Genomic DNA, 115,343 nt, shown 5'->3' on the forward strand with positions numbered 1-115,343 from the left:
CTTTTCTGGCCGCATCTCGGGCATCGCCCGCTTCGGCGTCTTTGTCACGCTCGACGACACCGGCGCCGACGGGCTCGTCCCGATGCGCGCTTTGGGACACGAGTATTTTCGCCTCGACCGTGACGCAGGCACCCTCACCGGCAGCGACAGCGGCACCGTGATCGGCCTCGGCCAGCGCGTCACCGTCAAACTGATCGAGGCCGCACCTGTCACCGGTGGCTTGGCCTTCGAACTGGTTTCCCTGGAAGGCGACGCACTGCCCCGCGCCCGGCGCGGCGGATCGAAATCCGCACCCAAGGGCCGCAAACCCGCCCGCACGAAACGCAAGTCCGACAAGGTGAAACGCAAGGTCTCGCGCACACGGAAGTAATCTGCACCCATTTCCGGCCCACCTTTGCCGATTTTCGCTCTCGCCAAAGACCGTCCTTTGCCCGCGCCGCGACTCCCCCTATCCTGCGGGAAAATCCTGAAACAGGGCATCGGGCATATGCGCCTTTCTCTTCTCTGCACGCTTGCCGCGCTTATCGCGGCACCGGCTTTGGCCGAGCCGCCGGCGCAATCGCTTCGCCCCCCGGGCATCACGTCGGACCCCGTGATCTCGACCAGGAATGCCGGTTTCCAACACTGGCTCGACGGCTTTCGCAGCCGCGCCACCGACGTGGGCATCCCGGATCACGTGCTCGACACGGCCCTGTCCGGCATCCGTTACAATACCGACGTGATCCAGAAGGACCGCACCCAGAACGAGTTTTCCAAGACGGTCTGGGTCTATCTCGACAGCGCCGCCTCCGACGCGCGCATCGCCGCCGGGAAAAAGGCGCTGCAACAGCACCGCGCCCTGCTAGAGCGGATCGAGCGGCGCTATGGCGTGGAAAAGGAGATCCTCACCGCAATCTGGGGGCTCGAATCCGCCTATGGTGGCTACCGCGGCACCATCCCCACGATCGAAGCGCTGGCCACGCTGGCCTTTGACGGGCGGCGCGGGGATTTCTTCGAGAGCCAGTTGCTCTATGCGCTGAAAATCCTGGCCAGCGGCGAGGCGCGCCCCGCCGACCTGCGCGGAAGCTGGGCCGGGGCAATGGGTCATACCCAGTTCATGCCCTCGAGTTATCTTGCCCATGCCGAGGATTTCAACGAAGACGACCGTCGCGACATCTGGGGCGACGACCCCGCCGATGCACTGGCCTCGGCGGCGGCCTATCTGCGCGCAAACGGCTGGCAAACCGGGCTGCCTTGGGGCGTCGAGGTGACGCTGCCCAACGGCTTCAACCACATGCTGGCCCGGCGCGAGCTTGAGAAACTGCCCTCGGAATGGGCCAGGCTCGGGGTCCGCCCCGCGGATAGCGCCCCCTTCACCGATCACGGCCCCGCATCGATCCTGCTGCCCGGCGGGCATCAGGGCGCAGCTTTCATGATCTTCCGCAATTTCGAGGTGCTGGAAAGCTATAACACCGCCGACGCCTATGTGATCGGCGTGGGCCATCTCGCCGACCGGATCGCGGGCAGCGACCCGATCCGCGCCGCCTGGCCCCGCGCCGATCGCGCCCTCAGCTTCGATGAACGGGTCGAGGTGCAACGCCGCCTGCGCGCGGCCGGGTTCGACCCACAGAAACTCGATGGCCTGATCGGCCCGCTTACGATCAACGCCGTGCGCGCCTACCAGAAATCCCGCGGCCTCATCCCCGACGGCTACGCTTCGCCCGCGCTCCTCACCCATCTGCGCGACATTCCCTGAAACGTGCACTCATCCCTTCATCTTGCCCTAAATACTCCCCGCGGAGCGTCCGCAATCGCGGTGCGGCCCCGGTCAGCGCTCTGGCGGCCATCCGCAGTCAATACCGGCGCGGGGTGCAGGTCATCTCGGTCACCGCTTCCCCCAGCCCGCGATTGACATAGGCATCTGCGATGTCGCACTCGTATTCGATCCGCCCTGGCATCACCGCCATCGGGCGGTCGTCCTTGCTGCATTTGAGCCGGGCAAAGAACTGCGCCTGATCGCCATCGAGCCTGCGCACGGTGCAGCCCGACACACGCTCGATCGCCGCCACCGCGCGCGGTGCCACCGCCTCGGGGCGTGGCGCCCATTCGGCGTTGAGCCGGATCGCCTCGGCCTCGCCACCCTTGACCCTGACGTCGAACGTGCTTTGCCCCATGGTGATACGCACCGGATCGACCCCGGCGAAACGCGGGTGCGGCGTGTCGCAGGCGGCCGATACCAGGAAGACAAGACAAGGCAACAAACATCGCATGGCCCAGCTTGGCTCGACCATGGTTAACAACGGGTAAAGTTTCCCAGACTGGACAGTCGCGACTATTCGATCATCGTGCAGGCTTAATTCACCCTTCAGAATAATCGACAAGCGACTGGTCGACGCCGGGTTGATCGCCGCATTTGATCCCGCCTACCGGCTGCTGCCAGGCATCGCCGCCACCTTGCAGGCGCCAATGACCGCATTGGTGATCCGGCTCAGCCGCCAGCATTTCGGCAACTCCACCGCCGTCGTGGTTCCCGCCGCGTAACGATATCGGGCCACGACCTCCCCCGTGGCCCGATGCGGCGGGCGGCCCTCTCTTCCCTGGGCCGCTCACCGTTGTTCCGTTCCTGCTCCGAACAGGCTTGCACGCGCGCGCAACCTTGTCCAGACTCCTGTGGAAACCCGCAGGGATCGAACCGATGAATCGACCCCGCCTCACACGCAAACACCGCCGCGCAGAGGGCTGAACCATGGCCGAAACCCGCCTTCTCACCGAACTGGGCCTTGGCACCTCGCTGCGCCGCCAGGATTACACTGAGGCCGCCCTGCGCGGCGTGCGCGATGCGCTCTGGCGCAACTCGATCAACCTCGCAGAACTTTTCGGCGCCCCGCGCGAGGCAATGATCCTTGATGTCGAGATCGGCGTCGCCAACCCCGAGGCCGTCGATATCGAACGGATCACCGCCGCCTTCCCGTATGGCCGTCCCCGCGTGCGCGTGGTCAGGGGCGGGCTCGACGTGCCGCGCCCGGACGCAGCGCCCAACGTCATCGCCAATGTCGCGATCTCGGTCTCGCTCGATCTGGAACGCACGACATGAACCGCCGCTTCATCATCGAAATGGGCAGTGGCAGCGACCTGCACGGGCAGGATCACGGCAAGGCGGCGCTGCGTGCGGTCAAATCCGCGCTGCAGGGCGCCTCGCTCGGCGTGCTTGGGCTCGATCCCGGCTTGCGCGACGCGTTGCACGTCAAAGTCACCGTTGGCGTTCAAAACCCCGACGCGGTGGACCGCGCCGCGATTGCCGCCTGCCTGCCGGTGGGCCACGTCGAGGTCATCGTCGTGACGGGCGGACTCGACGTCACACCCCAGCCCGGCGGCGAACCCATAGTGGTGGCCAGCGCGGCGATCGAAGCGTTCCTTCCAGACAATCCCGGCGGATATCGGGCGGTCTAGACAACGCTGATCGGAGTTGCTATACGGCGACTTCCTGCTAATCCAGCAACTCCAATCTAGAAAGGTGGTGAAAACCACATGCAGGTAAGTGTTCGCGATAACAACGTCGATCAGGCGCTCCGCGCCCTGAAGAAGAAGTTGCAACGTGAAGGTGTCTTTCGTGAAATGAAGCTCAAGCAACATTTCGAGAAGCCCTCCGAGAAGAAAGCGCGCGAGAAGGCCGAGGCGATTCGCCGGGCCCGCAAACTCGCCCGCAAGAAAGCCCAGCGCGAAGGCATGCTCTGAGCTGATCCCGTTCTCGGACGAGACGACGACCCCCGCGGCCCGGCCACGGGGGTTTTTTCTTTATCAGGGCCTGCTGCGCGTGATCAATGGCAGCCGGTAATCCGGCAGGCGATCTTTCAGGAAACCATAGCCCTCACGTGCTGCGTCGATCTCGTCCCGGGTCAGGACGACATTGTGAAACGCCTCATCATGTGCGGGGAAAGCTACCGGTTGTCTGACCTCGTCCATCCAAGGACGACAGAACAGCGAATTGCCATAATCCGCCCCGGCCCTGTTGAGCGACAAAAAGAACACCTGGTTTTCAAGCGCCCGGGTGATCGCGAACGGGTGCCATGTGTGAAAGCTCTCATCGCGAAAATAGGCCCCGCAATGCAGGATCGCATCGACGCCATGTCGGGTGACAAGCACCCGCGACAGTTCAGGAATGCGAATGTCGTAACAGATGATCGGCGCCAGCCGGAACCCCTTTACCTCGAACAGGAACAGGTGGCTGCCGCGCTGGAAATAGTCCTTTTCCATCGACGCACCATATTGCGCGAGATGGATCTTGTCATAACGGCCCATCAACATCCCATCCGGCCCCACGACTGCGGTGCAGATGAATGGCCCACCCTCGCCCGCCCGCGCGAACCCAAAGACGACATGGACCCCATGCGCCATGGCCACCCGCCGCCACGCCTGAAATGAAGGGCCGTCCAACGGCTCGGCCAGTTCACCGAGCCGGGCGAAGGAACCACGGGAATAATCGATGCTCGACAATTCCGGCAGCACGACAAGGTCCACCTCCCGCCGCTCAAGCTGTGCCTCGACCTTCCCCACCGTAGCGGCGAGATGCGCGTCGCGCTCGGCCGCACTGGTCGTCTCTGGCACCGTGATCTGACAGGCCATAAGGCGCAGCATGTCGGCATCTTGCATGAATGGCCCCTCGCTTTTCTCCGACCGGAGGATGCAACCCTGTTACGCCACACCGCCGCAGCGGCCAAGCCCCTCGTGCGCCAGCGCACAGACCGAACGCACCGTCGCCCCTTTCATCCCGGCGCATCCCGTGGCTAACTCTCGCCAGCGCAACAAGGAGTGCCCAATGTCTGACAGCTACACCCCCCCGAAGGTCTGGACACCGGACGCCGAATCCGGTGGTCGCTTTGCCTCGATCAACCGGCCCGTCTCGGGTGCCACCCATGAAAAAGACCTCCCCGTGGGCAAGCACCCGCATCAACTTTACTCGCTGGCCACACCCAACGGGGTCAAGGTCACGGTCCTGTTCGAGGAATTGCTCGAACTGGGGATCGAAGAGGCCGAATATGACGCCTGGCTCATCCGTATCATGGAAGGCGAACAATTCTCTTCGGGCTTCGTCGCGGTCAATCCCAACTCCAAGATCCCGGCGCTGATGGATCATTCGACCGAGACACCGACCCGGGTGTTCGAATCCGGCGCCATCCTGCTCTACCTGGCCGAGAAATTCGACCGCTTTCTCGGGTCCGACCGGCCCGAAATGCTCTCGTGGCTGTTCTGGCAAATGGGCAGCGCGCCTTACCTCGGCGGCGGTTTCGGCCATTTCTATGCCTATGCCCCCGAAAAATGGGAATACCCGATCAACCGCTTCACGATGGAGGTCAAGCGCCAGCTTGACGTGCTCGACAAGCGGCTGGCCGACAATCGCTTCCTGACCGGTGCCGATTACACGATTGCCGACATGGCTAACTGGGCATGGTATGGCCAACTTGCGCTTGGGCGGCTTTACGAGGCGGGCGATTTTCTCGACGTCCAAAGCTATGCCCATGTCCAACGCTGGGCACAGGAAATCGACGCCCGCCCCGCTGTCAGCCGCGGGCGCATGGTCAACCGGTCCTTTGGCGAGCCGAAATTTCAGCTCCGTGAACGCCATGACGCGGGCGATTTCGAAACCCGCACATGGGACAAGATCGGCGACGATACGGAATAGGCGGGCGATTGCCCCCCGGTCGATCCTGTGCGCATCGTGGGGGCAAGGCGCCGGAATCGCGTTCAGGGGATGTGACTGATGACAGGTTTGATGACGTTCGACGAATTGAAGAAAGAGGCCAAGGCCGGCAGCATCGACACCGTGCTAGTCTGTCTGGTGGACATGCAGGGGCGCCTGATGGGCAAGCGCTTTCACGTGTCGAACTTTCTCGAAAGCGGCCATGTCGAAACCCATTGCTGCAATTACCTTCTGGCCACCGATCTCGAAATGGCCACGCCCGACGGCTTTGCCGCGACAAGCTGGGCCTCGGGCTATGGCGATTACGTGATGAAACCCGATCTTTCGACCCTGCGCCGCATTCCTTGGCTCGACGGCACGGCACTGGTGATCTGTGACCTGATCGATCATCACAGCCACGAACCCGTACCGCATTCCCCGCGCCAGATCCTCAAGACCCAGGTCGCCCGCGCCGAGGCGATGGGCTTTTCTCCCCAGATGGCCACCGAGCTCGAATTCTTCCTCTTCGAACAAAGCTTTGACGCGATCCGCCGGGGCGGGTTTCGTGACCTGATGCCGATCAGCGGTTATAACGAGGACTACAACATCCTTCAGACCACCCGCGAAGAACATGTGATGCGCCCGATCCGCAATCAACTGGTCGCGGCGGGCGTGCCGGTCGAGAACTCCAAGGGCGAGGCCGAAACCGGGCAGGAGGAACTCAACATCCGCTATGCCGACGCGCTGTTGACTGCCGATCACCACACCATCGCCAAGCAGGCAATCAAGGAAATCGCGGATCAGATGGGCCATGCCGCCAGCTTCATGCCGAAATGGCATCACGCCAAGGTCGGCAGCGCCGCGCATATCCACCAATCCCTGTTCCGGGATGGCGAAAACGCCTTCCACGACGCCACGCGCGATCACACCATGTCCGACACGATGGCGGCCTATATCGCGGGGCTTTTGAAATACTCGACCGAGGGCACCTATTTCCTCGCGCCCTATATCAACAGCTACAAACGCTTTGTCCCCGGCACCTTTGCGCCCACGAAAATCGCCTGGTCGATCGACAACCGCACCGCCGGATATCGCCTCGTCGGTGACGGCACCAAGGGCGTGCGGATCGAGTGCCGCATCCCCGGCTCCGACATCAACCCCTATCTCGCCTGCGCCGCGCAGCTCGCCGCCGGGCTTTCGGGCATCGAAGAAGGGCTGACCCTCTCGCCACCGGTCTCGGGCGATGTCTATGGCATGGATGACGTGCCCGAAATCCCCTGCACCCTGCGCGCCGCCACCGAGGCGTTGCGCAACTCCGACATGCTGCGCCGCACGACGGGCGACTGGGTGATCGATCACTACATCCGCGCGGCCGAGGTCGAACAGGAAACATTCGACGCCATCGTGACCGACTGGGAAGTCATGCGCGGGTTCGAGCGCGCCTGATACTGCCCCTCCCTATCTGCCCTGCCTTACCATCTGAAAAGGTCTGAACCCATGAACCTCATCGGCAACTGGTCCTACCCCACCTCCATCCGCTTCGGCGCGGGCCGTATCCGCGAAATCGGTGACGCCTGCGCAACCGCGGGTATCCGCAAACCGCTCCTTGTCACCGACCGTGGCCTCGCCACGATGGAGATCACCACCCGTACCCTCGACCTGATGGACGAGGCCGGGCTGGGCCGTGCGTGTTTTGCCGAGGTCGATCCCAACCCCAATGGCGCGAATCTCGACGCCGGGCTGGCCATGCTGCGCGACGGCGATTTCGACGGCGTGATCGCCTTTGGCGGCGGCTCTGGGCTCGATCTGGGCAAGGTGCTGGCCTTCATGGCCGGTCAGACCCGGCCGATCTGGGATTTCGAGGATATCGGCGATTGGTGGACCCGCGCCGACCCCGCGGGCATCCTGCCCATCGTCGCCGTGCCCACCACCGCCGGGACCGGCTCCGAGGTGGGTCGCGCGGGCGTGCTCACCAATGCCGACACCCACGAGAAGAAGATCATCTTCCATCCCGATATGCTCCCCGCCGTGGTCATCGCCGATCCCGAATTGACCGTGGGCATGCCGAAACACATCACCGCAGGAACCGGGCTCGATGCCTTTGCCCATTGTGTCGAGGCCTTCTCCAGCCCGCATTACCACCCGATGAGCCAGGGAATCGCACTCGAAGGTATGCGGCTGGTCAAGGACTACCTGCCCCGCGCCTATGCCGACGGCACCGATATCGAGGCCCGCGCCCACATGATGAGTGCCGCCGCCATGGGCGCCACCGCCTTTCAAAAGGGGTTGGGCGCGATTCACGCGATCAGCCACCCGGTCGGTGCAACCTGGGGCACGCATCACGGCACCACCAACGCCGTCTGCATGCCCGAGGTGCTGAAATTCAACGCGCCCGCGATCCGCGACCGGTTCGATACCGCTGCCGCCTATCTGGGCATTTCCGGCGGGTTCGACGGGTTCTGCGCCTTTGTCGATACGTTCAACGCCGGGTTCGCGATTCCGCCACGGCTCTCGGGTCTGGGCGTGTCCGGCGCCGATCCCGACGCGCTCACCCGCGCGGCGCTGGGCGATCCCAGCACCGGCGGCAACCCGATCGAGATGACCTATGACAACACGCGCCCCCTGATCGAGGCGCTGCTCTGATCCCGCGGACCTGCCTTACCCCGCCAGCATCATCTGCGCGGCCTTCTCCGCGATCATGATGGTGGGCGCGTTGGTGTTGCCGCTGGTGATCCTCGGCATCACGCTCGCGTCCACCACGCGCAGGCCCCCCAGCCCCCGAAACCGCAATTGCGCATCGAGCGGCGCCGCCGCATCCGCCCCCATGCGCACGGTGCAAGTGGGGTGAAAGATCGTCGTGCCGACATCACCCGCCGCCCGCGCCAGATCATCATCCGATGCAAACCCCGCCCCGGGCTTGATCTCCTCAGGCTGGTACTGCGCCATCGCCGCCTGTCCCATGATCGCCCGCGCCTGCCGGATCGCCGCGACCGCAACAGCCCTGTCGCCCTCGGTGCTCAGGTAATTGGGCGCGATCCGCGGCGCGGCCTTGGGATCTGGCGAGGCAATCTCGACCACGCCCCGGCTCTCGGGGCGCAGGTTGCACACGCTCGCCGTGATCGCCGGGAAATCATGCAGCGGCTGGCCGAATGCCTCGAGCGACAACGGCTGCACATGGTACTCCAAATCCGCTGTCTCCATCCGCTCGGATGACCGCGAAAACGCGCCAAGCTGGCTTGGGGCCATCGACATCGGCCCCGACCGTTTCAACGCGTATTCCAGCCCGATCTTCGCCTTGCCCCAAAGCGATCCCGCCAGCGTGTTGAGCGTTTGCGCCCCGTTCAGCCGCCAGGCACAGCGCAGTTGCAGATGGTCCTGCAAATTCGCACCCACCTGCGCCTGATCCAGCACCACCTCGATCCCGTGGTGCTGCAACAACGCTCCCGGCCCCACACCCGACAGTTGCAGGATTTGCGGGCTGCCGATCGCCCCCGCACTCAGCACCAGATCACCTCCGCAACGCGCCTGTTTCACCACGCCGTCCTTCTCGTATTCCACGCCGACGACGCGCCCGTCCTCGATCAAGAGGCGCCTTGCATGCGCCTGCGTTTCGACCTTGAGGCCCTGCCCGGTCGCCGTGCGCAGGAACGCCTTGGCCGTGTTCATCCGCCATCCGCCGCGCTGGTTCACCCGGAAATAGCCCACACCCTCGTTGTCGCCGGTGTTGAAATCGCGGGTCGCGGGTAGGCCCCATTGCTGCGCCGCCGCCATCCAGTCATCCAGCACCTGCCAATGCAGGCGCTGGTTCTCGACCCGCCATTCGCCGCCCGCCCCGTGAACTTCGGACTCGCCCTCGACATAATCCTCGGACTTGCGGAACAGCGGCAACACGTCGTCCCAGCCCCATCCCGTCAGCCCCATCTGCCGCCAGCCATCGTAATCCGCCGCCTGCCCACGCAGGTAAAGCATCCCGTTGATCGAACTGCACCCGCCCAGCACCTTGCCGCGCGGATAGATCAGCGACCGGCCATTGAGCCCCGCCTCCTCCTCGGTGCGAAACATCCAGTCGGTGCGCGGGTTACCGATGCAGTAAAGATATCCAATGGGGATATGAACCCAGTGATAATTGTCGCGTCCCCCGGCCTCGAGCAGCAGCACCCGCCGCCCGGCATCCGCCAAACGCTTGGCCACGACACAGCCCGCGCTGCCCGCGCCCACGATGATATGATCCCAGTTCATGCCCGCCCCTATGCACATCTCACGGGCTTTCGCGCCCGGCGCCAAGACTGCATCGGGATGGCACCGGTTACAACGCCGCCTTGCAATCCTGTGCCAGCCGCGACGCCCGCCCGTCACCGATGAGGGCAATCGCCTCGGCAAAACTCAGCACAGGGCGCGCAGGCCGCGCCCCACAGCCATGGGCGCGCTCGGGCAGATCGACCATATCGCGGGTCTGATCCCCCAAGAGCAGGCTCTCGCAGGCCGCGCCTTCCGCCAGCAACAGGTGATGCTCGGGCAACAGGACATGCACGTAATGCACGCTCTCGCAGGGATCGAACCGCACCCGCACCCCGTCCACCAACGCCTTGGCCGGCACCAGAACCTCCACCGCGCCGAACATCATCTCGGCCAGGGGCGAGCACACAAGAACCCGATGCTGCTGGCTCAGCCGCAAGGGCGCATGATTGCCGATCGTACCCGGTGCGAACAGAACCGGCGCAGCCCGCCCATGCCCGGGAACACGCCGTTCGCCGATCCACATCACCGGCTGCGGCCCCGCATCCAGCGTCGCCACGTGATCGCCCACCCACAATTCACCCGCCGCGACCCCACCCATCGCCGTCGCGATTCGCGCCTCGGCGGTGAAACACATGAAGCTGTGCGTATAACTCGAGTCGAGGTCGGTGGTATAAAAGCCTGGGCTGCTCCACGGATAGGAATGGGCGATGCACCATCCCTCTAGATCGAAACCCGGCGACCAAACGACCTGCACCAGGTCTCCGGAATTGTCCTGCCCCTCGAACACGATGACCCCGTCCTGACCGACGGAATCGCTGCGGATCACCGCCGCATCCTCGATCACGCTGGCACCCTTGCCGCCGAAACTCACACTGTAGGTGTCGCCGACCTCGAACAGCCGCGGATCAGGGTCGCCCGGCTTTGCCTTGATCACCAGATCACGCGCGCCCCCGGCCGGGGAATCGAAGGTCGAGGTGGCCCAACCGGAATTCACGTTGGTGCCGGTTGCCGCGGCAAACTCATTGTCTTGGGCGTGAAATGTCAGGGGCATGGCGTCATCTCTGGGGTCGACGCACGCTAGCCTCACCCGGCAACCGCCCGGTTAACCGGCCCCGCCCGAAATACCGTGCCTTTGCATCAAATGCCGACAATCACACTGGCAACGCGGTCGTGCGAAACACCGTGCGCAGCGCGAAACTCGATTGCATCTGCGCCACGCCGGGCAGGCGCGACAGGTGCTGGCGGTGGATACGCGCGAAATCGTCGGTATTCTCGGCCACCACCTTGAGAATGTAATCCGCCGTCCCCGCCATCAGGTGACATTCCAGAACATCCGGTATCCGCGCCACCGCCTTTTCAAAGGCATCCAGAACCTCGTCAGCCTGCCCCTGCAAGGTGATCTCGACAAAGACCGTCGTCGGCAACCCGATCTTGCGCGGATCGAGCAGCGCGACATAATCGCGGATGAACCCCTCTGCCTCAAGCCGCTGCACCCGCCTGTGGCAGGCGCTGGGTGACAGGTTCACCGCTTCGCTCAGATCGGCGTTGGACATCCGGCCCTTGCGTTGCAGCACGTTCAGGATACGGCGATCAAGTGCATCAAGGGACATTGGCGCAAACTCCTTCGAGATTAATGCTCATATATCGAAGAATCTTCCGTTTCGTCCAGTGACGCGACGTCAGATTCCAAGCACCTTGCGCCCGAATTGCGGCATTCTGCCCGGTAAGGTGATCGGGAAGGAGACCCCATGAAAATCGGATGCCCAAGGGAAATCAAGCCACAGGAGTTTCGCGTCGGCATGACCCCCGTCGCCGCGCAGGAGGCGGTGGCCCACGGCCACGAGGTGATGATCGAAACCGGCGCCGGGCTGGGCGCGGGTTTTGACGATGCCGCCTATACCGCCGCCGGGGCCACGATTCTCGACAGCGCCGAAGAGGTGTTCGCCAGCGCCGACATGATCGTCAAGGTCAAGGAACCACAGGCCGTCGAACGCAAGATGCTGCGCGAGGGGCAGGTTCTTTTCACCTATCTCCACCTCGCCCCCGACCCCGAACAGACCAAGGACCTGCTCGCTTCGGGCTGCACCGCGATTGCCTATGAAACCGTCACCGATGACCGGGGCGGGCTGCCGCTTCTGGCGCCCATGTCCGAAGTCGCGGGCAAGCTCGCGCCACAGGTGGGCGCCTGGACGCTGCAAAAGGCCAATGGCGGACGCGGCGTGTTGATGGGCGGCGTGCCCGGCGTCGGCCCGGCCAAGGTCGTGGTGATCGGCGGTGGCGTCGTCGGCACCCATGCGGCCCGCGTCGCGGCGGGCATGGGCGCGGATGTCACCGTGCTCGACATGTCACTCACCCGGCTGCGCTATCTCGACGATGCCTTCCGCGGCGAATTCAAGACCGGCTATGCCTCGAAAGGCCATACCGCCGAACTCGTGGCCGAGGCAGACATGGTGGTGGGCGCGGTTCTCATCCCCGGGGCCGCAGCGCCCAAGCTTATCACGCGCGCACAGCTTTCGACGATGAAAGCGGGCGCGGCCCTCGTCGATGTCGCCATCGACCAGGGCGGCTGTTTCGAGACTTCGCGCGCGACCACCCATGCCGACCCGATCTACGAGGTGGATGGAATCATGCATTACTGTGTCGCCAACATGCCCGGCGCGGTGGCACGCACCTCGACCATCGCGCTTGGCAATGCGACCATGCCCTTCATGCTGGCATTGGCCGACAAGGGTTGGAAACAGGCCTGCACCGACGATCCTCACCTGCTGAACGGACTCAACGTCCATGCCGGGCAACTGACCTACTACGCGGTGGGCAAGGCGTTGGGGCTGGATGTCGTCTCGCCACAACTGGTGATCAAGTAAGCTCTCCTCCGACGGCCCCCCCCGGGCCATGGTCGGCTGGCGCGGCGCATCCCCAAGCGGGACGCCGCGCCTCTTTTTTCGAGGCTCCGCATCTGAACGACTGCCGCCACCGCATCGCGCGCTTTGCGCCACGGCAGGCAGGTGCAAGGTTGCAGGTGCGACAAACTTGTCTATCCTGTGCAGCATGATCGGGCCAACGCCCGTAAAAGAACAGGGAGCTTGACATGAAAAAGACTGCATTCCTTGCCGCCGCGCTTCTCGCCGGAACGGCGATCGGGGCTTCAGCCGAAACGCTGCGCTGGGCGCGGGCGGGCGATTCGCTCACCCTCGATCCGCATGCACAGAACGAAGGGCCCACGCATACGCTGTCCCACCAGATGTATGAGCCGCTGATCATCCGCGACATGACCGGCGCCTTTCAGGCTGCACTCGCCACCGATTGGGCCCCGAAAGCCGATAATCCCGACGTCTGGGTGTTCAACCTGCGTCAGGGCGTGACATTCCACGACGGGGCCGATTTCACCGCCGAGGACGTCGTGTTCTCGATCAACCGCGCCAAGTCCGAAAACTCGAACATGAAAGAGTTGCTCAACTCGATCGTCGAGGTTCGGGCCGTGGATGACCACACCGTCGAATTCGTCACCGACGGGCCGAACCCGATCCTGCCGTCGAACCTGACCAACCTCTTCATGATGGACAAGGGCTGGGCCGAGGCCAATGACTCGGTCGATGTGCAACAAGTCGAAGCCGGCGAAAAGACCTTCGCGTCGAGCAACACCAACGGCACCGGGCCTTACAAGCTGGTCAGCCGCGAACCGGACGTGAAAACCGTCCTGACCCTCAACGAGGACTATTGGGGCAATGACGCGTTCCCGCTCGACGTGACCGAGATTGTCTATACCCCGATCCAGAACGCCGCGACCCGGGTTGCAGCACTTCTGTCTGGCGAGGTCGATTTCATTCAGGACGTGCCGGTGCAGGATCTCAACCGCGTCGCGCAAACCGACGGGCTCGTGGTCAAGACCGCGCCGCAGAACCGGGTGATCTTCTTCGGCATGAACATGGGCGCCGACGACATCGAGAACGACAATGTCGAGGGCAAGAACCCGCTGGCCGATGTGCGCGTGCGCCGCGCGATGAGCATGGCAATCAACCGCGATGCCATCCAGCAAGTGGTCATGCGCGGTCAATCGGCCCCCGCCGGCATGATCGCCCCGCCCTTCGTGAATGGCTGGACAGAAGAGATGGACAGCGCGTCCAAGACCGACGTGGACGCCGCCAAGGCACTGATGGAAGAGGCCGGCTATGGCGACGGGTTCTCGATCCAGCTCGATTGCCCGAACGACCGTTACGTCAATGACGAGGCGATCTGCCAGGCGGCGGTCGGGATGCTGGCCCAGATCGGCGTGACCGTGAATCTCGACGCCAAACCCAAGGCGCAGCACTTCCCGCTGATCACCAACGGCGAGACCGATTTCTACATGCTGGGCTGGGGTGTTCCGACCTACGATTCGGAGTACATCTTCAACTTCCTCGTCCACACCCGCGGCAGCGACCGCGGAAGCTGGAACGGAACCGGCTATTCCAACCCCGAGCTTGACGAGATGATCGTCAGCCTGTCGTCGGAAACCGACCTGGACAAGCGTAACGCGACGATCCAGGCGATCTGGGATGTGGTGCAGGAAGAACAGCTTTACATTCCGATCCACCACCAGGTGCTGAACTGGGGCATGGCCGAAAAGGTCGGCACCGAAGTCAGCCCCGAGGATGATCCCAAGTTCAAGTTCTTCACGATGAACTGAACCACACAGGGCGGGCCATGGCCCGCACCACCGACCGCGCCCGCCCTTCGCGGGCGCGGTCCTGCATTGAACGGAGCCTTCGATGCTTGCCTATATCATTCGACGCGTGTTCCAGTCGGCGCTTGTGCTGCTCGTGGTCGGGCTGGTGGCGTTTTCCATGTTCAGCTTCGTCGGCGACCCGGTCGACAACATGCTGGGCCAGGAACGGACCCAGGCCGATATCGAACGGCTGCGCGAGACGCTGGGCCTCGATCAGCCCTTCGTGGTGCAATACTGGCGCTTTCTCGAACAGGCGGCACAGGGCAATTTCGGGCTGAGTTACCGACAGGGCCGCCCGGTGGCCGAAATCCTCGTCGAACGTCTGCCCGCAACGCTTGAACTGGCCTTCGTTTCGGGACTGATGGCGCTTTTCGGGGGGATTGCGCTGGGGATTTTCACCGCGATCCGACGGCGCGGCGTGTCGGCGAATATCATCATGACCGCCTCGCTCATCGGGGTCTCTCTGCCGACCTTCCTGATCGGTATCCTGCTGATCTACCTGTTCTCGGTCGAACTGGGCTGGCTGCCCAGTTTCGGGCGCGGCGAGGTCACGCGCATCGGCAACTGGACCACCGGGTTCCTCACGACCAGCGGGCTCAAGGCGCTGATCCTGCCCGCGATCACGCTGGGGCTTTACCAGATGACACTGATCATGCGGCTGGTGCGCACCGAGATGCTCGAAGTGCTGCGCATGGATTACATCCGCTTTGCCCGCGCGCGGGGCATCCGCGAGAAATCGGTCAACTTCCGCCACGCGCTCAAGAACACGCTGGTGCCGGTGATCACCATCACCGGCCTGCAACTGGGCAGCATCATCGCCTTCGCGATCATCACCGAAACGGTGTTCCAATGGCCCGGTGTCGGGCTCTTGTTCATCAACGCGATCCAGTTCGTGGATATACCCGTCATGGCGGCTTACCTGATGATGATCTCGGTGATGTTCGTCGGCATCAACCTGATCGTCGACATGCTCTATTTCGCGATCGACCCGCGGCTGCGCGCCGATCGCACGGCAGGAGGGCACTGACATGGCCGACACCACCCCCATCACCGCCCCGTCCCCGGCCCCACCCTCGCGCCTGCGCCGCGCATGGGAGAGCGACCTGGCGTGGTCCTTCCGTCACGCGCCGGTGGCAATGGCATCGTTTTTCGTGGTCACACTGCTGATCCTTGGTGCCGTGCTCGCACCACTGATCGCACCACACGATCCGTTCGACCCGGCCACGCTCAACCTGATGAACGGCTTTACCCCGCCGGGACAGGCCAACGCCTTTACCGGCGAGTTGTTCCTGCTGGGCACCGACGATCAGGGGCGTGACGTGTTCTCGACCATCCTTTACGGCATGCGTATCTCGCTTTTCGTCGGGTTCTCGGCTGTGCTGCTGGCCATGGTGCTGGGCGTCACGCTGGGCTTGCTGGCGGGCTATGTCGGCGGCTGGACCGAGACCATCATCATGCGCATCGCGGATGTGCAGCTGACCTTTCCGGCGATCCTCGTCGCGATGCTGATCTTCGGCATCGCCAAGGGCATCACCCCGCCCGAATACCGCAACGAGATGGCGATCTGGGTGCTGATCCTTGCCATTGGCCTGTCGGATTGGGTGCAGTTCGCCCGGGTGGTGCGCGGTGCAACCCTTGTCGAGAAGAACAAGGAATACATCCAGGCCGCACGCCTCATCGGGCGCACGCCATTCTCGATCATGCTGCGCCATATCCTGCCCAATGTGCTCAACCCGGTGCTGGTCATCGCCACCATCAGCCTCGCGCTGGCGATCATCGCCGAGGCCACGCTTTCCTTCCTCGGCGTCGGGGCACCACCGACCAAGCCGTCGCTCGGCACGCTCATCCGCATCGGGCAGGAATTCATGTTCTCGGGCGAATGGTGGATTCTGCTCTTCCCCGCCGCCACCCTTCTGGCGCTGGCACTTTCGATCAACCTTCTGGGCGATTGGCTCCGCGATGCCCTGAACCCGAGGCTGAGATGACCGACACACCCGTTCTTTCCGTTCGCAACCTCGTTGTCGAAATCCCCACGCGCCACGGCCTCCTGCGCCCGGTGGACGATGTAAGCTATGACATTGAGGCCGGTGAAATCCTTGGTGTGGTGGGCGAATCCGGCGCGGGCAAATCCATGACCGGCAACGCGGTGATCGGCCTTCTGGACCCGCCCGCGCGGATCACCTCGGGCGAAATCCTTCTTTCGGGCCAGCCCATTCACAACCTCGAGCGTAGTGCGCTGCGCCGCCTGCGCGGCAAGAAGATGGGCATGATCTTCCAGGACCCCCTGACCTCGCTCAACCCGCTGCTGACCATTGGCGACCAGTTGAGCGAGACCATTCTCGAACATCTCGACATCAGCCAGACACAGGCCCGCAAGCGCGCCATCGCAGCGCTCGAAGAGGTGGGCATTCCCGCCGCAAGTGCGCGCATCAACAGCTATCCGCACGAGTTTTCCGGCGGCATGCGGCAACGCGTGGTCATCGCTCTGGCGCTTTGTGCCGAGCCTGATCTGATCATCGCGGACGAACCGACCACTGCGCTCGACGTGTCGGTTCAGGCCCAGATCATGGCCCTGCTCAAGCGGCTCTGCCGTGATCGGGGCGTGGCGGTGATGCTGGTCACGCATGACATGGGCGTCATCGCCGAGGCCGCCGACCGCGTGGCGGTGATGTATGCCGGGCGGCTGGCCGAACTGGGCGCGGTGCGCGAGGTTCTGACCAATGCGCGCCACCCCTATACCGCCGGGCTCATGGCCTCGACACCGCTGGCCAGCCAGGGCCGCAAGCGCCTGCGCCAGATCCCCGGCGCGATGCCGCGCCTTGGTGCGCTGCCCACGGGCTGTGCGTTCCATCCGCGCTGTGACCATGCCCAGGATCAGTGCCGACAAGAGCCCGGGCCAACGCTTGACCGCTGCGACGGGCGCGCCGCGTGCTGGTTCCCGATCGGCGCCGACACGAAAGAGGAAGCACAGGCATGAGTGCGATCATCAAGGTCGAACATCTGACCCGCGTTTTCGACGTTTCGAAACCCTGGCTCAACCGGGTGATCGAACGTCTGCCCCGCGCCCTTCTGACCGCCGTGTCGGATGTCAGCTTCGAGATCGAGGAAAACAGCGTTTACGCGCTGGTCGGCGAAAGCGGCTCGGGCAAATCCACCATCGGCAAGATCATGGTCGGCCTGGTCGCGCCCAGCGAAGGCAGCGTGCAGGTCGAAGATGTCGATCTGGCCACGGAAACCGACGCGACCAAGGTCGAGGCGGTGCGCGCCAACATCCAGATGATCTTTCAAGACCCCTTTGCCTCGCTCAACCCGCGCTGGCGGGTGCGCGACGTAATCGCCGAACCGGTCGCGGCCAAGGGCGGCGACACCACCGGGCTGGCCGAGAAACTCCTCGAACAGGTGGGGCTTTCGGCGGCGGATGCGGGCAAGTATCCGCATGAATTCTCGGGCGGTCAGCGTCAGCGGATCTGCATCGCCCGGGCGCTGGCCTCGGAGCCCAAGATCATCGTCTGTGACGAACCCACCTCGGCGCTCGACGTGTCGGTGCAGGCGCAGGTTCTCAACCTGATGTCCGACCTGCGCGAGGAACTGGGCCTGACCTATCTCTTCATCAGCCATGACCTGACAGTGGTGCAGCACATGGCCGACAGGATCGGCGTGCTCTACCTTGGCCGGCTGGTCGAAGAGGCCCCCCGCGACGTGCTGTTCGACGACCCCAAGCATCCCTATACGCAGATGCTCTTTGCCGCCGCGCCAAAGATGGACGGGTTCGGCCGCGAGATCGATCCGCCCAAGGGCGAGATTCCCGATGCGATCAACCCGCCAACCGGCTGCGCCTTTCACCCGCGCTGTCCGCTCGCCATCGAGCGGTGCAGCGTCGAGCGCCCCGAGATGCGCAATCTCGGAGCAACCCGCGTCGCCTGCCACCTCGCCGAGTGAGCAACCACCAACGGGCACAATCCGTCCAACCGATTTTTCGCCGAAAATCGCCTGCCGGCTCAGGCCACCATCTGCTCGGCCTTCTTGAGGTCCACGCTCACCAACTGGCTGACGCCCTGCTCCTGCATGGTCACGCCAAAGAGCCGATCCATCCGCGCCATCGTCACCGCGTGGTGGGTGATGATCAGGAACCGGGTATCGGTCCGGCGGCACATCTCGTCGAGCATGTCGCAGAACCGCGTGACATTGGCATCATCGAGCGGCGCATCGACCTCGTCGAGCACACAGATCGGCGCCGGATTGGCCAGGAACACCGCAAAGATCAGCGCCAACGCGGTCAGCGTCTGTTCGCCGCCTGACAAAAGCGACAGCGTCGACAGCTTCTTGCCCGGCGGCTGGCACATGATCTCCAGCCCGGCTTCAAGCGGATCGTCGCTCTCGACCAGCACCAGATTGGCCTCGCCGCCACTGAACAGATGCCGGAACAGCAGCGAGAAGTTCTCGTTCACCTGCTCGAACGCGGTCAGCAGCCGTTCCCGCCCCTCGCGGTTGAGGCTCGCAATGCCGTTGCGCAGGGTGCGGATCGCCTCTTCAAGATCGGTCTTTTCCTTCAGGAGCTCGTCATGCTCGGTCTGAACCTCGCTTGCATCCTCCTCGGCGCGCAGGTTGACCGCGCCCAGCGCATCCCGCTGGCGTTTGAGACGCCCCACATCCGCCTCGATCACCTCCGAGGCGGGCATGGAATCGGGATCGGCGCCGAGACTTTCAAGAAGCGTCGCGGGTGTGCACTCCTGCTCTTCCCCGATCCGGTCCTCGGCATGGGTCACCGTTTCACGGGCCGCATCGGCGCGTGCCTCGGCCCGCGCCCGCGCCTCGCGCGCCTCGCTGGCCGCGCGTTCGGCGTCGCGCTCACCCGTCACCGCCGTGCGCAGCGCTGCCTCGGCCTCGGCCAGCGCATCGGCCGCCTTGCGCTTGCGCATCTCGGCAGTCTCGATCTCGCCCGAGAGTTCCTCGCGCTTGGCGGCAATCTCATCGGGCGCCGCCACCGCCTCCTGCAACTCGGCCTCGGACGCGGCCTTGCGTTCGCCCAACTCGGCTATCCGCTTGCCCGCGGTCTCAAGCCGATGCTTCCAGCCGCTGATTTCCTTCGTCACCTCCTGCGCACGCTTCAACCGAGCCTCGCCTTCGCGGCGCAGCTCGTCATGCGCCGAACGGCGTGACATCATCGTGATCCGCGCCGCCTCGACCGTCATCTTGACGTCCTCGACCCGCCCCCGCGCGGCATCGAGATCACCGAGATCGGCCAGCCCCTTTTCGGCCTCGGCCAACTGGCTGCGCGCAGACATCGCCTCTTCCTCGTGGCGTGCCACCGCCAGCCCCGCAGATTCGAGCCGCGACGCGGCAAGGCTGCGATCCGCATCGGCCCGGCTCAACGCCCGCGCCGCCTCGGTCAGCATCCGGTCCGCCGCGCGCCGCGCCTCGCGCGCCTGGCTGTCGGCCTCGCTCAACTCCTTCAGCCGCGCTTGCAGCATCTCATGCGCCGCACGCGCACCATCCGCCCGTGCCGTGACCGTCTCCATCTGCTGCTTGAGCGTCTCAAGTCGGTTGAGCTGTTGCAACCGCAGCGCCGCGGCGCTTGGCGCATCCTCGGCCCATGCGCGATACCCGTCCCATCGCCACAGGTCGCCCTCGGGGCTGACGAGCCGCTGCCCGGGCTTCAAACGCGCCTGCAAACGCCCGCCCTCTTCGGCATCGACAAGGCCGATCTGGCTCATCCGGCGGGCCAGGACCTCGGGGACGCTGACATGGTTCGACAGCGCGTCCACCCCTTCGGGCAGGGGCTGCGCCTCGGCATATCCCGGCATCAGGGTCCAACCCGACGGCCCGTCCCCATCCACTTCCGGCGCACGCAGATCATCGGCCAGCGCCGCACCCAGCGCCTTCTCGAACCCCTGCTCGACCTGCAGGCGATCCATGATCTGCCCGCCCTCGGCGGTGTCCCGCTCGACCAGCTTGGCCAGTGCCGTCGCCTCGGCGCGCAGCGCGTTGACCTCGCCCTCGGCCTCGCTGCGTTCGGCCCGCGCATCGGCCTCGCGTGATTGGGTCTCGGCGCGCGCCGCCTCGGCCTCGGTCAGGGCCTCGTCGGCTTGCTGCGCCTGGTCCTGCGCCACCACCTCGGCCCGCTCCGCCTCGGCGTGATCCGCCTCGGCCTTGGTCAGCGCCGCCCCGGCCTCGTCCGCCGCCGCTCTCGCCTTTTCGGCCTCGGCCTCGCTGCGGGCCAGCGTCTTGCGACTGTCATCGAGAAACCGGTTGGCCGACTGGTGCCGCGCCGCCAGCCGTGCCACATCCTCTGTCAATTGCGCCAGATCGCCCTCGCGCGCTTGCAACACTTGCGCCGCCTCGCGCGCCGCCTCGGCCGCCTCCTCCACGCGGACGTCATGGCCCTCCCCGGCCTTGTCCAGCTCACGCGCCTCCCATTCCAGGCGCTCGATCGTTTCGCCCGCGTCACGGTTCAACCCCGCCTCGCGCTCCATGTCGGCGCTCAACTGCCCGATCCGCCGCTCCAGCGTCTCGATCGTCTCTTTCGCGCGCGCCTCCTGATCCCCCAGCGCATCGTGCTGGACCCGCAACCGCTGCAACACCGCCGCCGCGATGGCCTCTTCCTCGCGCAGGGGCGGCAAAGCCTCCTCGCGTTCCGCGCGCGCCTTGGCTGCGCTGCGCGCCGCCGCCTCGGCCTGCGCCGCCGCGTTGGTCCGCTCGCGCAACTCGCCCTCGGTCCTCAACCGCGCCTCTTCGGCCTCTTTCCACCGCCGGTAAAGCAGCATCCCCTCGGCCCGGCGCAGCTCCTCGCCGATCGCCCGATAGCGCGCCGCCTGTTTCGCCTGCCGCGCCAGTTGCTGTAATTGCTGTGCCAATTGTTCGATCACGTCATCGACGCGGGTCAGGTTCGCCTCGGCCCCTTTGAGCTTCAACTCGGCTTCGTGCCGCCGCTGATAAAGGCCGGAAATTCCCGCCGCTTCCTCAAGGATACGCCGCCGCGCCTTGGGCTTGGCGTTGATCAATTCGGCGATCTGCCCCTGCCGGACCAGCGCCGGCGAATGCGCCCCGGTCGAAGCATCGGCAAACAGCATCTGCACATCGCGCGCCCGCACGTCCTTGCCGTTGGTCTTGTAGGCGCTGCCCACGTCGCGGGTGATCCGCCGCACGATCTCCAGCACATCACTGTCATTGAACCCCGCCGGGGCCAGTCGTTCGCTGTTGTCGATCAGGATCGAAACTTCTGCAAAATTCCTCGCGGGCCGCGTCGCCGCCCCGGCAAAGATCACGTCTTCCATGCCGCCGCCGCGCATCGCTGTCGGTCGGTTCTCGCCCATGACCCAGCGCAGCGCCTCAAGCAGGTTCGACTTGCCACAACCGTTCGGGCCGACCACACCCGTCAACCCGTCCGAAATGATCAGGTCGGTCGGATCGACAAAGCTCTTGAAGCCGGTCAGTCTGAGCTTGGAAAAACGCACGAACTCCTGCCTACGATCTGATTCCCTCTAACGGTCCAGTGTGACGGGGTGACGCCCATCGAGTCAACGCTCACTCGTCACGATATAGGGGTCATCCACCACTTATCCCCAATATATCGCCATCACCCCAACCTGCGCACCCCGCGGGACGGTGGGTGGGGCGATGGCAGAACCGAGCGCCATCCCACCGCCTCCCGGTCAATCCCCCAGCTTGGCATGCACCTCGTCCAGGTCGATCTCGCCCACCGGCATCTTGTTCGACGGATCGTCGAAATCGTATTTGAACAGCTTGAAATCGCGGTTGTAGATTTCCTTGACCAGGTGCATCGACAGGTCGTCGAAATAATCCTCGACCGGATGCACCCGCTTGGGGCCATGGCCCTCGCTCTCGTTGAACCGCGGCACCTCGTCGAGCTTCACCTCCACCGGCGTGTCGATCGCGTCCAGAACCTCCTGCATTCCCTCGTTGAACGTCTCGGTCCAGAAGATCTTGTCATAGCGCCCGCCATTCACGATGAACGTGCTGACATGCCCCGACATCGCGCTCCAGTGGATGTCCGGCTCCATCGGCCGACGCCAGCGGATCGTGTCGCGCGCGAACAGAAGGAACCGGCGAAAGCTCTTGATCTGGTCGAACTCGAACCCGTCCTCGGGCTCGCCCACCTCGATCCCGTATTTCTGGATGATCAAGGGCACAAGGTTGCCGCGATACCGCTTGCCGTTGCGCTGAATGCCGCAAATCTTGTCGAAAAACGACGACAGGATGCGTGTGTAAGGATTGCGCACACAGGTAAAGGCATAGGAGGAATGGGTCTTCACATTGGCATTGATCAACGGCTGGCTCTCGTCGCGCGCCCATTTGTGCAGACCCTGCGTCGCGTCGTGAATGTCACCGTCGAAAAATTCGCCGTGATCCGAGTAATACATGATCTGCCCGATGGTCGAGCAGGCGCATTTCGGCACCACCCTGTAAACCACGCTCTCGCTTTCGGTCATCCAGGTCCCTGGAAACCCCATGCTCTGCCTCCTTGGCCGTATCTTGTTCTTCTTTGCCGCCTTATACCACCGCCGATTCGCTAAAGGAATGTTGATTTCCCCCGGCCCGTTCCTCGGGGCCGACGTGAGAAATCAACACTGATCCGGGTTTATTCACGGACCATTCACCTCTATCAATAAAAACAATCCGGGGCATAAGGAGCAGTTCGTTTCCCGCAATGGCAAGAATCGCCTTCATATTGTTATGCCACAAGGACCCCGAGGCCATCATCAAGCAGGCCGAGCGTCTGACGTCCGTGGGCGATTACATGTCGATCCATTTCGACGCCCGTGCCGACCCCGAATATTACGCGCACATCCGCGCGGCACTCGACGAGAACCCCAACGTGACCTTCGCCAAAAAGCGCATCAAATGCGGCTGGGGTGAATGGAGCCTCGTTCAGGCGACGCTCAATGCCATCGAGGCCGCGGTCGAGGCGTTCCCCCGCGCCACCCATTTCTACATGCTCTCGGGCGACTGCATGGCGATCAAGTCGGCAGAATACGCCCATGACTTCCTTGACCGCGACGATTGCGACTACATCGAAAGCTTCGATTATTTCCAAAGCGACTGGATCAAGACCGGCTGGAAAGAGGAACGGCTGATCTATCGCCACTGGTTCAACGAACGCACCCAGAAGAAACGCTTTTACGCGGCGTTCGAGCTGCAAAAACGTCTCGGCCTGACCCGCGCGATCCCCGATGACATTCAGGTCATGATCGGCTCGCAATGGTGGTGCCTGCGGCGACGCACCATCGAATGGGTGCTCGACTTCACCCGATCCCGCCCCGACGTGATGCGGTTCTTTCGCACCACCTGGATTCCCGACGAGACCTTTTTCCAGACGCTGGTGCGCCATCTCGTGCCAGAATCGGAAATCCGTTCGCGCACGCTCACCTTCCTGATGTTCACCGATTACGGCATGCCGGTGACCTTCTACAACGATCACTACGACCTGTTGCTCAGTCAGGATTTCCTCTTCGCCCGCAAGATCAGCCCCGAGGCAAAGGAACTCAAACGTCGGCTGGGGCTGCTCTATGCCACCCGCGGCTGGGATTTCAGGATATCGAACGAAGGTCGCTCGCTCTTCCACTTCCTCACCGGGCGCGGCCGGATCGGGCGGCGCTTTGCCCCGCGTTTCTGGGAAAGCGAGGGCTCGCTTGGCCGCAAACGCGAACTCTTGATCGTGGTCTGCAAGAAATGGCACGTCGCCAAGCGCCTGGTCGAGCGGATTCGCAAGATGACCAACATTCCCTGCATCGAATACCTCTTCAACGAAGAGTCGACGCCGCTGCCCGATCTGGGCGGAATCCAGTCGACCATGGGCAAACGCCACCGCCACCGCCGGGCGCTGATGCGGATGCTGTTCGACTATTACGAGACCGAGCGCCTGATCATCTGCCTCGACCCCAACAATATCGACCTGCTCAACGATTTCTACGGCGACCGCTCAGTGACCCGCATGCTCGAAGTCGAGTGCGTGTTCAGCGACGAATACCTGACCGGCCACGCCAAGCGGGTTGGCCTTGCCGGCGAGAAAACCCCGCAAGAAACGCTCGACCGCCTGCTGCCCACGATCCGTGGCGACATGCAGTTCGAGATCGACCAGATCCGCGATGCCAATTTTCCCAACCACGACCGGATACGCGAAGCCGACCCGCCCGAAACCAATGCCGAGGCGCTTGGCCATTTCCTCGCGATCGACCGGGGCAAGGCGCTCGAAATCGCGTCGATCCATTATCTCTATTCCGATTGAGACGCATGACCGACCCGGCGATTTGCGCATGAAACGGATCGCCGCCCCCCGACCGATCGGGCATTCCTGACCCCGTCACTTCAACCAGCAAGAGGCCAGGTCATGCAAATTCGCTTCCTTCCCATTCCCACCGAAACGGTCCGCGCCTATCGGCAGGGCACACCCGATATCTATGGCAATCCGCCCGAACGGGTGACCTGCACCAGCGACGGTGCGCCATGCCGGCATTGCCTTGACTATATCCCCGTGGGCGCCGAAATGCTGATCCTCGCATATTCCCCGTTTGGCGCGCGCCAGCCCTACGCGGAAACCGGCCCGATCTTTCTCTGCGCGCATGATTGCCGCGCATTCGACCCGGCCGACGGCGTTCCGCCGATCTTCCGCGACCATCCCATGCTGATCCGGGCTTATGGAGAGAACGAGCGTATCCTCTATGGCACAGGCGCCGTGGTCCCGCCCGAAAGGCTGGAGACGGAATGTGCCGCCCGTCTCGACTCGGATCAGGTTGCCTTTGTCCATGTCCGCTCGTCGACCAACAATTGCTTTCAGGCCCGCGTCGAATAACATGTCCGACACTTGCCCCGGCGGCGTCTATCGCCCATATTCGCCGCCGGAACCGCTATGCAACAAAGGACCACGCCCAAGATGACAACCAAGGCTCCTGAAACCCGCATCGTCGATCAATGGCGCGTCTCCTGCGACGGCGGAGGGGACGCACTCGGCCATCCCCGCGTCTGGCTTCAGATTCCGCGCGAAACGGGCTTTGTCGAATGCCCCTATTGCGACGCGAAGATCGTCCACCGCGATTTCGAGGGTAAAGTCTGACAAGGCGATCTGCCTGACAGGCGCTTTGCGCGCATTGTCAGATACGTTCGAACGCCGGGCCCGGAAGATAACGCCGGACCCGGAAGATCAAGTCTCAGGCTGCGTCGCGCCGTGGCGTGCCGCCCTCGCCCAGGTCCCAGAACAAGCCCGCCATAAGCCGCAGCGCATCCCGGCACACCGGCTTCAGAACATGCTCATCCGGCGCATGCTGCGAACAGCCACGATAGGAATGCGGCACCCACACGGTCGGCAGGCCCAGGATATCGGTGAAGCTGTCATTGGGCAGCGACCCCGCCAGGTTGGGCAGGATATGCGGCGCCTGTCCCGCGCTGCGCGTCAGGCTGTCGGCCACGAAGGTCACCCAAGGGTGGTCCGGGTCCAGCCGCGTGGCGCGGAAAAAGCCGCGATCATGCGGCTCGATGCGAACCGCGTCAAACCCATGCTTGTCCAGGTGACGGCGCAAAGCGGGCAGAATGTCCTCGGGAACGGTGCCCACGACATAGCGCAACTGGCAGGTGGCGCGCGCATGGGCCGAAATCGCGTTCACCGGGGCTTCGGGCACACCGCTTTTCATCGCGAGGATTGCAAAGCTGTTCCAGCCATAGGCGCGTTCCACCGGGGTCAGGTCTTCCTCGCCCCAGTCCGCGTTGATGGCAGGTCCGTCCTCGCTGTCGATGGGCAGGCCATCCAACGCGGCGCGCACCGCCGGTGTGAGGCTGTCGGGGCGCCATTCGGGAATACGGATCTGGCCACGCTTGTCGGTAATGGTGGCCAGCGCCTGCGCCAGGATCATCGCCGGATCGGCCAGAAGCCCGCCCCAGTTGCCGGAATGATGCGCCCCCTCGCGCATCTCGACGATCAGGTCAAAGGACACCCCACCGCGTGACCCCATGAACATGGTCGGCACATCGGGTTGCAGGCGCGGCCCATCCGACGCGATCAGCACATCCGCAGTCAGACGGTCGCGGTGCTCGGTGAAAAACTCGGGCAGCCCGGCCGAGCCTGTCTCTTCGCTCATCTCGATCACGATGCGGCAATTGAACCCCAGCTTGCCGCGCGTGGCGAGAACGGCCTCGAGCCCGGCGATATTGATCAGGTGCTGGCCCTTGTTGTCCGCCGTACCGCGCCCGTAAAGGCGATCGCCCTCTTCGACCAGTTGGAAAGGGTGCAATCCCTCGCGCCATTGATCGGTCTGGGCGCGGATCACATCGCCATGACCATAGGTCAGGATCGTGGGCAGATCATCCCCCTCGTGCCGCTCACCGATCAACAGCGGTCCGCCACGCGGGTCGGGGTTTGCATGGATCGTGCAGGCAAACCCCATCGCGGTCAGCCGTGGTTCCATCGCCTCGGTCAGGTAGCGCATCAGTTCCGCGGCCTGATCGGGATTCTGGCTTTCGGATTCAAAGGCCACAAGCCCGGCCAGGTCCGCCTGGAAACTACCCTTGTCGAAATAGGCGGTGATCGTCTCGATCGCGGTGTCACGGCTCATGCTGTCAACTGTCCCTTGTCATGTCTTCGGAAATGGCGTCGCCCCAGGGCGACATGATCTCGGTGCAACCCGAATTGAGCGATCCGCGCCGCATCACCCCTGCCGGGCAGGCAAAAGCATAGGGGAAGATCGTGCGCCGGGTTTCGGCCACCTTGTGCTCAAGGCGCAGCCGCTCCAGCACCTCGGCTGGCAAACTGTCATCGGCGATCAGTCGGTCCCCGCCGGACACATCAATACGCGGCTGGTGGAAACTGTCGCCAAGGCTCATCCCGAAATCGGTCACGAAAGACGACAGTTGCGCCACCGCGCCCATGATCTTGCGCCCGCCCGAGGCCCCGAAGGCAAAGCGGCGGTCGCCTTGTTCACCGATCACCGGGCAGACATTCATCAGGCAACGCTTACCCGGCCCGAGCGAATTCGGGCGACCCTGCACCGGGTCGAACCACATGATCCCGTTGTTCATCAGGAACCCGGTCGTGGGTGAGACAACGCGCGACCCGAAGATCGACAGAAGGGTCTGCGTCTGCGCCACCATGTTGCCCTGCCGGTCGACGACCGAAAAATGCGTGGTGCAGCCCGGCGCCTCGGGGCTTTCACCGGTATCGCCCATCGTATCGAGCCGCCGGGCATACGCCGCCTTGAGCGCGCGGGCCATGGCGGCATAGCTGTCCGGCCCGGGGGCCTCGCCCAATGACGAGGCTTGCAACCCTTCGAACGTATCGCGGAACGTCGGGCCCGCCGTCAGCCCCGGGGTGACGTGAAACCGCGCATCGCGATAGTCAAAACTCAGCGGATCGTGAAACTCGGCCCGGTAGGCGCGCAGATCGTCCACCGAAAGGCACCCGCCCTTGGCCTGCACGTCACCCGCCATCGCCGCGCCCAGATCGCCATCATAGAGCGTGCGCGCGCCGTGCCGCGCGATCTGGTCCAGGCTGTCGGCCATGCGCGACTGGTCCAGCCGCTTGTCCGCCAGCGCGGTCCAGCCGCTGATGGTGGGCCATTGCCCGTCTTCCAGGAACAGCGCCGCCGCATCGGCATCCTTGGCCAGTTCCCGCGTGCACGATGCAATCACCAGCGCGGCGAACCAATCGACCAGCAACCCCCGGCGCGCATGCTCGATCGCCGGGGCCACCAGTTCGGCCCAAGGCATCCGGCCAAAGCGGCCATGGGCCTGGCCCAAACCATCGACCACCCCGGGCACCGCGATGGCGGTGGCGCCCTGTACGTTGCGGTCCCCTTCGACATGATCCCACGGAAACAGATCGCCCGCCGCGCCCTGCCCGCTCAGCGGGTAGTCGGCCACGTTCAATCCGCCGGGCGCGCGCATGCCATGGTTCAGCGCCAGCGCCTGGCCTTCATCCGCCCGCCAAAGCATCATCGCCCCGCCACCGGCGGGCCCGCTCATCCAGGGCTCCAGCACACCGATCACAAAGGATGTGGCCACCGCCGCGTCCACGGCATCGCCACCTGCCGCCAGAACCTCGGCCCCGGCCATCGCGGCCAGCCGGTGCTGTGCCGCAACCACGCCATGTTCGGTCTCGATGACCGTCTTGCGGGTCACCATGCTGCGCGACAGGTTCAATGACATGCGCTTATTCCTGCTCGTACATTGCGGTTTGCGGGTCATGCAGGTGACAGGCGACATGACCTTGGGGAATGGCGATCTCTCGCGGGGCCGTGGTCTGGCACAGCTCGGTCGCACGCGGGCAACGCGGGTGGAAATGGCACCCCGGCGGCGGCGCAATCGGGTTGGGATAGGCCATGCCAAGCTGCGTATCCGGCACGCCAAGGCCCGGCTCGGGTGTCAGGACCGACTTCAAAAGGGCGCGCGTGTAGGGGTGACGCGGCGCATCGAACAGGCCCGCCACGCTGTTTTCCTCGACGATCCGGCCCAGGTACATCACGGCAACCCGCGTCGCCAGGTGCTCCACCACGGCAAGGTTATGGCTGATGAACAGGTAGGTCAGCCCGAATTCGCGGCGCAGATCACCCAGCAGGTTGAGGATCTGGCTCTGCACCGACACATCGAGCGCCGATGTCGGCTCGTCGCAGATCACCACTTCGGGCTTCATGATCAGGGCACGGGCAATCGCGACCCGTTGGCGCTGACCACCCGACATCTGGCTGGGATAGGTGTTCATCACGCGGGCCGGCAGGCCGACCACGTCAAGGATCTCGCGCACCTCTTTGGTGCGGCTGGCCTCGTCCCCGACGCCGTGGACACGCAAAGGCAACGAGATGATGTCGTAAATGCTCTTGCGCGGGTTCAGCGACGAATAGGGGTCCTGAAAGATCGGCTGAATACGCCGCGAAAGGGCAAGCCGCCCTTGGGCCGATATGTCCTCGCCATCCACCAGGACCTGCCCCGATGTGGGCTTTTCCAGACCCAGCAGGATCTTGGCCAGCGTGGATTTCCCACAACCGGATTCACCGACGAGCCCCAGAACCTCGCCCCGGCCCAATTGCAGCGAAACCTCGTTGACCGCGGTCAACGGCTTTGCCCCGCCGAACAGCCCTTGCTTGACGCGATAGGTCTTGGTTACGCCGGACAGTTCCAGCACTGGGGTTGGTGTCACGCTGTCCTTCATGCGGTCAGTTCCTTGTCGGAGTGGCGTTTTCCATCGGCAAAGATGCAGCGGAACGCGTGCTCGCCATCGTGGTGCTGCGGGATCGCCCCGCGGCACTCCATCGTGGCATGCGGACAGCGGGTGCGGAACACGCAGCCCTCCACGGACCCGACCAGTGACGGAACAATGCCCGGGATCGTTCCCAGCGACTTGCCGCGTTCGGTCTTGCCCGGCAGGGGGATGCAACGCAACAGGCCGCGCGTATAGGGGTGCGAGGGCGTGTTGAATATCTCGGCCACCGGCCCGGTCTCAACCAGTTCGCCCGCATACATCACCGCAACCTTGTCGGCCACACGGGCCACGACCCCGAGATCATGCGTGATCAGGATCATCGCCATGTTCATCTCGCGGCCCAGATCGTACAAGAGCCGCAGGATCTGCGCCTGAATGGTCACGTCGAGCGCGGTTGTCGGCTCGTCCGCGATGATCAACTCGGGCTCGCACATCAGGGCCATGGCGATCATCACGCGCTGGCGCAAACCACCCGAAAGTTGATGCGGGTATTGCGACAACCGGCTTTCGGCCGCGGTGATGCCCACCTTTTCCAACAGTTCCACGGCACGGGCGCGGGCCTGCTCACGTGTAACCGTGCGGTGCAGCAACAACGCCTCGGCCAACTGGTCCCCGATCGTATAGGCCGGGTTGAGCGAGGTCATCGGCTCCTGAAAGATCATCGACATCCGCCCGCCGCGCAGCGCCCGCATCTGCCGCTTGCTTGCTTTGGTCAACTCGATTCCGTCAAAGGTCATCCGGTCGGCGCTGCGCTGGATGCCCTTGCCCAAGAGCCCCATCAACGCCAGCGAGGTCAGGGATTTCCCCGACCCGCTTTCGCCCACGATACACAACGTCTCGCCACGGTTCAGGTCAAAATCGATTCCGCGCACCGCATGCAGGGTGCCACCGCCCACGGGAATATCCATCGTCAGGTTGCGGACGCTCAGAAGAGGGTCTGTCATCGCTCAGCTCCGGTTTTCTGGGGCGGTGACATCGCGCAGGCCGTCCCCCATCAGGTTGATCGCCAGCACCAGCACGAACAGGACGGCCCCCGGGATCAGCACCAGCCAGGGTTCGAACAGCATCATGTTCTTGCCCTCCGACACCATCAGGCCCCAGCTTGGCGTCGGCGGCTGCACCCCGAGCCCGAGAAAGGACAGCGCCGCCTCGAGCAGGATGGCATGGGCCATTTCCAGCGTGACCACCACGATCAGGTTGTTGGCAATGTTCGGCATGATTTCGGACAGCAGGATGCGCGGGGTCGAGGCCCCGATCACCTGTGCCGCGGCCACGTATTCCCGCCGCCGCACCTGCATGGTCGACGCGCGCATGACGACGGCAAAGCGGTCCCACAGCAACAGGCCCAGAACCACGATCACCACCTCCAGCGATCCGCCCAGAATGGCCACGACCGCCAGCGCGACCAGGACAACCGGCATCGCAAGGCGCACGTTGATCAGGAAGGTCACGACCGCATCGACCTTGCCACCGAAATAACCGGCGGCCACACCCATCGCCGTGCCAATCACACCCGAGATCAGCGCCGCAACCGCCCCGATCAAAAGCGACACGCGCGCGCCATAGATCAGGCGCGACAGGTAATCACGGCCCAGGTGGTCGGTCCCCAGCGGATGTTCCCACGTGCCGCCCATGAAGACGGGCGGAACCATCCGGTTCATCAGGCTTTGGGCATAGGGATCATGCGGGGCCAGCAGCGGTGCAAAGATCGCAACCAGCGTCAACAGGATCAGGACAACCAGCCCGATCAACAGGCCCTGATGCCCGAAGATACGCTTGCGCAGCATCTGGCCGGGGGTCGGGCCTGTGATCTCGTCCAGCAGGCGGTCATGCGGGGTCACGGACGCCATGTCAGCTGCTCCTCATACGGGGATCGAGCCAGGCGTTCAGCACGTCGGCCAGAAAGGTGAAGACGATGTAGAACATCGAGAAGATCAGGATCAGCGCCTGCACCGTGGGCAGGTCGTTGCGCGCGATGCTTTCCCAGGCAAGATAGCCCGCCCCATGCAGCGCAAAGATCGACTCCACGACGATCGAACCGCCCAGCATGAAGCCCATCTGCACGGCGGCCAGGCTGACCACCGGAATGATCGCGTTGCGCAGGGCATGGCGAAACAGCACGCGGGTTTCGTTGGCACCCTTGGCCCGCGCCGTGCGGATATAGTCGGACGACAGCACATCCAGCATCCCCGCCCGCGTCAGGCGCATGATCGCCGGCATCGCGTAATAGCCCAGCACGATGGTCGGCATGATGAAATGCTTCCACGTCGCCGCTCCCGAAGGTGGCAGCCAACCCAGTTGAATCGCGAAGACCACGATGAGGATCAGGCCGAACCAGAAGCTCGGCATCGCCTGACCGGCGACCGACAGGAAAAGGGCGATGCGGTCGATGATCGAATTGGGACGGATGGCGGCAACCACGCCCAGCGGCACGGCCGTGAGCAACGCAAAGCTGATCCCGCAAACGCCCAGCAGCATCGTGACACCCAGCCTGTCGCCGATCAGCGACGCGACCGGAAGCTTGAAATAATAGCTTTCGCCAAAGTCGCCGCGCAGGGCCGACATCAGCCAGTCGCCATATTGCACCAGCATGGGGCGATCAAAGCCATAAAGCCGCCGAATTGCCTCGATATCCTCACCGCTTGCCGTTTCCCCGGCAAGTGCGGCCGCTGGATCGCCGGACAGGAACAGCAGGCTGAAGCTGATGAACGACACGGTAAAGGCCACCAGAACGGCGAGGCCCAGTCGTTTGAGAATGAATTGAAGCACGGATCATTCACCTTGGATCTGCGCCGCATGTCCGAAAACCGCGGCGGTGGGTCTGGGTGGGGCTGTCAGGATAGTAAAAAACGGGGGCGCCGCCATGGCGCGCCCCCGTTCTTGTTGTGTCTCAGTTCCAGGTAACCGTGGTGAACCGCAGAACCTCGTCCGCCGTGGGGGTGTACTCGACCTCCTTGGTGGTGACGTAGTTGGTGTTGTACGAGAACATCGGCGCCCAGAAGGCCTGTTCGGTAATCCGCTTGATCGCCTTGGAATAGTTTTCCTTGCGGACCTCGGGATCGGTCGCGCTGTCGGCGATGTTCAGATATTCCAGCGTCTCATCGTCGCGCGCATCATCCAACGAGCCATGCTTGAAGAACTGGCTGACCATGGCCGACGCGTCATTGACCGAATAGCTGCCCCAGGTCTGAAACGAGATCGGCGTCTCCCCCTTCATGTTCAACTCCCGCAGGGCCGAGTATTGAAGCATCTTGAAGTTGGTATCGATGCCAACCGCGTTCAGGTAGCTCGAGATGGCTTCGGCATATTCGCGATCACGGTAAGCATAGAAATCGGTGGTGAAACCATCGGGATAGCCGGCCTCGGCCAGCAATTCCTTGGCCTTTTCGGGATCATAGTCATACGACACCGCCGCATCCACGTCGCACCCGAACTGGCTGGGAAAGCACGGGGTCGAGATGACCTGCGACTGCCCCTTGAGCAGCGCTTCCACCAGCTCTCCGCGATTGATCGCGTGGTTCACGGCCTTGCGCACGCGGATATCTTTGAACGGGGTGTCACCCGACCGGCCCGACGCGTCCATCCCCAGGTAACCGACGCGCATGGTCGATTCGTTGGACACCGTGAACTGACCCGTCTCGGCCAGCTTTTCGGCCTGGTCCGCCGGAACCTGCCAGATCAGGTCAAGCGTGCCGCTGAACAGCTCAGCCATCTGGGTATTCACATCCGGAATGGTGCGGATATCGACATTGGTGACCGTAGGCTGGCCCTTGGGGCTGTCGTGATACGCCTCGTTCTTTTCCAGCACGAAATGCTGGCCCGGCACCACGCTGACCACCTTGTAAGGGCCGGTGCCCACGGGTTTCAGGCCCATGCCCTCGGGGCCTGCTTCGGCATAGTAGTCGCTGGGATACATCGACACCGGGCCGGACAGGAATTCGATCGCCGCCGGAAACTTGTCCTTCAGCATGATGCGCACGGTATAGTCGTCGATCTTCTCGGCCGACTTCATCCAGTTGACGTTGCGCTGGGTTTTCACGCCGTTGGCTTCGTCGGCAACATAGTTGACGGTAAAGACCACGTCATCGGCCGTAAAATCCGATCCGTCGTGAAAGGTCACGCCTTCGCGCAGCTTGAACTCGATGGTGGTGTCGTCGATCCATTCCCACTCGGTTGCAAGGTTGCCCTTGTATTCGTTGGTGACCGGATCGCGATAGATCAGCCCATCCCAGACGGCCCGCTGCAAGACCACGCCTTCGCGCGACGAATTGAAATAGCTGTCGACATTCTCCAACTCCTTGGTGAAGGCGACACGCAGCGTGTCATTGGCCTTGTCTGCCCAGGCGGCGCTCGCTGCCGCAGCAAGGGCGACGCCCGCGATGGTCGATTTGAGGACCGTGAGTTTCATTGCCAGCTCCCTGTTCATGCGGAGTATGCCCCGCGGAAATTTTGACTTGAACCAGGTATCATTATATAATACCTGATATTGGTATATGGTTAGTAAGTCCGTTATGATCCGAATCGTCAAGACCCAATGTCACGTTTCTTTTGCAATCCCGGGGCAAGCGTTTGGATAAAAAGCAGAATACACTTTACGTCGGATCGCTGGCCAAAGGGCTTCGCCTGCTGAGGGCGTTTGACGAAACCCATACCGAGCTGTCCCTCGTCGAACTGGCGCAGCGCACCGGGCTGGACAAGAGCGCGGTCCAACGGCTGGCAAACACGCTCCATATCGAAGGCATGCTTGACAAGAACCCCGTCACGCGACGGTTTCGGCCCTCCCATGCCTGGCTGGAACTGGCCTATGCCTATTACTGGTCCGACCAGCTGGTCGGCCAGGCGCTCCCCAAGCTGATCGACCTGTCCCAGAGCCTGGGCGAAACGGTGAACCTGGCCGAGCGTTCGGGCGATCACATCATCTATGTCAATCGCCTGCCCTGCCAGCGCACCTATTTCGCGGCCACCGTCATCGGTCGACGCCTGCCCGCGCTCTCCACGTCGAGCGGGCGCGCGATGATCGCGACCCTGCCCGCCGATGAACGGGAAGAGGCGATCCGGACCTGGCCGCTCAAGAAGTTCACTGCCCGCACCACGATGGACCGCACGTCGATCCGGCACAGCATCGACGAGGCCGTCGAGAAGGGCTATGCGATCTCCTCCGGGCAGATGATCCTGTCCGAGATCGCCGTGGCCTGCCCGATCAGGGACCCCAACGGTCGCGCCTTCGCCGCCGTGCAATGCTCGATCTCGGCCCACACATGGACACATGAACGGGTGGAGGCCGAGATCCTGCCCCGGGTTCAGGACACCGCGAATGCGATCTCGCCCGCATCGCAGGCGCATCGGGGGTAGGATCATGACGGGATACAGCGGCACGACCTACGACCTTTTCAAACGCCTGCTTCATATCCTGCTGATCTATGCCGGGGCGCTGCTGTTCGGCATCGTCGCGCATTGGCTGCGCTTTCCGTTGCCGTGGATGATCGGGGCCATGGTCTTTGCCTCGACCGTGCGGATGCTGGAACGCCCCCTGCCCATTCCCGCGCAGACCCGGCAGATCGGGCAGATCCTGATCGCCACCTCGGTCGGGTTGTCGTTCACCCCCGAGGCGGTGCGGATGATGCAATCCCTCTTGCTGCCCATGGTCGGGGTGGCCATCGCCACGATCGGCCTGGGCTTTGTCGTCGCCGCCTTCCTGATGCGGATCACCAAGGTGGACGTGATCACCGCCGCGCTGGCATCGATCCCGATGGGACCGGTCGAAAGCGCCATCCTGGCGGTAAGGCACAAGGTATCGCCCGGCCCGGTGGTCTTTTCACAGACCCTGCGCATCATGCTGCTGGTCGTGCTTATTCCGCCTGTCATCGTGGCACTCGACGGCACCATCACCGACCCGGTCGCCGTGCTCAGCAAGATGGACTGGACGCTCTCCGGCGCGACCCTGCTGTGCCTGTGCGGCATTGTCGGCGCGCTGGTCGCCCGCACGGTGCGGCTGGCCAACCCGTTCTTCGTCGGGTCCCTCGGCGGCGCCGCCCTCGCGGCTGCGTTCAGCCTCCCGATCAGCGCCTATCCCTACGCGGTGCTGGTGCTGGCACAGGTCTTTCTCGGCGTCTGGCTGGGCGCCGTATTCGACCGCGATCTGCTGCGCCGGGCCAAGGGGTTCATCCCGGGCGCGATCCTCGCCTCGATCCTGCTGATCCTGCTCTGTGTCATCATGGGGCTGGTGATGGCATGGATCACCGGCCAGACATGGCAGGTCATGCTGCTGGCGACCGCCCCCGGAAGCGTCACCGAAATGGCCCTCACCGCAAAGATCCTCGATGACGGGCTTGCCATCGTCACCGCCTTTCACGTGATCCGTATCTTCATCATCCTGCCCTTTGCAGGAACGATCATCCGCCTCACGGCCAGCATGCATTCAATCCTTCAAAAGTGACCCGGCAAAATCCCAATCGCCGACACCCGCCGCGCTTCACGCTCTCGGGACATCGGCGATCGCTTGCGTGCCCGGCATTCCCCGAAACGCCCTAGCAGGTCGTTCGCGCCGAGCCGGATTTCGGGCGCCCGAACAGCAATCTCAGATTGCGCTTGATGATGTTCGTCCAGATCAGGAACGGCAGCCCCCGGAAAAAATCCGCGGCAGAGCCCTTGCCCGCCTTGGAGAGCGTTCTGAAGACCGTCGTGGGACGCGCAGGCCGAAAATAGTCCCTCGCCGTGATCTCGCGCCCTGCCAGCAGGGCCTGCAACGCCTTGCGGGTTGCCGACGGATTGTTCCATTCCGACCGGTAGACCACGCAGCCGTTCCTGTTGATGATGAAAACAGCGTTCGGCATGCTGCCATAGGCCATATGCGCATGCCCCTCGAGATCATCAATGAACACCGTGCGCGTCTCTCCGTCTTCGGCCTTCAACCGTGTCGCGCAGGCGGTCTTGTCGTCAAAACTCCTGTGCCCCGGAACATCGCTCCCCGGATGGGCCTCGCGGACATAAAGAACAGCGGTGCTGACCCCGTCCTGGCGATCGAGGGTTTCCATGATCCCCCGTCGACTCTGGAACAGCGAGCAGGTGATGCTGCCCGTTTCCAGAACCAGGAACTCGCCCGCGAAATCCAATATGTTCTTCATTTCACCATCCGTGGTGAGCAGTGAAAAATCCGGCGCCTTGTCGCCGACATCAGGGCCGCCCACGCGGTCGAAATCATAATCCCCGGTCGAGAATTCGCTATAGTTGTAGCCGGTCATTTTCGGGTGTCCTTTCGCCCTCTCCTGCCGATCACAACGCGCATTTCTCACGATCCCGCTCGATCCCTCTGGCCCCGCGCGCGCCCATATGCAAAACATGACCCCGTCCAACCGGGGGAAACGCACATGTCATTCGGCAAAGGCTGCCACCTGCACCTGATCGACGGCTCGGCCTTCATCTTCCGCGCCTATCACGCGCTGCCACCGCTCACACGCAAATCCGACGGGCTGCCCATCGGGGCGGTCTCGGGCTTCTGCAATATGCTCCAGAAATATGTGGAAGAGGCTGGCGGCCACGACGCGCCGACCCATGCCGCGGTGATCTTCGACTACTCGGGCAAGACCTTCCGCAACGATCTCTACCCCGAGTACAAGGCCAACCGCCCCCCCGCGCCCGAAGACCTCGTGCCGCAATTCCCGCTGACGCGCGAGGCCACCCGCGCCTTCAACGTCGCCTGCCACGAGATTGAAGGTTACGAGGCCGACGATATCATCGCCACGCTGGCCACGCAGGCGCGCGATCTGGGCGGGCGCGTCACCATCATCTCGTCGGACAAGGACCTGATGCAGCTCGTCGGCGGCGGCGTGGAAATGCTCGACGCGATGAAGAACCGCCGCATCGACCGCGACGGCGTGATCGAGAAATTCGGCGTCCCGCCCGAACGGGTGGTCGACGTTCAGGCCCTCTCGGGCGACTCGGTCGACAACATCCCCGGCGCGCCCGGCATCGGCCCCAAGACGGCGGCGCTCCTGATCAACGAATTCGGCGATCTCGAAACGCTTTTGGAAAACGCCGACCAGATCAAGCAGCCCAAGCGCCGCGAAACCCTGATCTCCAAGGCCGACCAGATCCGCATGTCGCGCGACCTCGTCTATCTCAAGACCGACACCCCGCTCGATTTCACCATCGACGATCTCGAAGTGCGCGACCCCGACCCCGAAATGCTCCTGCCCTTCCTTGCCAAGATGGAGTTTCGCACCCTCTCCAAACGCATCGCCGACAAGATGGGCGTCGAGGCGCCGATCATCGAGGACACGCCCGCCGCCGCCAATGACGATACCCCACCCGAGTTTCCCCCCATCGACCCCGCGCTATACGAATGCATCCGCGATGCCGCCGCGCTCGCGCGCTGGATCGACCTCATTTATTCTCGCGGTTACGTCGCCATCGACACCGAAACCACCTCGCTCGATGAGATGCAGGCCGAGCTGGTGGGCATATCGCTCGCCGTGATCCCCGGTCAGGCGGCCTATCTCCCGCTCACCCACAAGAACGGCAACGCCGATGACCTCTTCGGCTCCGACACGCTCGCCGATGGCCAGATGACGACGGACGAGGCGCTCGCCCTCCTCAAACCCGTTCTCGAAGACGCTTCGATCCTCAAGATCGGGCAGAACATGAAATACGATGCCAAGATCTTCGCCCGCCACGGCCTCGATGTCGCCCCGATCGACGACACGATGCTGATGTCCTACGCGCTCTTCTCGGGCATTCACGGGCATGGCATGGACGCGCTCTCGGAACGCTACCTCTCGCACCAACCGATCCCGATCAAGGATCTGATCGGCTCGGGCAAATCCGCCATCACCTTCGACCGCGTGCCGCTCGACGAGGCGGTGAAATACGCCGCCGAGGATGCCGACATCACCCTGCGGCTCTGGCATGCCCTCAAACCGCAACTGCCCCGCACCCGCGTCACCACCGTCTATGAAACGCTCGAACGTCCGCTCGTCCCGGTGCTGGCCGAGATGGAGATGCACGGCATCACCGTCGACCGCGACACGCTTTCACGCATGTCCAACGCCTTCGCCCAGAAAATGGCCGCGCTCGAAGCCGAGATTCACGAGTTGGCCGGCGAGAAATTCAACGTCGGCTCGCCGAAACAACTGGGCGAGATCCTGTTCGACAAGATGTCGCTCGACGGCGGCAAGAAGGGCAAGACCGGCGCCTATGCCACCGGCGCCGACGTGCTCGAAGATCTGGCCACCGAACACGAACTGCCCGCCCGCGTGCTCGACTGGCGCCAGCTTGCCAAGCTGAAATCGACCTACACCGACGCGCTTCAGGATCACATCAATCCTGAAACCGGCCGCGTCCACACCTCTTACGTGCAAACCGGCGCCAGCACCGGTCGCCTCGCCTCGACCGACCCCAACCTGCAAAACATCCCCGTGCGCAGCGAAGAGGGCCGCCGCATCCGCGAGGCCTTCATCGCGCCCAAGGGCACCCGCCTCGTCAGCCTCGATTATTCCCAGATCGAGCTGCGCATCCTCGCCCATGTCGCCGGGATCGACACCATGAAACAGGCATTCCGCGATGGTCACGACATCCACGCCATGACCGCCTCGGAAATCTTCGGCGTGCCGCTCGACGAGATGACACCCGATATCCGGCGCAAGGCCAAGGCGATCAATTTCGGCGTGATCTACGGCATTTCGGGCTTCGGCCTCGCCCGCAACCTGCGCATCCCGCGCAGCGAGGCACAGGCCTTCATCGACGCCTATTTCAAACGCTACCCCGGCATCCGCGCCTACATGGACGACACGATCGAGTTCGCCAAGGAGCATGGCCACGTCGCCACGCTCTTCGGGCGCAAGATCCACACGCCGGAGATTTCCGCCAAGGGCCCGCGCGCCGCCTTCGCCCGCCGCGCCGCGATCAACGCGCCGATCCAGGGCACCGCCGCCGACGTGATCCGCCGCGCCATGATCCGCATGCCCGCCGCAATCGCGGGCCTGCCCGCCAAGATGCTGCTGCAGGTGCATGACGAGTTGATCTTCGAGGTAGAGGAAGACGCTGTCGACCGCCTGATCGACACCGCCCGCGAGGTGATGGAGGGCGCCGCCCACCCCGCCGTGCATCTCGACATCCCCCTGACCGTCGACGCGGGCCAAGGCACCAACTGGGCCGAGGCGCATTGAGGGCGCAGCCCATGGCAGAGATGCGGACGAAACGATCCTCGTCGGGGCAAGGGCGCGCGGTCGCCGACCCGCGGGGTGGCGTCCTGTCACCTCGGAAACGCGGTTTATGCCAGACCAGCTCTTCCACGATGCATGTTCCGCCCGTCCTCACCAATCGCCGCCCCGGGGGGCGGGTCGGCGATCGCGCGGCGGCTGCGCCGCTGTTCGCGCGGGCTGCCAGCGTCCGCTCCGGGCGCCTTGCGGCCATGTTGCGGGTCGCGAAAACACTGGCGTGACGCAGCACTTGCCCTCAAGCGCGATCATCACCCTGTCGTGCTTGATATCCACGCCCCGCTTGCCCACTATCCGGCCAAGCCCGCCCATGCCTTCCGCATGAGCGCCAAACGGAGTCGCCCCGCATGTTGCCCCTGCGCGCCCTGATCCTCATGCTTGCCCTTGCCGCCGGGGCCGCCACCGCCCCGCGCGCCATGGCCGACCCCCAATCCCCCCGCATCCTCGTGATCGGCGATTCGCTTCTGGCCAAGAACAGGCTCAGCGGCCACAACGTCGCGGCCCGCCTCTCGGACCTGCTCGATACCCCGGTGGCCGACCATTCCGTCGCCGGGGCCTGGATGATCTACAACCTGCCGATCACCGGCGCGATGGGCCTTTCGATCCCGAAACAATGGCGCGACGATGACTGGGACTGGGTGATCATGAACGGCGGCGGCAACGACCTCTGGCTCGGATGCGGCTGCAACAATTGCGATTACAAGCTTGATCGCCTGATCGCCGAAAACGGTCGCCGTGGCGCGATCCCCTCACTGGTGCAGAAAATCCGCCACTCCGGCGCACGGGTGCTGATCGTGGGCTATCTGCGCAATCCCGGTTTCTCCTCGCCGATCAAATCCTGCAAGGAGGCGGGCGACACGCTCGAAGCGCGGATCGCCCGGCTGGCCGAGATCGACCCCAACGTGTATTTCCACCCGCTCACCGACCTTGTGCCCTACGGTGATCTGAGCTTTCACGCCATCGACCGCATTCACCCGTCCTTCAAGGCGTCCGACGCCATCGCCCGCCGCCTGTTGCAGGTGATCGAAACCGCCCGCTGACCCCGGCCCCGATTTTTCGCAGAAAAATCGCATACCCCGCCGAACGCCGCTTCCCGCCCCCGATCTGCCGCTGTGGGGCAGTGCCGATTTCGCAAATCCGTTATTCCCGGCTATCCTGCCCCGACCGCTTGCCCCAAGGACGCCATCATGACCCGCGAAACCAAGCTCATCCTCTGCCCCGTCAACCTGCGTCACGCCAAGGTCGACACCGCCGCCTATGACGAGGCCGTGGAAATGGCCCGCCGCCGCAATGCGCGGCTCATCGTCGCCACCGTCGCCCCCGAGATCGAACGCAATCTCAACATCTATGATTCGAACAAATACTGGTCGGGCGAACTCGAAAAATTCCTCGCCGCCCATCCCGCCGAAGGGGTCGAGGTCACGCTCATGGTGCGCAAGGGCGCGGTCCATCGCCAGATCGTCAAGCTGGCCAGTGAACAGAAGGTCGACCTGATCGTGATCGAATCCGCCAACCCCCGGATTCAGGATTACCTGCTCGGCACCACGGCCAGCCACGTCGTCGCCCATGCCGAATGCTCGGTCTACGTGGTGCGCAAGTAACAGCCGCGAAGCCGTCAATGCGCCCCGTCACAGGCCCCGTGATCGGCCAGCGCATGCAGGATACGGCAGGGCGCGCCCGCTCGCGCCTCGCAGGCCCGGCCAATCCGCTCGAGCTCAGCCTCGAGCCGCCGTAACCGGGCGATCCGCCCGCGAATCCCCGCCAGGTGATCCGCCGCGATGCGGTGAATCTCGTCATGCGCGCCCGGCTTGCGATCCTCCAGCGCGATCAGCTCCCGCACTGCGGCCAGCGAAAGGCCCAACTCGCGCGCATGGGCAATGAACGAAAGTCGCCCCAGCCCGGCCCTGCCATAGCGCCGCTGGTTGCCTGCCGTTCGCCCTTCGGGCGCGATCAGTCCCAGCCCCTCGTAATAGCGGATCGTCGGAACTTTCACCCCCGTTCGCCGTGACATCTCACCGATAGAAAACATGAAAAGCCCTCTTGAACCTCTAGTCGCTAGAGAGATTACATTGCCCTTCGACGCAATGCAAAAGGCCGCCCCCATGCCTCACGATCACAGCCATCACCACCACCCCGACCCCTCCATGATCGAAGGCGACCGCCGCGTCGGCGCCGCCATCGCGGTCAATATCGCTCTCACGCTGGTGCAGATCGTCGCCGGCGTGATCTCGGGCAGTCTCGCGCTGATTGCCGACGCGATTCACAACCTCTCGGATGCGCTGTCGCTGGTCATCGCCTTCTATGCCCGTCGCATCGCCCGCCGCCCGGCGGACAAGGCCATGACCTACGGCTATGGCCGGGCCGAGGTGGTGGCCGCGCTGATCAACTACACCACGCTCATCGTTATCGCCCTCTACCTCGCCACGCAGGGGATCGAGCGGCTGTTCAACCCGGTCGAGATCACCGGCTGGATCGTCGTCACCGTCGCCGGGGTCGCGCTGGTGATCGACACGATCACCGCCGCGCTGATCTTTCGCCTCTCGCACAACTCGATGAACATGCGCGCGGCCTTCCTGCATAACCTCGCCGACGCGCTCGGCTCGGTCGCGGTGATCGTCGCGGGCACGCTCATCCTGCTTTACGACTGGCGCCTGATCGACCCGATCGTCACGCTCTTCATCTCCGCCTATATCCTCTGGCACAGCTACCATGGCATCCGCCCGGTGATCCGCGTGCTGATGCTGGCCGCCCCCGAGGACACCGACCTGCCCGAACTGATCGCCGCGCTCGAGGACCGCGACGGTGTCGAGAGCCTTCACCATGTCCATCTGTGGCGCATGCAGGAACACGAACCCGCCTTCGAGGCCCATGTCGTCATCGCCGAAAACGCCGACCCCGAGGCCGTCCGCCGTGACCTCAAGTCCCTGTTGGACCGGCGTTTTGGCGTGTCCCATTGCCTGCTTGAACTTGAAACCCGCGCCACCTCCTGCCATGACAGCCCCCAGATCGGCCATTGAAACGTGGAAACATGACAGACAAACCCCGCCCCAGCCCGCAACAACTCGCCGACAGCCTCGTGTCGGTGCTCGACGTCGAACAGGTCGAGGAGGATTTCTTTCGCGGCATCGCCACCCCCGGCGGGCGCGGGCGCAGTTTCGGCGGGCAGGTCATCGCACAGGCGCTGATGGCCGCGATCCGCACCGTGCCGGGCGACCGCACCAACCATTCGCTGCACGGCTATTTCATGCGCCCCGGCGACGCCACCAAACCCGTGCTCTACCAGGTCGAGCGCGACCGCGACGGGCGCAGCTTTGCCACCCGCCGCGTAGTCGCGGTGCAAAACGGCCAGCCCATCCTCAACCTCGCCGCCTCGTTCCAGGTCGAGGAAGAGGGCCTCACCCATCAGGACACCATGCCCGACGTCCCCGCCCCCGAAGAGCTGAAAAGCGAGTTGGAACTCGCCGCCGAATTCAAGGGCGAACTGCCCGAGATGTTCCTCAGCTGGCTTTCGGTGCCGCGCCCGGTCGAAATGCGCCACGTCACGCCGCGCCCGCCCTTCACCCGCGACGCCGCACCCGAGCAAAGCTACTGGTTCCGCGTCACGGGCGGGATCGGCGAGGATGCGAACCTGCATCGCGCGGCGCTCGCCTATGCCTCGGATTTCGGGCTGCTGGGCACCTCGGCCTATGCTCATGCCAAGGCGTTTGCCGATCCCGACATGCAATTCGCCTCGCTCGATCACGCACTGTGGATTCACGGCCCCTTCCGCGCCGATGACTGGCTGCTTTACGTGATGGACAGCCCGTGGTCAGGCGGCGCGCGCGGCTTCAACCGCGGCCGCATCTTCACCCGCGACGGGCGGCTCGTCGCCAATGTCGCGCAAGAGGGCCTGATCCGCCAGATCACCCCGCGCGACTAGTGCATCTCGCACCGGAGCCTAGCCCGCCCGCCCCGGCCTTGAGCCGTGCGAGCAGAGCCGCAAAACCCGGTTGAACCCGCGCCCCGGACCTGCTCATCATCCGGTGACACGCGAAAGGGCCGCCCCATGACCATACCACAGGTTCTGATCTTCTCCATTCTCGCGGCCACCATGGCGCTGTTCCTGTGGGGCCGGTTCCGGCACGACATCGTCGCGCTGGCGGCGCTTATGGCCTGCGTCATCGCCGGGCTCGTTCCCGCCGCCGATGCCTTTGCCGGGTTCGGCCATCCGGCGGTGATCACCGTGGCCTGCGTGCTGGTGATGAGCCGGGGCTTGCAGAATACTGGCGCGGTGGACTGGATCGCGCGCAGCGTGCTCCCGCGCGAGGGCGGGCGCCTGACCAGCATGGCCATGCTCATGAGTCTCGGCGCGATTCTGTCGGGCTTCATGAACAACGTCGGCGCCATGGCGCTCTTGATGCCGGTCGCGGTGCAACTCTCCGACCGGCTCGACCTGACCCCGGGGCAGGTGCTGATGCCGCTCGCCTTCGGCACCATCCTGGGCGGCATGACCACGCTGATCGGCACGCCTCCCAACCTCATCGTTTCGGGGTTCCGGGCCGAGGCCGGGCTGGGCCATTTCGGCATGTTCGACTTTGCCCCCATCGGGGCCACCGTGGCGGTGTCCGGGGTGCTGTTCGTTGTTCTGATCGGCTGGTGGCTGGTGCCCGCCCGCAAACCCGTCGCCAGCGAAGAATTCGAAACCGGCCATTACCTGACCGAACTTCACGTGCCCGAGAAAAGCAAGGCGATCGGTCTCACCCTGCGTGGCTTCGAGCGCGAAATCCGCGAAAGCGACGCCCAGATCGTCGCCCTCGTGCGCAACAAGGTGCGCCTGACCGCGCCGCATGGCGGGCGGCGCATCGCGGCCGGCGATATCCTCGTCCTCGAATCCGATGTCGATGCACTGGCCCAGGCATTGTCGGTCTTCGACATCAAACTCGAAGAAAGCGGCCCCTCCTCCCCCAAGGACTCCGACCCGGTCCCGGCCAGCGCCGAAACCTCCGGCGAAACGGAATCCGACGCGGCAGAGAACGACAAGGACGACGACGACAGCGAAAGCGATAGCGACGGTCGCGACGAATATATCGTGCTGCGCGAACTGGCCATCCTGCCCGGCACCACCATCGTCGGGCGCTCGGCCAGCGACATCCGCCTGCGCACGCGCTACAGCCTCAACCTTCTGGCGGTGTCGCGCCACGGCCACCCGCCCCGGGCGCGGCTGCGCACGCTCAATCTCAAGTCCGGTGACCTGCTGCTGATGCAGGGCCCGTCCGAGATGATGGCGGAATTCATCAACGACACCGGCTGCGTGCCGCTGGGCGCGCGCGACCTGCGCATCCCCGACAAGCGCATGGCGATCATCTCGGTCGCGATCATGCTGGGCGCCATCGCCATCGTGACGCTGGGCCTCTTGCCCGCGGCGGCGGCCTTCACGCTTGGCGTGATCGCCTCGATGGTGCTGCGCACCGTGCCCCCGCGCGAGGTCTATACCACCATCGACTGGCCGGTGATCGTGCTCCTGGCCGCGCTCATCCCGGTGGCGGGCGGGATGCAAAGCACCGGCGCCGCGGCCCTGTTGGCAGAGTTCATGGTCTTCGGCGTCGCACAGGGCAATGCCATCGTGGCGCTCACGGTTATCCTGGTCGTCACCATGTTCCTGTCGGACGTGATGAACAACGCCGCCACCGCCGCCGTGCTCTGCCCCATCGCGCTCAGCATCGCCGCAACGCTGGGCGTCAATGCCGACAGCTTTCTCATGGCCGTGGCAATCGGCGCCTCCTGCGCCTTCCTCACCCCCATCGGGCACCAGAACAACACCCTGATCCTCGGCCTCGGGGGGTTCCGGTTCGGCGATTACTGGCGGATGGGCCTGCCGCTCGAAGTGCTCGTGGTCGCGGTCAGCATCCCGCTCCTGCTGATCATCTGGCCGCTGTGAGGACGCAATCGCAACACGCATCACAGCGTGTTGCGCCCGAACGAAGTAACACCCACCCGCCCCGGCCTTGAGCCGGGGCCTCTCGCCTTTGTCGTGGGCCCCGGCTCAAGAGGCCGGGGCGGGTGTTTCCAATCGAACACAACGCGCATTAACCTTTCAGGTGGTTAACGATTGGTTGATTCAGCCGGCAGCCGGGCAGCAGCCGGGAATCATACGCATATCACCCCCCGGTTTTTCGGGCGAAAAATCGCGTTAACCCTGCGGGACGCCGGGTTAACCGGATCTCAGGATCTTGCCGCGCTCGCCTGCCTTGCCAGCCACCAGGCAAGGCTCATCGGGGCCAGCGCCACGACGAAACCGGCCAGCGTCAGGACCGTGTGACTGAGCCCCGCAACGCCCCCCGCCGGCGACGCCACCATCAGCCCCGCCAGCAGCAGGAGGGCACGCGACACCAGCCCCACGATCCCATCGGGCAACCGCCCGACAAAGCTCGCATAGCCCTGCAACGCGGCCGAGATGAACCACACGCCAAGCAGCGCACAGGCCAGAACTACCGCCACTTCAAGCGCCGGACCCTGGCCGATAAGTGCGGGATTCAGAACGAAAAAGAAGGGAATGATATAGATCGTGCCACCCAGTTTCATCGCCTCGATCCCGGTGCGCATCGCCCCCGCCCCGGCCATCGACGCCGCCGCGAAGGCGCCCAGCGCCACGGGGGGCGTGATGAAACTCACCATGCCCCAGTAGAGGATGAAAAGATGCACCGCCAACTCGTTCAGCCCGGCCTGCACCAGCGCCGGGGCAAGGACGACGGCAAGGAAGATATAACAGGCCGTCACCGTCATCCCCATGCCAAAGATGAACGCGGTCAACGCCCCCATGAGAAGCAGCATCGGAATCGAGTTCCCGGCCATATGCACCAGCTCATTGGCCAGCGGCCCGGTCAGCCCGGTGGCCTGAAACGCCCCCACGATCATCCCGATCCCCAGCAACACCGCCACCAGTTCCGACAACGTCCGCCCCACCGAAACGATGACGTTGAGGAAGCCCTCCCACGACATCCGGTCGCCCCGGTTGAACTGGTTCACGACCAGCAACAGGACCACGGCATAGAACGGCGCGGTCGTCTCCCAGCGATAGGCGACCATCAGAAAAATAAGCAGGGCGAACACCGCCACGTAAAGCCAGCCCGAGCGCAGTGTCTCACCCACGCGCGGCAGGTCGGCCCGCGCCATCCCGGTCAGCCCGCGCCGCGCCGAATAAGCGTCGATCTGCATGAAAAGGCCAAAGAAATAAAGGAGCGACGGGATCGCCGCGGCCAGCATGATCTCGACATAAGGACGGCTCAGCCATGACGCGATGACAAAGGCGGTGGCCCCCATGATCGGCGGCATCAACACCCCCCCGGTCGAGGCGCAGGCCTCGGTCGCGGCCGCATATCGCGGCGAAAAGCCCGACTTCTTCATCGCCGGAATCGACACCGCCCCGGTGGTCAGCACGTTCGAGATGACCGAGCCCGACATCGACCCCATGAAGCCACTGGCAAAGATCGAAACCTTCGCCGCCCCCCCGCGATATCCGCCCACCAGCGACAGCGCGAGGTTGTTGAAGAACTTGCCCCCGCCGGTGAATTGCAGCACCGCGCCGAACAGGATGAACCCGATGACGAGATTGCCGAACGCCTTCATCGGAATGCCGAATGACGCCTCGGACGAGATCATGAAGTACGGAATCACATCCCGGAACGGCTGGGTAAACCCGTTGAGCGGATCGGGCACATGCTCGGCAAAAGTCGGGTAGAGCGAGAACAGTAGCACGATGCCAAACAACACCAGCCCCCCGGCCCGCCGCGTGCCTTCGAGAATCAGCACGTAGAACAGGACCGACATCCAGATCGCATGATCCGGCGCGGCATATTCCCAGCCGGAATCAAGGCTTTCACCGGCGGTGAACATGAAATATCCGGCCACGGCCAGCGTAACGAGCGCCAGCACCCAGTCATAGATCGGCACCCGCGCCGAGGGCGGCCCCCACGCCCGAAACGTGATGAATGTCAGGCTCAGGAACAACCCCGCCAGAAGATAGAGATACATGCCTTCCAGAAAGGCATACCCCCCCAGCCGCAGGTTGAAGAGCTGGTTGACCGCAAGGCCGATCGCCGCAAGCGTGCAGACAATGATCATCCAGCGCGCAGCACCCGTATAGGTCAGACGCTCGACCGCTTTTTCCGCCTCGATGGCCGCGGTGGCGCGGTCCTTCGGTTGTGCTTGTTCCGCCATTTTCCTCACGCCCTTATGGCCCGGTCACCGCCGGGAAAACCAATGAAACCGACGGGCCGCAAAGGCCGCCCGCCGGGTGGTTCATGTCAGGGCTCAGAAGACGACCGCGAACCCGCCTTCGGCCAGCGCCTCGCGACGTTTGGTGGCCCATGCCTCTTCCCAGTTATCCGGGTCTTCGGCCATGAGCTCTTCCCACGCCTCCATCAGCGCCGCCTGACGGGCAATCAGCATGTCGTTATGGGCCTGCGCTTCGTCGGTCCACGCGCCGATTTCCTCGTAATAGCGGATTGCGCCGTCATGATAGGGGGCCACCCACTGGAAATCCTGCTTGTCGAGCGCCCAGCCATTGATCCCCGGCGCGTTGCCCACATAATCGTCGAAAAAGACATGCATCGCCTTGGTCATGTTATAGGTCAGATCTTCGTCCTGATCCGCATAGGTCATCAGCACCGGATAGGCATAACCCGCCGTCGCAACGCCATCGGTGCCGTCGATATTGGCACCGACCGTGGCCATCATCGGGGCAAAGAACGGGGCGACGCCCTGCATCCGCTCCAGCGCCTCGGTGTCATCCGGGTCGATCGGCGGCCAGTAGACGCCGCGCGGCCCCGACGCCGCTTCATAGGCCATGCCCGAATTGGTCGAGGCAAAGGCCGCATCGGTGCTGCCGTCGATCATGCCTTTCCAGCTGTCGCCGAAGCCGCCGAACTCGACCACCTCGACATCGTCCCATGTCAGCCCGCCATAGGCGAGATAGGCCTCGTTGTTGGTGTTGAGCGACGGTGCACCCTTCACAACGCTCACCCGCATGCCTTCAAGATCGGCATAGGTGAACCCTTCGCAGCCGGGCTTGCCTGCCTTTTCACAGGCCTCGGCCGCAACCGCCAGCGAAAGCCCCACGGTGCCGCCGTTATTGGCCGCCAGAACCCGCACCGGCTGTGGTCCCCAGTTCTTGGCACCGAACTGGAACACGCCTTCCTGCGCCATGAACGACCCGCCCACGCCATTGGCCGAAAACTGAACCTTGCCCTGGCGGACAGGCTCGGTGCGCGCGATGTCATTCTTGCCGGGCAGCACCCGCAGGTTGACGCCCGCATTCTGAAGCGCCGCGCCAATCGCCACCGACTGGTTGTAACCGGCCGAACCCGTGCCATACGCGGTCCAAGTGATCTGCCCGGGCAGGTCGACCTCCTGTGCCGTGATCGGAGCGCCCATCAGACAGAGCGCCATCGTCAATGAAAACTTATGCATGTTTCTCCTCCCTGGTTGGCCTTGTCCGCGCCCCGTGGACGCGATCAAGGCCTTCCGAATGTCTGATGCGCGGGGCCATCCTGTCAATCTTGGGCCGGTCTTACGTAACGTGACAGGCAACACCGCCCCAAGATGCCGCGCCGGGCCGCGTCATTTGCCATACGCGCGGATGCGCACGCCCCATAGGCCATGGTTGACCCTGCCGATGATCGGGTGATTCGCCCCGCTTCCATACCCTCAACATTGGGCTTCAAATCAACGTGCATCCTGGTCCGATATGCGCGTTGCCACTTGGGATTGATCTGCGCATGGTCTATGTTGCCCGCAAGAACAGGGCGCGACATGACATCGAATCTCATCAGGACATCGCTGGTCTGTTGCGCCCTCGGCTTCGGCGCCGCACAGGGTGTGCAGGCGCTCAACACGGTCGATCTGCGGGTCTCCGGTCCGCAGTCCGAGGCGCTTGGCGATGCCTTGCGCGCAAACTCGGTCCTGCACAGCCTGGTGGACAATCCCGAAGCGACCACGGGTGATATCCTCGCCGCTGCGCGCGGCGATTATGCCCGGCTGGTCGAAGTGCTCTATTCCCAAGGTTATTACTCGGTCGAGGTCAGCATCCTGGTCGACGGTCGCGAAGCGGCGTTGATCGACCCGTTTCGCTCTCCTGAACAGATCACCAATGCGGTGATCGCGGTCGATCCCGGACGGTTGTTCCGGTTTGGCGCGGTGCGAATCGGGCCGTTGGCGCAAACACCTCCCCTCCCCGACCAGTTCCGCCCGGACGCGCCCGCACTGGCCACCGTCGCACGCGAGGCCACCCGCCAGGCGGTGAACGACTGGCGCAAGGCCGGTCATGCCAAGGCGCGCATCACCGACCAGCGCGTTCTCGCCCGCCACGACTCTGCCCGGCTGGATGTCGATGTAGACATTGCACCCGGCCCGCGCGTGCGATTCGGCGATGTGACCGTGTCGGGGGAAAGTGCTGTGCGCGGATCGCGGGTTCGGAGCATCGCGGGCCTGCCCCGTGGCGAACGCTATGACCCGGATGAGGTCGACAAGGCCGCCGCCCGCCTGCGCAAGGTGGGAACTTTCTCCTCCGTCCAACTGAGCGAGGCCGAGACCGTCGCGCACGACGGCACGATGGACATGGAAATCGCCGTGGTCGACCGCCGCCCCCGCCGGATCGGCGGCGGGCTGGAATACTCGAGCTTCGACGGCGTGACGCTGTCGGGCTACTGGCTGCATCGCAACCTGCTTGGCGGGGCCGAACAGTTTCGCGTCGATGGCGAAATCGCCCAGATCGGCGGTACAGGCCAGGGCACGGATTACGCGTTATCCTTCCGCTTCGATCGTCCCGCCGTCTATGGCCCCGACACGCTCTTCTTCGCCGAGGCCGCGTTCACTTATAACGATGAGCCCCGCTTTCTTCAGGAGAAATTCGCATTCACGACCGGCGTTTCGCGCGAGTTCAGTGACACGCTCTCGGGCAGTTTGGGTATTGGCTATGAATATGCCCGCATTACCGACCGCTTTGCGCCCACGGTCACGCGACGCGAAATGCAATTGCTGCGCCTTCCCCTGTCGCTGACCTATGACAATCGCGACGACCCGCTTGATGCCACCCGCGGAATCTATGCCCGCGCCGGTCTCACGCCATTTTACGAAACCTTCGACGCACAGACTGGCGGGCATGCCACACTTGACTTGCGCTCCTATCTCGCGCTCGGCGAAACCGGCGGGACGGTTCTGGCCGGGCGGTTGCAGCTTGGCGCGCTGGCCGGGCCGAATGCACAGGCCGCCCCGCCCGATTACCTGTTCTATTCGGGCGGGGCGGGCACGGTGCGCGGGCAACCCTATAAATCGCTCACCGCCGATTACGGCGGGGTGGAGCTCGGCGGGCGCAGCTTTGCCGCCCTCTCGGGCGAGCTGCGCTTTCCTGTCGGCGACCGGATCGGCCTCGCTGCCTTTGCCGATGCGGGTTTCGTCGGCGGCGGCTTTTTCGAGGATGGCGGCTGGCATGCCGGGGCCGGACTCGGCGTGCGCTACAAGACGCCGGTCGGGCCGATCCGCGTCGATCTGGCCGGACCCGTCGCCGGTGACACCGGTAGCGGCGTGCAACTTTACATCGGGATCGGGCAGGCGTTTTGATGCGATTTCTGGCGATATGTCTTGCCCTTCTGGTTCCGCTCGGCGCACTTGCACAAGACACCGAAAGCGACCGCGGTTTCATCCAGGGCCTGCTCGAAGACGCGCTTTCCGCGCCGGGGCGCAGCGTCCGGATGGAAGGTTTCGCCGGGGCACTGAGTTCGCGTGCTACGATCGAGCGCATCATCGTCACCGACCCCGAGGGCACATGGCTTACCGCCACCGACCTGGTGCTGGTGTGGAACCGCTCCGCCCTGTTGCGCGGCCGGATCGCCATCGACGAGATCACCATCGGCGAGATCGACCTGCCCCGGCCGCCCGTGCCCGTAAAGGACCCGCTGCCCAGCCCCGAGGCAAGCGGCGGTTTTGCCCTGCCCGATCTGCCCGTATCCGTCGAGATCGCCAAGATGGAGATCACCCGGGCCGAGCTGGGCACCGAGGTTCTCGGACAGGACGCCGCGCTCTCGGTGAGCGGCAAGGCGTCGCTTGCCGGCGGGGCGGGCGAGGCATCACTTGACGTCAAACGGCTCGACCGCCCTGGGCAAATCACCCTCGAGGGCGGGTTCGACAATATCACGCGCGAGTTGCGCATCGACCTTGCCCTGCGTGAGCCCGAGAACGGCCTCGCCGCCAACCTGCTGAGCCTGCCGGGGCGGCCCTCGGTCCAAATGGAAGTGCAGGGCGACGATCCGATCACCGATTTCACGGCCCGGATGCGGCTGGCCACCGACGGGCAGGACCGCCTGACCGGCGACGTGACCCTCACCACAGACGAAGATGGCGCTACAGGGTTCAACGCAGCAGTTAGCGGCGATCTGGCGCCGGTGCTCCTGCCCGAATTCGCCGCGTTCCTCGGTGATCAGGTCACGCTGGCCGCAAGCGGCGAACGCCGCGCGGATGGCGGCTTTCTGCTCGACCAGTTGAACATCGACACAGCGGCAATGCAGATCGGCGGCACCGCCGAGATCGGCGCCGATGGCTGGCCACGCGAACTGATGCTCGACGCCGCGATCTCCCCGCCGACCGGCGACCGCGTGACGCTTCCGCTGCCCGGCCCACGCACAACGGTCCGCGCGGCCAGCCTTACGGCGCATTTCGACGCGGAATCTGGCGACGAGTGGCGGGTCGACGGCACCGCGAGCGGTGTCGAACAGGACGACTTGCGCATCGGCTCGCTGGAATTCGGCGGCTCGGGGCGGATACTGCGCGCAGCGCAAAGCATCTCGGGCGCGCTCCGGTTCGAGGCCGATGGGCTGATCGCGCCCACGAATCCTGCCCTGGCCCGCGCCCTTGGCGAGAGATTGCGCGGCGGGCTCGAATTCGGCTGGTCCGCAGACGCCCCCCTGCGGCTCCGCAACCTCGCGCTCCGGGGGGCCGACTACGGGCTCGGCGGCACTATCACGATCAGCATCCCCGACGATCTGGCCGCGCTCACCGTGGTGCCCGACCTGCGGCTCAATGCGGACGATCTTACCCGTTTTGCCGGTCTGGCCGGGATCGACCTTGGCGGGCGCGCCGATCTGGCCATTTCCGGCCGGGTTGAACCGCTAAGCGGGCGCATGGCATTGCGCTTCGACGGTCAGACGCAGAACCTTTCCACGGGTCTTGCACCGCTCGACCCGCTCCTTGACGGCCAGGGCCGACTCATCCTCGCCCTTGAGCGTGACGAAACCGGCCTGCGCGCCGATCCGGTCTCGATCCGCACCGATCACGCCCGGATCGACGCGATGGCCAACCTCGCCAGCGGCAACAGCACGGTGAGCCTCACCGCCAGCCTGCCCCAACTCGCCCGCGCCCTGCCCGGACTCGACGGCGCGGCGGAATTGACCGCACGCGCCAAACAACAGGGCGAAGTCTGGACCCTCAGCGCCGACAGTACCCTGCCGGGCGAGGCGCAGGTGACATATCGCGGCACCATCTCCGGCGACGGCGTAGAACGCCTGTTGGCCGATGGCGCTCTCACGGCCGAAATCGGGCGGCTCGCCGCCTTCGCCACCCTCGCCAAGCGGCCGCTCGCCGGATCGGCGCAACTCACCGCCAAGGGCAATGCCGACCTGCTGGCGCAAAGCTTCGATATCACCGCAAGCGGCCAGACAAGCGCACTCGATGTCGGCCTGCCGGCGCTTGCCCCGCTCCTGCGCGCAACAACCCGGTTCGATCTTGCCGCCGCCCGCGATGCACAGGGCCACCTGACGCTTGATCGGCTGGACCTCGACGCGCCCGATCTCGATGCCTCGCTCAGCGGAGAACTTGGCCCCGAGGACGGTCAGTTCGACTATCGCCTCGCGCTCACCAATCTCGGGTTGATCATCCCCGAACTTCCCGGCGCCGCACGCCTTTCGGGCAGTGCGCACAAAGCCGGTGCACGCTGGCAGATCGACACCGAAGGTCAGGGGCCGGGCGGCATTACGCTTGGCGTCACCGGCACGGTGGCCGAGGACGGCGCGCGCGCCGATCTGGGCGTAACCGGCACCGTGCCCCTGGCGCTGGCCAATGCGCGGCTTTCGGGACAGGCGCTTTCCGGCCTCGCACGGCTCGATCTGTCACTCAGCGGGCCGCTGGCACTCGAGTCGCTATCGGGACGGATCAGTGTCGATGATGCCCGGCTTTCCCTTCCCGCACAGGCCGTCGCGCTCGAGCGCATGCGCGGACAGGTCAATCTGGGCGGCGGGGTGGCACAGGTGGCCCTTGACGCGGATGTCTCGACCGGCGGACAGGCCCGGCTACGCGGCCCAATCACACTTTCCTCGCCCTTTCAGGCGGATCTCGCCGTGGACCTCGTGGATGTGACCCTGCGCGACCCCTCGCTGTTCGAGGTGGTGCTTGACGGCGCGCTGTCGCTCAACGGGCCGGTGGCGGGCGGGGCGCGCATCGGCGGACGGATCGACCTGCGCCACACCGAATTGCGCATCCCGAATCTTGGCCCCTCCTATTCTCCGCTTGACGGCTTGCAGCATCTCCGCCCGCCCGGTGCGGTCCAGCGCACCCTGCGCTATGCCGGAATGAACCAGACGGGCGGCGACTCCGGCGCCTCCACGGCCGATTTCCCGCTCGACATCCTGATTTCGGCGCCCAATCGCCTGTTCGTGCGCGGGCGCGGGCTTGACGCTGAACTGGGCGGTTCGCTGCGCCTGGCCGGCTCGACCAATGACATCCTGCCGGTCGGTCAATTCAACCTGATCCGCGGGCGGCTCGACCTCTTGGGCCAGCGGCTGAACCTGACCGAAGGCAGCCTTACGATGCGCGGCAGTTTCGATCCCGTGATCGGCTTCGCGGCCACCTCTCAGGTTGAGGAATTCTCCGTTTCGCTGCGACTGGACGGATTGGCCTCCGCACCTGATCTCACCGTGACATCGGTGCCGGAGCTGCCGCAGGAAGAGGCGCTGTCGCTCTTCCTTTTCGGGCGTGACGTGACGCGAATCTCGGCCTTTCAGGCGGTTCAACTCGCCGCCGCGATCCGCACCCTTTCGGGTCAGGGGGGCACCGGTCTCACCGACGGGTTGCGCCGGTCGCTGGGCGTTGACGATCTCGATATCGGCATGGATGACGAGGGCACCACGCAGGCCCGTGTGGGCAAATACATCTCCGAGAACATCTATACCGACGTCACCGTAAAAGGCGACGGCACGAGCCAGATCAACCTCAAGCTCGAAGTCAACCGCCGCACCACCGTTCGCGGACGCCTGGGCAGCGATGGCGACACCGGGATCGGCGTGTTCTTCGAACGCGACTACTGATCCTCGGGGCCGCCCGCGAAAGCACCTAGAGAACCGGCGCCCCGGATGTCAGCCCCTGCACCGACGCGGCCAGCGCGTGGCGGTCGATGCGGAAATGGCGGTAGAGGTCGCCGATCGTGCCGGTCTGACCGAAATGCTCGACCCCGTGCGGGATCGTCCGGTGCCCAGCCACCGCCCCGAGCCAGCCCAGCGTCGCGGGATGCCCGTCAATTGCCGTCACCAGCGCGCATTCGTGTGGCAGCGCGGCCAGCAGCCGTTCGACATGGGCCACGGCGCCCGTGTTGCCGCGCGCGCGTTCGCGCTGTGCCGCCGTCCAGCCCGCATTGAGCCGATCCGCCGAGGTGACAGCCAGCACGCCGACATCACGCCGCGCCCCGCCGATCATGCCCGCGGCGGCAATCGCCTCGTCGGCCACCGCGCCCTGGTAGGCGATCACCACCTCGCAATTAGGTCCCGGCGGGCGCAGCCAATAGGCGCCGTCGATCGCGCCCTGCCGAAACGCATCGTCATGCCGCTTGCCCGGCTGTTCCAGTGGTTTCGTGGTCAGCCGCAGATAGACCGAACCGCCGGTCTCATCGCGCAGCCATGTTCTCTCATCGGGGTCGCCCTCGCCATCACGTTGCAGGTAGTCGAAGGCCCATTCCATGATCACCGCCAACTCGTCGGCAAAGGCGGGCTCGAAACTCGCCAGCCCGTCCTGCGCCATACCGGTAAGCGGCGTGCCAACCGATTGATGCGCGCCGCCTTCGGGTGCCAGCGTCACGCCCGAGGGCGTGCCCGCGATGATGAAGCGCGCGTCCTGGTAACTGGCATAGTTGAGCGCATCGAGACCGCGGTGCACGAACGGGTCATAGACCGTGCCGATGGGGATGAGCCGCTTGCCGAACAGGCTGTGCGACAGCCCCGCCGCGCCGAGCAGCAGAAAGAGGTTCATCTCGGCGATACCCAACTCGATATGCTGGCCCTTCGGCGTGAACTCCCATTTCGCGGTCGAGGGGATGCGATGCTCGATAAAGGCATCGGGCCGGGACGTACGGGCAAAAAGCTTGCGCCGGTTGACCCACGGCCCGAGCGAGGTCGTGCCGGTCACGTCCGGCGAGGTGGTGACGATCCGCCCGACCAGCGCGCTGTCACCTTTTGCCAACCCGTCAAGGATCTTGCCAAACGCCATCTGGGTCGAAATCTCGCGGTCGGTGGCGCCCGAAATCGCGGGGGCGGGCAACCGATCGTCGGTGTAACGCCGCACGCCCCTGGCAAAGAACGGCACCTCATCAAGAAACCCGCGCAAACCTTCCGCATCCGCGACCCCGGCAAAACGCTCCCATTCCTGCCCCTCCGGCACGCCCATATGCGCCTGCCATTCGGCCATCTGCGCGCGGGTCATCAACCCGCCGTGATTGTCCTTGTGCCCGGCAATGGGCGTGCCCCAGCCCTTGATCGTATAGGCGAGGAAACAGGTCGGGCGATCATGCTCGATGCTGGCAAAGACATCCGCCATGGTCTGCACGCAATTGCCGCCGAGGTTTTCCATCAGCGCAGCCAGTTCCGCATCGCTCCGCCGCTCGATGAGCGCCGTCACGTCCCCCTGATCGCCCAGATCGTCCATCAGCCGCTGCCGCCAGACCGCACCCCCCTGATAGGTCAGCGCCGAATATTCCGCGTTGGGACAGGCGTCGATCCAGTCGCGCAAGGCATTGCCGCCCGGCTCCTCGAAGGCCGCGCGTTGCAGCGCGCCGTATTTCACCCGCACCACGTCCCATCCGAACGCGTCGAATATCTTCTCGACCCGCTCGAACAGCCCCTCGCGCACGATCCCGTCCAGCGACTGGCGGTTATAGTCGATGACCCACCAGCAATTGCGCAGGTCGTTCTTCCAGCCCTCCTGCAACGCCTCGTAGATGTTGCCCTCGTCCAGTTCCGCATCGCCCACCAGCGCCACCATCCGGCCAAGCGGCAGATCCGCACCCCACTCCTTGGCGGCGATGTAATCCTGCACCAGCGACGCGAAACTCGTGATCGCCACGCCGAGGCCCACCGACCCGGTCGAGAAATCCACGTCATCCACATCCTTGGTGCGGCTGGGATAGCTCTGCACACCGCCAAACCCGCGAAACGCCTCCATCCGCTCACGGTCGAGATGACCCATCATGTATTGCATCGCATGAAAGACCGGTCCGGCATGGGGTTTGACCGCCACACGGTCCTCGGGGCGCAGCGCCGAGAAATAAAGCGCCGTCATGATCGACACCATTGAGGCCGAAGACGCCTGATGCCCGCCCACCTTGATCCCGTCGGGATTGGGGCGGATGTGGTTGGCATGATGGATCATCCAGTGCGACAGCCAAAGCAGGCGCTGCTCGACAGTCTTGAGGTGAACGGAGTCAATCTCGGTCATGGCGCATCCCATCGCGTGACGTGCTACTTTTTCCCAAACGGAAGCGGGGCAATCCGCGTGTCTACGGCCCCCTCTTCCAGAACGGTAGTGAGTCCTTCGGCAGTATCCACCAGATCGGCCCGGACAAGCCCGACACCGATGGTCTGGTCAAACCGTCGGGAAAAGGCAAACTCGCACACTTGTCCAATCACGGAATCCCCCATCGCAAGCGGCACCGAGTGGTCCGGCGGCGTTGGCCGACCGTCAAGGACAAGCCCCACGCGCCTGCGCGCCGGGCCCTCGGCCGCGATCCGCTCCAACGCGGCGCGGCCAACGAAATCATGCCCCGCCTCGAGGTTGACCATCGCGCTCAACCCCACCTCGAACGGGTTCGCCCGCGCTGTCTGCCAACGCATATCGGCACCGTAAGAGATCAACCCGCTTTCCAGACGTTCGATATCATTGGGCGCACCCGGGCCGATCCCGAACGGTGCACCCGCCTCGGCAACCATGGCCCAGAGGTCACTCCCCCGCGCGCTGTCCATCAGGTAAAGCTCGAACCCGCCCTGCTTTGACCAACCGGACCGCGCGAGGATCATGGGAATACCCGCAAGCGTGATCTTTTCAAACGCGAAATGGCGCATGTCACGCACGGAATCGCCAAACAGCGCCGCCGCCACATCCACCGCCTTCGGCCCCTGGATGGCAAGCGGGGAGACATCGGGCTCATCCACCTGCACGTCCCAACCCCGCTCATGCCCGATCGCCGCCGCCCACAGGTGAATGTCGCTGTCGGCCACCGAAAGCCAATAGCGATCCTCGGCCAGTTTGAGCAGCACCGGATCGTTGATCAGCCACCCGTCGTGATCGCACAGCGGCACATAGCGCCCCTGCCCGACCCACGTCTTGGTCAGGTCACGCGGCGTGAGATACTGCGCCAGCCGCCCGGCATCCGGGCCGCGCAATTCGACCTGCCGCTGTGCGGCCACATCCCACATCGCGACACCGTTCAAAAGCCGGTCATACTCGGCCTCGGGGTCTCCGAAATGCCCCGGGATCAGCATGTGATTATAGACCGAGAAGTTCTGCACCCCGCTTTGCACGGTGGCGTCGAAGAACGCGGACTTGCGCAGGTTCGGACCGATGGAAATCTGGAATGGCATCAGGCGGGCTTTCTGGTTCGATGTTTCAGGCGGATTTTCTGAGCGCGGGCTGGTGCAACGCGTCATCCAGATCGTCGATGATATCGGACAAATCCTCAAGCCCCACCGAAAGCCGGATCAATCCGTCGCTGATCCCGTGCTCGGCCCGTTCCTCGGGGCTATAGGTCGAATGAGTCATCGAGGCAGGATGCTGGATCAGCGTTTCGGCATCGCCCAGCGACACCCCGCGCACGATCATCCGCAGCCCGTTCATCATGTCGCGCCCGGCCTCCAGCCCGTCCTTGAGTTCAAAGGCGATCATCGCGCCGGGCAGGGCCATCTGACGTCGGGCCAGCGCGTGCTGGCCAAAACTCCCAAGCCCCGGGAATTGCACGCTGGCCACCGCCGGGTGCGCCTCAAGCCACTCGGCCACCGCCTGCGCGCTGGCGCAATGCCGCTCCATCCTGAGGCTGAGCGTCTTGAGCCCGCGCAAGACCAGCATTGCGTTGAACGGCGCCATCACCGCGCCGGTCATGTCCTTCATGCCGAACAGGCGGATCTCGCTGATCGCCTCGGCCCGTCCGACCACGACGCCGGCGACCAGGTCACCATGCCCGCCCAGGTACTTGGTCGCCGAGTGCACCACCAGATCGGCGCCCAGCGCGATGGGCCGTGTAAGATAGGGCGTGGCATAGGTGTTGTCGACCATGACCTGCGCCCCGCCCGCATGGGCGATCCGCGCCACCGCCGCGATGTCCACCAGCCGCATGTTGGGATTGGCCGGCGTCTCGAAATAGACCACGCGGGTCTTGTCGCTCATCGCCTGTGCAAGGTTCTCGGGCTCCGTCATGTCCACATGGGTCACGGTAATGCCGAACTTGCGCAGCCCGTGATGCATGAACGCAAAGGTGCAGCCATAAAGCGTCTTGTCCACGATCACCTCGTCGCCCGGCGCCAGCAACGTCCAGAGCGTGGCGGTGATCGCCCCCATCCCCGAAGCCAGCGCCAGCCCCGCCTCCGCCCCTTCGAGCGAGGCCATGCGCCGCTCCAACAACTCGAGCGTCGGATTCGAGATGCGTGAATAGACATGGCCGGGCCGCTCGCCCGCGAACATTTCGCCGCCCGCCTCGGCGGACTCGAAGGCAAAGGTCGAGGTCAGGTGCAAGGGCGGGGTCAGCGCACCCTCATGCTCCATCGGATCATGTCCAAGGTGAATGGCGCGGGTGGCAAAGCCGGGGGTCTGGGTCATATGAGATCTCCTTTTGCGACAGGATATCGCATGAAAGGAAGGTATGGATTGCCATTTCCACCTCAAACGAGATAATATTTGGCAGACCATGCTAATAGTGAGCTAGAAAATGGACGACAAGGACCGCCAGATCATCCGCGCCCTGCAACGCGACGGGCGCATGTCGAACCAGGACCTGGCCGCGATGGTCAACCTCTCGCCCTCGCCCTGCCTGCGCCGGGTGCGCAATCTTGAAAAATCCGGCGTGATCGAAGGCTACAGCGCGCGGGTGAACGCGCGGGCCTATGGGCTGGCCATCACCGCTTTCGTGCATATCCGGCTCGAACGGCATGATGAGGAAACGGTGCAGAATTTTGAGCGCCAGATCGACGGGATGGAAGAGGTTCTGGAATGCCACGTCATGACCGGGCAAACCGATTACCAGTTGCGCGTCGTGGTCGAATCGCTGGACGCCTATGAACGCTTCATCCGCACCCAATTGCAGCGCCTGGGTGGAATCGGCTCCATCGACACCAGCTTTGCCTATGGCACGATCAAGAACAGCACGGTGTTTCCCGCGCGTTGACAAGCCGCTCCGGGGACTTTCAAAGCGTGGAATTATCGGCGATACAGCCGCCCAGACAGATGGACGTCCGATCATGCCTGACGATACACCAGACCTCAGGAACCGCATTCGCTTTGCCGCCATTCGCGGCACGCTATGGATGCTGCGCTGCCTGCCCTATCGCTGGCGCGTGCCCGCTTCGGGCTGGATCGTGTCGCGCATCGTGGCCCCGCTCGTGGGCTGGCGCAAACGCATCCGCGCCAATCTCGCCCGCATCCGCCCCGACCTGCCCCGCGCCGAGGTCGAACGCCTCACCCGCGCCGTGCCCGACAATTTCGGCCGCACCATGGCCGAGCTTTTCTCGCCCGAGGAGTTCGTGCCCATCGCCTGCGCCACCCCGTTCGAGGGTCCCGGCCTCGCCGCGCTCGACGCCGCCCGCGCCGAGGGGCGCCCGGTGATCCTCGTCTCGGGGCATTTCGGCAATTACGACGTGATCCGCGCGGGCGTGATTCATCGCGGCTTCTCCGTCGGTGGTATCTATCGCCCGATGAACATCCGCCAGTTTAACGAGATCTATGTCGAAACCATCTCGAAGATCGGCACGCCGCTCTTCTCGCGCGGCCGTCGCGGCATGGCCGAAATGATGCGCTTTCTCAAGGGCGGTGGCACGCTCGCCGTGCTGATCGACCAGCGCCTGCGCAATGGCGCGCCGCTCGATTTCTTCGGCCATCCGGCCTATACCGCGCTCTCCTTTGCCGAACTGGCGCTCAAATACGACGCGGTCCTGATCCCCTGCTATGGCATCCGCCAGCCTGACGGCCTTTCGTTCCGCGCCGTGTTCGAAGCTCCTGTGCCCCACACGACGCCCGAGGACATGACCCAGGCATTGAACGACTCGCTCGAAGCACAGGTGCGCGCGCATATGGGCCAATGGCTCTGGTTCCACAACCGCTGGAAAGAAATCAAGAAACCCCGCCAAGCCCCGGAAGCCGCCAAGGAGGCATGACATGAAGATTGCACATCGCGAGATCGGCCCAGATCACCCGCCCCTCGTCATCGCTGAGATCGGCATCAACCACGGTGGCGATCTGGAGGTGGCGAAAGAGATGGTGCGCCTCGCGGCAGGCGCGGGCTGCGAGATGATCAAGCACCAGACCCATATCGTCGAAGACGAGATGACCGACGAGGCCAAGCAGATCTTTCCGCCCAACGCCGATATCTCGATCTGGCACGTGATGGAGCAATGCGCGCTTTCCCGCGAGGACGAGGCCGAGCTGAAGCGCTATACCGAAGAACTGGGCATGATCTGGATTTCAACGCCGTTTTCCCGCGCCGCCTGCGATTTCCTCGCCTCGCTCGACGTGCCCGCCTACAAGATCGGCTCTGGCGAGGCCGACAACCTGCCGCTCATCCGCCACATTGCGGCCAAGGGCAAGCCGGTGATCCTGTCCACGGGCATGCAGACCATAGAGACGATGCGCGCCAGCGTCGCAATCCTCGAAGCGGCGGGGGTGGATTATGCCCTTCTTGAATGCACCAACCTCTACCCCTCGCCGCCCGAAATCGTCTCGCTCAAGGGCGTGACCGAACTGCGCAATGCCTTCCCCAAGGCCGTCGTGGGCTTTTCCGATCACTCCATCGGCCCCGAAATGGCGCTGGCCAGCGTGGCACTGGGCGCCTCGATCCTTGAACGCCACTACACCGACACCCGCTATCGCAGGGGGCCGGATATCTCCTGCTCGATGGACCCAGCCGAACTGCGCTTGCTGATCGACCGCTCCCGCGAAATCTGGATCGCCGCCAACAACGACAAGAAACGCACCGGCCCCGAGGAGGACGTCTATCGCTTTGCCCGCGCCAGCGTCGTGGCCGATGCCGACCTGTCCGCCGGTCACGTCATCCGCGAACAGGATATCTGGGCCCGCCGCCCCGGCTCGGGTGAGATCCCGGGCTATGACTTCGACAAGGTGCTGGGCCGGACCCTGAAGCACGCCGTGACCCGCAACCAGCAACTCAAATGGAGCGATTTCAAAACCTGACGCCACCTTCAGGCACGCGGCAGATCCGCGACCTTCCACAACCCCAGCATCTTGCCCGGCGCCTGCCCCGGCACATCCTCTTGCCCCTCTTCCAGAAGCAGGACCGGCGCAGGCAGGTTGAAAGGCGGCGCCTCGAGGTCGATCCTGCGCCATTGGCCGGTCGAAATCTCTTGGTTGATGCCGCTGCCGGGATAGGTCGTGGTCAAGAGCCACTCGGCCCCCGAGGCCCTGATATTAGCCAGCGCGGCCTTCACATGCGCGGTCGAAAGATGCACGAGGCAATCACGGGTAAAGATCAGATCGTGCCGCAGGATCGGCCCCGCGATCAGGTCGATCACTTCAAATTGCACCCCATCGCGCGCATGGGCCGCGCGGTTGGCCTCGATCATCTCGGTCACGATATCGCCGCCGGTATATTGCGCCACGCCCAGATCGGTCCGCGCCATCCAGAAATAATCGCCGCAGGGCAGGTCAAGAAGGCTCTCGATCCCCAGTTCCGCCACCAGCGCCGGTAGCCTTTCGCGCAGGATCAGTGTCGCATCGAGGTTCGACCCCTTGCCCGACCGGCTCTCGGCATCGCCCCATTTGTTCGAGCGGTAATACCGCGAAAACACCTCGGCCGGGTCACGCCCCGCCAGCTTCCATTTCCGCAGCCGCTCCTTCAGCCCACCGAAAACCCCCATCCCGCCCGCCCTTCCCTTCCAGCTTCAATTTTCAGACTTAGAACGGCGGCATCCGCCCGCCATGCTCAAGCCAGTAGTCCCTAACCCAACCCACCTGTCCATGTCCCATATGCGGGAACCGGTCCCAGAATCCCGTCCGCTCAGGCACCAGCGCGATAGGGCGCGGATCGCCGTGAAAGGCGATGATCTTCGCCGAGTCCGGCGGCTCTTTCGGCGGCAGCATCAGATCGAGCCCGATGGGCTGGCGCAGCCATCGCTTGAAGCTGATCACCCAACCCGCTGGCCAGAACGCGAGCCCCTCGGCATGGGCGGCCACGAAATCCTGCTCGTTGCGAAACCGTGCCATCGCACCCGCCTTGTCGGCCTGAAACGCGTCGAAGATCTGTGGCTGGCTCCCGACATCAAAGGCGAACACCCCGGTGCCCAGCTCGGGCGGGCGCGTGCCTTCGCGCCCCGGTCGCCAGCCCTCGCCGACGTCGATGCCGGTAAAGGCGCCCGGATGCGCGAACATTTCGTCAAGCCCGCGCAGCACCACCATGTCGAGATCGACAAACAAACAGCGCCCCCGCAGCCCACGCAGATCGGCCACGTAAAGCGCGAGCTTCGGCCAGACCCCCTTGGTATACCATTCACCCGGCGCCAGCCCGATATCGGGAATGGGGAGCGCCTCGACACCCTCGACGAACCCTTGCGCATCATCGGTCAGGCAGACAAAGCGAAATCGCCCCGAAATCGCCCCCCGGCAGGCATTGTAAAGCACGTTGACGTAATCTGGCGGGAAAAGCGTTCCCCATTTCATGCAGAGCACAATCCGGTCTTCTGCCATGCGGGCGCCTTTCACCTCGGAATCCGCGAATACCTAGACATCCATGCCCATTCTGTCCATACCATCCCCCACCTCGCAACACCGGGAAAACCATGACCAAACGCCTTCTCTTCGTCACCGGCACCCGTGCCGATTTCGGCAAGATTGAGCCCCTGGCGCTGGCCGCCCGCGACGCTGGCCATGACGTGAGCTTCTTCGTCACCGGCATGCACATGCTCGAACGCTATGGCCTCACCAAGATCGAGGTGCACCGCACCCCGGGCGTGACCGTGCATGAATATCTCAACCAGCGCATCTCCGATCCTCAGGACATGGTGCTGGCCAAGACCGTTCTGGGGTTCTCCGATTTCGTGGCCGAACACCACCCCGATCTGGTGGTGGTGCATGGCGATCGGGTCGAGGCGCTGGCCTGTGCGCTGGTTTGCGCGACCAATTACATCCGCTGCGCCCATATCGAGGGTGGCGAGGTCTCGGGCACGATCGACGAGCTGTTCCGCCATTGCAATACCAAGCTCGCCTATTGCCATTTCGTCTCGTCACAGGCCGCCGCGCGGCGGGTCATGGCGCTGGGTGAATCGCGCGAGGCGATCCACGTCATCGGCTCGCCCGAGCTCGATTTCCATTCGCGCGACTCAGGCGTGAGCATCACGGATGTAAAGACCCGGTACGAAATTCCCTTCGACGCGTTCGGCATTGCCATCTTCCATCCCGTCACCTCGGAATCCGACACGATGGGTGCACAGGCAAAGGCGTTTTTCGCCGCGTTAGAGACAAGTGGACGGAATTTCGTGGTGATCCTGCCCAACAACGACCCCGGCTCCGAGGATATCCTCGCGGTGATCCGGCGCCTTCCGCCCGGGCGGTTCCGCACCATCCCCTCGATGCGGTTTTCCCATTTCTCCGAGGCGATGAAACACACCGCCTGCATCGCCGGGAACTCCAGCGCCGGCGTGCGCGAGGCGCCGTTTCTCGGCATTCCCTCGCTCGATATCGGCACCCGGCAAAAGAACCGCGCGAACGGGGCCTCGATCACCTCCTGCACGGCAGATGACGAAACCACCATCGCCCGATTCCTGGCCGAGGACTGGGGCAAACGCCACCCGCGCGACGCGGAATTCGGCGAAGGCAGCGCCGCAGCCCGTTTCGTCGAGGTGCTGGGCGATCCGGGCTTCTGGTCGCGCGGCCTGCAAAAGGAATTCCACGATCATGGCTGAATCTCGCGCCATGATCAGAACGCACATTGACCTTGGGGGTTTCACCCCCAAACCCCCAAGGTATTTTCAGTCAGATGAAGACGGGTAAGACCGCACCCCCCGGGATCGCCCTGCGCGGCTGGCTGGCGCTGACATGGGGGTTGCGGCCGGTTTTGCCCCTGTTGCTGAAACGACGGCTCAGGCGCGGCAAGGAAGACAAGGCGCGCTGGCGCGAGAAGCTGGGCCATGCCTCGGCCCCACGCCCCGAGGGGCGGCTCGTCTGGCTGCATGCGGTGGGGCTGGGCGAGGTGCTGGCCCTGCGCGGGCTCATCGCCCGAATGGCCCATTCAGAGCCAGATCTGAGCTTTCTCGTCACGTCGAACACGCTTGGCTCCGCCCGGGCGCTCGCACGCAACATGCCGCCACGCACCCTGCATCAATTCGCCCCGCTCGATGCGGCCGGCCCGGCCCGGCGATTCCTCGATCACTGGCGGCCGGACCTGTCGATCTGGGCCGAACAGGAGCTTTGGCCAGGGCTGGTGTTTCGCGCCGACCGGGCGGGCATCCCGCTCGCGCTGATCAATGCGCGGATGAACGATGCGGCACTGGCCCGGCGGCGACGGGCGCGGGCGATCTATCGCGATATCCTGCCACGTTTCGCGCTGATCTCGGCACAGGAGAAGCGCACGGCATCCAACCTCACCGCGCTGGGCGCACGGCGCGTGCGTTGCGATGGTTCGCTCAAATCCATCGCGCCGCCGCTGGCCGATGATCCGGCGCAAAAGGCCGTGTTAGAGACTGATATCGGGGATCGCCCCCTCTGGCTCGCCGCCTCGACCCACGCGCCCGACGAGACGCTGGCGTTGGCCGCGCATGGGCAGATCCTGACACGCGCACCGGAAACGCTTTTGATCCTCGCACCGCGCCTGCCTGATCGGGGCGACGCGATAGCGACAGAGATCCGCGCGCGGGGCTTGCGGCTGGCCCGGCGCAGCGCGGCGGACAGCATCACACCCAAGACACAGGTCTACCTCGCCGATACGCTGGGCGAGATGGGGCTCTTCTATCGGCTGGCCCCGGTCGCTTTCATCGGCGGTAGCATGAATGAGACGCAAGGGCACAACCCGTGGGAAGCCGCCGCATTGGGCACGGCCATCCTGCACGGGCCAAACCTTGCCAACTTCGCCGCCGATTACGCCGCGCTGCATGACGCACAGGCCGCGCGCATGGTCGACACAGCCGATGCGCTGGCCAAGGCCGTGACCGACCCCGACAACGCCGCCATGGCCGAACGCGCCGAGGCCCTGGTCGCCGCCAATATGGACCGGCTCGACGCTTTATGCCAAAAGCTACTCGATCTCGTCTGAACAGGCTCTGCCCTTGCCCCTTCCACCCTGGACCAAACCGCTCAGGCTTCGCGCCTTCCTCGTGCTCTGGCGCGTGGCATGGTTCGTGCTTATGCCCGCGATGCTGGTCTATCTGTGGCGACGGGCGCGGCGCGACCCGCTCTATTTTCAAAGGCTCGGACAGCGATTCGGACGTCATGCCCCCCGCGACACCGCGCATGTCTGGGTCCATGCCGTCTCGCTGGGTGAACTGCGCTCGGCGGTGCCGCTTATCCGTGCCTTTCTCGACCGGGGCGAGCATGTCGTGACCACGCATTTCACCCCCGCGGGCCTGCGCGAGGCGGAAAAGACCTTCGCCCCCGAGATCGCGGCGGGGCGGCTCTCGGCAGTTTACGTGCCGTTCGATTATGGCCTCGCCTTCCGACGCTTCTTTCGCGCCTTCCGGCCGAAGTTCGGGCTGGTGATGGAGGTCGAATTCTGGCCCAGCATGATCACCGCAAGCCGCCGCGCGGAATTACCGCTTTACCTTTGCAACGGGCAATACCCGGTCAAGAGCTTCACCCGCGATCGCGAAAAATTCCTTTCACCCGCGCTGCTCGTCCCGGGTTTTGCCGGTGTGATGGTGAAATCCGATCTTCAGGCCGAACGCTTCCGCAGCCTTGGGCAGAAAAACGTCTCGGTGACAGGCGAAATGCGCTTTGAACAGCCAATCCCCGGGGCACATCTCAGCGCCGCCCATGCGGCCCGCGCCACACTCGCAGGCGACCGGCGGGTGATCACCCTGGCCTCGGTGATCGAAGGCGAGGAGGAGCTTTTCGTCGAGACCGTGAAATCAGTCTCTAAAAGGGCGTTTATCGTGTTTGTCCCGCGCGCCCCTGAACGGTTCGACGCCGTGGCCGAACGACTCGCGCAGGCGGGTCTGCGCTTTGCCCGACGCTCTGCGATCCTCGATGATACGCTGGCCCTCACCGAAACCCCGCAGATCGACGTGCTTCTGGGCGATTCACTGGGCGAGATGTATTTCTACCTCGCCATGGGCGATCTTTCCGTGACTGGCGGCGGCTTTCATCCGCGCGGTTCGCACAACATCATCGAACCACTGGCGCTGGGCAAACCGGTGATCGTGGGGCCCGAAACCTGGACCATCGAATATCCCGCGACCGAGGCCATCGCGGCGGGTGTCGCGCGCCAGGTGAACGCAGACGACCTTGCGAACGCACTCTTATCCAACGACCAGCCCTCCAAAGAGCAGATCGACGCCTTCCTTGCCGATCACGCGGGCGCGGTCGAAAAAACCCTCAGGACGCTGGCGGGATGGGGGGTATCGGGTTGATCCCGTCGCCCAAAGCCAGCCGCTCGCGCATCAACAACTCGACCAGCCGGAAATCGAACGGGTTGTCGATATCGACCGAGCGTTCGGCCGGCACCACATAAGGGATCACCCGCCCTTCATAGATCGTCTCGGCCCGGCGCAGATAGGCCGGATCAAGAACGTAAACAATGCCCACATGCTCATAGACCGTGGGCGCCGCCTGCCGCGCCCAGACCCCGCCGGGCAGTGGCTTGGACACATGCAGCGCGCCGCTTTCATCGGGTTCCACGAGGTTGAAATAGGGGTTCTTGCGCGCCTCGCAAACCGACATCACCATGTCCGGCCGCTCAGCCTCGAAAAGGTCGAGCGCCCCGTCGATATCCGCGGGCAGGCGGAGGGGCAGCGTCGCGTCGAGATCGACAAATGCCGTCACCTCGCGCCCCAGCGCCGCCTCCGCCGCCTCAAGCGCATGTTGCCAGACCTCCCATTTCGGCGCCGCATCGGTGGCCAATTCATCCGGGCGCAACCCGATATCGAGCGTGCCCATGCCCAGCGCATGATCGTGGATCACCGGATCGTCGGTCGACACCACCACCGCCCCCACCCGGGGGTTGGCCAAAAGCGGCTCAAGCGACCAGTCAATCAGGGGTTTGCCGCACAGCGGTTTGAAATTCTTGCCCGGCACCCCCTTGGAGCCCTTGCGCACCCCGATATGACCCAGAATCATGTCGCCTCTCTCCTATCGAACCACGGCTCGCCACTTACCCGCCTGGCGCGGTTTCCACCATGAACGGATCACCTGCGCGCGTCGTGGCCCAAGCGACTAGCTCGGGCGCAATTTCGTGCCAACCCTTTGCCATCCCCCGACGCTGGGCAATATCCAGCGCACAGGCAAGCACAAGCGCGCAATAGTCCCACCGTCCTTCATCCCGCCAGCGCGGCGCCAGCCAGCGCAGCACCCGGACCGCGCGATGTTCTTCATAGCGCATCACCGGATCCGAGCGTTCGCCATCCGGTCGTGCCTTCTCACGCAGCCAGACGGCAACACCATCCAGAAACCCGCTGACAACATGGCGCAGAAATCGTGTCGCGTCATCCTCCTGTGGGAACCACCGCGCCCGATTCTCCAGCAGATCGAAATGAGCACAAATGTCGCGTGTATCTGCGAGCACCACGCTCCCATCTTCCAGAACGGGCACCCGCGCCAGCGGGGTAACCTCGAACAGCGCGGTGGCGGGATCGCGCGTCGCCACCCCAATTTCCTCGACCCGTGTGCGCAGCCCGCTTTCGCGCAATGCGACCCTCGTGATCCGGGCATATGGGGAATTCGGAGTGAAATAGAGCCTCATTTTCCGACCGCCGCCTTGAACGCATCGCGCCCGCGCATTGCCTTGGCATAGGCCAGAAGGTTCTCGTGATCATAGGGGAATTTCGCGCCGAAGGCCCAGTTGAGGCAATGGGTCAGGATGATATCCGGCACGGTCATCGTCTCACCCATCAGGAACGGCCCTTCAAACCGCTCGGCGATCCGCGCCGCGTTGCGACCGAATTCCCACTTGAGCGAGTCGATCACATCCGGCACCCGCTTGTCCTCGGGCAGCATGAACTTGTGCCGCGTCGCCACCCAGAGCACCGAATCCATCTCGTCGAGGATCTGGTGAGTCAGCGCATCCTGCTTCGCCCGCTCGACCGTGCCGCAGGGATGCGTGAGCGCGCCGTGCTTGTCGGCGAGATAGGTCATGATCGCCGTCGAATCGGTCAAAACCGCATCGCCATCGCAAAACACCGGGATCTTGCCCGACGGGTTCAACTCCGCCGCCCGCCCGGTGCTCGGCTTGTCCGGCGTGTGGGTGTAATCCTGCCCCAACTCCTCCAGAAGCCACATCACCCGGAAGGCCCGGCTCTGCGTGTTCCCGATCACTTCATACATGTCTCTCCCTCCCCTGATTCCCGCGCGAGAGTGCCCCGCCTGCACGCCCTGCACCAGCGCGACGGCGCGTCATGCGGGGAAAGAGCCCAACGAGAGGGCAGCGCCCGGCCCGGGGCGGGCCTCACCTCACCGCCGCGCCTTGGCCAACCCCGCGAGCCGCAGGAAACACCGCTCGACCAGCGCCATGGCGGGCGCGCGCTGTCCGGCGCTGCGCAATGTGAGGTCAGTATCGGTGATCAGCCCCAGCGCGGTTTCGAGCTTACCGGCCCCCCAACCCTGCGCCTGCCGCAGCATCCGGTCGCGGCGCAGGCCAAAGATCGGCGGGCGCATCCGCGCGATGCCCTGTGCCGCGCCGCCCGGGTCGCTCGCCGCCGTGTAAAGCGCCTTGAAATGCCGCATCGCCCCGATGCTGAGCGCCACCGGCGTCACCCCCTGCGCCGTCAGCCGCTGCATCACCGGGCCGATCTCGCCCATCTGCCCCTCGGCCACGAGGTTGAGCACATCGTCCACCCCCGCCTCGACCGACAGGGGCGCACAGGCGGCCACGTCCTCGCCGCCCACCGCCCCAGACTCGCCCAGACGATAAAGCGCCAGCTTCTCGATGGTCTGGCGAAAATCCCCCGGCCGCAGATCGCGCGCCAGCGCGGTCAGCGCGCCCATGGCATCGGGCGACACGTTGCGCAGCCCGGCACGGGCCAGCTCCGCCTCGATCTCCTCGCGCCCCGGCGGATCATCATAAAGCCCCACCGCATAGGCATTCTTGTGCCCCTCGAAAATCTTGCGCAGCTTCGAGCGGGCATTGAGCGCGCCCGCCGTCACGATCACCTGCGCGTCGCCCTCGCCCCATTCGCTCAGGCCCGCGCCGATCACATCGGCCAGCCCGTCGGTCGCATCCTCGACAAAGGCCACGCGCGGCCCCGGAAAGAACCCCTGCGCCTTGATCGCATCCAGAAGCATCGCCGGGTCCTTGCGCAGCTCGGCCGCCTGGATACGCGAAAGCCGCATTTCCTCGTCGCCGGTCGGGCCGATGAGCGCGGCAATCACCTCCCGCCGCCTGAGCGCCACACGCATCGCATCCGCGCCATAGATCAACAATCCCGTGCGCCCCGGCTCGGGTCGCGCGAAATAGCCCGCCGCCTGCCGCCCCGACAGTTTCATGCCGGCAATTCCCCCGAGGCCGCAACAAGGCGCATGACGATCTGGTCGCCCAGGATGGTCATCAGCCGCTCATGCGCGTTGGCCTCGGCGGTCTGGGTGGCGGCGGTCGACCCGGTGGCGGAATAGCCGGTAAAGCTGTCCACGTTGCCCGAGGTCAGCACCCGCCCATCGCCCAAATCGCGCAGCGCATAGCTCACCCGCCCGATCAGGTTGAACCGCGTGGTGATGTTGTCGGCGGCAATCGCCATCCGCTCGCGCTTGATATCGAGCGCCAGCGACAGGCCATAACGCGCCGCCGCCGCCCGGCCCAGCCGATCTTCGAGGTGCCGCACCAGAAGATAACCGTTCCGGTCCTGCGGCGCGTCGATCAGGATCGTGCCCTGCAACCGCCCCGCCGTGCCGCCCGGCCCATAGGCCGGCGTGAACCCGCAGCCCGACAGCGCCAGCGCGCCCAAAAGGAAGGTTCTTCTAGACCACCACATTCACGATCCGCCCCGGCACGACGATCACCTTTTTCGGGTTGCCCCCGTCGAGCGCCCTTTGCACAGCATCCGTCGCCAGCGCCAGCTTTTCAACCTGCGTCTTGTCCATGTCGCGCGGCACGTTGATTTCCGCCCGGCGCTTGCCGTTGATCTGGATCGGCATTGTCACGCTGTCCTCGACCAGCATCGCCTCGTTCGCCTTTGGCCATGGCGCGTTGATCACCAGCCCCTCACCGCCCAGCATCTCCCAGATGCCTTCCGACAGGTGCGGCGTCATCGGGCTCATCAACTGCGCCAGCACCCTGAGCGCCGCGCGTTTGGCCTCTGCTCCCGCCCGCGATTTCTGGATCGCGTTGGTAAAGGCGTAAAGCCGCGCAATCGCCGCGTTGAAGCCAAAGCTTTCGATCCCCATGGTCACATCATGGATCGCCTTGTGCATCTCGCGGATCAGCGCGTCATCCTCGCCCGACGCGGGCGCGTCCGAACTGGCCGCCTCCGCCGCGATCCGCCAGACCCGGCTAAGATGCTTGTATGCCGCCTCGGCCCCCGACGCGGTCCATTCCACGTCACGTTCCGGCGGGCTGTCCGACAGAACGAACCAGCGCGCGGTATCCGCCCCGAAATTCGAGATGATGTTGAGCGGGTCGACCACGTTCATCTTGGATTTCGACATCTTGGCCGACGGCACAACCTCGGCCTCGCGTCCGTCCTTGAGGAACGCCTTGCCGTCGCGCAGTTCGACCTCTTCGGGATAATGATAGACCGGCCGCCCGTTGGCATCCCGCGTCTGGTAAATCGCATGCGTCACCATCCCTTGGGTGAAAAGCGCATCGAACGGCTCTTTCGCGCTTTCGGGCAGGTGGCCACAGATATGCATCGCCCGGGCAAAAAAGCGCGAATACAAGAGATGCAGGATCGCATGTTCGATCCCGCCGATATACTGGTCCACGTTCATCCAGTATTCGGTCTCTTCCATCACCGTGGGCGTCTCGGCGCGCGGCGCGGTGAAGCGCGCGAAATACCATGACGAATCAACGAACGTGTCCATCGTGTCCGTCTCGCGCCGTGCGGGCTTGCCGCAGGCGGGGCAGGCACAATCGCGCCATGTCGGGTGCCGGTCGAGCGGGTTGCCCGGCACGTCGAACGACACGTCATCGGGCAGGCGAATGGGCAGGTTTTCCTTCTTCTCGGGCACCACGCCGCAGGCATCGCAATGCACCACCGGGATCGGACAACCCCAGTAACGCTGCCGCGACAGCCCCCAGTCGCGTAGCCGATACTTGGTGACACCCTTGCCCCAGCCGTGCGCCTCGGCGAAATCAATCGTCGCGTCGATCGCCTCCTGCCCCGTGGCCACGTCGATCCCGGTGAAATGATCGACCCATTTCACCTTCTCGCTCTTGGGCGGCACGAAGGCGTCATTTTCCACCGGCTTCGGATCATCAAGCGCAAAGAACGTGTCGATCACCGGCAGGTCATACTTGCGACAGAAATCGAGATCGCGCTGGTCATGCGCGGGCACACCGAAGATCGCGCCGGTGCCGTAATCCATCAGGATGAAATTGGCGATCCAGACCGGCAATTCCCAATCGGGGTTGAGCGGGTGGCGCACCTTCAACCCGGTGTCATGACCCAGCTTCTCGGCCTTCTCGATCGCCTCTTCCGTGGTGCCGCCCTTGCGCATCCCGGCCACCGCGCGGGCCACGCCCTCGTCCTTCGCCTCCAACTCCCGGGCCAGCGGGTGATCGGGTGAAATCCCGATGAAACTCGCCCCCATCAACGTGTCGGGCCGGGTCGTGTAAACCTCGATCTGCCCGCCATCCACGCGATCGAACGAAAACTGCAAGCCGCGCGATTTCCCGATCCAGTTCTCCTGCATCACCCGCACCTTGGCGGGCCAGTTCTCGAGCCCCTCCAGCGCATCGAGCAATTCGCCCGAGAAATCGCTGATCTTGAAGAACCATTGCGTCAACTCGCGCCGCTCGACATCCGCGCCCGAGCGCCAGCCCTTGCCGTCGATCACCTGTTCATTGGCCAGAACGGTCATGTCCACCGGGTCCCAGTTGACCACCGCCTCCTTGCGATACACCAACCCCTTGTCGAGGAAATCGAGGAACAACGCCTGCTGCTGACCGTAATATTCCGGATCGCAAGTCGCGAATTCCCGCCTCCAGTCGATGGAAAGGCCGAGCGGCTTCATCTGCTCGCGCATGTCCTTGATATTGCCATAGGTCCAGTCCTTGGGATGGCCGCCCGACGCCATCGCGGCGTTTTCCGCGGGCATCCCGAAGGCATCCCATCCCATCGGATGCAACACGTTGAACCCATTGGAGATCTTGTAGCGCGCGATCACGTCGCCCATGGCGTAATTGCGCACATGCCCCATGTGGATGCGCCCCGACGGATAGGGAAACATCTCGAGCACGTAGTATTTCGGCTTGCTCTTGTCCCGGGCGGCACGGAATACCCCGGCCTTGTCCCAGGCGTCCTGCCATCTTGCTTCGATCTCGGCGGCGGAATAGCGCGTCATCTTGTCGGGCCTTTTTCATATCGTCCTTGGCCTGGGTGATAGCGGTTTTCGCCCGCGAATGGAAAGCCCATTCAACCCGGGTTGGCCTCTGTGTCATGCGCGAGAGGCCTGGACCGTGGCAAACCCGCACAACAAAGGGCAGCACAAGGCCACGGTCGGGTGCTCACAGCATCGCGCAGGGTGGTTTATCCCGCAACGTCATCCCCCGCCCAGACCAGCGCGCACCCCATCAAAAGCACCCGGCCGTCAGGGCGACCGGGCGCTGTCCGGGCGGCTGCGCCGCTGTTCCCGGCGAATCTCCTTTTCGAGTGACTGGTTGGCAGACATTGCCAAGTTGTTTGCGTCTTGTGATGGAGGTACCTGTTGAGCCATGAAAATACCATCATCAATGCCGCGCCTGAAGAGGTTTCATTTTCCGGGGCTTTGTTAATGGCATGGATGCCCCCCTTATACTTTCGACCTTTGCGCGGCGTCGTTGCACCACTCTGACGACGGAGGATTCACATCCTGAAGCCATGCGGTTACACGAGTTGCATGAGCGAGCCGCCTCCCGCCCGCTATCGCACCACGAACTGGCCCAGCTACAACGCATCGCTGCGCAAGCGGGGCTCTCTGCTGATCTGGGTGGACAAGGACATGACCTTGCACGCGCCGCGTGATGGGCGGCCTGGACGGCCAGCGGCGTTCTCCGACGCTGCCATGCAATTCTGCCTGTCGACCAAGATCCTGTTCAAGCTCCCCCTGCGCCAGACCGCCGAGATGGTAGCGAGCCTGCTGAAACTGGCGGGGCTGGACTGGTCCGTGCCGGACTTTTCCACCCTGTGCCGCCGACAGAAGGCCCTGGCCGCGCAGGTTCCCCATCGCCGTGCCGATGGGCCGTTGAATCTGCGCGTGGACAGCCCTGTGCTGCCAGACCTGCTCGGCCAGATTCCCGGGGACGAGCAGATCGCCACGGTGACCGCCGACGGCGCCTACGACACGCGCCGCTGCCACAAGGCCCTCATCGCGCGTGATGCTGTGCCGATCATTCCGATCCGCAAGAACGGGCGGCTATGGAAGGATGACTGTCCGGCGGCACGCGCCAGAAACGAGACCCTGCGCGCGACGCGATACTATGGTCGGGCGTTCAGGAAGCGCTGGACCGGATACCACGCCCGCAGCCGCATCGAGGCGAAAATGCGCTGCCTGAAAGCCTTCGGCGAACGCATCGCCGCGAGCGACCCTGACCGACAGACCGCCGAAATCCACATCCGCATCGCACTCATGAACCGCTTCTCTGCCCTCGGCACCGCCGAGATCATCCGCGTGGCTCGACAATGACGGGGCAAGGGGCAGTCACGCCCAACGCGTGAATTGCGCAACAACGCCCCGTGCCGAGGGCAAGGCGATCATAAACCCAAACGGCACAGGAAACGATTTCGCGTGGAAAACGAAACCCCTTCAGGCGCGGCATCGATGGTGGTATCTTCACGGCTCAGCAGGTACCCCCATCACAAGACGCAAACAACTTGGCAAGGCCTTTCAAACAGTTCACCATGCAGCAGAAGCTATGCATGAACATTAATCCCCCATGAATGACGCTGCCACCTCCCAAATTCTGGATGAGATCCTCCCGCGGATATCCTCACTGCCAGACCCATACCCGCGTTATGTTGTTTTCGTTTCGGCGACAGATGGTGACAACCGCGCCCGCGTCAAGACAATCACGGCCTCAAGCCTGATCGGCTTGCGTGAAGGGCTGCAAGAAAAGGAACTCGCGCAGTTGCTCAGCGCACGTCATGTGCGGTTGGACTGGGTGACTTCTGTGCAGGTGATTTCCTTCGCCGCCTACAAAGCCGCGTTGCAGAAAGTGAAGCGCAACTATAGCCGCAAAGGGGTATCTCTGGATGCTGATTTCCGGCATGCGGTAACCGAAGGAGAGCTGAATGGCAGCGCCTTGTTCTACAAAGGTGCCCAAGTTCCGCACTGTGAAATAAATCTCAACAACTTTGGGGTTTATTGGAAAAGGCGTTTTGGCCAAACGTTCGAGCCCCCAGAAAATTCCGACACCGTTTATCTTTTCACATCTGATGGCCTGTTCAGTGATCGTGACAACGGCGAACTTCATACGCTCATGCCGTCTGGTCTCAATGGTGGACGGCGTGTGTTCGACCTCAACCAGGCGGGAAATCTCGATTTTCTGATACTTGAAAGTGCCACCTATCTCGCGGCCCAGGTCAACGAGAACGGCATGTTTCACTATGGCAGGTACCCATGCTTCGATCGCCCGATCAACCACTACAACACGCTGCGCCACGCCAGCAGCACCTACGCGCTGTGCGAAGCCTACGAGTTGATCCAAAGCGATGATATACGCGTGGCCATTGAACGGTCTTTGAAGCGGATCGCGAAATACCTTGTCAAGTACAGCAACGGACCGGCCGGAGCGTCGGCTTACCTGATGGATACAGGCAAGGAGGTCAAGCTCGGAGGAAACGCTGTCGCCATTTTGGCGTACTGCAAGTTCTCCGAGGTGACGGGAGATAAATCCGTACTCGAACTGGCACGTCGCTTGGGCAACGGTATCCTGTCCATGCAACAAGAGAACGGCGGCTTTTGTCATATCCTGGATGCGGACAGCCTGACTCCGAAGGAGGACTTTCGCACGATTTACTATGACGGAGAGGCTGCATTCGGGCTCATGCGGCTTTACGGTGCAACGGGTGAAAAGCGCTGGCTAGATGCGGCCCGCCGTGCTGTGGATCATTTTATCTCCAAGGACTATTGGCAGTACAATGACCACTGGCTGGCATATTGTGTGAACGAACTTTCCTGTTATCACAGCGACCCGGAATATGTATCTTTCGGCGTCCGCAACGTCCGGGATTACCTCCCCTTTATCCGCGACCGGATTACCACCTTTCCCACGCTGCTGGAGCTGTGTTGCGCCACCCGTCTGCTGGTGCAGAGATCGTTGCAGGATCCGTCTCTGGTCCCGGTCGTTGACGCGCTCGATCTCAGTGCTTTTCGAGAGGCGATGGAACACAGGGCCCAATACCTGACAAACGGGTTCTTCTTCCCCGAAGTCGCCATGTATTTCCGGAACCCCGCCTCTGTGACCGGTAGCTTCTTTATTCGCCATCATGGCTTCCGGGTGCGAATTGACGATGTCGAACATTACCTGTCCGGACTGATCGCTTATCGCTCTTATCTGAAAGAGCGGGACAGCTTCATCGACTGTTGCGAACAGCAGAAGCGTCGACTCGCCGACAGAGCAAGACAAGCGCGCTGGTCCTCAACAGACATCACCAGCCTTCTGGAGGGTGCAGAATGGCTCCGCCCGCCGACGTCCGCGTTAGAGCTGAATGGCGTTTCTACCTATGCCCCAAGCTTTCGTGAGGATGATATCGTATTCGCCCGGCACCCGGACGACAGGTTTGGCATTCCCTATGAAGAGTTGGAAGAAAACCAGATTATTCCGCGGCTCGCGATTGTGAGCAATGACGGCGGGGTCTCGGTCAAGGCAGATTCCGTCTTGCGCGTTCCCGATATGCGCGCCGCCTTGATTGCCTTGGCAAAGGATGCGCGCAAATCACTCACGGGGCCGGTCGTGGGCGTGACGGGCAGTGCAGGAAAGACCAGTGTAACGGCCATGATTGCGCATTGCCTTGGCGGCGTCGGCAAGGTTCACAGCACGCGTTTCAGTGCCAACATGGTGCGCGGCCTCGCCTGGAACCTTTGTTGTGCCCCCGTAGATACGGAATATTGCGTTCTGGAAATGGCAATCGGGCAGATGCAGGAAAATACCCGACTGGCGCGGCCGGACATCGCGTTGTTCACCAACATCCACCCGGCCCATCTGATCCATCACAAAGATACAGCCACCATCGCACGTAGAAAGGCACATATTTTCTCGGCAATGCCCGACGATGGTGTTGCTATCCTTAACCGGAATATGAACGAATATGAGATCGTCGAAGCTGCTGCAAAGGACAAAGGACTCCGAGTTGTGACCTACGGATGGTCGGATGCCTCCGATATTTTTCCCATAGTCTCGACACCCTCGGCACAGGAGGTCACGCTGGAAGCCTTCGGCAAGCGCCACGTTGTTCCAATCGTCGGTGCGGGGAGCTACGCGGTTGAGAATACGATGGCAGTCGTTGCGGTCATCAGTGTACTGCGCCAGCCAATCGAGCCTGTGCTCAAACGTCTGACGACTTTTGCCAGGGACATCGGCCGTGGCCAGATTATCGAATTGGCAACCCCGGGGACGCCGGCGAGGATCATAGATCATTCCTATAACGCAAACCCGGCCTCGATGCGTGCGGCACTGGATGAAATGTTTGCGATGCCATGCAGTGGAAAACGCGTGGCTATCCTCGGCGATATGGCTGAACTCGGCGAGGAGAGCCAGTCGGAACATACCGAGCTTCTCAAGTTCCTCGAAGAGAAACCCTTGGAATCCGTATATCTTGTCGGAGATGAATTCAAAGCGAGTATCTCTGCGGTTGGCGATGATGGAAGGTTCAGAACCACGGATCTCGGCGATCTCGAGAATATCCTGACTCAACAGGTTTCCCCAGGTGATGTCATCCTGGTGAAAGGCTCAAACAGCACTGGCCTGTTTCAACATCTTGAAAAGTTCAGAACGTCATAGCCGAACTGCAAAGCCACGTCACAATGGTCAAACGCCCGGCGCACATTTTGCAGCCTGCATTCGGCATGACCGGACCCGTCCGAACGACAAATGGCATCTGGACGAGGTCGTAATCGCGATGGGTGGTGTGAAACACCGGCTCTGGCGCGCTGTGGATGCCAGCGGTGACACGCTCATATCCTTGTCCAGACACGTCGCAATGCCAAAGCCGCCAGGCGGTTTTTCATGCACCTCATCGCACCCCGCGCGTCGTGATCACTGACAAGCTTCGCAGCTACATCAAGCCGATCGCGCGCTTGGCACCCAGAGCCGATCGCCGAGCCCGCAAGGGCCTCAACAGCTTGATCGAGGGCAGCCACAGGCCGACACGAAAGCGTGAGAAGATCATGGGCCGGTTCAAATCCCCTAGCAACTGTATCTATTCGCCCGACTGAATCTGCCAAGGCTTGCCGGTTTTGATGATCGCGTTTGCGATCGTGACCCGCCTTCGCGCGATTGCGATAATGACCAGCTTGTGCGGCTTTCCGCGCTCTTTGAGATGCTTTGCGACTGGCTTGAGAACTGGATTGTGGCAGGCGGCAGCGAGTGCGGTTTGGAACAGCACATGTCGGAGAGGCCGTCGTCCACCTGTGATTGTTCCCCTACCGGCCCTTGTGTCAGCTATGGGCTACGGTTTCATACCCTTCCGCCCCGCACTGATCATCGCCACCACTGGTTTCGCTTGGGTGATATGCTGAACTTCAAGTCCGAAGATCAGTTGGAAGGGTTGATCGAGACGAGGCTGGCAGAGCTGCATCATGGAATGACAGCCTTTGAGCGCGACCTCATCTGGTCAGCCCTGCATCACTTGCACCAGGTGATCTGGGCGGACGACGTGGTGAATTACTACATCGAATCCAGCCGCTCTGTGGACCGAGTGCTCGACATCTTCGTGCGCGCCAATGACGGCGGCACCAAGCTCTCCAAGTCAGATCTCCTGATGTCCATGATTACGTCGAAATGGGAGAACGGATCGGCTCGGGATGCCGTGTTCGGATTTGTCGATCACATCAACAAGGGTCTGGGGCACGAGAACAAGATCACCAAGGATTTTGTTATGAAAGCCTGCCTGGTGCTGTGTGGCTTCGACGTGAAATACAACGTTTCGAATTTCACCACGCAGTCGATCACCGACATCGAACGGAAATGGCCCGCCATCAAGGATGCAATCGAACGCACATTCCGGTTCCTCAACGGCTTGTTGATGGGCGTCTTTCCGTCCGTGCAGGAGATCAGCCGTCCCTGTAGTAGTAGCTATACCCGTTCAGCGCCGGGGCACCGCCAAGATGGGCGTAAAGAACCTTGGAACCTTTCGGGAAGAAGCCTTTCTTGGCGAGGTCGATCATACCTTGCATGGATTTGCCCTCGTAAACCGGGTCCGTCATCATCGCTTCCGTCTTTGCAGCAAGACGGATGGCGTCATTGGTTTCCTCGGACGGCACACCATATGCCGGGTAAGCGTAGTCCGGGTTGATGTGGATTTCATCATCTCGGACTCTGCGCCCAAGGCCAACCAGATCAGCGGCGTTGTCGACGATTTCTCGCACCTGCGCGCGAGTCTGATCGAGCGTGCCCGAGGCATCGATCCCAATTACCCGGTCTGCACGATCCTGAGCTGCGAAACCAACGATCATGCCTCCTTGGGTCGAGCCGGTCACAACACAAACAACGATATAGTCGAACTTGAATCCAAGCTTTGTCTCTTGCTCGGCGACTTCCTCGGCAAAGCCGACATAGCCAAGCCCGCCATATTTGTGAACAGACGCACCCGCTGGGATCGCGTAAGGCTTGCCGCCTGCGTCTTTCACGGATTGGATCGCATCTTCCCAGCTTTTGCGGATGCCGATATCAAAACCATCATCCACGAGACGACTGTCTGCCCCCATGAGGCGGGTCATCATAATGTTGCCCACGCGATCATAAACGGCGTCATAGTGCGGGACCCATTTCTCTTGGATCACCACGCACTTCATACCGATCTTCGCAGCGGTCGCAGCCACCATACGCGTATGGTTCGACTGAACACCGCCAATAGAAACCAGCGTATCCGCCCCGCTCGCGATGGCATCAGGCATGATATATTCAAGCTTTCGGAGCTTGTTGCCACCGAAGGCCAGCCCAGAGTTGCAATCCTCGCGCTTTGCATAGAACTCCACTTCGGCACCGACGGCTTCTGTGAGCCGTGGTAAATGCTCGATGGCAGTCTTGCCGAAGGTGAGCGGGTAGCGTTCGAATCTATCAAGCAACGACATGGGCGATCTCCTGTTTTCCTTTTGGAAGATGCTAACAGGCTAGTTGTGATGAGTGCTTTCAAAATTGCTATTTTATTTTACAAAAAGATCAGAATGATTGATTAATCATTCCCGTAAAAGGATATTTTATATGCCAAAATGGAAGAATCTTTCATGAACAACCTCAATCGAATCGACCGCAACATCCTTCGCCACCTTCAAGCCGATGGCCGACTGACAAACGCGGAGCTCGCCAGCGCAGTGAATGTCAGTCCCGCGACCTGCCACCGGCGCACTCAAGCGTTGTTTGACGCTGGCCATATCTCAAAGGTTATGGGCCATGTGAATCCTGCATCGGTGGATCTTGGAACACTTGTGATGGTGGGCGTCGTGCTGGATCGCTCAACGCCAGAGAGTTTTGCCGCCTTTGAAGCAGCGGTGGACGGAATGTCTGAACTTCTCGATTGCCACCTCGTCGCTGGAGATTTTGACTACCTCCTGAAAATACGGGTGAAGGAGATGAAAGACTTCAACGAGATGCATACCAAGATGTTGATCGCATTGCCCGGTGTGCGGCAGATTAGGACCTTTTTTGTGCTTAAGGAGATCAAGGAGAACGCACCCCTCGCGTTTTGAGAACCGCCTTTCGCCGCGCTGCATCTGGTAACCGCTGACTCCTTGGTGCCGATCGAGACGAACGGCCCTCGGCGGACATCGGCGCCATACGCATCAGATGTCCGGAGAAGAGCCTAAACGGATCAAGCCCGTGCCCGAATACCCAAGTTAAACTTGGCAAATGATGTAGGTTCCTTCAGGCTTGGGAAATAACGCTGCAGACAAATAAGCGGGAGGCTCTCCCCGTAGCCGACAGGAATAGCTGGTGACGACCGTGTTGGAACCGGGGTATAGACCAACGCAGGCACCGCCGCGTCCGGTCCGACGCCCTGAAGGACGTTTCATCGCTTCAGCAGTATGGCCAGCGAGAAGGTGTAAGAGTTCCGAGACAATTCTCGGGGTGCGGACGGGAAGCGGGCAGCGCGGCGCACGGCGTCCAGGGCGGCTTGGTCCAAGATCGAATTGCCTGAGGACCGCCGGATACTGACGCCCAGCAACTGTCCGCTGCGCGAGATCGAGATTGCCAGACTGACCTGGCCGGACGCATTCGTGCCACGGGGGTAGCGCTTGGCGCGTTCGATGCTGGACCGGACCTTGGCCCCCCAGACGGCTTGCGCCTTGGCCTGTTGGCCCTCCGATGCCGTCGCCGCTTGCGTGCTACCCGTCTGCCCCGCCTGGCTGCTGCCGCCGGACCCCGCGGCCCGCTGCGCGACGTGCCCGTGCGAGGTCTGCTCGGCCTTGCGCGCGTTCTCAGGCAGATCTGTCGGCCTTGGTGCGGTCGGGCGCTGTGGCGGGCGCAGCGACGCGATGGGGTTAACTTCAGACGGCGGGGGAGGCGCCGGCTCAGTGTCCACCGACGGTGCCTCGGTCATTTGTTCGGGTGGGACGGCCGTCATCGGTGCGCGCGTTTCTGGCCGGGACATTTCGGCCCGTGGCAGATCAGGCGCGGGCATCGGGACCTCAGGGGAATTCGGACGGGTGATGTCCGGCGGGCTCGTCTGAGGGCGTGGCAGGGCGGCTTCTAGGTCCAGCCGGAGCACCTCCGGCTCCGCCGGCGGCAGCGTGGCCATGCGCATCTCTGCCCGCGGCGCCTCTGCCAGGTCGATGCGCGGCAAGTCGGCGGCGGGGGCAACCTGGGCGGGCGCGGGACGTAGTTCCGGCTCACGAACCGGCGCCTGCGGTGGCGGGCGATCCCAGCTCTCCACCATCTCGGCCACGGTCGCGTCGGCCGCCTCGAGCGAGATCAGTGCCGTTCCGCCGGACCCGCCCGCGTCATGGCCCTCCTCGGAGGTCTGGGCGAACAGAACGACATGGACCAGTATCGCAAGCGCCGAGAAGGCTGTGGTTTCAACCAGGCGTTTCATTTGCGTGCCACCACCAGCTCGACGCGCGACAGGCCCGCCCGGGACAGATCGCGCAGGATTGCGGCGAGTTTTTTCGCCTCAAGCCCTGAATCGGCGCGCAACTGGATGACGGAATCCACCGCCTGCTGTCCGGCCAGGGCGGCGATCGCTCGCGCCCCCTCGTGCCCGTCAAAAGCGATCCGGCCTTCACCGCTGACGAACAGGATCAGTTCCGCCTCCGCTACCGCGTCGATCTCCGCTTCTGGCGGTTCCACCGCGAAGGGCTCAGGCGAGACCAATTGCGAAGTCATTAGGAAAAAAATGAGCAACAGGAACACCACGTTGATCATGGGTACGATGGATTCACCGTGGGGGGGCTTGGCCGGTTCGCTCAGATCCATGACTCACTCCACCAGAACAAGCGTGGTGTACCCCGCGCCGCGCAACTCTTCGCTGACCCTGACCACGCGCTGAAGATCGGCGCCCTCGCGGCCTCTCAGGATCACCATGTCGGTGGGGGCGGTCATCAGCGGCTGCAAGGCGGCGAGCAGATCCTGAACCGGCCGGCCATTGAGCGCCACCGTATCTGGCGAGATGTCCACCAGACGCGGCGGGCCGCTGTAGCTGTCTCTGCCGGACGCAGCAAGCGGCAGCGGCATCATCGCCTCCGTTCCGAAGCGCGAAGCCAGCATGAAGAAGACGAGAAGCAGGAACACCACGTCGATCATTGGCGTCAGGCTGGGCTTGCGCCGGGGGCGGGCGGGAGGCGCGAATTGCATCTTATTCGGCCGCGAGTTTCAGGGCCTCGGGTTGCGCCGCGATGAAGACACGCACCGCGTTGTCCTCGATGTCGCGCCTCATCCGCTCCACGACCGACTCGAACCATGTCAGCGCCGCCGAAGCCGGGATCGCCACGGCCATGCCGGCCGCCGTGGTCAGAAGTGCCTCCCATATACCGCCGGCAAGCAGGGCCGGATCGGCGCGCGATCCCGCCGCCTGCAGCGCCTGGAAGGCGGCGATCATGCCCAGCACCGTGCCCAGAAGGCCCAATAGAGGCGCGATGGTGGTGATCAGTTCCAGCGCCCCCAGCCCATCGCGCGCCGAGGCCAGCTGGCGTTTGGCTACGCGCGCCGTTTCCTCGCGGGCCGCCTCCTCGGAGAGCCGCTCGAGGCTGCGCAGGGTGGTAGCCATGACCTGCGAACGGATTCCGCGCCGCCCCTCGACCAGGGCGAGTGCGCTGGCCGTGTCGCCGCACTGATACGCCTCGACCGCACGACCGGCCTTGCCGCGCGACCAGGCGCCCATGAGGGCAAGACGCCAGGCCTTCCACATGATCAGCGCGAGGGTAGCCACCGACAGTGCGGCAATGGCCCAGATCGCCGGGCCGCCGTTGCGCAGAAAGGTCAACGCCCGTTCCAGTGCGGTTTCCATCGCCGAGAGGGCCGGCTCGGTTGCCTCACCCGGCGCCACCACAGGCGACTGCGCGGACTCGGGGGAACTCCGCGGTCGGGAAGGTGCGGTTGGTGCCCCGCCGCTTGTCCGCACGGATGTGGCTTCGGACGGGGGCGTTTCCGGATCGGCTTCCAACGCCGCCCCGGCAGGCGCGATGTCTGTTTCGACCCGGGGCGCCGCGGCCTCCGAAGACGCCCCGGCAGGGCGATCCGCGGTTTCCGGTTCGGGAGTGGCGAAAACGGGCGGAACGGTCCGGCCGCTTCGGTCAGGTTCCGCCGGGTCTGCGGTGGGTGGGGTCGACTGCTCGGAGGTGTTCGTTTGGGAAGGAGTGGCCAGCGCTGGCGCCTCGCCAGTGATTCTAGGCGATTGGGAGGCATCCTGGGCCAAGGCCGTGCCAGCAAGCGCCCATACTGCGAGGGCTGCCCAGGCCGTTCGGCCCGCAATCACGCGGGCCGGAGTGCCTGCGGCGGCGGCATCGCGGCGCACGAGTGCCTGCACATCAAGGACATAAGCGCGGCCCATCAGGTGGGGTCTGAAGATAGTCATGGCGTCGTTAATCCTCATATCCGGTCGCCCTGCGTCCAGAACGCGGCGACGTAGTGATCGCGGAGATCGATCCCATTGGTTTTGCACCAGCCGCGCAATTTCTGAGCGCCTGCTTTTTCGGCTGCAAACCACAAGGTGCCCCCTTTATGGACTGCCTGGTCGGCAATGGCACAATCGGCCAATTGCGTTGACGTCCGCTGCGCGTGCCAGTGCACGTCCACACCGGGATGGGCCGGCAAAGGGTATCCACACGCCGCCCCGTCACGGGCGCTCAGGACCGCCTGCCCGATCGCATCCGTCGGCAACGCTTCGAGAATCCGGGCCACGGCGGGAAAGCCGGTTTCGTCGGCATAGAACGTGATCCTGCGGGTCTCCGGTATCCCGCCGCCCCCCGGACCTGTCAGTCCGACCCGAGTGCCAACACGGACGGAACGCGCCCAGGCGGTGGCGCGCCCGCCGTCGTGCAGGAACAGATCGAAGGCCAGTTCGCAGCGCGACACGTCGATGTGGCGCACTGTATAGACGGGCCGGTGCAGCACCTTCTCACCCTTGGGCCAGGTCGTCGCACCGCTGGCTGCGATGCGAGGCCATTCGGGCTGCGTGTCGCCGAGGGGCGGCAGGACGAGGCGGAAATGTATAGCGTCCTCTCCGAAAGCCGAAACATCCTCTGCGCAGACCGTGATGCGAACGAAATCCCGCCCCACCGGCTCGACCGACCGGATCTCGACGAACTGGAAGTTCGGCGGCCGGCTTCCCTCTGACAGCGCGTCCGACCATCGCATTCTCAAAGCAGCGCCGGAGTGCAAGGCCGACACCTTCTCGGTCAGACCCTCCTTGAGCGCGAAGAGCCAATCCGCCCGTGGAGAGTCCACCGCCGCGCGTGCCTTGCCAGCCTCCAAGGCCAGCGTATAGCGGCCATAGGCGGTCAGGATCACCAGTGCTCCGTCCGCATCGTGAACGACCTCCAGCCCGTGCTCTCGGGCCTCCGCGAGCATGGCCTCGCGCAGGCGTTCCGGGTCCAGACCCTGGAGCATGGTCTCGGCGCGGTGGGCGAAATCGATATGTCGGGACATGGTCACGGGCTTCTCCTTCAGGCGGGAATGACATGAGGATGGCCGTGGACCGGATCGGAGATCACGGTGCAGGGCAGCGAGAAGATATCCTGCATCATCTCGGTGGTGACGACCTCGGAAGGCGTGCCTTGGTGGCGCACCCTGCCCTCCCTGAGTGCGACCATGTGGTCGGCGAAGCGGGCGGCGAGATTAATGTCGTGAAGCACCATCGCCACGGTGCAGCCGGTGTCGTGGTTGAGCTTGCGGATGAGCGCGAGAAGTTCGATCTGGTGGGGTAAGTCGAGATAGGTCGTGGGCTCGTCCAGCAGCAGAAGATCGGTGTCCTGTGCCAACGCCATCGCGATCCACGCGCGTTGCCGTTGCCCCCCCGACAAGGTGGCAAGTAATTGAAAGGACATGTCTTTCAATCCAGTCAGGCACAATGCACGGTCCACCGCCGCGGCATCCGTGCGGGACCACTGACTCAATGCGGATTGGTGCGGGGTACGCCCGCGGCGGACAAGATCCAGTACGGTCAGTCCCTCGGGCGCCAACGGCGACTGTGGCAGGATCGCGAGGTGTCGGGCGACGGTGCGCGAGCGTTGTTTTTCAATCGGTTGTCCATCGAGCGAGACTTGGCCACCCGCCACCGGCGTCAACCGGGCAAGGGCGCGCAACAGCGTTGACTTGCCGCAGGCATTGGGACCGACGATAGCCGTCACCTTGCCGTCGGGTATGTCCAGCGACAGGCTGTCGAGCACCGGCCGACCGGGATAGTCGACCGAGATCGCCTCGGCCCGCAGACGACAGTTCGTCCCGTTTCGTACCATGCTCAGAGGGCCCCTTGTCCGTTTTGTACAAAAATCACAGCCGTCCCTTTCGCGCCTGAACCCACAGGAGCCAGACCAGAACGGGCGCACCGACCATCGCGGTGAAGACACCGGCCGGCAGTTGAACCATCGGGATCGAGCGCGCCGCCAGGTCGGCCCCGAGCGTGACCGTCGCCCCCGTCAGCGCGGCGGCCGACAGGGCGGGTCCGCCGTTCCCAGCCAGGCGCCTTGCGATGGGGCCGGAGACGAAGGCGACGAACGGCAGTGGGCCCGCCACGCTCACGGCCAGAGCAACGAGCGCAACCGCCAGCGCGGTAACGGCCAGCCGGAGCGGCGCGAGCGGCAGGCCCAGGCCGGCGATGGTATCGTCCGAAAAGCTCATCCGGGCGAGCGGGAAGCCAAGCCAGAGCGCGATGGGTGCCAGCAGAGCCAGCCCGACCCAGATCAGGGTGACTTCCGCCGGGCCGCGGGCATGCAGCGTGCCGGTGAGCCAGCGGGCCATGTCGGCGGCGGTGTTCTCGTCGGTATAGCTGAGCAGCAGATCGGCCCCGGCGCCCAGCGAAAGGCTGGCGCCGAGACCCACTAGGATCAGCCGATGCGTGTCGAGCCCGCCGCGCCAGGCGAGCGCGACAACCGCCGTGGCCGTCAACGCCCCGCCTGCCAGGGCGCCGGTCAGGATCATCCCGCCGGTCAGCAGCACCGCGAGCAGCGCGCCCGCGTTGGCGCCGGCAGTGAAACCGATGATGTCTGGCGCGGCCAACGGGTTGCGCAGCATGGTCTGGAACATCGCGCCCGCAAGCCCCAGCGCCGCGCCAGCCCCGATCGCGGTCAGGATGCGCGGCAGACGATGGTCCAGAACGATCATCGAGGATATTGCATCGGCGCGACCGATCAGCGCCTGCCATATCCCGACGGGGGTGATCGGGTAGTTGCCGATGGAAAGCGCCGCCACGGCGGCCAACGCCACGAGGAACAGTAGTCCGATACCGACGATCAAGGGACGCCGCTGGACGGTGAGCGAAACAGGACCCAAGCGGAGCGTCTGCATCACAGCCTGCGCCCCCCGGTTCTGCGCACCAGCCAGATCAGGATCAGTCCACCGATCAGCGCCGACATGACACCCGCCTGCATGGTGCCCCCGAACAACGCCGAGCGCCCGACGAGATCGGCCAGCACCATCAGGCCCGCGCCGAAGATTCCGGCACAGGGTGCGAGCCACAGCATGTCCTGGCGCATCACCGCGCGCGCCATGTGGGGCACGATCAGGCCGACAAAGGCGATGGGTCCGGCCAAGGCCACCGTGCTCGACGAAAGCAACACGATGGCCAGACCGCAGAGCAGTTTCGCGCCGCCCACATTCACGCCCAGTCCGCGCGCGGTATCCTCGCCAAGGGCCAGAGCGTCGATCAGCGCGGCGGCGGCCAGCGCGGCCAGCGCGCCCGCGAAAAAGAAGGGCCAGAGCGTGGCGAGCGTTTCGAAGGTGACGTCGTCAAAACCGCCCAGCACCCAGAAACGATAGGTCTCGAGGCTTTGCCGACTCATCAGCACGAGGCCGCGTATCATGGCGAGGAAGAAGGCGGTAAGCGCCGCCCCGGCGAGCAGCAGCCGCGCAGGGCTGGCCTGCGCGCCGCCACCCAGGGCAAAAACCGCCGCGGCGCCGAGCGCCCCGCCGCCAAGCGCCATCCAGACATATTGGACAGGGGCGGTGACGCCCAGAAGAAAGGCCGCGCCGATCACGCCTACCGCCGCGCCCGCGTTGATGCCCAGAAGCCCCGGATCGGCCAGCGGGTTGCGCGTCATCCCCTGGATCAAGGTGCCGGCGATTCCGAGCGCGGCCCCGGCGACAAGCGCCGCAACGAGGCGGGGCAGACGGATCTCGCGGATGACGATCTGTTCGGGGTCGGCGAGATCATAGGCGGTCAGGGCGCCGCCCAGATCGGCCCAGGTCACGGGGCGATAGCCCAGCCGCAACGCCAGCAGGGCGAGCACGACCAATACGGCGAACGAGGCCAGCAGGACGAACGGCCGCCGGTCGGTCGCGGCGCGGAGGTGACAGGCGGTGTCAGCGGGCATCGGACGCCTCCACCGGAAGGATACCGGCCTCCTGCGAGGTGGTGACCACGGTTGCCGGATCGCCGTCCATCGCCGCTTCGAGCAGGGGCACAAAGCGATCGAGCGCGTAATCGAGGCTGAGCGGGCTGGAATGCGACAGCGCAGCCGAGAGCATGAGGTCTGAATAGATCTCGCGTCCCTCGGCATAGGCGCGCATCGTATTGCGCAGAGGCAGGTTATTGAGACGGCCAACCGCGCCTCCCGCGTCAAGCCAGATCAATGCGTCCACGTCGATGGGCGACAGGTCCTCGGGCGGGATGCGAACATAGGTGACATTCAGCCCGCCTCGCGCGTCAATGGCAGCCGGGACGGTCAAGCCCAAGCCCCGCAGCAGGCGGCCACGGATGTCGCGGGAGGTATAGGCGCCGGTGCTGCCGGCCCAGACCATCGCAGCGCTGGCGCCCTGCCAGTCCGGATGGGCCGCCCGGATCCGCGCGAAGCGGGATTCGAGTCGGGCGATTTCCGCCTCGGCCCGCTCAAGGTGGCCTGTCGCCGCGCCGAGGGTGCGCAGCATCTCTTGCCATGGCGCGCCATAGGGCCCCCACTCCGCGCGGTGGGCGATCGTGGGGGCAATCTGCGACAAGAGGCGGTAGTCATTCTCGGTCATGCCACTCCACTGCCCGACGATGAGGTCGGGCTTCATAACCGCTATGGCCTCTATGTCGATCTCGCCCTGCATGACGACGGGTGCGGCGTTGCCCAGCGCCGTTTGCGCCCAAGGCCAGACACCATGCGGATGATCGCCGTACCATTTACGCAACGCGTGAGGTTTCACCCCGAGGGCCAGCAGGAAATCATGGCCGATGAAACTGAGCGAGACGACGCGTGCGGGTCGCTTGGGGATCGTTGCGGTGCCGAAGGCATGATGTATGCGCACGGGAAAATCCTGCGCCGCTGCGGGGGCGGCAAGGACGGCCAGAGCGATGAGAAACGCGCGCAGCATCAAAATACCTGCAGGTCAGAACGGCCGGCCCCAATAGTGACCGACCTCACGGGTTCAGAAAGTGGAAGAGAGGGTGAGCTGCACATTCCGACCTTCGCCGAAATAGCACGCTCCGCTTTGGCATGTTGTCACATAGTGCTTGTCTGTGAGGTTCGCGACATTGAGCGCCAGCCGCCAGTTGTCCCGCTCATAGGCGATCGAGGCGTCGTACAATGTGTGAGCCGGAGTGGCCTGCGCTCCGCTTCCATCCCAGGATGTGCCCGTGTAGCGCACTCCGCCGCCGAACCTCCAGCCCAGCAAAGCGCCGCCAGGTTCATAATCCACCCAAAGCGAGGCCGCGTGGCCGGGTGCCTGCGCGATGTCGAAACCGGCGGCGTTTTCGGTTTCCTGATAGGTATAGGCAACCTGAAGCGACACGTCGCCGAAGCTGTGAAAGGCTTCGAGTTCGAGCCCTCGGGAGGAGGCCGATCCGGTCTGGACTTGGAAACCGGGATTGCCAGGATCCGCCACCAACATGTTGGATTTGGTCAGATCAAAGACTGCCGCCGAAATCAGCGTATCAGTTCCGGTGGGCTGATATTTAAGACCCAGTTCAACCTGTTCGCCGTTGGTCGGGTCAAAGGCGTTGCCGTTCACATCGGTGCCGATGGCGTCTTGTTGGAAACTCGTAGCATAGCTGAGATAGGGCGCCAGACCGTTGTCGAACTGGTACATCACCGCAGCGTTGCCTGTCCATTTGCCATCCTCGGCCGCGGTGGTCGTCGCACCGAAACCGCCATTGGAGGCGCCGGTTTTGATATGGCCATAGCGCAGGCCGAAATCGACGATCCAGCGGTCGATCATGGCACGGTTCTGTGCGTAGACACCCCATTCGTCCACCGAGGTACCTGGCGTATCGGTCACGGTAATCGGGTTGAAGCCTGCGTAAACCGGGTCAAACGGGTCAATGGGCGCGACCTGCGCACCATAGCCGATGTCGGAGTCAAAGGTGCCGCGCGTGTAGCTTGCACCAACGATACTGCGCATCTCGACCTGTCCCAGCGCGTATTCGGCAGTGGCAAAGGTGTCGAGCGCAAGGGTCTTCAGGTCGTTCTCGGCACGATAAAACGTGCGGTTGATCGTGCCATCAGGGTTGTAACGGCCGTTGCTGAAATTGTCGAAAGCCCACCAGGCATGCTGGTACTCCGCTTCACCTTCCAGGTAACGGAAATTCGCGTCGATGCTCCAGACCGAGTTGAAGCGGTGCTTGAACATGGCGGTGATGCTGCGCTGTTCGCTCTCGAACTTGTCAAAACCCGGCTCGCCGATAAAGAGGCTGTTGGGAAGAAAGGTACCGTTGCCGAAACCGGTGGCGGGCTGCAGCGTGCCGTAGAGCGAGGCGAACTGGATCAGCGGGCTGCGGTCGGCGTCCTGGTAGTTGGCCAGAACCGTCAGCTCGGTATCCTCAGACGGTCGCCATGTGATCGACGGGGCGAAGGCAAGAACGTCATCCTGCGAGAAATCCACCTGTGTCTTGGAATCCCGCGCCAGCCCGACAAACCGATAGCGCAACGTGCCGCTCTCGTTCAGGTCGCCGCTAAGGTCGACTGCGCCCTGCACCCGGTCATGCGAGCCGACCTGCAACTGCCACAGGTTCGGCGCGTCCTGGGCTGCGGTCTTCGACGTGGTGTTGACCACGCCGCCGACCGAGCCGCTGCCATAGAGACCCGAGGCCGGGCCGCGCAGCACGGCGACACTGTTGAGCATGAAGGGTTCGGGCGTGGTGTCGTTGTAATACCCGTAGCGGGCAGGCAGACCGTCATGCAACGTCGTGGGGCTGAATCCGCGAACCAAAGACCAGTCCGACCTCGCGTCGAGACCCCACTGCCCAGCGGTCACGCCTGGGGTGTATTTCAACGCATCCTCGATTGTGCGCGCGCCGCGCTGTTGCAGTTGCTGTTCGGTCACCACGCTGACTGACCGAGGAGTTTCAACGATGGCATCACCGCTCTTGGTGATGGTGCCGGTGCTGGTAGCCACAGATTCGCCGAAGAACCCGTCGGTCGTCTCGCCTTCGATAGTGATCTGCTCAAGTTCGATGGTGCCTTGCGCCAAGACCGGCATAGCCGCGACCAAGGCGCAGGCTGACACAGCCGCGCGCGTAAAGAACATGTCCCATCCCCATATTCTGATTTTCGGATTTTGCCTAGCGTCGCGCTGGGTAACAAACCGGTCTCTAAAAGGGTTTCCGGCAAAAGGCAACAAAAATAGTAAGGAATTTGCCTCGCCCTCATGGCCGAGTTGGAAAGCCGTTTCGTGAAGGGGGGCAAGGCACAAAGCCTCACCCGGCGGGGCGGCGGACTTCAGACCAGCCCGGCCTCGCGAAACAACGCCATCACATCGCGTTCGGGCCGCGCACCATAATGCGAAATTACTTCCGCGGCGGCGATGCAACCCATGCGGCCCGAAACCTCGAGGCTCGCCCCCGTGGCCAGCCCATAAAGGAACCCTGCTGCGAACTGATCGCCCGCGCCGGTGGCGTCGACCGGCACGATCTCGTCCACCGGCACCACGGCCTCTTCTGCACCGCGCACCAGGACCACGTCTTGCCCCGAACGGGTGCAGACCACGAGGCCGGACTCGGCCGCCGCCTGTTCCAGCGCCGTGCTCAGGTCGGTCTGATAAAGTGCCTCCCATTCGTGCTCGTTGCCGATCACGTAATCCAGTTCCCTAACCAGCTTGCGGAAATCGTCACGGTGCCGATCCACGCAGAACGGGTCGGACAGCGCAATGCCCGCCTTGCCACCACCCGCCCGACAGGCCCGCGCCGCGGCCTCGAATGCTGCCTTGCCCTTGGGCTTGTCGTAAAGGTAGCCCTCGAGAAACAGGATTTCCGCGTTCCCCGCGACGCGCGCATCCACATCCTCGGGGCCCAGTTCGGCGGAGATCCCCAGATAGGTGTTCATCGACCGCTCGCCATCCGGGCTGACAAAGATCATGCTGCGCGAGGTCGGCAGTTCCCCGCCCTCGACCGGCGGGTTGACGAAATCGGTTCCATCCGCCTCCATCTCGCTTGCATAAAAACGACCCAGATCGTCATCATGCACCCGCCCGATGAACCCGGTCGCAAGGCCCAGCGCCCCCAACCCAGCGATTGTGTTGGCCACCGATCCGCCCGGCGCCTGCCAGCGGTTCTCCATCTGCTCATAGAGGAATTCGCCCCGGTCCTGCTCGACCAGTTGCATTACGCCCTTCTCGATCCCCATCCGCGACAGAAACCCTTCATCGCATTGCGAAATCACGTCGACAATCGCGTTGCCGATTCCAACCACCTTGTAGCTTGTCAAAAGTTCTTCTCCTCGAATTGGCACAGATCACGGATCAGGCAGGCGCCGCATTTGGGTTTTCGCGCAACACAGACATAACGCCCGTGCAGGATCAGCCAGTGATGCGCATGCTGCTGGAAATCAACCGGAATATTGTCCTCTATGGCACGCTCGACAGCCACCACATCCTTGCCGGGACAGATGCCGCTGCGGTTGCCGACGCGAAAGATGTGGGTATCCACCGCCTGTGCCGGATAATGCCACCACATGTTGAGCACGACATTCGCCGTCTTGCGCCCCACCCCCGGCAAGGCCTGAAGCGCGGCTCGGCTGTTGGGCACCTCGCCACCGTAATCCTCGGCAAGGATGCGCGCCATCTTCATGACGTTCTTCGCCTTGTTCCGGTAGAGCCCGATGGTCTTGATATGCTCGATCAGCCCTTCTTCACCCAGAGCCAGCATCTTTTCGGGCGTATCGGCAAGTTTGAACAGCTCCCGCGTCGCCTTGTTCACCCCCACATCCGTCGCCTGCGCCGACAACGCAACCGCCACCAGAAGCGTGTAGGCATTCACATGCTCCAACTCACCCTTGGGTTCGGGTTCAGCCGCGTGGAACCGGGTGAATATCTCGCGGATCATGTGATAATCGAGCTGCTTTGCCATGACAAAGCTATGCCCGCCCCCGCGCCCGAGGGCAAGGGTGTGCGAGGGGCGGCCAGTCCCTCGCACATATCCCGATGCGGTCGCCACCAACACATCCCCGGAAGACATATCGCGCAAGCCTCGACCGTTGTCCTTCTGTTGATTGCGGCCCGCAACGGGCCTCGCGGGCTTGCACCCGGGGCGGCTGCGGCGCGGTGACACCATCGGACGCACCGGATCATTCCACGTCAAATTCAGCAAAATCCGGGTCGCACGGGCGCGACCGGTCGCCTATTCTGGGCACGAAGCCAGAGGACAGCCCATGAACGCCGACCCACAGATGAACTATCACTACCATGTCATGCGCCGTGCGCTCGACCTGCTCGATGCAGCCGACGCACCCGTGTCCCTCGACGACCTGGCCGCCCGGATGCAGATGAGCCCCGCCCATTTCCAGCGGCTCTTTTCGCAATGGGTCGGCGTCAGCCCGAAACGCTATCAACAATATCTGCAACTGGGTCAGGCCAAGCGCATGCTGACCGAGAACATGACCACGCTGCAAGTCTCGCATTCGCTGGGCCTCTCCGGCTCGGGCCGGTTGCATGACCTCTTCATCCGCTGGGAGGCGATGAGCCCGGGTGAGTTCGCCCGCCGGGGCGAGGGTCTTACTGTCTTCTGGGGCTGGTTCGACAGCCCCTTCGGCCCCGCCCTCGTGATGGGCACCGAAAAGGGGATCTGCGGGCTGGCCCTCGCCGCCGAAACCGGACGGCAGGCAGCGATGGAAGACATGCGCGCCCGCTGGCCCAAGGCCCGCTTCACCGAAGACCCTACAATGCTCGAACCGCTCGTAGATGCAGCCTTTGCGCAGAAGGGCGAAACGCGGCTGCACATGATCGGCGCACCGTTCCAGATCAAGGTCTGGGAGGCGCTCTTGCAGATCCCCTCGGGCCAGGTGACCACCTATTCCGAGATTGCAGGCGCGATCGGCAACCCCAACGCCATGCGCGCCGTAGGAAATGCCGTGGGCCGCAATCCCGTCTCGTGGCTCATTCCCTGCCACCGCGCACTCAGGAAATCCGGCGCCCTGGGCGGGTATCACTGGGGTCTGCCAGTCAAGCGCGCGATGCTGGCCTGGGAAAGTGCCCGCGCCGAAGCGTGACCACCCGACATCCTCGAGGAATGCGCGATTTGCTGCCGGTTTCCCCGCGATCACCGCTTGGGTCGGGCTCGTCCCTGCCGTATATTGCGCCTGTTCACGCGGCAAAGCCGCACCACTATCACAACAAGGCAGAGCCCATGAAACGAGCAAACAAGATCATCCTCGCCCTTTCGGCCGCCGCACTGGCCACCACCACGGCCTGCACCGACCCGGCCTATGTCGGCACCGACGATCCCAATCGCAACACCAAACAGGGCGCTTTGATGGGGGCCGGCCTGGGCGCCGCTCTGGGCGCGATCGTCGCAGGCGATGGCAACCGCGGACGCGGCGCGATGACCGGCGCAGTGGCCGGGGCCGCGGCGGGCGTCATCGGTGGCTCGATCCTCGACCGTCAGGAACGCGATCTGCGCAATGCCACGGGCAACGACGTCGCGATCAACAACACCGGTGACCGCCTGATCGTGACCTTGCCACAGGACATCCTCTTTGCCACCGACAGCGCCACGCTGCGCCCAGACCTGGTGCGCGATCTGCGCGCCGTGGCGGCCAATCTCAACGCCTATCCCAATTCCACTGTGCAGGTGCTGGGCCATACTGACAGCACGGGTGACGCCGGGTACAACCAGAGCCTGTCCTTCCGGCGCGCGCAATCCGTTGCCTCGACGCTCATTTCCGAAGGCGTCAATGCGAACCGCATTCAATCCGTCGGACGTGGTGAGGATCAACCCATCGCCTCGAACCTCACGCCGGAAGGTCGGCAACAGAACAGGCGCGTCGAAATCGTGATTCTGCCCGACCCCGCAGCCTGAGCTGCGCTTTCTCTCCGATGACACCACAAAGCCCCGCCCCGGCGGGGCTTTGTATTGACGCACAGGGACCCTGCGAATCCGCAACCTTGCCCCGGATTCCGGCCTGGCCTATCCCGAGGCGAACTGAAACAAGCAGGGGTGTGACATGACCAAACCCGTTCTCCTTGGCATCTGCGGCGCATTGCGCGCGGGCTCGACCAACCGCAAACTTCTGAACGAGGCCGCGCGCCTGTTCGGCGAGGCCGAATTTTCGATCGCCGATCTGAACCTGCCCCTTTACGACGGCGACGCCGAGGATGCGAACGGCATTCCACAAGCGGTTCAAACCCTCTCTGATCAGATCGCCGCGGCCGATGCGGTGATCATCTCGACCCCGGAATACAACAAGGGACTGACCGGCGCGCTCAAGAACGCGCTCGACTGGGTCAGCCGCACCAAGGGCAGCCCGTGGAAAGGAAAACCCGTGGCGATCATGTCGGCAGCGGCAGGCCGCGCCGGAGGCGAACGCGCGCAGGTGATGCTCCGCGCCTGCCTCACCGCCTTCCGCCCGCGCCTTCTCCTCGGCCCCGAAGTCGCCCTGCACAATAGCGCCAACCAGTTCGACGAGAACGGCCGCCTGACCGGCGAACTTTACGAGAAGAACCTCCAGTCCCTCATGCAGGACCTGCGCGCCGAGATCTCCGACCGGGGAAACGGCTGATCACATCACGACCATGCCAACCGCACTCAAAAACCCTCCGAGGATTTTCGCCCGAATTCTTTCAAAGAATTCGGTCACAGCATCCGGATCACGTCCTTGTTGATGGCAAGGAAATAGCCCCGTCGCGCAACATTCTTGACCAACAACTCGCTGACCAGTTGATTGCCCAGCGTATCGCGCAAACGCTTGACCCGGGTCGCGCCCGCCGCCTCGTCGCAATCGGCGGCGTCGCGCCCCGAGATCATCGCCTCGATCTGGCTGCCGCTCAGAACATCGTCATCCATCCGCGCCTCGGCCAGAATGCTCAATGTCTCCATCGCCGCATCGGTCAACCTGAACCCGAGGTTATTGAGGTAGACCGTGTTCTCCGCACGCGAGATCAACAGGGAACTGACCTGAATCCCCGCCCGCTCGATCTGTGCCATGCGGCGGTTCATCACCACCAGCATGACCAGAAAGACCAGCGCCGCCACCAGTAGCGCCGTGGCAAAGACCAGCAGCACGAAAATCACCATCCGGTAAGAGGTCAGGGTCTCGGAAAACGCCGTACCCGAAAGGGCCAGGATTTCCAGCAGCTTGATTTCCGCACCCGACGTCAGCGCATCGTTTTCCACGAATATCCGCTCGACCCTGGCATTGAACGCATTCGCATCCGGCAGCGACAGGAACAGGAAAACCGCCGTCATGGTCAGAACCACCACGATGGCCACGACGCCGAATACCACCACTCGCTGCCCGGCGCGGCGCGACTCCAATGCCGTCACCGGCATGTCGCCTGTCTGCCCGTCCTGCATCCCTAGTCTTTCCTGACCGACAGCACCTTGAGAAGCGTCAGCCCCTCTTTGGCCAATTGCTGGCGCAAGCGGGCGGTCGCATCCGCGGTGCTGCAATCGCCGCCGACCTCGACCGTGTCGTGGAAAAGCTCAAGCGGATTGTCCCGCTTGGCCTTGTATTCGACGATACAGGCGGCCTGCGCCGCTGTCGCGCCCAGCACCAGCACAAGGGCCGGCAATGTGATACGTGTGATCTGTTTCATGCCACAGACGATGCGCGAGCTTTCGCCGTTATTCAATATCCCAAGGCCCCGTGCAGCCCTGTTATTTGATAACCGCGCACCGTTATTGCCTGTCCGACGCGATCTTTCCCATTCTCGGATCACCAACAACGCGAGCGTTTCTCGCTCTCGGGCCCCAAGAAGGAAAGGATCGCCCCATGTCACGCAAGTTCATCGCCACCATCGTTGCCGGTGCCATCGCCATCACCGGCTTCAGCGCCGCGCAGGCCGAGGCGGGCAATCGCGATCTCGTGCGCCTCCTCGCAGGGGCGACCGCCCTTGTCATCATCGGCAAGGCGATCAGCGACGATAACGACCGCCGTCACAAGCCAAAGGTCATCACCCGCGGCCACCGGCATCATGGCCATGTCCGCCGCCCCTATGACCGCGGGCAGGCCCGGATCGACAGCGCTTATGAACAAGCCCGTCAACAGGCCATTTATCGCGCCAAGCGCGAAGAAGCCCGGCGTCAGGAATACCTGCGGGAACAGCGTCGCGAAGCGCGGCGCGAAGAGCGTCGCCGCGAAACCCGGCGTGAAGCCCGGCGCAACGATCGCGACCACAGCCACAAATACAGCCACATCCGGCCCCGACCGCTGCCTGACCGCGTGCGCCGTTACGACAGCCGCTGAAACCGAGACCCCAGGGGGCGAGCAGACCCCGGTGCCAAGGCTATCCCAGGGGCACCGGGGACAACAGGACCGATGGCAGGGCTTGTCCCCGCCATCGGTTTCGTGCTTCCAAGACGCATGACAGCACCCGATTTCTCTTTTGAGCAGGCCGCCATGGCGCGTGGCTTTTCCCGTATCGCAGGCGTGGACGAGGTCGGGCGCGGTCCGCTGGCCGGGCCAGTCGTCGCCGCCGCTGTCGTGCTCGACCCCGAGCGCATCCCTCCGGGGTTGAACGATTCCAAGAAACTCACCGCCAAACGCCGCGCCGCGCTCAACGCCGCAATCCTGGCCTCGGCCGACGTCTCGCTCGGACAGGCCAGCGTCGAAGAGATCGACCGGCTCAACATCCTGCGTGCCGCCCACCTTGCGATGATCCGCGCCATCGAAGGGCTTTCCACGCCCCCCGATCACTGCCTGATCGACGGCAACCTGATCCCCCGCGACCTCACCCTTTCAGCCGAGCCCGTGGTCAAGGGCGATGCCCGTTCCCTGTCGATCGCGGCGGCCTCGATCGTGGCAAAAATCAGGCGCGATCATCTCATGCGGGATTTGGCGCAACACTTTCCCGGCTATGGCTGGGAGACCAACGCCGGATACCCATCGAAAAGCCACAGATTGGCGCTTCAAAATATCGGGATCACCCCACACCATAGACGATCCTTCAAACCGGTCCACAATATATTGTGGCAACAGAAAAATGTAAGTGACTGATTCAAAAAAGAAATTGACGGCGAATCGCCTCTGACTCATCTTTGGTGACAACCAAAGCGTGCGCCAATGCACCGGGGACAGAGGCAGAAAATGACGAAGACCAAGACAGACAAGAGCGTCACGGCGCTCCCGCTCAACACGATTCTCGACGGCGATTGCATCGAGGCGATGAACGCGTTGCCCGCGAATTCCATCGACCTTATTTTCGCCGACCCGCCTTATAACCTCCAGCTCCGGGGCGATTTGCACCGCCCCGACAATTCCCGCGTCGATGCGGTCGACGACCACTGGGACCAGTTCGACAGCTTCAAGGTGTATGACCAGTTCACCAGGGCCTGGCTCAAGGCCGCGCGCCGCCTCTTGAAACCCGACGGCGCGCTCTGGGTGATCGGCTCCTATCACAATGTCTTTCGCATGGGGGCCGAGCTTCAGAACCAGGGCTACTGGATTCTGAACGATGTCGTGTGGCGCAAATCGAACCCGATGCCCAATTTCCGCGGCAAACGCTTTACCAACGCCCATGAAACCCTGATCTGGGCCAGCAAGTCGGAAGGCGCGAAATACACGTTCAATTACGAGGCTTTGAAGGCGCTCAACGACGGGGTGCAGATGCGCTCCGACTGGGTCATCCCGATCTGCAATGGCGGCGAGCGGCTCAAGGACGAAAACGGCGACAAGGCCCATCCCACCCAGAAGCCCGAGGCGCTGTTGCATCGCATCCTTGTCGGCACCACCAACCCCGGTGACGTTGTGCTCGACCCGTTCTTCGGCACCGGCACGACCGGCGCCGTGGCCAAGATGCTGGGCCGCGATTTCATCGGCATCGAACGCGAAGAAAGCTATCGCAAGGTTGCTGAGAAACGCCTCTCCAGGATTCGCAAGTTCGACAAATCCGCGCTCGAGGTCACCGCCTCCAAACGGGCCGAACCCCGTGTGCCTTTCGGCCAGCTCGTCGAACGCGGTATGCTCCGCCCCGGAGAAGTGCTGACCTCAATGAACGGAAAGCAAGCCAAGGTCCGTGCCGATGGCACGCTGATCGGCGATGGCATCAAGGGCTCGATCCACCAGGTCGGCGCCCATCTCGAAGGCGCACCCTCCTGCAACGGCTGGACCTACTGGTGCATCCGCCGCGACGGCAAAAGCGTGCCCATCGACATCTTTCGCCAGCAGATACGCGCGGAAATGAACAACTGACGCAAAGACACACCGCCGGTGCCTGTGGCCTGACACATGGGACGTCAACTGCCCCGCCCCTCCAGAGGCGGGGCATTTTTCATGCATGGCCCCAATTTCAGGATCACAACCCGATCCGATTTCACCTTGCACGCCGAACGCCGAGCGGCTAAACGGTCGCTCGGCTTTGCCGCGGTCGCCAATCTGGTAGAACGAGTCATTCCTGTTTTGCGGTGTCCCGCTGGATTGACTTGCAAAACCAAGGAGTTCGCGGCGAGAGGGTAGAACAAGTAAGGCCATGATAAGGTCCGGTAAGCCGCTGTAGCTCAGCTGGTAGAGCACGTCATTCGTAATGATGGGGTCGGGGGTTCGAGTCCCTTCAGCGGCACCAGCCCTCCAGAAGCCTCGATCTTGCAACAAGACAGCCCGCACAGGGCCAGCGTAGAGAGCCCGCGCTCTATAGCGTGCGGCGCAAAACGGAACCGCCCACCTTCGAACGAGTCATGCACCGCAAGCACTGCCTCGGGGTACCCGATAGATGACATGTCGCCAGTCAGAATCCCCTGTATTTCAGGTTCAACTTGCTGTAGGTCTCACCTGTCAATTGGAATCTTCCAATGATGATACTGGGGATTGAAGTGAAACAAGGTATTCTGAATATCGGAACAAGTGTCGTGGTTACGCTTTTGCTGGCGGGTCCGACACTGGCGCAGTCTGCGCGCGGGATCGAAGCCTCGGGTGGACGAGCAGGTGGCGGCGACCATGGTGCTGCTCCCGTTGCCGTGCCGGAGATTGACGCTTCTACCGGGCTGTTGGCGCTTGCTGCCGTTTTCGCGGCGACGCTCTTTGTCTGGGAACGTCGGTGGCGCAGCGCCTGATCAGATCGCCAGGTGGCTCCTGAACCCGCCGCGGGGCGCGTATTATATCGACGTCAGGGTTCCGTTGATAAGCGCCCAACCGGCAACGACCGAATTTGCTGCCACATGCGCCAGAACCGCGTCGCCCAACCGGTCGCGCCGCATCATGACCAGCGCAAAGATGACACCCGCCACGAACGCTTCTATCCAGCGCCCGTGCAGCATCGCGAAAAATGCGCTTGATGCCACCACCGCGAAGAACCGCCCCGCGCGCCCCCCGAAATCAAGACGCCCAAGCAGGTAACCGCGAAAGAACAACTCTTCGACGACAGGCACGAGCAACATCGTGCCGATCAGGCGGCTTATGATCCAAAGCGCCAGAACGGTGGCGCCAAGACCATTGAGGACGGCCGCAAGTGAGGCGTCGGCCGCGGATGCGGGGGGCTGAAAGATGATCCACCCTGCCCCGACAAGTATTCCTGCGGCGATCGCTGCGGGATCGATCCCCGTCATCAGTCTCCAGTAATGTCGCCGGAAATAAACCAGCGACAGGAACATCACGAGCGCCGTCAGGGGATAGGCAAGATCGGGGTGGACCGAGATTGCAGAGGCCACGATTCCCGCCACCATCAACGCCACGAACGGTATGATCCGCGCAGCGAGCCAATCCTCGCGCAGCGGAATGCTCTGCGCCGCGGATGGGGCATGGCGATGTATCCAGGGCATGACCTGTGCCACGAACAACAGGAACACCGCGAGAAGGGTGAAAAAGAGCCACCCCGCATAGCTGTGAAATCCCTTTACCGCGATCTCCGGGGATATGTGCGCGCCGATCATCACCAGGATTGCGATGCGCACGACATTCAAAAGCCAACTCAACGTCAGACCCAGCGGCAACATGATCAACCAGAACCGGGTAAAGTGCAGATCCCGACGAAACAGGAACCCGTAAATCCCGATAAAGGCGGTCACCAATGCGATCCCCTCCAACCCGGAACATTGGCTGGAAATATAAACGCGAAAGGACTCGGTGCCGATGATATAGGTCGCGGGATCGGCATAAATGTCCGGCGCAAAGGCAAGCAACACGGCCACAACCGCGTCAAAGGTGAAATCCGTCAGCACCTGCCAGTTCCACAAGGGAAGCAGGCTGTTCGCAACGTCGGGAATGACAACAGCCACGAGAAGAACGGGGAGCGGCGCGAACCGTTCGGCCCGCAACCAGTCTCGCCACACCCCCAGCGGCGCCACGAGCGCAACACCGGTCGCCACGGCAAGAACAAGACCGCTCAGCCACGGGACAAGCGCAACGAAAAACTCGTCGGTCATATTGCGGGACCCGCCAACGACGAGCGGCAATAAAATCAGCCCGACACCGATCAGATGGATGCCCCAGACCCAACGCCCGGGGCCATTTCGCGCCACCCCGATCTGCGACAACCGTCTGAATGCCTCGGGACGCGCCCAGAAATAGACCCCGAGTGCCGCAAAGCTGACGATGCTGCGTGCGACGAGACTTCGCAAAAGCTCGCATCCGGTCTGTGCCCCGGTTGCATGACAATCGACAGTGGCGAAAAACTGATAGGCAACGGCGATACCGATGATTTCCGCCAGCAGAACCGCAGGGACCACGAGGATGCGGGTTCTGAACTGCGTCACGGTCGCCTATCCCAATTACGATATGTTACGCTTGATCGGTATCATGTTTCCCCAGTCTCCCCGCGACCGCGCTTGTAACACATAACGCGGTCGGGGTGGCCGGTGAACCCATTTCCGCGCGACGCGCCCTAACCGGGGCCGATCATGAAACAGTTGATGTTGCGCGCCTGAAGCCTGCGACAGGCGATTTCCGCCGACTCGCGGTTCATCCCCATGAAATTCGCGTCAAAGCCGGCGCTGCGCTTGACCACCTTGCGCAGTGTTCCGTCAAGCGTCTCCATCTCCTTGAGCGCGGTTTGCAGCAACACCTTTTCCGCCTGGTACTGGTTGGAATAGCGACCCAGGTTGATGCCCCAATGCCGCCCTCCCGCAGTCGAGACGCGGGTGACGATTTCGGGGTCGGGTTCCGGGTCTGTCGTGGTCGCGGAATCCGGCACGGCGCTGGCCAGAACCAGATCGTCAGGCCGGGCCTTGGGCGTCCTCGCGATCGCCGGAGGTGTGGTGTCCGCGGACGGCGTGGTCGAACCCTCGGCGACCTGGGTGGTTTGCGCTGCGCTCAGGGCCTCGGTGATGTCGTCTTTCACCGCCACGAGTATCGGATCGGGCTCGGTGCTGCCGGGTCGCATCACCGGACGCAGGCTTTTTTCGACCGCCGTCACAAGGCGAATGGTCTTGCCCGCCGCGCCGGGGGCGGAGTCGGGCGTGCCGGCATAGGCCGGGCGGGGCGGCTTGCGCGTCGGCGCGCGGGAGGGCGCCCTTTGAAAGCCGACATCGAGAAGTTCGGCCACCTTGGCATTGCGCGACGCCGTGGAGCGGCCACCGAACACCGTGGCAATGATGCGCTTGTTGCCGCGTTCGGCCGAAGCGACAAGGTTGAAACCAGCGGCGCGGGTATAGCCCGTCTTGATCCCGTCGGCGCCCTTGTAAGCGTCGAGAAAACGACGGTTGGTATTGGGCACTTCCTTGATCCCGGCATGGGTCGAGCGCCGCGAGAACAGGTTGTAATATTGTGGAAAATCGAAAAACAGTTGTCGGCCGAGCATGGTCATGTCGCGCGCGGTCGAAAGGTGCCCGTTCGCCGTCAGCCCGTGTGCATTCTTGAACGTGGTGCGCGTCAGGCCCATCGCCTTGGCGGTGCGGGTCATGCGGCGAGCAAACCGCGCCTCCGAGCCCGAGATCGCCTCTCCCATGGCCGTGGCGGCGTCATTGGCCGAACGGACCGCCGCGGCGCGAATGAGATAGCGCAGCTTGATCTTCTGTCCCGCCCTGAGCCCCAGTTTCGAGGGCGGTTCGGCCGCGGCATTCCTGGAAATCGTAACGACCGTATCGAGGCTGATTTCGCCACGCTGGATCGCATCGAACACCACGTAAAGCGTCATCATCTTGGTGAGTGAGGCCGGATGCAGCCTTGTATCGGCATTGCGTGAATGCAGTACCTCGCCACTGCGCGCGTCGATCACCATCGCCGCATAGGGCGCCGCCATGGCCGAAAGCGGCAGGATCACCAACATCCAGATGGCCGCAAATAGATAGAGTCCGGTCCTGCCCCGGTTTCCGCCACGCATCCGCATGGTTCTCGCCTTTCTGCCTCTCGCTCCGCCGGTTTGCCCAGCTGGAATTCATTCTGCAACCAGAGGTTAGCATAAGGTGAGTTAGGAATAAAGGTTGTATTCCAATCGGATAGGCGATTCCGATTACAACATTTAGGGGGCGGTAGCTGCCCGCCCCCCAAATGGTCGATTTTGGCCGGAATGTGGCGTTAATTGCGCAAAGCGCAACGCCGGGTGAGCATCAGGCAAGCTTGACGATCTGCTTGCCCATGTTGCGCCCTTCGAGAAGCCCCATGAAAGCGGCGGGCGCGTTCTCGATCCCTTCCGCGATGTCCTCAAGATAGGCGATATCGCCGCTGGCCACGAGCGGCGCGACCTCGTTGAGGAACTCACCGTAGCGGTCGAAATGGTTCGATATGATAAAGCCCTGAGCCAACAGGTGCTTGACCAGAAGCGTGCGCCAGAAGACCGGGAACCGGTCGGGCCCTGCGCCCGCGGTGCCGCCCAACGCGCCGGTGTTATAGCCCGCGATCATCCCGCAGACCGGGATTCGGCCAAAACGATTCATCAACGGCAGAACCGCTTCGAACACCTTGCCACCGACGTTCTCGAAATAGATGTCGATGCCATCCGGCGCGGCCTCGGCCAGCGCCTTGCGCAGGCTGCGCGCATCGTCATAGGCGCGGTGATCGAGCGCCGCGTCAAAGCCGAATTTCTCGGTCGCGAGGCGACATTTGTCGGCCCCGCCTGCAATCGCCACGGTGCGCAGCCCGCGCGCCTTGGCAATCTGGCCCACCATGCTGCCCACTGGCCCGGTGGCCGCCGCCACCACAAGAGTTTCGCCCTTCTTGGGCTTGCCAATCTCGGTCAGCCCATACCAGCCAGTGAAACCGGGCATGCCCAGCACACCCAGCGAGGTGGTGATCGGCAGCCCCTCGGGCAGTTTGCGCAACATCTTGGCCGGTTGTACGCCGTGCGTGGCCCAACCGAACATGCCAAAGGCCATGTCGCCCGGCTTGAAACCCGGGTCGTTCGAGGCGATCACCTCGCCTGCGCCGCCGCCTTCCATGATGCCGCCCAAGGGCACAGGCTCGGCATAGGATTTGGCGTCGTCCATCCGACCACGCATGTAAGGGTCGAGCGACATGTAATGCACACGCACGAGAACCTCGCCCTCGCTAGGTTCGGGCACGGGCCGCGTTTCAAGTTTGAAATCGCTGTCCTTGGGCGCACCCTCGGGGCGGGCGGCAAGGGTGATGCATTTCATTTCGTCAGCCATGGTTCATCCTTTCGTGCTGCCACGCAGGCGGAAAACGCCGGTGGCGGTTGCAATGATGGTTCCGGTTTCGTCACGAATTTCGCCCTCGGCAAAGACGGTCGACCGCCCGCCGCCGGTGCGTCGGCCTTCGGTAATCAGCAGCTTGCCCTTGGCGACGGCGTGATACTGAACATTGAGCGACAATGTCATCGCAAGCTGCCGGTCATCGGGATCGCCGGTAAAGCAGATCGCATAGCCCATCGCGGTATCGAGAAGCGTGGCATGCACACCGCCATGCGGAATGCCATAGCGATTGCCGAGATGTGCCAGCATGGGTTGTTCGAGACGGCAATAGCCATCCGACCAGTCGGTGATGGTGAAACCAACATGGGCCTGGAACGGGTAAGGCTCTTCCTTGAGCTTGGGATCGAGCATCAGACCGTCCTCGCCGCATCAAGCCCGGCCTGCGCAAAGTGTGGCACGAAACCACCCAGCTTGGCCGCGCGTTCCGGGTTCGATGCATTGCCGTCAAGCGCACGTTTGAGCACACCCTGAAGAATGCCACCCATGCGGAAGAAGGTGAAGGCTAGGTAGAAGCCAAAGCCGGGAATCCCGTCGATGCCCCGTCGGGCGCAATAGGCGGCGATGAACTCCTCGTCGCTCATCAACCCCTCGGCCACGCGGTCCACACCGGCCAGCCCACGACCTTCGCTGCCCGCCGGCATCTGCCATTGCATGATCACCGCGGCCAGGTCGGCATAGGGATGGCCGATGGTCGAAAGCTCCCAGTCGAGCACGGCCAGAACCCGTGGCTCGTCGGGATGAAACAGCATGTTGTCGATCCGGTAATCGCCATGCACCAGCGTCCGCTGCCCGTCATCCTCGGGAATATGGGCCTGAAGCCAGGCCGAAAGCTCTTCCATCTCAGGGATATGTTCGGTCTTGCTGGCCTCGTATTGCTGCGCCCAGCGATTGATCTGGCGTTCATAATAATTGCCCGGGGGGCCATAATCCGACAGGCCGACCGCGTCGATATCGGCCTCGTGGATGGTGGTGAGAACGCGGCACATCTCGTTCTGGATGGCACGGCGGTCCTCTTTCGCCACCTCCGGCAGGCGCGGATCGTCGAACCGGCGGCCCTCGACGCAATCCATCACGTAAAAGGCCGAGCCGATAACATCATCGTCTTCGCAAAGCAGGTGCATTTTCGCCACTGGAACATCCGTGCCGTAAAGCGCCTTTTGCACGCGAAACTCGCGATCAACCGCATGGGCGGATTTCAACAGAACCCCGGGCGGTTTGCGCCGCAACACGTAGGCACCACTGGGCGTGCTCAGCCGAAAGGTCGGATTCGACTGTCCGACCGAAAACTTGTGCAACTCGATCGGCCCCTGGAACCCAGGCAGGTTCTCGCTCAGGTATCGTTCGACGGCATCGACATCGAGTTGGGCGGCGGTGTTCGCGCTCATCCTTGGCCTCCCTAGCTGTAGGTCAAAAGCCGCTCTTGATTGGCGGCGTTGATATGGGGGGTTTCATTGAACCCGTGAAGATAGACCGACTTCGCAGAGTAGACGAAACGGTTGACGGCGCAATTCTTGATCTGCAGTTGCAGCTTGATCTGCTGGCCCGGCCCGCAATCGAGCTGCGCCGCGATCAGACGGGCAATCGGCCCGCCCGAGGACACGGCCAGCACCTGAGCATGATCCGGGTCCATCACGACCTTCCGCGCGGCCTCGACCCGGGCGGTGAAATCGGCCCAGCTTTCGGCCGCACCCGGGATACCGCCCTGCTCCCATTCCAGCACCGTATCGCGCAGGGTGCGAAAATGGCTCTTGCGTTCGGTATGCATGTTCTCCGGGCCGGGTTGCCCCGCGTATTTCGCATTGAGCAGGTCGGTGAAATCGAACTCGTTGAGGCCGGTGTGAATGCCCGGTTCGACCTCCATCTCAAGCCCTTGAAGAATCCCGTCGAGGGTTTCGCGATGGCGCACCATGTCGCCGATGAAAACCGCCGAGGGCCGGATGCCCTGCGCCTTGAGCGCGCGGCCCAACTCGCGCGATTGCTCGTGACCAAGCTCTGACAGCTTGTCATAATTCGCCGCACCAAAGGACGCTTGTGCATGTCGGACAAGAAAAAGCTCAGCCACCGCACAACTCCTGTCGCGCATCCGCGTACTCGACCGCCAGCCGGTCGACAAGTTGCGCCGCCGGAGTAATGCCCGTCACCGCGCCGATCCCTTGCCCCGCGCCCCAGATCTCTTTCCAGCTTTTGGGTTTCTCGCGGTCAGCGCCGAAATTCATCTTCGAGGGGTCCGAATCTTCGAGATTGTCAGGGTCCATCCCCGCCCGCGCGATCGAAGGTTTGAGGTAATTGCCATGCACCCCGGTGAAGAGGTTGGAATAAACAATATCCTCGGCGCCGCTCTCGACGATCATCTGCTTGTATTCGGGCTGCGCATTGGCCTCGTCCGTGGCGATGAAGGGCGAGCCGATATAGGCAAGGTCGGCCCCCATCGCCTGTGCGGCCAGAATGGATTTGCCATTGGCAATCGCCCCCGAAAGCGCCACCGGCCCGTCGAACCATTCGCGAATCTCGTTGACCAAAGCAAAGGGCGATTGCGCGCCCGCATGGCCACCCGCACCGGCGGCCACGGCGATCAGGCCGTCGGCCCCCTTCTCGATGGCCTTCTTGGCGAACCGGTTGTTGATGATGTCGTGCAGCGTGATCCCGCCACAGCTATGCGCGGCCTCGTTCACCTCGACTCGCGCACCCAGCGACGTGATCCAGATCGGCACTTTCCATTTCGCGCAAATTTCCAGATCGCGTTCCAGCCGCTCGTTCGAGCGATGAACGATCTGGTTCACCGCGAACGGGGCTGCCGGGGTGTCGGGATTGGCCTGGTTGTGCCGGTCAAGCTCTTCTGTGATCCGCTTGAGCCACGCTTCGAGCAGGATCGGCTCGCCCTCCTTCTCGCGCGCGTTGAGCGCGGGAAAGGCGCCCACAATCCCGGCCTTGCATTGCGCGATGACCAGATCGGGATTCGAGATGATGAAGAGCGGAGAGCCGATGACCGGAATCCGCAGATTTGCAAGTTGGGTCGGGAGAGTCACGGTTGGTTGTCCTTGATGAGGGCAGCGACCGGCCGCTTGTGAGCAAGAAGTGCCCGCCCGTGGGCGCGGTCGGGTGCTGCCCGGCGCTATCGCCGGGCAGAATGTTCATTCGACCGGTTCAGAGAACCTCGAACAGGCCCGCGGCTCCCATGCCGCCGCCCACGCACATGGTGCAGACCACGTATTTCGCGCCACGCCGTTTGCCCTCGATCAGCGCATGACCGACCATCCGCGCGCCCGACATGCCATAGGGGTGGCCAACGGAAATCGCCCCGCCATTGACGTTGAGATTTTCCATCGGGATGCCCAGCACGCGGGCCGATTGCAGCACCTGGCTGGCAAAGGCTTCGTTCAATTCCCACAACCCGATATCGTCCATGCTCAGCCCATGCGCCTTGAGAAGCTTGGGCACCGCATAGATCGGGCCAATGCCCATCTCGTCTGGCTCGCAGCCGGCAGCGGTCACGCCGATATAGCGGCCCAGCGGCGCAAGACCGCGCTTCTCGGCCTCTTTCGCCTCCATCACCACGGCCGCCGATGCGCCATCGGAAAGCTGGCTCGCATTGCCCGCGGTGATGTACTTGCCTTCCTTGATCACCTGCCCGTCCTTGAAGACCGGTTGCAGCCCCTGGAGATTCTCAAGCGTGGTTGAGGGGCGGTTGCCCTCGTCCTTTTCAAGGGTCACTTCCTTGAACGAGATTTCCTTGGTTTCCTTGTCCATCACGCCCATCGTGGTCGTAAGTGGCACGATCTCGTCATCGAACTTGCCCGCCTCTTGCGCTGCGGCGGTGCGCTGCTGCGATTGCAGGGCATATTCGTCCTGATCCTCGCGGCTCACGCCATAGCGTTCGGCGACCGTCTCGGCGGTCTCCAGCATGCTCATGTAAAGCGCGGGCTTGTGTTCCTTGATCCACTTGTCGGCAAGATGGTCGGTGCGCATCTTCTCGTTCTGCACGAGGCTGATCGACTCGACCCCGCCGCCCACGGCGATGTCCATGCCGTCATGGACCACCTGCTTGGCCGCGGTGGCGATCGCCATCATCCCGGATGAGCACTGACGGTCGAGGCTCATCCCTGCGACCGTCACGGGCAGGCCCGCGCGGATCGCCGCCTGACGGCCGATATTGCCGCCGGTGCTGCCCTGCTGAAGCGCTGCTCCGATGATGCAATCCTCGACCTCGGAACCGTCGAGCCCGGCACGCGAAACCGCGTTGGAAACCGCGTGACCGACGAGAGTCTGCGCCGATGTGGCGTTGAAGGCACCGCGAAAGGCTTTGCCGATCGGGGTGCGGGCGGTGGAAACAATAAGTGCGTCGCGCATGTCTTAGTCCTTTTTGTCGAGTGAAATGCCGCGCAGATCGGCGGCCATCTGGATGTATTTGTTGGTCTGGTCGAAGGCACCGGGCATTTCCGCCTGGCCTTCCGCGTCGCGGATACGGGCCATGTTGGCCATCACCGCCTCGGGCGTCAATTCGTCATCGGCAAGTGCCACACCCCGCGTTTCGTAAACCTTGGTTTCGGCAAAGCACCCGCCGCCCGCGCCAAGGATCATCTTCGCGGGCGCATCCTCGGCCACCAGCGCCAGAAGCCCCGGGGTGATGGTCTCGGGTTTCAACAGCGGCAGCACCTCGGGTGGCAGCAACTCCTCGGTCATCCGCGTAGCGGCGGTCGGGGCGAGCATGTTGACGCGGATGTTCTTGCGGTGGCCCTCTTGATGCAGCACGTTCATCAGCCCCAGCATCGCCGTCTTGGCCGCGCCATAGTTCGACTGGCCGAAATTGCCGTAAAGCCCCGAGGCCGAGGTGGTAAAGACGATGCGGCCGTATTCACGCTCGACCATGTGGCGCCAGAGCGCATGGGTGCAATTGACACTGCCCATCAGGTGCACATCCATCACCAGCTTGAAATCCTCAAGGCTCATCTTGGCAAAGGTCTTGTCGCGCAGGATGCCCGCGTTGTTCACAAGGATATCGACGTGGCCATATTCGGCGATGGCGGCATTCACCATCTCCTGCACCTGGCCCGCGTCGGCCACGTTGGCACCGTTAGCGATGGCATGTCCACCCGCGTCGCGGATCTCCTTCACGACCGCCCTAGCGGCGTCGCTCGATCCGCCCGACCCATCGCGCGCTGCGCCCAGATCGTTGACCACCACCTTGGCCCCCCGCGCGGCCAATCCAAGCGCATGGCTACGTCCAAGGCCCGCGCCCGCGCCGGTCACGATCGCCACGCGCCCATCAAATCGAACCGTCATGCTTCTTCTCCGAAATAGCGCCGCCCGATCCATTCGGCAGCAAGGGCAGGCTTGTCCTGCCCTTCGATCTCCACCTCCACGGAGGTATGGCTTGTCACGAAGCCCGGCTTGCTTTCATCCAGCGCGGTGAGGGTGAAATGCCCCCGGATGCGCGCGCCCGCTGGCACCGGCGATAGGAAACGCACCTTGTCGAACCCGTAATTCACGCCCATCGCCACGTTTTCCAGCACCGGCATTTCATAGACCATGGCCGAGAGCATCGAAAGCGTCAGGAACCCGTGCGCGATGGTCGTCCCGAACGGGGTTTCCTTCGTCGCCTCGGGGTCGACATGGATGAATTGCCAATCCTCGGTGACATCGGCAAAGGCGTCGATACGCTTCTGGTCAATGGTGAACCAGCTCGATGTGCCCATCTTCTTGCCCACGAGGGCGCGCATTTCCTCAAGCGTCAGTATCTGTGCCATCTCAAAGATCCTCGTTAAACAAGCTGCCCTGCGCCTTCGATTGCATCCCGCCCGAAAGCGGCAGGACCGCACCGGAAAGATAGGCCCCGCCCCGCCCGCACAGGTATTGCAGCGCGCCCGCGACGTCCTCGGGGGTGCCCACACGGCCAAGCGGCACACCCTCGGCGGCCTTGTCCTGGCCCTCCTTGGTGGCGATGGCAAAGGCGGTCATCTTGGAAACAAACGGCCCCGGCGCGATCGCGTTCACGGTGATATGCTCGGGCGCAAGATCGTTCGACAGAACCCGCGTCATGTGATGCACCGCACCTTTCGAAACGGCATAGGAATAGGTCATCGTGCCCTTGGGGATCTCTCCCATGACCGACCCCACGTTGACCACCCGCGCCGGATCATCCGGCGTGGCCGCCTTGCGGAGCAGCGGCAAAAGCTGCTGGGTGAGGTGAAACATGCCCTGCACGTTCAGCTTCAGAAGCTTGTCCCACGCCTCGTAGGGATGTTCGCCCAGCGGCGCGCCCCATGTGCGCCCCGCGTTGTTCATCAGGATATGCAGCGTGCCGGTGCGACCCTCGACCTCCTTCACGATGGCGTCGATACCCGCCTCGGTCGCCACGTCGCCGCCGAACCCCTCGACGCTCCCGGGCAGGCCCAGCGCGTTCACCTCCTTGGCCACCGCCTCGCAGGCATCGGCCTTGCGCGAACAGATCAGAACCCGTGCACCCGCAGCGGCCAGACCTTCGGTCGCCATGCGCCCGATCCCCGTCGCCCCGCCGGTGACGAGCGCCACCTTGCCGCTCAGATCGAACAGCGCCGATGGTGTCATGTTGCTCATGTTTCTTCCTCTCTCAAAGCCTGCGGGCCGCCGCGACGATGGCGGCATGGTGGCCGTAATCGCCCAGCCATTCTGCACCAACGCGGGCGCGTTTCATGAAAAACCCTGCGTCATAATCATCGGTCATGCCGATACCACCATGCATCTGCACCCCTTCCATGACAGCCAGTTTCGCGGTCTGCGTCGCCCGCGCCTTGGCAAGACTCACGGCCAGTTGCGCATTCTCCGGCTCGTGATCGAGCACCCGGCCTGCATGCGCCACGGCGCTGGCCGTCACCTCGATCTCGGCAAAAAGATGCGCGGCACGGTGTTGCAGCGCCTGGAATGACCCGATGGTGCGGTCGAACTGCTTGCGCTCCTTGAGATAGCCCAGCGTCACCGCCGAAATCCCCGCCGAAAGGCCCGACAACTCGGCCGCCAGTGCCGCCTGCCCCGCACGCAGCCCCGGCGCCAGCGCGGCCAGGCCACCGCCGACCTCGCCCACGACATCCTCGCCCGTGGCCTCGACATCCTCGAACTCGAGCGTCGCGAAATCGCGCGCGTCGATGCTGTCTGCCCCTTTGCGCGACAGGCCCGCTCGCCCCGCGTCGATGTCAAAAAGGGTCAGCCCCTCGTCGCCCTCGCCACTGCACGCCAGCACCAGAACCCTATCGGCGCTGGCCCCGTCGGCAACAAAGACCTTGCGCCCCTTGAGGCGAAACCCGTTGCCCTCCGGCCTCGCCTCCATCGCGGTCAGGTCGGGGGCGTGTTTCGGCCCCTCGTCCACGGCCAGCGCGTAAAGCGCCGCGCCCTCGGCGATCTGGCCCAACCGGTCCGACCCTGCCGCGCGCAACGCGCTGGCCGCGATCACCGCCGACGAGAGAAACGGCGACGCCGCCAGCGTCCGCCCCATCTCCTCGGCCAGGATACCCGCCGCGCGGTGCCCCATATCGGCGCCGCCATGGTCCTCACCGATCAGCACCCCGGCCCAACCCATTTGCGCCATCTCGCGCCACAGACCCGGATCGAACGCCTGGCCCGCATCGCGGTTGGCGCGCAAGGCACTGACCGGCGCGTTTTCGTCCAGAAACCCGCGTGCCGCATCGCGCAGCATCACCTCGTCTTCGGTATCGACAAGTCTTTCCATCATCCGGCCCCTTATTTCGACGGCAATTCGAGAACGCGCTTCGAGATGATGTCGAGCATCACCTCCGACGTGCCGCCCTCGATCGAATTGGCCTTGGAGCGCAGCCATGGCGCCGCCAGCCCCTCGCCCCAGTCAAGCGCCTCGGACCCGCGCGCCGACATGATGATCTCCTGCCGCCGCTTGTTGAGTTCGGTGCCGTAATATTTCAGCATCGCCGAGGCGTGCCCCACCCCCGCGCCGCTTTCGGCCATATCCTTGTAACGTTCCATAGTCAGGCCAAAGGCAAGGCTGTCGACCTCAAGCTCCATCGCCTGCGCGCGAATCACCGGATCGGCCCCCGCCACCATGTCCATGTCGCCTATCATCTCCGAAAGCGTGGCCCCGGTGGTCAATCCCCCGCTGCCACCGCCGATCATCTCGCGCTCGTGGGTCAGCAGGTATTTCGCCACGTCCCAGCCACGATTCATCTCGCCCACGATGGCACCCTCTTTGGGCACCTTCACGTTGTCGAAAAAGGTCTCGCAAAACGGCGAGGCCCCGGAAATGAGACGAATGGGCCGGGTCGTCACCCCGGGCGTTTCCATGTCGATCAGCATGAAGGAAATACCCAGGTGCTTGGGCGCATCGCGATCGGTGCGCACGAGGGCGAAAATCTTGTCGGCCTTGTCGGCGTAAGAGGTCCAGATCTTCTGCCCGTTGACCAGCCAGTGATCGCCCATGTCCTCGGCCCGCGTCTGCACATTGGCCAGGTCCGAACCCGCGCCCGGCTCGGAATAGCCCTGGCACCAGCGGATGCGCCCGGCGGTGATCTCGGGCAGGTGCTCGGCCTTCTGTTCGTCGGTGCCGAACTTCAACAGTGCCGGCCCCAGCATCCAGATGCCGAAACTATCGAGCGGCGAAGGCGCCCCTGCGCGCGCCATTTCCGCGCGCAGGGTCTTTTCCTCGTCCCGGCTCATCCCGCCGCCGCCATAGTCCACGGGCCAGCGCGGGCAGGTCAGCCCGCGCGCATGGCACCGCTCAAGCCAGTCTTTCTGCGCCTCTGAGCGAAATTTCCAATTCCGCCCGCCCCAACAGATCGTGTCCTCGTTGCGCGGCTGCCCGCGCAATTCGCCGGGCAGATTCTCGGCGATCCATTCCGCGATCTCCGCGCGGAAATCCTCCAACGTGTCGGGCATGTCCGATCCTCCCTGAAATCACCGGTCACGGCACACCGGAATCGGACATGGTGCAAGAGGGCGGCACGCCTGACGGTGCGTCATTTGATCCATGCCGCCACGTCCCCGACCCGCCCGAAGATGCCTTCGAGCTCTTTCTTGGATCAAATACTCAAATCTCGCCCCCTCTGCCCGCACAGCGTTGCGAGGGGGGCGGGACGGTTCAGCGCAGCACCTTGCCCTCGGGCCATTCGAGGCTGTAGTTCAACTCGATCTCGCGCATCTCGCCTGCACCGATCTCGATCTGCCAGCCCAGCACACCCTTCTTGTCCTCCACATCCGTCTCTTGCGGGCGCGGCTCGGCGTTCCAGGTGATGACCAGATCCTCCTGCTCGGAATAAGGCACCTGGTCGAGCAGGCGCAAACGCCAGTCCTGCCCGGTCAGGTTCTCCGCCTCGATCCGCACCTTCTCGGCCAGCCGGGTCGAACGGCTCAGGATGCCACGGTCGCCCTCGATCCGCTCGGCCAGGCGCTTGAGCCGCAACCCCTCGATCGGCCCGAACCCAAGCCGCGCCTCTCCGCCCGCCGGGATCATCCGCCCCCGCGTCTCGCCGAGGAATTCACCATCGCGATAAAGTTGTGTCGCAACGCTGGGCAGGATCATTTCACCGCTCGTGTTGGTGAACTCGGCCACCAGGAAGGCAGTCTCGTCGCGCTTCGGCACGGCCAGCGCCATGGTCTCGGCCACCAATGTCAGATCGTCCAGCGCAAGCCGCGCCTCGTCCGCGCCCGAGGCCAGATCGACCGCACCGGGATAGGTATAGGTCACGCTGAACGCGCCGATCTCGGTCACCGCGCGATCTGCTGTCACCATCGCGTCCGCCATCGGCATCTCGGCCATGGCTCC

At 63.6% G+C, this 115,343-nt stretch carries 102 protein-coding genes, 1 tRNA gene and 2 pseudogenes (2 of these 105 cut by a window edge); 46 read left to right on the forward strand and 59 right to left on the reverse strand.

Translation table 11 applies throughout. The features are described 5' to 3' along the window. Both rnr and FLO80_RS13995 read left to right on the forward strand, forming a co-directional pair. Positions 1–370 carry the end of a ribonuclease R gene (gene rnr, locus FLO80_RS13990; RefSeq protein WP_111364537.1) on the forward strand. Its footprint begins 1,889 nt before the window's first position, so only the last 370 of its 2,259 coding nucleotides appear in the window; its start codon lies beyond the left edge, outside the window; it ends in the stop codon at positions 368–370. Positions 371–487: 117 nt separating this feature from the next. After that, entirely contained in the window at positions 488–1,735 is a 1,248-nt protein-coding gene (locus FLO80_RS13995; RefSeq protein WP_111364535.1) for a lytic murein transglycosylase, read from the forward strand. A 97-nt stretch (positions 1,736–1,832) separates the two neighbouring features. On the opposite strand, the gene FLO80_RS14000 is transcribed toward FLO80_RS13995, so the two are convergent. Continuing rightward, complete coding sequence (locus tag FLO80_RS14000) at positions 1,833–2,237, reverse strand: hypothetical protein (protein ID WP_149187080.1); 405 nt, start codon at positions 2,235–2,237, stop codon at positions 1,833–1,835. A gap of 142 nt (positions 2,238–2,379) precedes the next feature. Here FLO80_RS14000 and FLO80_RS22885 point away from each other — a divergent pair, with 142 nt between their 5' ends. The 4 genes from FLO80_RS22885 to rpsU all read left to right on the forward strand — a co-directional run bounded on the left by FLO80_RS22885 (position 2,380) and on the right by rpsU (position 3,714). Beyond that, positions 2,380–2,520: a hypothetical protein gene (locus tag FLO80_RS22885; protein WP_188078298.1), complete on the forward strand. Its 141-nt coding sequence runs from the start codon at positions 2,380–2,382 to the stop codon at positions 2,518–2,520. Positions 2,521–2,725: 205 nt separating this feature from the next. Then, positions 2,726–3,073, forward strand: a complete 348-nt coding sequence (locus tag FLO80_RS14005) for a Lin0512 family protein (RefSeq protein WP_111364531.1) — start codon at positions 2,726–2,728, stop codon at positions 3,071–3,073. After that, positions 3,070–3,429: a Lin0512 family protein gene (locus tag FLO80_RS14010; RefSeq protein ID WP_111364529.1), complete on the forward strand. Its 360-nt coding sequence runs from the start codon at positions 3,070–3,072 to the stop codon at positions 3,427–3,429. Before FLO80_RS14005 ends, FLO80_RS14010 begins: the two co-directional genes overlap by 4 nt. A 78-nt stretch (positions 3,430–3,507) precedes the next feature. After that, positions 3,508–3,714, forward strand: coding sequence for a 30S ribosomal protein S21 (rpsU, locus tag FLO80_RS14015; protein WP_008207378.1), 207 nt, complete (start codon positions 3,508–3,510; stop codon positions 3,712–3,714). 63 nt (positions 3,715–3,777) lie between these two features. Here the strand turns inward: rpsU and FLO80_RS14020 are convergent, their stop codons facing one another. Further along, positions 3,778–4,629 (reverse strand): carbon-nitrogen hydrolase family protein, encoded by an 852-nt coding sequence (locus FLO80_RS14020; RefSeq protein ID WP_111364527.1) that lies wholly within the window; start codon positions 4,627–4,629, stop codon positions 3,778–3,780. Positions 4,630–4,795: 166 nt separating this feature from the next. On the opposite strand from FLO80_RS14020, the gene yghU reads away from it, so the two are divergent. The 3 genes from yghU to FLO80_RS14035 all read left to right on the forward strand — a co-directional run bounded on the left by yghU (position 4,796) and on the right by FLO80_RS14035 (position 8,299). Further along, positions 4,796–5,659, forward strand: a complete 864-nt coding sequence (yghU, locus tag FLO80_RS14025; protein WP_111364525.1) for a glutathione-dependent disulfide-bond oxidoreductase — start codon at positions 4,796–4,798, stop codon at positions 5,657–5,659. 78 nt (positions 5,660–5,737) lie between these two features. Next, positions 5,738–7,102 carry a glutamine synthetase family protein gene (locus tag FLO80_RS14030; protein ID WP_111364523.1) on the forward strand — a complete coding sequence of 455 codons (1,365 nt, stop codon included), beginning with the start codon at positions 5,738–5,740 and terminating at the stop codon, positions 7,100–7,102. A 51-nt stretch (positions 7,103–7,153) separates the two neighbouring features. Next, entirely contained in the window at positions 7,154–8,299 is a 1,146-nt protein-coding gene (locus FLO80_RS14035) for an iron-containing alcohol dehydrogenase (RefSeq protein ID WP_111364521.1), read from the forward strand. A 15-nt stretch (positions 8,300–8,314) separates the two neighbouring features. On the opposite strand, the gene FLO80_RS14040 is transcribed toward FLO80_RS14035, so the two are convergent. The 3 genes from FLO80_RS14040 to FLO80_RS14050 form a co-directional block, all read right to left on the reverse strand. Next, complete coding sequence (locus tag FLO80_RS14040; RefSeq protein ID WP_111364519.1) at positions 8,315–9,895, reverse strand: GMC family oxidoreductase; 1,581 nt, start codon at positions 9,893–9,895, stop codon at positions 8,315–8,317. A 67-nt stretch (positions 9,896–9,962) separates the two neighbouring features. Beyond that, positions 9,963–10,946, reverse strand: a complete 984-nt coding sequence (locus FLO80_RS14045; protein WP_111364517.1) for a Hint domain-containing protein — start codon at positions 10,944–10,946, stop codon at positions 9,963–9,965. A gap of 100 nt (positions 10,947–11,046) precedes the next feature. Then, positions 11,047–11,505 (reverse strand): Lrp/AsnC family transcriptional regulator, encoded by a 459-nt coding sequence (locus tag FLO80_RS14050; RefSeq protein ID WP_111364515.1) that lies wholly within the window; start codon positions 11,503–11,505, stop codon positions 11,047–11,049. Between the two features lie 138 nt (positions 11,506–11,643). Between FLO80_RS14050 and ald the strand changes: the two genes are divergently transcribed. From ald to FLO80_RS14080, 6 genes are all read left to right on the forward strand, one after another. After that, entirely contained in the window at positions 11,644–12,759 is a 1,116-nt protein-coding gene (gene ald, locus FLO80_RS14055; protein WP_111364513.1) for an alanine dehydrogenase, read from the forward strand. Between the two features lie 224 nt (positions 12,760–12,983). Continuing rightward, positions 12,984–14,561, forward strand: coding sequence for an ABC transporter substrate-binding protein (locus tag FLO80_RS14060; protein ID WP_111364511.1), 1,578 nt, complete (start codon positions 12,984–12,986; stop codon positions 14,559–14,561). Between the two features lie 82 nt (positions 14,562–14,643). Further along, a complete protein-coding gene (locus FLO80_RS14065) occupies positions 14,644–15,627 on the forward strand; it encodes an ABC transporter permease (RefSeq protein ID WP_111364509.1) in 984 nt (327 codons plus the stop codon). 1 nt (position 15,628) lies between these two features. Further along, positions 15,629–16,585 (forward strand): ABC transporter permease, encoded by a 957-nt coding sequence (locus FLO80_RS14070; protein WP_111364507.1) that lies wholly within the window; start codon positions 15,629–15,631, stop codon positions 16,583–16,585. Continuing rightward, positions 16,582–17,577: an ABC transporter ATP-binding protein gene (locus FLO80_RS14075; protein ID WP_111364505.1), complete on the forward strand. Its 996-nt coding sequence runs from the start codon at positions 16,582–16,584 to the stop codon at positions 17,575–17,577. Before FLO80_RS14070 ends, FLO80_RS14075 begins: the two co-directional genes overlap by 4 nt. Then, positions 17,574–18,539 carry an ABC transporter ATP-binding protein gene (locus FLO80_RS14080; protein ID WP_111364503.1) on the forward strand — a complete coding sequence of 322 codons (966 nt, stop codon included), beginning with the start codon at positions 17,574–17,576 and terminating at the stop codon, positions 18,537–18,539. The genes FLO80_RS14075 and FLO80_RS14080 overlap by 4 nt, the downstream gene beginning before the upstream one ends. A gap of 59 nt (positions 18,540–18,598) precedes the next feature. On the opposite strand, the gene smc is transcribed toward FLO80_RS14080, so the two are convergent. Then, positions 18,599–22,054, reverse strand: coding sequence for a chromosome segregation protein SMC (smc, locus tag FLO80_RS14085; protein ID WP_111364501.1), 3,456 nt, complete (start codon positions 22,052–22,054; stop codon positions 18,599–18,601). Between the two features lie 198 nt (positions 22,055–22,252). Next, positions 22,253–23,071, reverse strand: a complete 819-nt coding sequence (locus tag FLO80_RS14090) for a sulfotransferase family protein (protein ID WP_111364499.1) — start codon at positions 23,069–23,071, stop codon at positions 22,253–22,255. A gap of 197 nt (positions 23,072–23,268) precedes the next feature. On the opposite strand from FLO80_RS14090, the gene FLO80_RS14095 reads away from it, so the two are divergent. The 3 genes from FLO80_RS14095 (at position 23,269) to FLO80_RS14105 (ending at position 25,671) form a co-directional block, all read left to right on the forward strand. After that, positions 23,269–24,846 carry a DUF5928 domain-containing protein gene (locus tag FLO80_RS14095; protein WP_111364497.1) on the forward strand — a complete coding sequence of 526 codons (1,578 nt, stop codon included), beginning with the start codon at positions 23,269–23,271 and terminating at the stop codon, positions 24,844–24,846. A 102-nt stretch (positions 24,847–24,948) separates the two neighbouring features. Beyond that, positions 24,949–25,410 carry a DUF1203 domain-containing protein gene (locus FLO80_RS14100; protein WP_111364495.1) on the forward strand — a complete coding sequence of 154 codons (462 nt, stop codon included), beginning with the start codon at positions 24,949–24,951 and terminating at the stop codon, positions 25,408–25,410. A gap of 81 nt (positions 25,411–25,491) precedes the next feature. Continuing rightward, a complete protein-coding gene (locus FLO80_RS14105; protein ID WP_111364493.1) occupies positions 25,492–25,671 on the forward strand; it encodes a zinc-finger domain-containing protein in 180 nt (59 codons plus the stop codon). A gap of 94 nt (positions 25,672–25,765) precedes the next feature. Here the strand turns inward: FLO80_RS14105 and FLO80_RS14110 are convergent, their stop codons facing one another. The 7 genes from FLO80_RS14110 to FLO80_RS14140 all read right to left on the reverse strand — a co-directional run bounded on the left by FLO80_RS14110 (position 25,766) and on the right by FLO80_RS14140 (position 34,210). After that, positions 25,766–27,163, reverse strand: a complete 1,398-nt coding sequence (locus FLO80_RS14110) for a M20 family metallopeptidase (protein ID WP_111364491.1) — start codon at positions 27,161–27,163, stop codon at positions 25,766–25,768. A gap of 4 nt (positions 27,164–27,167) precedes the next feature. Further along, positions 27,168–28,751 carry a gamma-glutamyltransferase gene (locus FLO80_RS14115; RefSeq protein WP_111364489.1) on the reverse strand — a complete coding sequence of 528 codons (1,584 nt, stop codon included), beginning with the start codon at positions 28,749–28,751 and terminating at the stop codon, positions 27,168–27,170. A 4-nt stretch (positions 28,752–28,755) separates the two neighbouring features. After that, positions 28,756–29,751: an ABC transporter ATP-binding protein gene (locus FLO80_RS14120; protein ID WP_111364487.1), complete on the reverse strand. Its 996-nt coding sequence runs from the start codon at positions 29,749–29,751 to the stop codon at positions 28,756–28,758. After that, positions 29,748–30,746: an ABC transporter ATP-binding protein gene (locus FLO80_RS14125; protein ID WP_111364485.1), complete on the reverse strand. Its 999-nt coding sequence runs from the start codon at positions 30,744–30,746 to the stop codon at positions 29,748–29,750. Before FLO80_RS14125 ends, FLO80_RS14120 begins: the two co-directional genes overlap by 4 nt. A gap of 3 nt (positions 30,747–30,749) precedes the next feature. Next, complete coding sequence (locus tag FLO80_RS14130; RefSeq protein ID WP_111364483.1) at positions 30,750–31,652, reverse strand: ABC transporter permease; 903 nt, start codon at positions 31,650–31,652, stop codon at positions 30,750–30,752. A 1-nt stretch (position 31,653) separates the two neighbouring features. After that, on the reverse strand, positions 31,654–32,571 hold the full coding sequence (locus tag FLO80_RS14135) for an ABC transporter permease (protein WP_111364481.1): 918 nt from the start codon (positions 32,569–32,571) through the stop codon (positions 31,654–31,656). Between the two features lie 121 nt (positions 32,572–32,692). Further along, complete coding sequence (locus FLO80_RS14140) at positions 32,693–34,210, reverse strand: ABC transporter substrate-binding protein (RefSeq protein ID WP_111364479.1); 1,518 nt, start codon at positions 34,208–34,210, stop codon at positions 32,693–32,695. A gap of 161 nt (positions 34,211–34,371) precedes the next feature. Between FLO80_RS14140 and FLO80_RS14145 the strand changes: the two genes are divergently transcribed. Together FLO80_RS14145 and FLO80_RS14150 are read left to right on the forward strand one after the other, a co-directional pair. Further along, positions 34,372–35,154 (forward strand): IclR family transcriptional regulator, encoded by a 783-nt coding sequence (locus tag FLO80_RS14145; RefSeq protein WP_111364477.1) that lies wholly within the window; start codon positions 34,372–34,374, stop codon positions 35,152–35,154. 4 nt (positions 35,155–35,158) lie between these two features. Next, a complete protein-coding gene (locus FLO80_RS14150) occupies positions 35,159–36,238 on the forward strand; it encodes an AbrB family transcriptional regulator (RefSeq protein ID WP_188078299.1) in 1,080 nt (359 codons plus the stop codon). Between the two features lie 91 nt (positions 36,239–36,329). Here FLO80_RS14150 and FLO80_RS14155 read toward each other — a convergent pair whose 3' ends face one another. Next, positions 36,330–37,043 carry a TlpA family protein disulfide reductase gene (locus FLO80_RS14155; protein ID WP_188078300.1) on the reverse strand — a complete coding sequence of 238 codons (714 nt, stop codon included), beginning with the start codon at positions 37,041–37,043 and terminating at the stop codon, positions 36,330–36,332. Between the two features lie 126 nt (positions 37,044–37,169). Here FLO80_RS14155 and polA point away from each other — a divergent pair, with 126 nt between their 5' ends. The 3 genes from polA (at position 37,170) to FLO80_RS14170 (ending at position 41,617) form a co-directional block, all read left to right on the forward strand. After that, positions 37,170–39,965: a DNA polymerase I gene (gene polA / locus FLO80_RS14160; protein ID WP_111364471.1), complete on the forward strand. Its 2,796-nt coding sequence runs from the start codon at positions 37,170–37,172 to the stop codon at positions 39,963–39,965. Between the two features lie 398 nt (positions 39,966–40,363). Then, positions 40,364–41,056, forward strand: coding sequence for an SGNH/GDSL hydrolase family protein (locus tag FLO80_RS14165; protein WP_246156688.1), 693 nt, complete (start codon positions 40,364–40,366; stop codon positions 41,054–41,056). 147 nt (positions 41,057–41,203) lie between these two features. Then, positions 41,204–41,617 (forward strand): universal stress protein, encoded by a 414-nt coding sequence (locus FLO80_RS14170; RefSeq protein ID WP_111364469.1) that lies wholly within the window; start codon positions 41,204–41,206, stop codon positions 41,615–41,617. 14 nt (positions 41,618–41,631) lie between these two features. Here the strand turns inward: FLO80_RS14170 and FLO80_RS14175 are convergent, their stop codons facing one another. Next, positions 41,632–42,045 carry a MerR family transcriptional regulator gene (locus FLO80_RS14175; RefSeq protein WP_111364467.1) on the reverse strand — a complete coding sequence of 138 codons (414 nt, stop codon included), beginning with the start codon at positions 42,043–42,045 and terminating at the stop codon, positions 41,632–41,634. Between the two features lie 73 nt (positions 42,046–42,118). Between FLO80_RS14175 and FLO80_RS14180 the strand changes: the two genes are divergently transcribed. The 3 genes from FLO80_RS14180 (at position 42,119) to FLO80_RS14190 (ending at position 45,933) form a co-directional block, all read left to right on the forward strand. Continuing rightward, a complete protein-coding gene (locus FLO80_RS14180) occupies positions 42,119–43,033 on the forward strand; it encodes a cation diffusion facilitator family transporter (protein ID WP_111364465.1) in 915 nt (304 codons plus the stop codon). Between the two features lie 11 nt (positions 43,034–43,044). Further along, positions 43,045–43,935, forward strand: a complete 891-nt coding sequence (locus FLO80_RS14185) for an acyl-CoA thioesterase (protein ID WP_111364463.1) — start codon at positions 43,045–43,047, stop codon at positions 43,933–43,935. 126 nt (positions 43,936–44,061) lie between these two features. Beyond that, on the forward strand, positions 44,062–45,933 hold the full coding sequence (locus FLO80_RS14190) for an SLC13 family permease (RefSeq protein WP_111364461.1): 1,872 nt from the start codon (positions 44,062–44,064) through the stop codon (positions 45,931–45,933). A 284-nt stretch (positions 45,934–46,217) separates the two neighbouring features. Here the strand turns inward: FLO80_RS14190 and FLO80_RS14195 are convergent, their stop codons facing one another. After that, a complete protein-coding gene (locus FLO80_RS14195) occupies positions 46,218–48,212 on the reverse strand; it encodes a TRAP transporter permease (protein WP_111364459.1) in 1,995 nt (664 codons plus the stop codon). Positions 48,213–48,305: 93 nt separating this feature from the next. Beyond that, positions 48,306–49,463 carry a TAXI family TRAP transporter solute-binding subunit gene (locus FLO80_RS14200; protein WP_111364457.1) on the reverse strand — a complete coding sequence of 386 codons (1,158 nt, stop codon included), beginning with the start codon at positions 49,461–49,463 and terminating at the stop codon, positions 48,306–48,308. 342 nt (positions 49,464–49,805) lie between these two features. Here FLO80_RS14200 and FLO80_RS14205 point away from each other — a divergent pair, with 342 nt between their 5' ends. Together FLO80_RS14205 and FLO80_RS14210 are read left to right on the forward strand one after the other, a co-directional pair. Next, positions 49,806–51,611, forward strand: coding sequence for an autotransporter assembly complex protein TamA (locus FLO80_RS14205; protein WP_188078301.1), 1,806 nt, complete (start codon positions 49,806–49,808; stop codon positions 51,609–51,611). Then, positions 51,611–55,345, forward strand: a complete 3,735-nt coding sequence (locus FLO80_RS14210) for a translocation/assembly module TamB domain-containing protein (protein WP_111364453.1) — start codon at positions 51,611–51,613, stop codon at positions 55,343–55,345. The genes FLO80_RS14205 and FLO80_RS14210 overlap by 1 nt, the downstream gene beginning before the upstream one ends. Positions 55,346–55,370: 25 nt before the next feature. Here the strand turns inward: FLO80_RS14210 and FLO80_RS14215 are convergent, their stop codons facing one another. From FLO80_RS14215 to FLO80_RS14225, 3 genes are read right to left on the reverse strand one after another with little or no spacing between them, the layout of a single operon-like run. Beyond that, entirely contained in the window at positions 55,371–57,740 is a 2,370-nt protein-coding gene (locus FLO80_RS14215) for a thiamine pyrophosphate-binding protein (protein ID WP_111364451.1), read from the reverse strand. Positions 57,741–57,763: 23 nt separating this feature from the next. Next, the gene (locus tag FLO80_RS14220) at positions 57,764–58,882 is read right to left on the reverse strand and encodes a glycine cleavage T C-terminal barrel domain-containing protein (RefSeq protein ID WP_111364449.1); all 1,119 of its coding nucleotides are present in this window, start codon (positions 58,880–58,882) and stop codon (positions 57,764–57,766) included. Positions 58,883–58,907: 25 nt separating this feature from the next. Then, the gene (locus tag FLO80_RS14225) at positions 58,908–60,110 is read right to left on the reverse strand and encodes a methionine gamma-lyase (protein WP_111364447.1); all 1,203 of its coding nucleotides are present in this window, start codon (positions 60,108–60,110) and stop codon (positions 58,908–58,910) included. A gap of 109 nt (positions 60,111–60,219) precedes the next feature. Between FLO80_RS14225 and FLO80_RS14230 the strand changes: the two genes are divergently transcribed. The 3 genes from FLO80_RS14230 to FLO80_RS14240 all read left to right on the forward strand — a co-directional run bounded on the left by FLO80_RS14230 (position 60,220) and on the right by FLO80_RS14240 (position 62,693). After that, the gene (locus FLO80_RS14230; RefSeq protein ID WP_111364444.1) at positions 60,220–60,675 is read left to right on the forward strand and encodes an Lrp/AsnC family transcriptional regulator; all 456 of its coding nucleotides are present in this window, start codon (positions 60,220–60,222) and stop codon (positions 60,673–60,675) included. A gap of 73 nt (positions 60,676–60,748) precedes the next feature. After that, on the forward strand, positions 60,749–61,660 hold the full coding sequence (locus FLO80_RS14235) for a lysophospholipid acyltransferase family protein (protein WP_111364442.1): 912 nt from the start codon (positions 60,749–60,751) through the stop codon (positions 61,658–61,660). Between the two features lies 1 nt (position 61,661). Beyond that, entirely contained in the window at positions 61,662–62,693 is a 1,032-nt protein-coding gene (locus FLO80_RS14240) for an N-acetylneuraminate synthase family protein (protein ID WP_111364440.1), read from the forward strand. An 8-nt stretch (positions 62,694–62,701) separates the two neighbouring features. On the opposite strand, the gene FLO80_RS14245 is transcribed toward FLO80_RS14240, so the two are convergent. Next, a complete protein-coding gene (locus FLO80_RS14245) occupies positions 62,702–63,376 on the reverse strand; it encodes a class I SAM-dependent methyltransferase (RefSeq protein ID WP_111364438.1) in 675 nt (224 codons plus the stop codon). 37 nt (positions 63,377–63,413) lie between these two features. Then, positions 63,414–64,202 (reverse strand): glycosyltransferase family protein, encoded by a 789-nt coding sequence (locus FLO80_RS14250; protein ID WP_111364436.1) that lies wholly within the window; start codon positions 64,200–64,202, stop codon positions 63,414–63,416. Between the two features lie 92 nt (positions 64,203–64,294). Here FLO80_RS14250 and neuC point away from each other — a divergent pair, with 92 nt between their 5' ends. From neuC to FLO80_RS14265, 3 genes are all read left to right on the forward strand, one after another. Further along, positions 64,295–65,416, forward strand: coding sequence for a UDP-N-acetylglucosamine 2-epimerase (neuC, locus tag FLO80_RS14255; protein WP_111364434.1), 1,122 nt, complete (start codon positions 64,295–64,297; stop codon positions 65,414–65,416). 74 nt (positions 65,417–65,490) lie between these two features. Continuing rightward, positions 65,491–66,762, forward strand: coding sequence for a 3-deoxy-D-manno-octulosonic acid transferase (locus FLO80_RS14260; protein WP_111364431.1), 1,272 nt, complete (start codon positions 65,491–65,493; stop codon positions 66,760–66,762). Positions 66,763–66,775: 13 nt separating this feature from the next. Continuing rightward, on the forward strand, positions 66,776–68,074 hold the full coding sequence (locus tag FLO80_RS14265) for a 3-deoxy-D-manno-octulosonic acid transferase (protein WP_246156689.1): 1,299 nt from the start codon (positions 66,776–66,778) through the stop codon (positions 68,072–68,074). Here the strand turns inward: FLO80_RS14265 and FLO80_RS14270 are convergent. The 6 genes from FLO80_RS14270 to leuS all read right to left on the reverse strand — a co-directional run bounded on the left by FLO80_RS14270 (position 68,040) and on the right by leuS (position 74,153). After that, a complete protein-coding gene (locus tag FLO80_RS14270) occupies positions 68,040–68,780 on the reverse strand; it encodes an acylneuraminate cytidylyltransferase family protein (protein WP_111364429.1) in 741 nt (246 codons plus the stop codon). The two genes, FLO80_RS14265 and FLO80_RS14270, sit on opposite strands and share 35 nt — an antisense overlap. Before the next feature lie 34 nt (positions 68,781–68,814). Next, positions 68,815–69,402, reverse strand: a complete 588-nt coding sequence (locus FLO80_RS14275) for a glutathione S-transferase family protein (protein WP_111364427.1) — start codon at positions 69,400–69,402, stop codon at positions 68,815–68,817. After that, positions 69,399–69,983, reverse strand: a complete 585-nt coding sequence (locus FLO80_RS14280) for a glutathione S-transferase family protein (protein ID WP_111364425.1) — start codon at positions 69,981–69,983, stop codon at positions 69,399–69,401. The genes FLO80_RS14275 and FLO80_RS14280 overlap by 4 nt, the downstream gene beginning before the upstream one ends. Before the next feature lie 126 nt (positions 69,984–70,109). Further along, positions 70,110–71,141: a DNA polymerase III subunit delta gene (holA, locus tag FLO80_RS14285; RefSeq protein WP_111364423.1), complete on the reverse strand. Its 1,032-nt coding sequence runs from the start codon at positions 71,139–71,141 to the stop codon at positions 70,110–70,112. Further along, positions 71,138–71,623, reverse strand: a complete 486-nt coding sequence (lptE, locus tag FLO80_RS14290; protein ID WP_111364421.1) for an LPS assembly lipoprotein LptE — start codon at positions 71,621–71,623, stop codon at positions 71,138–71,140. The genes holA and lptE overlap by 4 nt, the downstream gene beginning before the upstream one ends. After that, entirely contained in the window at positions 71,610–74,153 is a 2,544-nt protein-coding gene (leuS, locus tag FLO80_RS14295; RefSeq protein WP_111364419.1) for a leucine--tRNA ligase, read from the reverse strand. The genes lptE and leuS overlap by 14 nt, the downstream gene beginning before the upstream one ends. 534 nt (positions 74,154–74,687) lie before the next feature. On the opposite strand from leuS, the gene FLO80_RS14300 reads away from it, so the two are divergent. After that, positions 74,688–75,473 carry a transposase gene (locus FLO80_RS14300; RefSeq protein WP_111364417.1) on the forward strand — a complete coding sequence of 262 codons (786 nt, stop codon included), beginning with the start codon at positions 74,688–74,690 and terminating at the stop codon, positions 75,471–75,473. A gap of 55 nt (positions 75,474–75,528) precedes the next feature. Here FLO80_RS14300 and FLO80_RS14305 read toward each other — a convergent pair. Continuing rightward, positions 75,529–75,624, reverse strand: a pseudogene (locus FLO80_RS14305) (IS6 family transposase); the annotation flags it as partial. 99 nt (positions 75,625–75,723) lie between these two features. Here FLO80_RS14305 and FLO80_RS14310 point away from each other — a divergent pair. Both FLO80_RS14310 and FLO80_RS14315 read left to right on the forward strand, forming a co-directional pair. Next, positions 75,724–78,789 (forward strand): UDP-N-acetylmuramoyl-tripeptide--D-alanyl-D-alanine ligase, encoded by a 3,066-nt coding sequence (locus tag FLO80_RS14310; protein WP_111364415.1) that lies wholly within the window; start codon positions 75,724–75,726, stop codon positions 78,787–78,789. A 37-nt stretch (positions 78,790–78,826) separates the two neighbouring features. Beyond that, positions 78,827–79,193 (forward strand): annotated as a pseudogene (locus FLO80_RS14315) (IS6 family transposase); the annotation flags it as partial. Positions 79,194–80,060: 867 nt separating this feature from the next. Here the strand turns inward: FLO80_RS14315 and FLO80_RS14330 are convergent. Then, complete coding sequence (locus FLO80_RS14330) at positions 80,061–81,080, reverse strand: 1-aminocyclopropane-1-carboxylate deaminase (protein ID WP_111364411.1); 1,020 nt, start codon at positions 81,078–81,080, stop codon at positions 80,061–80,063. Positions 81,081–81,233: 153 nt separating this feature from the next. Here FLO80_RS14330 and FLO80_RS14335 point away from each other — a divergent pair, with 153 nt between their 5' ends. Next, positions 81,234–81,695, forward strand: coding sequence for an Lrp/AsnC family transcriptional regulator (locus FLO80_RS14335; RefSeq protein ID WP_223145490.1), 462 nt, complete (start codon positions 81,234–81,236; stop codon positions 81,693–81,695). Between the two features lie 320 nt (positions 81,696–82,015). Here the strand turns inward: FLO80_RS14335 and tolA are convergent, their stop codons facing one another. The 12 genes from tolA to nth all read right to left on the reverse strand — a co-directional run bounded on the left by tolA (position 82,016) and on the right by nth (position 93,919). Next, on the reverse strand, positions 82,016–83,038 hold the full coding sequence (gene tolA / locus FLO80_RS14340) for a TonB family protein (protein WP_111364407.1): 1,023 nt from the start codon (positions 83,036–83,038) through the stop codon (positions 82,016–82,018). Then, on the reverse strand, positions 83,035–83,418 hold the full coding sequence (locus tag FLO80_RS14345; RefSeq protein ID WP_111364405.1) for an ExbD/TolR family protein: 384 nt from the start codon (positions 83,416–83,418) through the stop codon (positions 83,035–83,037). Before FLO80_RS14345 ends, tolA begins: the two co-directional genes overlap by 4 nt. 3 nt (positions 83,419–83,421) lie before the next feature. Further along, the gene (locus FLO80_RS14350) at positions 83,422–83,796 is read right to left on the reverse strand and encodes an ExbD/TolR family protein (protein WP_111364403.1); all 375 of its coding nucleotides are present in this window, start codon (positions 83,794–83,796) and stop codon (positions 83,422–83,424) included. Between the two features lies 1 nt (position 83,797). Beyond that, positions 83,798–84,448 carry a MotA/TolQ/ExbB proton channel family protein gene (locus FLO80_RS24435; protein WP_111364401.1) on the reverse strand — a complete coding sequence of 217 codons (651 nt, stop codon included), beginning with the start codon at positions 84,446–84,448 and terminating at the stop codon, positions 83,798–83,800. A 581-nt stretch (positions 84,449–85,029) separates the two neighbouring features. Further along, positions 85,030–86,088 carry a siderophore-interacting protein gene (locus FLO80_RS14360; RefSeq protein ID WP_111364399.1) on the reverse strand — a complete coding sequence of 353 codons (1,059 nt, stop codon included), beginning with the start codon at positions 86,086–86,088 and terminating at the stop codon, positions 85,030–85,032. A 17-nt stretch (positions 86,089–86,105) separates the two neighbouring features. Next, entirely contained in the window at positions 86,106–86,897 is a 792-nt protein-coding gene (locus FLO80_RS14365) for an ABC transporter ATP-binding protein (RefSeq protein ID WP_111364397.1), read from the reverse strand. Positions 86,898–86,931: 34 nt separating this feature from the next. Continuing rightward, on the reverse strand, positions 86,932–87,945 hold the full coding sequence (locus tag FLO80_RS14370) for a FecCD family ABC transporter permease (protein WP_342781738.1): 1,014 nt from the start codon (positions 87,943–87,945) through the stop codon (positions 86,932–86,934). Next, positions 87,945–88,970: a FecCD family ABC transporter permease gene (locus tag FLO80_RS14375; RefSeq protein WP_111364393.1), complete on the reverse strand. Its 1,026-nt coding sequence runs from the start codon at positions 88,968–88,970 to the stop codon at positions 87,945–87,947. Before FLO80_RS14375 ends, FLO80_RS14370 begins: the two co-directional genes overlap by 1 nt. Then, entirely contained in the window at positions 88,960–89,952 is a 993-nt protein-coding gene (locus tag FLO80_RS14380; RefSeq protein WP_111364391.1) for an ABC transporter substrate-binding protein, read from the reverse strand. The genes FLO80_RS14375 and FLO80_RS14380 overlap by 11 nt, the downstream gene beginning before the upstream one ends. Positions 89,953–90,006: 54 nt before the next feature. Beyond that, on the reverse strand, positions 90,007–92,103 hold the full coding sequence (locus FLO80_RS14385) for a TonB-dependent siderophore receptor (RefSeq protein WP_188078302.1): 2,097 nt from the start codon (positions 92,101–92,103) through the stop codon (positions 90,007–90,009). A gap of 191 nt (positions 92,104–92,294) precedes the next feature. Continuing rightward, positions 92,295–93,278 (reverse strand): adenosine kinase, encoded by a 984-nt coding sequence (locus FLO80_RS14390; protein ID WP_111364389.1) that lies wholly within the window; start codon positions 93,276–93,278, stop codon positions 92,295–92,297. Continuing rightward, positions 93,275–93,919, reverse strand: a complete 645-nt coding sequence (gene nth, locus FLO80_RS14395) for an endonuclease III (protein ID WP_111364961.1) — start codon at positions 93,917–93,919, stop codon at positions 93,275–93,277. The genes FLO80_RS14390 and nth overlap by 4 nt, the downstream gene beginning before the upstream one ends. 301 nt (positions 93,920–94,220) lie before the next feature. Here nth and FLO80_RS14400 point away from each other — a divergent pair, with 301 nt between their 5' ends. From FLO80_RS14400 to FLO80_RS14410, 3 genes are all read left to right on the forward strand, one after another. Further along, entirely contained in the window at positions 94,221–95,057 is an 837-nt protein-coding gene (locus FLO80_RS14400; protein WP_111364387.1) for a methylated-DNA--[protein]-cysteine S-methyltransferase, read from the forward strand. Between the two features lie 137 nt (positions 95,058–95,194). Then, complete coding sequence (locus tag FLO80_RS14405) at positions 95,195–95,866, forward strand: YiaD family glycine zipper/OmpA-like lipoprotein (protein ID WP_111364385.1); 672 nt, start codon at positions 95,195–95,197, stop codon at positions 95,864–95,866. Between the two features lie 145 nt (positions 95,867–96,011). Then, on the forward strand, positions 96,012–96,566 hold the full coding sequence (locus FLO80_RS14410) for an NADPH-dependent FMN reductase (RefSeq protein ID WP_111364383.1): 555 nt from the start codon (positions 96,012–96,014) through the stop codon (positions 96,564–96,566). Positions 96,567–96,640: 74 nt separating this feature from the next. Here the strand turns inward: FLO80_RS14410 and FLO80_RS14415 are convergent, their stop codons facing one another. Together FLO80_RS14415 and FLO80_RS14420 are read right to left on the reverse strand one after the other, a co-directional pair. After that, on the reverse strand, positions 96,641–97,360 hold the full coding sequence (locus FLO80_RS14415; RefSeq protein ID WP_246156690.1) for a winged helix-turn-helix domain-containing protein: 720 nt from the start codon (positions 97,358–97,360) through the stop codon (positions 96,641–96,643). A 2-nt stretch (positions 97,361–97,362) separates the two neighbouring features. After that, positions 97,363–97,602 (reverse strand): hypothetical protein, encoded by a 240-nt coding sequence (locus FLO80_RS14420; RefSeq protein WP_111364956.1) that lies wholly within the window; start codon positions 97,600–97,602, stop codon positions 97,363–97,365. 176 nt (positions 97,603–97,778) lie between these two features. On the opposite strand from FLO80_RS14420, the gene FLO80_RS14425 reads away from it, so the two are divergent. The 5 genes from FLO80_RS14425 to FLO80_RS14445 all read left to right on the forward strand — a co-directional run bounded on the left by FLO80_RS14425 (position 97,779) and on the right by FLO80_RS14445 (position 101,053). Then, on the forward strand, positions 97,779–98,252 hold the full coding sequence (locus FLO80_RS14425) for a hypothetical protein (RefSeq protein ID WP_111364381.1): 474 nt from the start codon (positions 97,779–97,781) through the stop codon (positions 98,250–98,252). A 117-nt stretch (positions 98,253–98,369) separates the two neighbouring features. Beyond that, positions 98,370–99,002: a ribonuclease HII gene (gene rnhB / locus FLO80_RS14430; RefSeq protein WP_111364953.1), complete on the forward strand. Its 633-nt coding sequence runs from the start codon at positions 98,370–98,372 to the stop codon at positions 99,000–99,002. Between the two features lie 90 nt (positions 99,003–99,092). Next, positions 99,093–100,196 (forward strand): site-specific DNA-methyltransferase, encoded by a 1,104-nt coding sequence (locus FLO80_RS14435; protein WP_111364379.1) that lies wholly within the window; start codon positions 99,093–99,095, stop codon positions 100,194–100,196. 294 nt (positions 100,197–100,490) lie between these two features. Further along, positions 100,491–100,566 (forward strand) — tRNA-Thr (locus tag FLO80_RS14440). 229 nt (positions 100,567–100,795) lie between these two features. After that, entirely contained in the window at positions 100,796–101,053 is a 258-nt protein-coding gene (locus FLO80_RS14445) for a VPEID-CTERM sorting domain-containing protein (RefSeq protein WP_246156691.1), read from the forward strand. A 42-nt stretch (positions 101,054–101,095) separates the two neighbouring features. Here FLO80_RS14445 and xrtE read toward each other — a convergent pair whose 3' ends face one another. From xrtE to FLO80_RS14515, 14 genes are all read right to left on the reverse strand, one after another. After that, positions 101,096–102,691, reverse strand: a complete 1,596-nt coding sequence (gene xrtE, locus FLO80_RS14450) for an exosortase E/protease, VPEID-CTERM system (RefSeq protein ID WP_111364375.1) — start codon at positions 102,689–102,691, stop codon at positions 101,096–101,098. Positions 102,692–102,819: 128 nt separating this feature from the next. Beyond that, positions 102,820–104,202 (reverse strand): D-alanyl-D-alanine carboxypeptidase family protein, encoded by a 1,383-nt coding sequence (locus FLO80_RS14455; RefSeq protein WP_111364951.1) that lies wholly within the window; start codon positions 104,200–104,202, stop codon positions 102,820–102,822. Between the two features lie 280 nt (positions 104,203–104,482). Then, positions 104,483–105,520 (reverse strand): NADPH-dependent curcumin/dihydrocurcumin reductase, encoded by a 1,038-nt coding sequence (gene curA / locus FLO80_RS14460; protein ID WP_111364373.1) that lies wholly within the window; start codon positions 105,518–105,520, stop codon positions 104,483–104,485. Positions 105,521–105,523: 3 nt separating this feature from the next. Then, a complete protein-coding gene (locus FLO80_RS14465) occupies positions 105,524–105,934 on the reverse strand; it encodes a PaaI family thioesterase (protein WP_111364371.1) in 411 nt (136 codons plus the stop codon). Continuing rightward, positions 105,934–106,968, reverse strand: a complete 1,035-nt coding sequence (locus FLO80_RS14470; protein ID WP_111364369.1) for a phosphotransferase — start codon at positions 106,966–106,968, stop codon at positions 105,934–105,936. The genes FLO80_RS14465 and FLO80_RS14470 overlap by 1 nt, the downstream gene beginning before the upstream one ends. 11 nt (positions 106,969–106,979) lie before the next feature. Beyond that, a complete protein-coding gene (locus FLO80_RS14475) occupies positions 106,980–107,645 on the reverse strand; it encodes a histidine phosphatase family protein (RefSeq protein ID WP_111364367.1) in 666 nt (221 codons plus the stop codon). Next, complete coding sequence (locus FLO80_RS14480) at positions 107,638–108,609, reverse strand: NAD(P)H-dependent flavin oxidoreductase (protein ID WP_111364365.1); 972 nt, start codon at positions 108,607–108,609, stop codon at positions 107,638–107,640. The genes FLO80_RS14475 and FLO80_RS14480 overlap by 8 nt, the downstream gene beginning before the upstream one ends. A 118-nt stretch (positions 108,610–108,727) precedes the next feature. Further along, positions 108,728–109,930 (reverse strand): acetyl-CoA C-acyltransferase, encoded by a 1,203-nt coding sequence (locus FLO80_RS14485; RefSeq protein WP_111364363.1) that lies wholly within the window; start codon positions 109,928–109,930, stop codon positions 108,728–108,730. Positions 109,931–109,933: 3 nt separating this feature from the next. Then, positions 109,934–110,863, reverse strand: coding sequence for an SDR family NAD(P)-dependent oxidoreductase (locus tag FLO80_RS14490; RefSeq protein ID WP_111364361.1), 930 nt, complete (start codon positions 110,861–110,863; stop codon positions 109,934–109,936). Beyond that, positions 110,860–111,327, reverse strand: a complete 468-nt coding sequence (locus FLO80_RS14495) for a MaoC family dehydratase (RefSeq protein WP_111364359.1) — start codon at positions 111,325–111,327, stop codon at positions 110,860–110,862. The genes FLO80_RS14490 and FLO80_RS14495 overlap by 4 nt, the downstream gene beginning before the upstream one ends. A 1-nt stretch (position 111,328) precedes the next feature. Then, the gene (locus FLO80_RS14500) at positions 111,329–112,147 is read right to left on the reverse strand and encodes an SDR family NAD(P)-dependent oxidoreductase (protein ID WP_111364949.1); all 819 of its coding nucleotides are present in this window, start codon (positions 112,145–112,147) and stop codon (positions 111,329–111,331) included. A 22-nt stretch (positions 112,148–112,169) separates the two neighbouring features. Continuing rightward, on the reverse strand, positions 112,170–113,282 hold the full coding sequence (locus FLO80_RS14505; RefSeq protein ID WP_188078303.1) for an acyl-CoA dehydrogenase family protein: 1,113 nt from the start codon (positions 113,280–113,282) through the stop codon (positions 112,170–112,172). A gap of 11 nt (positions 113,283–113,293) precedes the next feature. Next, the gene (locus FLO80_RS14510; RefSeq protein ID WP_111364357.1) at positions 113,294–114,457 is read right to left on the reverse strand and encodes an acyl-CoA dehydrogenase family protein; all 1,164 of its coding nucleotides are present in this window, start codon (positions 114,455–114,457) and stop codon (positions 113,294–113,296) included. A 202-nt stretch (positions 114,458–114,659) separates the two neighbouring features. After that, positions 114,660–115,343, reverse strand: partial view of a DUF4139 domain-containing protein gene (locus FLO80_RS14515; RefSeq protein ID WP_111364355.1) — the end only. Its footprint extends 939 nt past the window's final position; the window shows 684 of its 1,623 coding nt (coding positions 940–1,623); the start codon falls outside the window, past its right edge; its stop codon occupies positions 114,660–114,662.

It is taken from the genome of Aquicoccus porphyridii (assembly GCF_008369105.1).
Classification (GTDB): domain Bacteria; phylum Pseudomonadota; class Alphaproteobacteria; order Rhodobacterales; family Rhodobacteraceae; genus Aquicoccus; species Aquicoccus porphyridii.

Excerpts from the sequence above, each read along its gene's own strand:
- FLO80_RS13995 (WP_111364535.1), top strand. The coding sequence starts at position 488 with ATGCGCCTTTCTCTTCTCTGCACGCTTGCCGCGCTTATCGCGGCACCG.
- FLO80_RS14005 (WP_111364531.1), top strand. The coding sequence starts at position 2,726 with ATGGCCGAAACCCGCCTTCTCACCGAACTGGGCCTTGGCACCTCGCTG.
- FLO80_RS14010 (WP_111364529.1), top strand. The coding sequence starts at position 3,070 with ATGAACCGCCGCTTCATCATCGAAATGGGCAGTGGCAGCGACCTGCAC.
- rpsU (WP_008207378.1), top strand. The coding sequence starts at position 3,508 with ATGCAGGTAAGTGTTCGCGATAACAACGTCGATCAGGCGCTCCGCGCC.
- FLO80_RS14020 (WP_111364527.1), bottom strand. The coding sequence starts at position 4,629 with ATGCAAGATGCCGACATGCTGCGCCTTATGGCCTGTCAGATCACGGTG.
- yghU (WP_111364525.1), top strand. The coding sequence starts at position 4,796 with ATGTCTGACAGCTACACCCCCCCGAAGGTCTGGACACCGGACGCCGAA.
- FLO80_RS14030 (WP_111364523.1), top strand. The coding sequence starts at position 5,738 with ATGACAGGTTTGATGACGTTCGACGAATTGAAGAAAGAGGCCAAGGCC.
- FLO80_RS14035 (WP_111364521.1), top strand. The coding sequence starts at position 7,154 with ATGAACCTCATCGGCAACTGGTCCTACCCCACCTCCATCCGCTTCGGC.
- FLO80_RS14040 (WP_111364519.1), bottom strand. The coding sequence starts at position 9,895 with ATGAACTGGGATCATATCATCGTGGGCGCGGGCAGCGCGGGCTGTGTC.
- FLO80_RS14045 (WP_111364517.1), bottom strand. The coding sequence starts at position 10,946 with ATGCCCCTGACATTTCACGCCCAAGACAATGAGTTTGCCGCGGCAACC.
- FLO80_RS14050 (WP_111364515.1), bottom strand. The coding sequence starts at position 11,505 with ATGTCCCTTGATGCACTTGATCGCCGTATCCTGAACGTGCTGCAACGC.
- ald (WP_111364513.1), top strand. The coding sequence starts at position 11,644 with ATGAAAATCGGATGCCCAAGGGAAATCAAGCCACAGGAGTTTCGCGTC.
- FLO80_RS14060 (WP_111364511.1), top strand. The coding sequence starts at position 12,984 with ATGAAAAAGACTGCATTCCTTGCCGCCGCGCTTCTCGCCGGAACGGCG.
- FLO80_RS14065 (WP_111364509.1), top strand. The coding sequence starts at position 14,644 with ATGCTTGCCTATATCATTCGACGCGTGTTCCAGTCGGCGCTTGTGCTG.
- FLO80_RS14070 (WP_111364507.1), top strand. The coding sequence starts at position 15,629 with ATGGCCGACACCACCCCCATCACCGCCCCGTCCCCGGCCCCACCCTCG.
- FLO80_RS14075 (WP_111364505.1), top strand. The coding sequence starts at position 16,582 with ATGACCGACACACCCGTTCTTTCCGTTCGCAACCTCGTTGTCGAAATC.
- FLO80_RS14080 (WP_111364503.1), top strand. The coding sequence starts at position 17,574 with ATGAGTGCGATCATCAAGGTCGAACATCTGACCCGCGTTTTCGACGTT.
- FLO80_RS14090 (WP_111364499.1), bottom strand. The coding sequence starts at position 23,071 with ATGGGGTTTCCAGGGACCTGGATGACCGAAAGCGAGAGCGTGGTTTAC.
- FLO80_RS14095 (WP_111364497.1), top strand. The coding sequence starts at position 23,269 with ATGGCAAGAATCGCCTTCATATTGTTATGCCACAAGGACCCCGAGGCC.
- FLO80_RS14100 (WP_111364495.1), top strand. The coding sequence starts at position 24,949 with ATGCAAATTCGCTTCCTTCCCATTCCCACCGAAACGGTCCGCGCCTAT.
- FLO80_RS14105 (WP_111364493.1), top strand. The coding sequence starts at position 25,492 with ATGACAACCAAGGCTCCTGAAACCCGCATCGTCGATCAATGGCGCGTC.
- FLO80_RS14110 (WP_111364491.1), bottom strand. The coding sequence starts at position 27,163 with ATGAGCCGTGACACCGCGATCGAGACGATCACCGCCTATTTCGACAAG.
- FLO80_RS14115 (WP_111364489.1), bottom strand. The coding sequence starts at position 28,751 with ATGTCATTGAACCTGTCGCGCAGCATGGTGACCCGCAAGACGGTCATC.
- FLO80_RS14120 (WP_111364487.1), bottom strand. The coding sequence starts at position 29,751 with ATGAAGGACAGCGTGACACCAACCCCAGTGCTGGAACTGTCCGGCGTA.
- FLO80_RS14125 (WP_111364485.1), bottom strand. The coding sequence starts at position 30,746 with ATGACAGACCCTCTTCTGAGCGTCCGCAACCTGACGATGGATATTCCC.
- FLO80_RS14130 (WP_111364483.1), bottom strand. The coding sequence starts at position 31,652 with ATGGCGTCCGTGACCCCGCATGACCGCCTGCTGGACGAGATCACAGGC.
- FLO80_RS14140 (WP_111364479.1), bottom strand. The coding sequence starts at position 34,210 with ATGAAACTCACGGTCCTCAAATCGACCATCGCGGGCGTCGCCCTTGCT.
- FLO80_RS14150 (WP_188078299.1), top strand. The coding sequence starts at position 35,159 with ATGACGGGATACAGCGGCACGACCTACGACCTTTTCAAACGCCTGCTT.
- FLO80_RS14155 (WP_188078300.1), bottom strand. The coding sequence starts at position 37,043 with ATGACCGGCTACAACTATAGCGAATTCTCGACCGGGGATTATGATTTC.
- polA (WP_111364471.1), top strand. The coding sequence starts at position 37,170 with ATGTCATTCGGCAAAGGCTGCCACCTGCACCTGATCGACGGCTCGGCC.
- FLO80_RS14165 (WP_246156688.1), top strand. The coding sequence starts at position 40,364 with ATGTTGCCCCTGCGCGCCCTGATCCTCATGCTTGCCCTTGCCGCCGGG.
- FLO80_RS14170 (WP_111364469.1), top strand. The coding sequence starts at position 41,204 with ATGACCCGCGAAACCAAGCTCATCCTCTGCCCCGTCAACCTGCGTCAC.
- FLO80_RS14175 (WP_111364467.1), bottom strand. The coding sequence starts at position 42,045 with ATGTTTTCTATCGGTGAGATGTCACGGCGAACGGGGGTGAAAGTTCCG.
- FLO80_RS14180 (WP_111364465.1), top strand. The coding sequence starts at position 42,119 with ATGCCTCACGATCACAGCCATCACCACCACCCCGACCCCTCCATGATC.
- FLO80_RS14185 (WP_111364463.1), top strand. The coding sequence starts at position 43,045 with ATGACAGACAAACCCCGCCCCAGCCCGCAACAACTCGCCGACAGCCTC.
- FLO80_RS14190 (WP_111364461.1), top strand. The coding sequence starts at position 44,062 with ATGACCATACCACAGGTTCTGATCTTCTCCATTCTCGCGGCCACCATG.
- FLO80_RS14195 (WP_111364459.1), bottom strand. The coding sequence starts at position 48,212 with ATGGCGGAACAAGCACAACCGAAGGACCGCGCCACCGCGGCCATCGAG.
- FLO80_RS14200 (WP_111364457.1), bottom strand. The coding sequence starts at position 49,463 with ATGCATAAGTTTTCATTGACGATGGCGCTCTGTCTGATGGGCGCTCCG.
- FLO80_RS14205 (WP_188078301.1), top strand. The coding sequence starts at position 49,806 with ATGACATCGAATCTCATCAGGACATCGCTGGTCTGTTGCGCCCTCGGC.
- FLO80_RS14210 (WP_111364453.1), top strand. The coding sequence starts at position 51,611 with ATGCGATTTCTGGCGATATGTCTTGCCCTTCTGGTTCCGCTCGGCGCA.
- FLO80_RS14215 (WP_111364451.1), bottom strand. The coding sequence starts at position 57,740 with ATGACCGAGATTGACTCCGTTCACCTCAAGACTGTCGAGCAGCGCCTG.
- FLO80_RS14220 (WP_111364449.1), bottom strand. The coding sequence starts at position 58,882 with ATGCCATTCCAGATTTCCATCGGTCCGAACCTGCGCAAGTCCGCGTTC.
- FLO80_RS14225 (WP_111364447.1), bottom strand. The coding sequence starts at position 60,110 with ATGACCCAGACCCCCGGCTTTGCCACCCGCGCCATTCACCTTGGACAT.
- FLO80_RS14230 (WP_111364444.1), top strand. The coding sequence starts at position 60,220 with ATGGACGACAAGGACCGCCAGATCATCCGCGCCCTGCAACGCGACGGG.
- FLO80_RS14235 (WP_111364442.1), top strand. The coding sequence starts at position 60,749 with ATGCCTGACGATACACCAGACCTCAGGAACCGCATTCGCTTTGCCGCC.
- FLO80_RS14240 (WP_111364440.1), top strand. The coding sequence starts at position 61,662 with ATGAAGATTGCACATCGCGAGATCGGCCCAGATCACCCGCCCCTCGTC.
- FLO80_RS14245 (WP_111364438.1), bottom strand. The coding sequence starts at position 63,376 with ATGGGGGTTTTCGGTGGGCTGAAGGAGCGGCTGCGGAAATGGAAGCTG.
- FLO80_RS14250 (WP_111364436.1), bottom strand. The coding sequence starts at position 64,202 with ATGGCAGAAGACCGGATTGTGCTCTGCATGAAATGGGGAACGCTTTTC.
- neuC (WP_111364434.1), top strand. The coding sequence starts at position 64,295 with ATGACCAAACGCCTTCTCTTCGTCACCGGCACCCGTGCCGATTTCGGC.
- FLO80_RS14260 (WP_111364431.1), top strand. The coding sequence starts at position 65,491 with ATGAAGACGGGTAAGACCGCACCCCCCGGGATCGCCCTGCGCGGCTGG.
- FLO80_RS14270 (WP_111364429.1), bottom strand. The coding sequence starts at position 68,780 with ATGATTCTGGGTCATATCGGGGTGCGCAAGGGCTCCAAGGGGGTGCCG.
- FLO80_RS14275 (WP_111364427.1), bottom strand. The coding sequence starts at position 69,402 with ATGAGGCTCTATTTCACTCCGAATTCCCCATATGCCCGGATCACGAGG.
- FLO80_RS14280 (WP_111364425.1), bottom strand. The coding sequence starts at position 69,983 with ATGTATGAAGTGATCGGGAACACGCAGAGCCGGGCCTTCCGGGTGATG.
- holA (WP_111364423.1), bottom strand. The coding sequence starts at position 71,141 with ATGAAACTGTCGGGGCGGCAGGCGGCGGGCTATTTCGCGCGACCCGAG.
- lptE (WP_111364421.1), bottom strand. The coding sequence starts at position 71,623 with ATGTGGTGGTCTAGAAGAACCTTCCTTTTGGGCGCGCTGGCGCTGTCG.
- leuS (WP_111364419.1), bottom strand. The coding sequence starts at position 74,153 with ATGACGCGCTATTCCGCCGCCGAGATCGAAGCAAGATGGCAGGACGCC.
- FLO80_RS14300 (WP_111364417.1), top strand. The coding sequence starts at position 74,688 with ATGAGCGAGCCGCCTCCCGCCCGCTATCGCACCACGAACTGGCCCAGC.
- FLO80_RS14310 (WP_111364415.1), top strand. The coding sequence starts at position 75,724 with ATGAATGACGCTGCCACCTCCCAAATTCTGGATGAGATCCTCCCGCGG.
- FLO80_RS14330 (WP_111364411.1), bottom strand. The coding sequence starts at position 81,080 with ATGTCGTTGCTTGATAGATTCGAACGCTACCCGCTCACCTTCGGCAAG.
- FLO80_RS14335 (WP_223145490.1), top strand. The coding sequence starts at position 81,234 with ATGAACAACCTCAATCGAATCGACCGCAACATCCTTCGCCACCTTCAA.
- tolA (WP_111364407.1), bottom strand. The coding sequence starts at position 83,038 with ATGAAACGCCTGGTTGAAACCACAGCCTTCTCGGCGCTTGCGATACTG.
- FLO80_RS14345 (WP_111364405.1), bottom strand. The coding sequence starts at position 83,418 with ATGGATCTGAGCGAACCGGCCAAGCCCCCCCACGGTGAATCCATCGTA.
- FLO80_RS14350 (WP_111364403.1), bottom strand. The coding sequence starts at position 83,796 with ATGCAATTCGCGCCTCCCGCCCGCCCCCGGCGCAAGCCCAGCCTGACG.
- FLO80_RS24435 (WP_111364401.1), bottom strand. The coding sequence starts at position 84,448 with ATGGAAACCGCACTGGAACGGGCGTTGACCTTTCTGCGCAACGGCGGC.
- FLO80_RS14360 (WP_111364399.1), bottom strand. The coding sequence starts at position 86,088 with ATGTCCCGACATATCGATTTCGCCCACCGCGCCGAGACCATGCTCCAG.
- FLO80_RS14365 (WP_111364397.1), bottom strand. The coding sequence starts at position 86,897 with ATGGTACGAAACGGGACGAACTGTCGTCTGCGGGCCGAGGCGATCTCG.
- FLO80_RS14370 (WP_342781738.1), bottom strand. The coding sequence starts at position 87,945 with ATGCAGACGCTCCGCTTGGGTCCTGTTTCGCTCACCGTCCAGCGGCGT.
- FLO80_RS14375 (WP_111364393.1), bottom strand. The coding sequence starts at position 88,970 with ATGCCCGCTGACACCGCCTGTCACCTCCGCGCCGCGACCGACCGGCGG.
- FLO80_RS14380 (WP_111364391.1), bottom strand. The coding sequence starts at position 89,952 with ATGCTGCGCGCGTTTCTCATCGCTCTGGCCGTCCTTGCCGCCCCCGCA.
- FLO80_RS14385 (WP_188078302.1), bottom strand. The coding sequence starts at position 92,103 with ATGTTCTTTACGCGCGCGGCTGTGTCAGCCTGCGCCTTGGTCGCGGCT.
- nth (WP_111364961.1), bottom strand. The coding sequence starts at position 93,919 with ATGGCAAAGCAGCTCGATTATCACATGATCCGCGAGATATTCACCCGG.
- FLO80_RS14400 (WP_111364387.1), top strand. The coding sequence starts at position 94,221 with ATGAACGCCGACCCACAGATGAACTATCACTACCATGTCATGCGCCGT.
- FLO80_RS14405 (WP_111364385.1), top strand. The coding sequence starts at position 95,195 with ATGAAACGAGCAAACAAGATCATCCTCGCCCTTTCGGCCGCCGCACTG.
- FLO80_RS14410 (WP_111364383.1), top strand. The coding sequence starts at position 96,012 with ATGACCAAACCCGTTCTCCTTGGCATCTGCGGCGCATTGCGCGCGGGC.
- FLO80_RS14415 (WP_246156690.1), bottom strand. The coding sequence starts at position 97,360 with ATGCAGGACGGGCAGACAGGCGACATGCCGGTGACGGCATTGGAGTCG.
- FLO80_RS14420 (WP_111364956.1), bottom strand. The coding sequence starts at position 97,602 with ATGAAACAGATCACACGTATCACATTGCCGGCCCTTGTGCTGGTGCTG.
- FLO80_RS14425 (WP_111364381.1), top strand. The coding sequence starts at position 97,779 with ATGTCACGCAAGTTCATCGCCACCATCGTTGCCGGTGCCATCGCCATC.
- rnhB (WP_111364953.1), top strand. The coding sequence starts at position 98,370 with ATGACAGCACCCGATTTCTCTTTTGAGCAGGCCGCCATGGCGCGTGGC.
- FLO80_RS14435 (WP_111364379.1), top strand. The coding sequence starts at position 99,093 with ATGACGAAGACCAAGACAGACAAGAGCGTCACGGCGCTCCCGCTCAAC.
- FLO80_RS14445 (WP_246156691.1), top strand. The coding sequence starts at position 100,796 with ATGATACTGGGGATTGAAGTGAAACAAGGTATTCTGAATATCGGAACA.
- FLO80_RS14455 (WP_111364951.1), bottom strand. The coding sequence starts at position 104,202 with ATGTTGGTGATCCTGCCGCTTTCGGCCATGGCGGCGCCCTATGCGGCG.
- curA (WP_111364373.1), bottom strand. The coding sequence starts at position 105,520 with ATGGCTGACGAAATGAAATGCATCACCCTTGCCGCCCGCCCCGAGGGT.
- FLO80_RS14465 (WP_111364371.1), bottom strand. The coding sequence starts at position 105,934 with ATGCTCGATCCCAAGCTCAAGGAAGAGCCTTACCCGTTCCAGGCCCAT.
- FLO80_RS14470 (WP_111364369.1), bottom strand. The coding sequence starts at position 106,968 with ATGAGCGCGAACACCGCCGCCCAACTCGATGTCGATGCCGTCGAACGA.
- FLO80_RS14485 (WP_111364363.1), bottom strand. The coding sequence starts at position 109,930 with ATGCGCGACGCACTTATTGTTTCCACCGCCCGCACCCCGATCGGCAAA.
- FLO80_RS14490 (WP_111364361.1), bottom strand. The coding sequence starts at position 110,863 with ATGACGGTTCGATTTGATGGGCGCGTGGCGATCGTGACCGGCGCGGGC.
- FLO80_RS14495 (WP_111364359.1), bottom strand. The coding sequence starts at position 111,327 with ATGGCACAGATACTGACGCTTGAGGAAATGCGCGCCCTCGTGGGCAAG.
- FLO80_RS14500 (WP_111364949.1), bottom strand. The coding sequence starts at position 112,147 with ATGACACCATCGGCGCTGTTCGATCTGAGCGGCAAGGTGGCGCTCGTC.
- FLO80_RS14505 (WP_188078303.1), bottom strand. The coding sequence starts at position 113,282 with ATGGAAAGACTTGTCGATACCGAAGACGAGGTGATGCTGCGCGATGCG.
- FLO80_RS14510 (WP_111364357.1), bottom strand. The coding sequence starts at position 114,457 with ATGCCCGACACGTTGGAGGATTTCCGCGCGGAGATCGCGGAATGGATC.